At 67.0% G+C, this 114784-nt stretch carries 100 protein-coding genes and 2 pseudogenes (2 of these 102 cut by a window edge); 50 read left to right on the top strand and 52 right to left on the bottom strand.

The window, feature by feature from the left end; genetic code table 11:
- The 3 genes in view from RD110_RS06435 to RD110_RS06425 are tightly spaced (at most 11 nt apart) and all read left to right on the top strand, a layout consistent with a single transcriptional unit that may run on beyond the window.
- Window positions 1–2622: the 3' portion of a multidrug efflux RND transporter permease subunit gene (locus RD110_RS06435; protein ID WP_076197774.1), read on the top strand. The gene continues 528 nt to the left of window position 1, outside the view; only the last 2622 of its 3150 coding nucleotides appear in the window; the start codon falls outside the window, past its left edge; its stop codon occupies window positions 2620–2622.
- Window positions 2612–4066, top strand: a complete 1455-nt coding sequence (locus RD110_RS06430; protein ID WP_076197772.1) for an efflux transporter outer membrane subunit — start codon at window positions 2612–2614, stop codon at window positions 4064–4066. Before RD110_RS06435 ends, RD110_RS06430 begins: the two co-directional genes overlap by 11 nt.
- 11 nt (window positions 4067–4077) lie before the next feature.
- Window positions 4078–4410: a 2Fe-2S iron-sulfur cluster-binding protein gene (locus RD110_RS06425; protein ID WP_083686124.1), complete on the top strand. Its 333-nt coding sequence runs from the start codon at window positions 4078–4080 to the stop codon at window positions 4408–4410.
- On the opposite strand, the gene RD110_RS06420 is transcribed toward RD110_RS06425, so the two are convergent.
- A complete protein-coding gene (locus RD110_RS06420; protein ID WP_076197770.1) occupies window positions 4400–5830 on the bottom strand; it encodes an aminotransferase-like domain-containing protein in 1431 nt (476 codons plus the stop codon). The genes RD110_RS06425 and RD110_RS06420 overlap by 11 nt on opposite strands.
- 121 nt (window positions 5831–5951) lie before the next feature.
- Between RD110_RS06420 and RD110_RS06415 the strand changes: the two genes are divergently transcribed.
- Both RD110_RS06415 and RD110_RS06410 read left to right on the top strand, forming a co-directional pair.
- On the top strand, window positions 5952–6677 hold the full coding sequence (locus tag RD110_RS06415) for a c-type cytochrome (RefSeq protein WP_076197768.1): 726 nt from the start codon (window positions 5952–5954) through the stop codon (window positions 6675–6677).
- 82 nt (window positions 6678–6759) lie between these two features.
- Window positions 6760–8037: a c-type cytochrome gene (locus tag RD110_RS06410; RefSeq protein ID WP_076197766.1), complete on the top strand. Its 1278-nt coding sequence runs from the start codon at window positions 6760–6762 to the stop codon at window positions 8035–8037.
- Window positions 8038–8061: 24 nt separating this feature from the next.
- Here RD110_RS06410 and RD110_RS06405 read toward each other — a convergent pair whose 3' ends face one another.
- Complete coding sequence (locus RD110_RS06405) at window positions 8062–9015, bottom strand: GlxA family transcriptional regulator (protein ID WP_076197764.1); 954 nt, start codon at window positions 9013–9015, stop codon at window positions 8062–8064.
- 110 nt (window positions 9016–9125) lie between these two features.
- Between RD110_RS06405 and RD110_RS06400 the strand changes: the two genes are divergently transcribed.
- Window positions 9126–10121, top strand: a complete 996-nt coding sequence (locus tag RD110_RS06400; RefSeq protein ID WP_239467188.1) for an SLAC1 anion channel family protein — start codon at window positions 9126–9128, stop codon at window positions 10119–10121.
- A gap of 21 nt (window positions 10122–10142) precedes the next feature.
- Here RD110_RS06400 and RD110_RS06395 read toward each other — a convergent pair whose 3' ends face one another.
- The 6 genes from RD110_RS06395 to phaC all read right to left on the bottom strand — a co-directional run bounded on the left by RD110_RS06395 (window position 10143) and on the right by phaC (window position 18942).
- Window positions 10143–11852, bottom strand: a complete 1710-nt coding sequence (locus tag RD110_RS06395) for a cation:proton antiporter domain-containing protein (protein ID WP_076197760.1) — start codon at window positions 11850–11852, stop codon at window positions 10143–10145.
- A gap of 54 nt (window positions 11853–11906) precedes the next feature.
- The gene (locus tag RD110_RS06390) at window positions 11907–12548 is read right to left on the bottom strand and encodes a choice-of-anchor R domain-containing protein (protein ID WP_076197758.1); all 642 of its coding nucleotides are present in this window, start codon (window positions 12546–12548) and stop codon (window positions 11907–11909) included.
- Between the two features lie 50 nt (window positions 12549–12598).
- Window positions 12599–14809, bottom strand: a complete 2211-nt coding sequence (locus RD110_RS06385) for a phosphocholine-specific phospholipase C (protein WP_076197756.1) — start codon at window positions 14807–14809, stop codon at window positions 12599–12601.
- A gap of 146 nt (window positions 14810–14955) precedes the next feature.
- Window positions 14956–15693 carry an acetoacetyl-CoA reductase gene (gene phbB / locus RD110_RS06380; protein ID WP_076197754.1) on the bottom strand — a complete coding sequence of 246 codons (738 nt, stop codon included), beginning with the start codon at window positions 15691–15693 and terminating at the stop codon, window positions 14956–14958.
- A 128-nt stretch (window positions 15694–15821) separates the two neighbouring features.
- Entirely contained in the window at window positions 15822–17000 is a 1179-nt protein-coding gene (locus RD110_RS06375; RefSeq protein ID WP_076204489.1) for an acetyl-CoA C-acetyltransferase, read from the bottom strand.
- Window positions 17001–17178: 178 nt separating this feature from the next.
- On the bottom strand, window positions 17179–18942 hold the full coding sequence (phaC, locus tag RD110_RS06370; RefSeq protein WP_076197752.1) for a class I poly(R)-hydroxyalkanoic acid synthase: 1764 nt from the start codon (window positions 18940–18942) through the stop codon (window positions 17179–17181).
- 83 nt (window positions 18943–19025) lie between these two features.
- Between phaC and RD110_RS06365 the strand changes: the two genes are divergently transcribed.
- Window positions 19026–19340 carry a hypothetical protein gene (locus RD110_RS06365; protein WP_076197750.1) on the top strand — a complete coding sequence of 105 codons (315 nt, stop codon included), beginning with the start codon at window positions 19026–19028 and terminating at the stop codon, window positions 19338–19340.
- Here RD110_RS06365 and pgeF read toward each other — a convergent pair.
- Window positions 19272–20063 carry a peptidoglycan editing factor PgeF gene (gene pgeF, locus RD110_RS06360; RefSeq protein WP_076197748.1) on the bottom strand — a complete coding sequence of 264 codons (792 nt, stop codon included), beginning with the start codon at window positions 20061–20063 and terminating at the stop codon, window positions 19272–19274. The two genes, RD110_RS06365 and pgeF, sit on opposite strands and share 69 nt — an antisense overlap.
- Window positions 20060–20743, bottom strand: coding sequence for a maleylacetoacetate isomerase (gene maiA / locus RD110_RS06355; RefSeq protein WP_076197746.1), 684 nt, complete (start codon window positions 20741–20743; stop codon window positions 20060–20062). The genes pgeF and maiA overlap by 4 nt, the downstream gene beginning before the upstream one ends.
- Before the next feature lie 172 nt (window positions 20744–20915).
- Here maiA and RD110_RS06350 point away from each other — a divergent pair, with 172 nt between their 5' ends.
- A complete protein-coding gene (locus RD110_RS06350; protein WP_083686123.1) occupies window positions 20916–22136 on the top strand; it encodes an AI-2E family transporter in 1221 nt (406 codons plus the stop codon).
- 2 nt (window positions 22137–22138) lie between these two features.
- On the opposite strand, the gene RD110_RS06345 is transcribed toward RD110_RS06350, so the two are convergent.
- Window positions 22139–23182, bottom strand: a complete 1044-nt coding sequence (locus tag RD110_RS06345) for an NAD(P)H-dependent flavin oxidoreductase (protein ID WP_076197744.1) — start codon at window positions 23180–23182, stop codon at window positions 22139–22141.
- A 165-nt stretch (window positions 23183–23347) separates the two neighbouring features.
- On the opposite strand from RD110_RS06345, the gene RD110_RS06340 reads away from it, so the two are divergent.
- Window positions 23348–24037, top strand: a complete 690-nt coding sequence (locus tag RD110_RS06340; protein WP_076197742.1) for a P-loop NTPase family protein — start codon at window positions 23348–23350, stop codon at window positions 24035–24037.
- A 59-nt stretch (window positions 24038–24096) separates the two neighbouring features.
- On the opposite strand, the gene RD110_RS06335 is transcribed toward RD110_RS06340, so the two are convergent.
- The 6 genes from RD110_RS06335 to RD110_RS06310 form a co-directional block, all read right to left on the bottom strand.
- Complete coding sequence (locus tag RD110_RS06335; protein WP_076197740.1) at window positions 24097–24921, bottom strand: phosphodiesterase; 825 nt, start codon at window positions 24919–24921, stop codon at window positions 24097–24099.
- 14 nt (window positions 24922–24935) lie between these two features.
- Window positions 24936–25994, bottom strand: a complete 1059-nt coding sequence (locus tag RD110_RS06330) for an ABC transporter ATP-binding protein (RefSeq protein WP_076197738.1) — start codon at window positions 25992–25994, stop codon at window positions 24936–24938.
- Window positions 25984–26787, bottom strand: coding sequence for an ABC transporter permease (locus tag RD110_RS06325; protein ID WP_076197736.1), 804 nt, complete (start codon window positions 26785–26787; stop codon window positions 25984–25986). The genes RD110_RS06330 and RD110_RS06325 overlap by 11 nt, the downstream gene beginning before the upstream one ends.
- A 4-nt stretch (window positions 26788–26791) precedes the next feature.
- Window positions 26792–27619 carry an ABC transporter permease gene (locus RD110_RS06320; protein ID WP_076197734.1) on the bottom strand — a complete coding sequence of 276 codons (828 nt, stop codon included), beginning with the start codon at window positions 27617–27619 and terminating at the stop codon, window positions 26792–26794.
- 157 nt (window positions 27620–27776) lie between these two features.
- A complete protein-coding gene (locus RD110_RS06315; RefSeq protein ID WP_076197732.1) occupies window positions 27777–28790 on the bottom strand; it encodes an ABC transporter substrate-binding protein in 1014 nt (337 codons plus the stop codon).
- 52 nt (window positions 28791–28842) lie between these two features.
- On the bottom strand, window positions 28843–29841 hold the full coding sequence (locus tag RD110_RS06310) for a LacI family DNA-binding transcriptional regulator (protein WP_076197730.1): 999 nt from the start codon (window positions 29839–29841) through the stop codon (window positions 28843–28845).
- A 179-nt stretch (window positions 29842–30020) separates the two neighbouring features.
- Between RD110_RS06310 and trhA the strand changes: the two genes are divergently transcribed.
- Window positions 30021–30641: a PAQR family membrane homeostasis protein TrhA gene (gene trhA, locus RD110_RS06305; protein WP_076197728.1), complete on the top strand. Its 621-nt coding sequence runs from the start codon at window positions 30021–30023 to the stop codon at window positions 30639–30641.
- A 19-nt stretch (window positions 30642–30660) separates the two neighbouring features.
- On the opposite strand, the gene RD110_RS06300 is transcribed toward trhA, so the two are convergent.
- The 5 genes from RD110_RS06300 to RD110_RS06285 form a co-directional block, all read right to left on the bottom strand.
- The gene (locus RD110_RS06300) at window positions 30661–31842 is read right to left on the bottom strand and encodes an esterase-like activity of phytase family protein (RefSeq protein WP_076197727.1); all 1182 of its coding nucleotides are present in this window, start codon (window positions 31840–31842) and stop codon (window positions 30661–30663) included.
- 251 nt (window positions 31843–32093) lie between these two features.
- Window positions 32094–32222, bottom strand: coding sequence for a hypothetical protein (locus RD110_RS28805; protein ID WP_275425863.1), 129 nt, complete (start codon window positions 32220–32222; stop codon window positions 32094–32096).
- A 109-nt stretch (window positions 32223–32331) separates the two neighbouring features.
- Window positions 32332–34173: an EAL domain-containing protein gene (locus RD110_RS06295; RefSeq protein ID WP_083686122.1), complete on the bottom strand. Its 1842-nt coding sequence runs from the start codon at window positions 34171–34173 to the stop codon at window positions 32332–32334.
- A 178-nt stretch (window positions 34174–34351) separates the two neighbouring features.
- Window positions 34352–35086, bottom strand: a complete 735-nt coding sequence (locus tag RD110_RS06290; RefSeq protein ID WP_076197725.1) for a DUF72 domain-containing protein — start codon at window positions 35084–35086, stop codon at window positions 34352–34354.
- A 44-nt stretch (window positions 35087–35130) separates the two neighbouring features.
- Entirely contained in the window at window positions 35131–36210 is a 1080-nt protein-coding gene (locus tag RD110_RS06285; protein WP_076197723.1) for a D-alanyl-D-alanine carboxypeptidase family protein, read from the bottom strand.
- Window positions 36211–36691: 481 nt separating this feature from the next.
- Here RD110_RS06285 and RD110_RS06280 point away from each other — a divergent pair, with 481 nt between their 5' ends.
- Both RD110_RS06280 and groL read left to right on the top strand, forming a co-directional pair.
- Complete coding sequence (locus RD110_RS06280) at window positions 36692–36982, top strand: co-chaperone GroES (RefSeq protein WP_076197711.1); 291 nt, start codon at window positions 36692–36694, stop codon at window positions 36980–36982.
- Window positions 36983–37029: 47 nt separating this feature from the next.
- Window positions 37030–38685, top strand: coding sequence for a chaperonin GroEL (gene groL, locus RD110_RS06275; protein WP_076197709.1), 1656 nt, complete (start codon window positions 37030–37032; stop codon window positions 38683–38685).
- Window positions 38686–38845: 160 nt separating this feature from the next.
- On the opposite strand, the gene RD110_RS06270 is transcribed toward groL, so the two are convergent.
- Window positions 38846–39772: a LysR family transcriptional regulator gene (locus RD110_RS06270; protein ID WP_204250032.1), complete on the bottom strand. Its 927-nt coding sequence runs from the start codon at window positions 39770–39772 to the stop codon at window positions 38846–38848.
- A gap of 122 nt (window positions 39773–39894) precedes the next feature.
- On the opposite strand from RD110_RS06270, the gene RD110_RS06265 reads away from it, so the two are divergent.
- Both RD110_RS06265 and RD110_RS06260 read left to right on the top strand, forming a co-directional pair.
- Window positions 39895–40875, top strand: coding sequence for a Bug family tripartite tricarboxylate transporter substrate binding protein (locus RD110_RS06265; RefSeq protein WP_076197707.1), 981 nt, complete (start codon window positions 39895–39897; stop codon window positions 40873–40875).
- A gap of 180 nt (window positions 40876–41055) precedes the next feature.
- A complete protein-coding gene (locus tag RD110_RS06260) occupies window positions 41056–42072 on the top strand; it encodes a 4-hydroxythreonine-4-phosphate dehydrogenase PdxA (protein ID WP_076197705.1) in 1017 nt (338 codons plus the stop codon).
- A 2-nt stretch (window positions 42073–42074) separates the two neighbouring features.
- Here the strand turns inward: RD110_RS06260 and RD110_RS06255 are convergent, their stop codons facing one another.
- The 3 genes from RD110_RS06255 to RD110_RS06245 are packed head-to-tail and all read right to left on the bottom strand — an operon-like array spanning window position 42075 to window position 44720.
- On the bottom strand, window positions 42075–42782 hold the full coding sequence (locus RD110_RS06255) for an SDR family NAD(P)-dependent oxidoreductase (protein ID WP_076197703.1): 708 nt from the start codon (window positions 42780–42782) through the stop codon (window positions 42075–42077).
- Complete coding sequence (locus RD110_RS06250) at window positions 42772–43764, bottom strand: Bug family tripartite tricarboxylate transporter substrate binding protein (protein ID WP_204250031.1); 993 nt, start codon at window positions 43762–43764, stop codon at window positions 42772–42774. The genes RD110_RS06255 and RD110_RS06250 overlap by 11 nt, the downstream gene beginning before the upstream one ends.
- Window positions 43765–43787: 23 nt before the next feature.
- On the bottom strand, window positions 43788–44720 hold the full coding sequence (locus tag RD110_RS06245; protein WP_076197701.1) for a dihydrodipicolinate synthase family protein: 933 nt from the start codon (window positions 44718–44720) through the stop codon (window positions 43788–43790).
- 122 nt (window positions 44721–44842) lie between these two features.
- Here RD110_RS06245 and RD110_RS06240 point away from each other — a divergent pair, with 122 nt between their 5' ends.
- On the top strand, window positions 44843–45781 hold the full coding sequence (locus RD110_RS06240; RefSeq protein ID WP_076197699.1) for a LysR family transcriptional regulator: 939 nt from the start codon (window positions 44843–44845) through the stop codon (window positions 45779–45781).
- Window position 45782: 1 nt separating this feature from the next.
- Here the strand turns inward: RD110_RS06240 and RD110_RS06235 are convergent, their stop codons facing one another.
- Both RD110_RS06235 and RD110_RS06230 read right to left on the bottom strand, forming a co-directional pair.
- Window positions 45783–47243 carry a sensor histidine kinase gene (locus tag RD110_RS06235; protein ID WP_076197697.1) on the bottom strand — a complete coding sequence of 487 codons (1461 nt, stop codon included), beginning with the start codon at window positions 47241–47243 and terminating at the stop codon, window positions 45783–45785.
- Window positions 47240–47959, bottom strand: a complete 720-nt coding sequence (locus RD110_RS06230) for a response regulator transcription factor (protein ID WP_076197695.1) — start codon at window positions 47957–47959, stop codon at window positions 47240–47242. The genes RD110_RS06235 and RD110_RS06230 overlap by 4 nt, the downstream gene beginning before the upstream one ends.
- A gap of 97 nt (window positions 47960–48056) precedes the next feature.
- Between RD110_RS06230 and RD110_RS06225 the strand changes: the two genes are divergently transcribed.
- From RD110_RS06225 to msrA, 5 genes and pseudogenes are all read left to right on the top strand, one after another.
- Window positions 48057–48704, top strand: a complete 648-nt coding sequence (locus RD110_RS06225; protein WP_076204476.1) for a cytochrome b/b6 domain-containing protein — start codon at window positions 48057–48059, stop codon at window positions 48702–48704.
- A complete protein-coding gene (locus tag RD110_RS06220) occupies window positions 48701–49492 on the top strand; it encodes a molybdopterin-dependent oxidoreductase (protein WP_076197693.1) in 792 nt (263 codons plus the stop codon). The genes RD110_RS06225 and RD110_RS06220 overlap by 4 nt, the downstream gene beginning before the upstream one ends.
- A gap of 87 nt (window positions 49493–49579) precedes the next feature.
- The gene (locus tag RD110_RS06215) at window positions 49580–49879 is read left to right on the top strand and encodes a pentapeptide MXKDX repeat protein (RefSeq protein ID WP_076197691.1); all 300 of its coding nucleotides are present in this window, start codon (window positions 49580–49582) and stop codon (window positions 49877–49879) included.
- Window positions 49880–49907: 28 nt separating this feature from the next.
- Window positions 49908–51167 (top strand): annotated as a pseudogene (locus RD110_RS06210) (cytochrome c biogenesis protein DipZ); the annotation flags it as partial.
- 20 nt (window positions 51168–51187) lie between these two features.
- Window positions 51188–51934, top strand: coding sequence for a peptide-methionine (S)-S-oxide reductase MsrA (gene msrA / locus RD110_RS06205; RefSeq protein WP_083686119.1), 747 nt, complete (start codon window positions 51188–51190; stop codon window positions 51932–51934).
- A gap of 18 nt (window positions 51935–51952) precedes the next feature.
- Here msrA and RD110_RS06200 read toward each other — a convergent pair whose 3' ends face one another.
- Complete coding sequence (locus RD110_RS06200) at window positions 51953–52846, bottom strand: MBL fold metallo-hydrolase (RefSeq protein ID WP_076197687.1); 894 nt, start codon at window positions 52844–52846, stop codon at window positions 51953–51955.
- An 84-nt stretch (window positions 52847–52930) separates the two neighbouring features.
- Between RD110_RS06200 and RD110_RS06195 the strand changes: the two genes are divergently transcribed.
- From RD110_RS06195 to RD110_RS06180, 4 genes are read left to right on the top strand one after another with little or no spacing between them, the layout of a single operon-like run.
- Window positions 52931–53257: an ArsR/SmtB family transcription factor gene (locus tag RD110_RS06195; protein WP_076197685.1), complete on the top strand. Its 327-nt coding sequence runs from the start codon at window positions 52931–52933 to the stop codon at window positions 53255–53257.
- Window positions 53257–53691 carry a YeeE/YedE family protein gene (locus RD110_RS06190; protein ID WP_076204470.1) on the top strand — a complete coding sequence of 145 codons (435 nt, stop codon included), beginning with the start codon at window positions 53257–53259 and terminating at the stop codon, window positions 53689–53691. Before RD110_RS06195 ends, RD110_RS06190 begins: the two co-directional genes overlap by 1 nt.
- An 11-nt stretch (window positions 53692–53702) precedes the next feature.
- Window positions 53703–54116 (top strand): DUF6691 family protein, encoded by a 414-nt coding sequence (locus RD110_RS28495; protein ID WP_076197683.1) that lies wholly within the window; start codon window positions 53703–53705, stop codon window positions 54114–54116.
- A gap of 47 nt (window positions 54117–54163) precedes the next feature.
- Window positions 54164–55846: a ClcB-like voltage-gated chloride channel protein gene (locus RD110_RS06180; protein WP_239467262.1), complete on the top strand. Its 1683-nt coding sequence runs from the start codon at window positions 54164–54166 to the stop codon at window positions 55844–55846.
- Between the two features lie 12 nt (window positions 55847–55858).
- Here the strand turns inward: RD110_RS06180 and pgi are convergent, their stop codons facing one another.
- Window positions 55859–57448, bottom strand: a complete 1590-nt coding sequence (pgi, locus tag RD110_RS06175) for a glucose-6-phosphate isomerase (RefSeq protein WP_076197679.1) — start codon at window positions 57446–57448, stop codon at window positions 55859–55861.
- Between the two features lies 1 nt (window position 57449).
- The gene (tal, locus tag RD110_RS06170) at window positions 57450–58397 is read right to left on the bottom strand and encodes a transaldolase (protein ID WP_076197677.1); all 948 of its coding nucleotides are present in this window, start codon (window positions 58395–58397) and stop codon (window positions 57450–57452) included.
- A 339-nt stretch (window positions 58398–58736) separates the two neighbouring features.
- On the opposite strand from tal, the gene zwf reads away from it, so the two are divergent.
- Both zwf and RD110_RS06160 read left to right on the top strand, forming a co-directional pair.
- Window positions 58737–60215 (top strand): glucose-6-phosphate dehydrogenase, encoded by a 1479-nt coding sequence (gene zwf / locus RD110_RS06165; RefSeq protein WP_076197675.1) that lies wholly within the window; start codon window positions 58737–58739, stop codon window positions 60213–60215.
- Between the two features lie 102 nt (window positions 60216–60317).
- The gene (locus RD110_RS06160; RefSeq protein ID WP_076197673.1) at window positions 60318–61166 is read left to right on the top strand and encodes a MurR/RpiR family transcriptional regulator; all 849 of its coding nucleotides are present in this window, start codon (window positions 60318–60320) and stop codon (window positions 61164–61166) included.
- Between the two features lie 93 nt (window positions 61167–61259).
- Here RD110_RS06160 and RD110_RS06155 read toward each other — a convergent pair whose 3' ends face one another.
- The 9 genes from RD110_RS06155 to RD110_RS06115 form a co-directional block, all read right to left on the bottom strand.
- On the bottom strand, window positions 61260–62261 hold the full coding sequence (locus RD110_RS06155; protein ID WP_239467187.1) for an ABC transporter ATP-binding protein: 1002 nt from the start codon (window positions 62259–62261) through the stop codon (window positions 61260–61262).
- A complete protein-coding gene (locus RD110_RS06150) occupies window positions 62258–63226 on the bottom strand; it encodes an ABC transporter ATP-binding protein (RefSeq protein ID WP_076197671.1) in 969 nt (322 codons plus the stop codon). Before RD110_RS06150 ends, RD110_RS06155 begins: the two co-directional genes overlap by 4 nt.
- Window positions 63227–63322: 96 nt before the next feature.
- Window positions 63323–64234, bottom strand: a complete 912-nt coding sequence (locus RD110_RS06145) for an ABC transporter permease (protein WP_076197669.1) — start codon at window positions 64232–64234, stop codon at window positions 63323–63325.
- Window positions 64235–64333: 99 nt separating this feature from the next.
- A complete protein-coding gene (locus RD110_RS06140; RefSeq protein WP_239467261.1) occupies window positions 64334–65887 on the bottom strand; it encodes an ABC transporter substrate-binding protein in 1554 nt (517 codons plus the stop codon).
- Window positions 65888–65956: 69 nt separating this feature from the next.
- Window positions 65957–67198, bottom strand: coding sequence for a M20 aminoacylase family protein (locus tag RD110_RS06135; protein ID WP_076197667.1), 1242 nt, complete (start codon window positions 67196–67198; stop codon window positions 65957–65959).
- Between the two features lies 1 nt (window position 67199).
- Window positions 67200–68177 carry an ABC transporter permease gene (locus tag RD110_RS06130; RefSeq protein ID WP_076197665.1) on the bottom strand — a complete coding sequence of 326 codons (978 nt, stop codon included), beginning with the start codon at window positions 68175–68177 and terminating at the stop codon, window positions 67200–67202.
- Between the two features lie 110 nt (window positions 68178–68287).
- Entirely contained in the window at window positions 68288–68965 is a 678-nt protein-coding gene (locus RD110_RS06125; RefSeq protein ID WP_239467186.1) for a DUF3047 domain-containing protein, read from the bottom strand.
- Between the two features lie 274 nt (window positions 68966–69239).
- Window positions 69240–70358, bottom strand: a complete 1119-nt coding sequence (locus RD110_RS06120; RefSeq protein ID WP_076197661.1) for a porin — start codon at window positions 70356–70358, stop codon at window positions 69240–69242.
- Window positions 70359–70702: 344 nt separating this feature from the next.
- The gene (locus RD110_RS06115; RefSeq protein WP_076197659.1) at window positions 70703–71749 is read right to left on the bottom strand and encodes a porin; all 1047 of its coding nucleotides are present in this window, start codon (window positions 71747–71749) and stop codon (window positions 70703–70705) included.
- 499 nt (window positions 71750–72248) lie between these two features.
- On the opposite strand from RD110_RS06115, the gene RD110_RS06110 reads away from it, so the two are divergent.
- On the top strand, window positions 72249–73619 hold the full coding sequence (locus tag RD110_RS06110; protein WP_239467185.1) for a porin: 1371 nt from the start codon (window positions 72249–72251) through the stop codon (window positions 73617–73619).
- Between the two features lie 78 nt (window positions 73620–73697).
- Window positions 73698–74354: a 2-polyprenyl-3-methyl-6-methoxy-1,4-benzoquinone monooxygenase gene (gene coq7 / locus RD110_RS06105; protein ID WP_076197655.1), complete on the top strand. Its 657-nt coding sequence runs from the start codon at window positions 73698–73700 to the stop codon at window positions 74352–74354.
- A 20-nt stretch (window positions 74355–74374) separates the two neighbouring features.
- On the opposite strand, the gene RD110_RS06100 is transcribed toward coq7, so the two are convergent.
- A complete protein-coding gene (locus RD110_RS06100; protein ID WP_076197653.1) occupies window positions 74375–74824 on the bottom strand; it encodes an OsmC family protein in 450 nt (149 codons plus the stop codon).
- Window positions 74825–75246: 422 nt separating this feature from the next.
- On the opposite strand from RD110_RS06100, the gene ilvA reads away from it, so the two are divergent.
- From ilvA to RD110_RS06085, 3 genes are read left to right on the top strand one after another with little or no spacing between them, the layout of a single operon-like run.
- Entirely contained in the window at window positions 75247–76851 is a 1605-nt protein-coding gene (gene ilvA / locus RD110_RS06095) for a threonine ammonia-lyase, biosynthetic (RefSeq protein WP_076197651.1), read from the top strand.
- A gap of 6 nt (window positions 76852–76857) precedes the next feature.
- A complete protein-coding gene (gene cobS / locus RD110_RS06090; RefSeq protein WP_076197649.1) occupies window positions 76858–77676 on the top strand; it encodes an adenosylcobinamide-GDP ribazoletransferase in 819 nt (272 codons plus the stop codon).
- On the top strand, window positions 77673–78260 hold the full coding sequence (locus RD110_RS06085) for a histidine phosphatase family protein (RefSeq protein ID WP_076197647.1): 588 nt from the start codon (window positions 77673–77675) through the stop codon (window positions 78258–78260). The genes cobS and RD110_RS06085 overlap by 4 nt, the downstream gene beginning before the upstream one ends.
- Here RD110_RS06085 and RD110_RS06080 read toward each other — a convergent pair.
- Window positions 78229–78684, bottom strand: coding sequence for a type II secretion system protein N (locus RD110_RS06080; protein ID WP_076197645.1), 456 nt, complete (start codon window positions 78682–78684; stop codon window positions 78229–78231). The two genes, RD110_RS06085 and RD110_RS06080, sit on opposite strands and share 32 nt — an antisense overlap.
- A gap of 75 nt (window positions 78685–78759) precedes the next feature.
- Between RD110_RS06080 and gspG the strand changes: the two genes are divergently transcribed.
- The 11 genes and pseudogenes from gspG to RD110_RS06025 form a co-directional block, all read left to right on the top strand.
- Window positions 78760–79200 carry a type II secretion system major pseudopilin GspG gene (gene gspG / locus RD110_RS06075; protein ID WP_076197643.1) on the top strand — a complete coding sequence of 147 codons (441 nt, stop codon included), beginning with the start codon at window positions 78760–78762 and terminating at the stop codon, window positions 79198–79200.
- Window positions 79201–79264: 64 nt separating this feature from the next.
- On the top strand, window positions 79265–79753 hold the full coding sequence (locus RD110_RS06070; RefSeq protein ID WP_394329453.1) for a prepilin-type N-terminal cleavage/methylation domain-containing protein: 489 nt from the start codon (window positions 79265–79267) through the stop codon (window positions 79751–79753).
- Complete coding sequence (gene gspI, locus RD110_RS06065; protein ID WP_076197641.1) at window positions 79750–80103, top strand: type II secretion system minor pseudopilin GspI; 354 nt, start codon at window positions 79750–79752, stop codon at window positions 80101–80103. Before RD110_RS06070 ends, gspI begins: the two co-directional genes overlap by 4 nt.
- A gap of 98 nt (window positions 80104–80201) precedes the next feature.
- Window positions 80202–80879 (top strand): PulJ/GspJ family protein, encoded by a 678-nt coding sequence (locus RD110_RS06060; RefSeq protein WP_076197639.1) that lies wholly within the window; start codon window positions 80202–80204, stop codon window positions 80877–80879.
- A complete protein-coding gene (gspK, locus tag RD110_RS06055) occupies window positions 80876–81901 on the top strand; it encodes a type II secretion system minor pseudopilin GspK (RefSeq protein WP_239467184.1) in 1026 nt (341 codons plus the stop codon). Before RD110_RS06060 ends, gspK begins: the two co-directional genes overlap by 4 nt.
- A gap of 56 nt (window positions 81902–81957) precedes the next feature.
- Window positions 81958–83253 (top strand): type II secretion system protein GspL, encoded by a 1296-nt coding sequence (gene gspL, locus RD110_RS06050; RefSeq protein WP_076197636.1) that lies wholly within the window; start codon window positions 81958–81960, stop codon window positions 83251–83253.
- The gene (gene gspM, locus RD110_RS06045; RefSeq protein ID WP_076197634.1) at window positions 83250–83750 is read left to right on the top strand and encodes a type II secretion system protein GspM; all 501 of its coding nucleotides are present in this window, start codon (window positions 83250–83252) and stop codon (window positions 83748–83750) included. The genes gspL and gspM overlap by 4 nt, the downstream gene beginning before the upstream one ends.
- A 23-nt stretch (window positions 83751–83773) precedes the next feature.
- Window positions 83774–84601, top strand: coding sequence for a type II secretion system protein N (gene gspN / locus RD110_RS06040; RefSeq protein ID WP_076197632.1), 828 nt, complete (start codon window positions 83774–83776; stop codon window positions 84599–84601).
- Window positions 84602–84605: 4 nt separating this feature from the next.
- A complete protein-coding gene (gene gspD, locus RD110_RS06035; protein WP_076197630.1) occupies window positions 84606–86891 on the top strand; it encodes a type II secretion system secretin GspD in 2286 nt (761 codons plus the stop codon).
- A gap of 24 nt (window positions 86892–86915) precedes the next feature.
- Window positions 86916–88304, top strand: a complete 1389-nt coding sequence (locus RD110_RS06030) for a GspE/PulE family protein (RefSeq protein ID WP_076197628.1) — start codon at window positions 86916–86918, stop codon at window positions 88302–88304.
- Window positions 88305–88334: 30 nt separating this feature from the next.
- Window positions 88335–88616, top strand: a pseudogene (locus RD110_RS06025) (type II toxin-antitoxin system death-on-curing family toxin); the annotation flags it as partial.
- 19 nt (window positions 88617–88635) lie between these two features.
- On the opposite strand, the gene RD110_RS06020 reads toward RD110_RS06025, so the two are convergent.
- From RD110_RS06020 to eat, 4 genes are read right to left on the bottom strand one after another with little or no spacing between them, the layout of a single operon-like run.
- Window positions 88636–89835: a glycerophosphodiester phosphodiesterase gene (locus RD110_RS06020; RefSeq protein WP_076197626.1), complete on the bottom strand. Its 1200-nt coding sequence runs from the start codon at window positions 89833–89835 to the stop codon at window positions 88636–88638.
- A 19-nt stretch (window positions 89836–89854) separates the two neighbouring features.
- A complete protein-coding gene (gene eutC, locus RD110_RS06015; protein ID WP_076197624.1) occupies window positions 89855–90688 on the bottom strand; it encodes an ethanolamine ammonia-lyase subunit EutC in 834 nt (277 codons plus the stop codon).
- 8 nt (window positions 90689–90696) lie between these two features.
- Window positions 90697–92088: an ethanolamine ammonia-lyase subunit EutB gene (locus tag RD110_RS06010; RefSeq protein WP_076197622.1), complete on the bottom strand. Its 1392-nt coding sequence runs from the start codon at window positions 92086–92088 to the stop codon at window positions 90697–90699.
- A gap of 36 nt (window positions 92089–92124) precedes the next feature.
- Complete coding sequence (gene eat / locus RD110_RS06005; protein ID WP_076197620.1) at window positions 92125–93519, bottom strand: ethanolamine permease; 1395 nt, start codon at window positions 93517–93519, stop codon at window positions 92125–92127.
- Window positions 93520–93711: 192 nt separating this feature from the next.
- Here eat and gspF point away from each other — a divergent pair, with 192 nt between their 5' ends.
- The 7 genes from gspF (at window position 93712) to RD110_RS05970 (ending at window position 104242) form a co-directional block, all read left to right on the top strand.
- Window positions 93712–94941: a type II secretion system inner membrane protein GspF gene (gene gspF / locus RD110_RS06000; protein ID WP_076197618.1), complete on the top strand. Its 1230-nt coding sequence runs from the start codon at window positions 93712–93714 to the stop codon at window positions 94939–94941.
- Between the two features lie 25 nt (window positions 94942–94966).
- Window positions 94967–95866, top strand: a complete 900-nt coding sequence (locus tag RD110_RS05995) for a 5'-nucleotidase (protein WP_076197616.1) — start codon at window positions 94967–94969, stop codon at window positions 95864–95866.
- 164 nt (window positions 95867–96030) lie between these two features.
- Window positions 96031–98868 carry a type VI secretion system Vgr family protein gene (locus RD110_RS05990; RefSeq protein ID WP_076197614.1) on the top strand — a complete coding sequence of 946 codons (2838 nt, stop codon included), beginning with the start codon at window positions 96031–96033 and terminating at the stop codon, window positions 98866–98868.
- A gap of 28 nt (window positions 98869–98896) precedes the next feature.
- Window positions 98897–101179: a phospholipase D-like domain-containing protein gene (locus RD110_RS05985; protein WP_076197612.1), complete on the top strand. Its 2283-nt coding sequence runs from the start codon at window positions 98897–98899 to the stop codon at window positions 101177–101179.
- 2 nt (window positions 101180–101181) lie between these two features.
- Entirely contained in the window at window positions 101182–102813 is a 1632-nt protein-coding gene (locus RD110_RS05980; RefSeq protein WP_239467183.1) for an SEL1-like repeat protein, read from the top strand.
- A complete protein-coding gene (locus RD110_RS05975) occupies window positions 102788–103951 on the top strand; it encodes an SEL1-like repeat protein (protein ID WP_076197608.1) in 1164 nt (387 codons plus the stop codon). The genes RD110_RS05980 and RD110_RS05975 overlap by 26 nt, the downstream gene beginning before the upstream one ends.
- An 84-nt stretch (window positions 103952–104035) precedes the next feature.
- Window positions 104036–104242 (top strand): hypothetical protein, encoded by a 207-nt coding sequence (locus RD110_RS05970; protein ID WP_157900066.1) that lies wholly within the window; start codon window positions 104036–104038, stop codon window positions 104240–104242.
- Here RD110_RS05970 and RD110_RS05965 read toward each other — a convergent pair.
- From RD110_RS05965 to RD110_RS05940, 6 genes are all read right to left on the bottom strand, one after another.
- On the bottom strand, window positions 104239–110571 hold the full coding sequence (locus RD110_RS05965; protein ID WP_076197604.1) for a hybrid sensor histidine kinase/response regulator: 6333 nt from the start codon (window positions 110569–110571) through the stop codon (window positions 104239–104241). The genes RD110_RS05970 and RD110_RS05965 overlap by 4 nt on opposite strands.
- 51 nt (window positions 110572–110622) lie before the next feature.
- Window positions 110623–112899 (bottom strand): methyl-accepting chemotaxis protein, encoded by a 2277-nt coding sequence (locus tag RD110_RS05960; protein ID WP_076197602.1) that lies wholly within the window; start codon window positions 112897–112899, stop codon window positions 110623–110625.
- Between the two features lie 37 nt (window positions 112900–112936).
- Window positions 112937–113461, bottom strand: a complete 525-nt coding sequence (locus tag RD110_RS05955; RefSeq protein WP_076197600.1) for a chemotaxis protein CheW — start codon at window positions 113459–113461, stop codon at window positions 112937–112939.
- A gap of 6 nt (window positions 113462–113467) precedes the next feature.
- Window positions 113468–113839: a response regulator gene (locus tag RD110_RS05950; RefSeq protein ID WP_076197598.1), complete on the bottom strand. Its 372-nt coding sequence runs from the start codon at window positions 113837–113839 to the stop codon at window positions 113468–113470.
- Window positions 113839–114249, bottom strand: coding sequence for a response regulator (locus RD110_RS05945; RefSeq protein ID WP_239467182.1), 411 nt, complete (start codon window positions 114247–114249; stop codon window positions 113839–113841). Before RD110_RS05945 ends, RD110_RS05950 begins: the two co-directional genes overlap by 1 nt.
- Before the next feature lie 103 nt (window positions 114250–114352).
- On the bottom strand, window positions 114353–114526 hold the full coding sequence (locus RD110_RS05940) for a rubredoxin (protein ID WP_076197594.1): 174 nt from the start codon (window positions 114524–114526) through the stop codon (window positions 114353–114355).
- A 115-nt stretch (window positions 114527–114641) separates the two neighbouring features.
- Here RD110_RS05940 and thiD point away from each other — a divergent pair, with 115 nt between their 5' ends.
- A protein-coding gene (gene thiD / locus RD110_RS05935) for a bifunctional hydroxymethylpyrimidine kinase/phosphomethylpyrimidine kinase (protein ID WP_076197592.1) crosses the window boundary here: on the top strand, window positions 114642–114784 show its start. It continues 826 nt past the right edge of the window; the window shows 143 of its 969 coding nt (coding positions 1–143); the start codon lies at window positions 114642–114644; its stop codon lies beyond the right edge, outside the window.

Raw genomic sequence — 114784 nt, 5'->3', positions numbered from 1 at the left:
ATCGGCGGGGGCGCGCTGCCGGCCGTGCGCGTGGAGCTCGACCCGAACCGCCTGGCCGCCAACGGCATCGCGCTCGACGACGTGCGCACCGCCATCACCGCCACCAACGCCAACCGGCCCAAGGGCTCGGTGGAAAGCGAAGATCGGTACTGGCAGATCGGCGCGAACGACCAGGCGCGCAGCGCCGCCGAATACGCGCCGCTGATCGTGCGCTACCGCAACGGCAACGCCGTGCGGCTGCAGGACGTGGGCGAGGTCCGCGATTCGGTGCAGGACGTGCGCAACTACGGGGCGGCCAACGGCAAGCCGGCGATCCTGCTGATCCTCAACAAGCAGCCCGGCGCCAACATCATCGAGACCGTGGACGAGGTGCGCGCCCTGCTGCCGCGGCTGCGCGCCTCGATCCCGCCGACGATCAACCTCGACGTGGTGATGGACCGCAGCCCGACCATCCGCGCCTCGCTGGTCGAGGTGGAACGCGCGCTGGCCATCTCCATTGCGCTGGTGATCCTGGTGGTGTTCCTGTTCCTGCGCAACGGCCGCGCGGCGCTGATCCCGAGCGTGGCCGTACCGGTGTCGCTGGCCGGCACCTTCGGCGTGATGTACCTGTGCGGCTACAGCCTGGACAACCTCTCGCTGATGGCGCTCACGGTGGCCACCGGCTTCGTGGTGGACGACGCCATCGTGGTGCTGGAGAACATCACGCGGCACATGGAGCGCGGAAAGACGGCCTTGCAGGCTTCGCTGGAAGGCGCGCGCGAAATCGGCTTCACCGTCGTCTCCATCAGCCTGTCGCTGATCGCGGTGTTCATCCCGATCCTGATGATGGGCGGCGTGGTGGGGCGGCTGTTCCGCGAATTCGCGGTGGTGCTGTCGGCGGCGATCCTGGTGTCGATGGTGGTGTCGCTGACCACCACGCCGATGATGTGTGCCGCGCTGCTGAAGACTCCGACGCCAACCGCGAAAACATCGAATGGGTGGGGCGCACGCATGCGGCGTTGGGCGGGCCGTCTCGAGACGCGGGTGCTGCGCCTGTACCGCCACAGCCTGGCCTGGGCGCTGCGCCACCAGCCGGTGACGCTGCTGGTGTTCGCCGCGGTCATCGGGCTCAACGTCTACCTCTATGGCGTGATTCCCAAGGGCTTCTTTCCGCAGCAGGACACGGGCCGGGTGACCGGCTTCATCCAGGCCGACCAGGCGACGTCGTTCCAGGCCATGCAGCAGCGGCTCGACCGTTTCCTGGCCATCGTGCAGGCCGACCCGGCCGCGGAGTCGGTGACCGGCTTCACCGGCGGCAGCCAGCGCAACACGGCGCAGATGTTCCTGTCGCTCAAGCCCCTGACCGAGCGCAAGGTCTCGGCCGACCAAGTGGTGGCGCGGCTGCGCATACGGCTCGCGCGCGAGGCCGGCGCCAACCTGTTCCTGAACCCGGTGCAGGACATCCGCATCGGCGGGCGCCAGTCGAACGCGGCCTACCAGTACACCTTGCAGGCCGATGCACTCGAAGACCTGCGCAACTGGGAACCGCGCATCCGCCAGGCGCTGCAGCGCCTGCCCGAGCTGGCCGACGTCAACAGCGACCAGCAGGACCACGGCCTGCAGACCTCGCTGGTGATCGACCGCGACGCGCTCGCGCGCCACGGCCTGACCATGGCCGCCGTGGATTCCACGCTCAACGACGCCTTCGGCCAGCGCCAGGTGGGCGTGATCTACAACCCGCTGAACCAGTACCGCGTGGTGATGGAGATTGCGCCGCAGTACCTGCAGAGCCCGGAGACGTTGCGCCAGATCATGTTCGTCTCGAACACCGGCGCCATGGTGCCGCTGGCCAGCTTCGCGCGCATGGAGCTCACCAACACCGCACTCGCGGTGAACCACCAGGGCGGCACGCCCGCCACCACGGTGAGCTTCAACCTGCCGATTGGCGTATCGCTCTCGGAGGCCACCGACGCGGTGAATGGCGCCATGGCCGAGATCGGCGTGCCGGTGTCGGTGCGCGGCACCTTCGCCGGCACGGCACAGGCGTTCGCCCAGTCGCTGAGCAGCCAGCCTCTGCTGATCCTGGCCGCGCTCGCCACCATCTACCTGGTGCTCGGCATCCTGTACGAGAACCTGGTGCATCCGCTGACCATCCTCTCCACCCTGCCCTCGGCCGGCGTGGGCGCGCTGCTGGCGCTGATGGCCACCGGCACCGAATTCTCCATCATCGCGCTGATCGGCGTGATCCTGCTGATCGGCATCGTCAAGAAGAACGCCATCATGATGATCGACTTCGCCATCACGCGGCAGCGTGGCGATGGCAGGGCCCATGGCCTCAGCGCCGCGCAGGCCATCTACAAGGCCTGCCAGCTGCGTGTGCGCCCGATCCTGATGACCACCGTGGCCGCGATCTTCGGCGCGGTGCCGCTGGCCATCGGCGTCGGCGACGGCGCTGAGTTGCGCCAGCCGCTGGGCATCGCGGTGGTCGGGGGGCTGATCCTGAGCCAGTTGCTCACGCTCTACACCACGCCCGTGGTCTACGTGGCCATGGACCGGTTGCGCGGGCGTGTGCTGCGCGCGGCGCGGCGCCTGTGCGGCCACGCCAACCCACCCGTCTTCGAGAAAATCGACCATGCTGCCTGAGCGAAGTTCCTACCTGAAGCCGGCCGGCCTGTTTGTGCTGGCCGCGCTGTCGGCCTGCACCAGCACACCGCCCTACGAACGCCCGGCCATGGCAATACCCGCCGCGTTTCGCGAAGCCCCGCTGTACGCGTCATGGCAGGCCGCGAACACGGCCGCCGCCGAGGTACCCGACGACTGGTGGAAGCTGTTCGGCGACCCGGCGCTCGATGCGCTGCAGGCCCAGGTGGCGCTGGGCAACCAGAGCCTGCAGTCCAGCGTGGCGCAGTACCGCGCGGCCCAGGCGACGCTGGCCTCCAGCCGCGGCGCGCTGTGGCCGAGTTTCGGCCTGGGCCTGGACGCATCGCGCAGCGGCAGCAACCGCAACGGCACCGGTACGACCACCGGCAGCACCGGCGCCGGCGTGAACAACAGCTTCAGCCTCACCGGCACGGCGAGCTGGGAGGTCGATCTGTGGGGCCGGTTGTCGGGCCAGGTCGATACCGCGCAGGCGCAGCTGCAGGCCAGCCGCGATGACCTGGCCGCAGCCGAACTCTCGGTGCGCGCCACGCTGACGCAAACCTATTTCTCGCTGCGGGCCGCCGAGGCCCAGTCCGCCCTGCTGCAGGACACGCTGGCCGCCTACCAGCGCTCGCTCGATCTCACGCAGAACCGCTACCAGGGTGGGGTGGCCTCGGCCGCCGACGTGGCCCAGGCGCAGAACCAGCTCAAGTCCACGCAGGCGCAGCGCATCGAAGCCGAAAGCAGCCGGGCCCAGCTCGAACACGCGTTGGCCGTGCTGCTCGGCCGCCCGCCCGGGGGCTTCAGCCTGCCGCGCACCGCGACCTTGCCCGCCGCACCGGACGCGCCGCTGCAGTTGCCCGCGCAACTGCTCGAACGGCGGCCCGACATCGCGGCCGCCGAGCGCCGCGTGGCGGCAGCCAATGCGCAGATCGGCGTGGCGCGCACGGCGTTCTTCCCCGCGCTCACGCTCTCGGCCAGCACCGGCTACCGCGGCAGCGTGCTGGCCGACCTGGTGCGCGCGCCCAACCTGGTCTGGTCGCTCGGGCCGGCCCTGGCGCTCACCGCGTTCGATGGCGGCCAGCGCCAGGCCGCAGTCGATTCGGCGCGCGCCGCCTTCGACCAAGCGACCGCCGGCTACCGCCAGGCCGTGCTCACGGCGTTGCAGGAGGTGGAAGACAACCTGGTCATCGCCGCCAGCCTGCAGGACGAGGCGGGCGTGTTGTCCGAGGCGCTGGTGGCCGCGCGGCGCGCGCTCGAAGTGACCGACAACCAGTACCGCGCCGGCACCGTGAGCTACCTCAACGTGGTCTCGGCGCAGACGGCGGTGCTGAGTGCCGAGCGCAGCCTGCTCGACGTGCGCAACCGGCGCCTGGCGGCCATCGGCCAGTTGCTGAAGAACATCGCGGGCCGCTGGGACCAGGCGCCCGTGGCGCTGCGGCCCTAAACTCCGGCGGCATGACCGACCCGATTGCCGACCCCGTCGACGGCCCGCCTCCTGCGCGCAAGCCCGCCGACGTTTTTACCGCCCGCCTGGTCTCCGGCGCCACTTTCCCGGCCCCGGCCGACCTGCCGCTGCTGGTGGCGGCCGAGCACGCTGGCCTCAACCCGCCCAGTTCCTGCCGCAACGGCACCTGCCGCACCTGCATCGCCCAACTGACGCAGGGCCAGGTACGCTACCGCATCCAGTGGCCGGGCCTCAGCGCCGAGGAGAAGGCCGAGGGCTACATCCTGCCGTGTGTGGCCTACCCCGTGGGGGACGTGGTGCTGCGCCTGGGCGTCACCTTCTGACGGGACTTTGAAGGCGGTGGGCCAGCCGGCCCAGCGTGGCCATCGCGTCTTCCAGCCGCTCGCTCCATGGGTGGCCGAAATTCAGACGCACGCAATGGCCGAAGCCGCGCCGCGCGGAAAAGATCGGGCCGGGCGCGATGCTGATGCCCAGCGCCAGGGCCTGCTGATGCAGCGCCAGCGTGTCGAAGCCCGGCGCAAACGTCACCCACAGGAAGTAGCCGCCTTCGGGCTGCGAGACCTGCACATCGGCCGGGAAATGCCGGGCGATGGCGGCCACCAGGCTGGCCTTCTGCGATTCGAGCATGTGCCGCAGCCGGCGCAGGTGTTTGTCGTAGCCGCCGTGCTGCAGGTAGTCGGCCAGCGCGGCCTGGGACGGCTGGCTGGCGCTGAGCGTGGTCATCAGCTTGAGCCGCTCGATCTTCTGCCCGAAGCGGCCCGGCGCCACCCAGCCCACGCGGTAGCCGGGCGCCAGCGTCTTGCTGAACGAACTGCAGTGCAGCACCAGGCCCTCGCGGTCATGCGCCTTGGCCGGTAGGGGTGGCTGGTGGCCGAAATACAGCTCGCCATAGACATCGTCTTCGATCAGCGGAATGCCGCAGCCGGCCAGCAACGCCACCAACTGGCGCTTCTGTGCGTCGCGCAGGCTCGCCCCCGTGGGGTTCTGGAACGTGGTCATGAACCAGCAGGCCTTGACCGGATGCCGCGCCAGCGCCTGTTCGAGCGCGGCCAGATCGAGCCCGTGGACGGGGTCCACCGGGATCTCCAGCGCGCGCATCTTCAGCCGCTCCAGCGCCTGCAGGCTGGCGTAGAAGCCGGGGGACTCGACGGCGATCAGGTCGCCGGGCTCGGCCACCGCGGCCAGGCACAGGTTGAGCGCCTCGATCGCGCCGCTGGTGACCACCAGTTCCTCGGCCGGCTGGGCCATGCCCAGTGCCAGGTAACGCCGCGCGATCTGCTGGCGCAGTGCGGCGCTGCCCTGCGGCAGGTGCTGCACGGTCTCCCAGGGCTGCATGAAACGCACGGCCCTGGCCATCGATCGGGCCAGCCGCTGCAGGGGGAACAATTCCGGCGAAGGAAAGGCCGAGCCCAGCGGCACGATGCCCGGCTGCTGCGCGGCGCCCAGCACCGAGAACACCAGTTCGCTCACGTCGATGTGCGCCGCCACCTCGGCCGGGGCAGGCGCGGGGCGCGGCGGCGGCACCGGCAAGGCGACGGCGCCGGTGACGTAGTAGCCCGAACGCTGGCGCGCGCGCACCAGTCCCTTTTCCTCGAGCCGGTAATAGGCCTGGAACGCCGTGGACGGGCTGACGCCATGCTGCGCCGTGAGGCTGCGGATCGAAGGCAGGCGGCTGCCCGGCGCCCGCCGGCCGGAACGGATGTCGGTGGCCAGCAGCTCGGCGAGCGTTTCGTAGCGTTTCATGCGGACCTCGGCGGCAACTGATCCCTAGATTTTTGCATTTCTGGCATCTGGTATGGTTTTTTAGGCGGCTTCTGCTGCTTACCGCCGGCCGCGAGCTCCGGCATGATGCGGCATCGTGAACATGAACCTGCGCCCCCTCCTCTTGCTGGCCGCGTGGCTGCTCCTCGGCCCGGCCGATGCGGCCCCGCCCGCGTTCGAAGACAGCATCGCCCAGCGCACGCTGGCCTGCACCGCCTGCCACGGCAAGGAAGGCCGGGCCGCGGCCGACGGCTATTACCCGCGCATCGCCGGCAAACCGGCCGGCTACCTGTACCACCAATTGCTCAACTTCCGCGACAACCGCCGCCACTACGGCCTCATGACGCAGATGGTCGACCCGCTGAGCGATGCCTACCTGATGGAGATCGCGCAGTATTTCTCGAGCCTCGACCTGCCCTATCCCCTGCCGCAGCCCAGCAGCGCCGGCGCCGAGGTGCTGCGGCGCGGCCAGCAACTGGCGGTACAGGGCGACGCCGCGCGCCAGGTGCCGGCCTGCGCCCAGTGCCACGGCGCGGCCCTCACCGGCGTGGCGCCGAACATTCCCGGCCTGCTCGGCCTGCCGCGCGACTACCTGAACGCCCAGCTCGGCGCCTGGCGTACCGGCCAGCGCCGCGCGCATGCGCCCGACTGCATGGCCGCGGTGGCGACGCAACTCGCACCCGAGGACATCAACGCCGTGACCAACTGGCTCGCGGCGCAACCGCTGCCGGCCGACACGCACCCGGCTGGCGCCATGCTGGCCCTGCGGCCCGGCGCACGCGCCATCGCCTGCGGCAGCGCGCCACAGCCGGCGGGGACGCGGCCATGAGGAACCATCCCCACGTTCGCGCACGGCATGCAGCGCCCTGCCCCCCAATGGGGCGCTTCATGCCCTGGGAAGGCCCGGCCGTATGAAAAAACTGGGCATCAGCCTGCTGGCGGCCTGCGCCGTGGCCATCACCCTGGCCGCCTGGGTGTGGCACCTGAACCTGCGCGACGAGCCGGATCTGTCCATGCCCTCGGCGGCCGTACCGGCCAGCCCCGAGTTGCTCGCGCGCGGCGCCTATCTGGCGCTGGCCGGCAATTGCGCCAGTTGCCACACCACGCGCGGCGGCGTGCCGTATGCGGGCGGGCGCGGCATCGAGACGCCGTTCGGCACGGTCTTCACCAGCAATCTCACCCCCGACGTCAAGACCGGCATCGGCGCCTGGACGCCGGCCGAGTTCTGGCGCGCCATGCACAACGGCCGCGCCAGGGACGGCAGGCTGCTGTACCCGGCCTTTCCGTACACCAGCTACACCGAGATCAGCCGCGCCGACGCCGATGCGCTCTACGCCTACCTGCACAACCTGCCGGCCACGGAACAGCCCGCCACACCCCATACCGTGCGGTTCCCCTACAACCAGCAGCCCGCCCTGGCCGTGTGGCGCGCGCTGTATTTCACGCCCGGTGCGCCACCTGCCGACGCCGACCGATCGGCCGAATGGAACCGCGGCGCCTACCTCGTGCGCGGCCTCGGCCACTGTGGCGCATGCCACACCGCGCGCAATGCGCTAGGCGCCACCGACGACCGGCTGAACCTGGCCGGCGGCATGATCCCGATGCAGAACTGGTACGCCCCATCGCTGACCTCGCCGCATGAAGCCGGCGTGGCCGGCTGGCCGCGCGAGGACATCGTGCGCCTGCTGCAGACCGGCGTGGCGCCGGGCGGCTCGGTCCTCGGCCCGATGGCCGAAGTGGTGCTCAAAAGCACGCAGCACCTGAACGAAGGCGACCTGGGCGCGATGGCCACCTATCTCAAGGCCTTGCCACAGAGCGACGAAGCCCCGGTCAGCGCTGCCGTCGACAGCCGGGTCGCGGCGCGCGGCAGCCGTCTCTACGAGCAACACTGCGCGCAATGCCACGGCGAACAAGGCCAGGGCGTGCCCGGCGCCTATCCCCCCCTGGCCGGCAACCGCGCCGTGACCATGCCGAAGGTGGCGAACCTGGTGCAGGCCGTGCTGAACGGCGGCTACGCCCCGGCCACCGCAGGCAACCCGCGGCCCTACGGCATGCCGCCCTTCGTGCTGGTGCTGAACGACGCCGACGTGGCCGCCGTGCTCACCCACGTGCGCAACAGCTGGGGCAACCAGGCCGGCGGCGTGGCCGAGGTCGAGGTGAACCGGCTGCGGGCGGGACAGGGGCGCTGAGCCGGTCTTCTTAAGGCGCAGTTTTCATCGCGCAAAGCGCCGCCGGTACTCCGCCAGGCTTACCCCCAGGCGCCGCCCGAACGCCCGCCGGAAGCCGTCCACGTTCGCATAACCCACCATGTCGGCCAGGCGCTTGGCGGGCAGGTCGGTTTCCTCCGCCAGGCGGCGCGCCGCGTCGATCCTGGCTTGCTCGACAAAATCCGCTGGCGTGGTCCCGGTCTCGCTGCGGAAGATCCGCGCGAAATTCCTGTCGCTCATGCCGGCGACCGAGGCCAGCACCGGCACCGACAGATCGTCCTTCAGGTGCGCGAGCACGTGGTCCTGCACCTCGCGCACGCTGGAGCGCTCCGCCGTCTGCGCCGCCAGGTGGGCACTGAACTGGCTCTGGCCGCCGGGCCGTTTCAGGAACATCACCAGCTCGCGCGCCACGCGCAGTGCGAGCTCGCGGCCATGGTCTTCCTCCACCATCGCCAGCGCCAGGTCCATGCCGGCCGTCACCCCGGCCGAGGTGAAGAGCCTGCCGTCCTGCACGTGGATAGCGTCCGCTTCGACGCGCGCCGCCGGACAGGCCGCCGCCAGCCGCGCGGTGGCGTTCCAGTGCGTGGCCACGCGTTTGCCCTCGAGCAGCCCGGCCGCCGCCAGCACGAAGGCGCCGGTACAGACCGAGCCATAACGCCGCACGGTGCGGGCCTGGCGCCGCAGCCAGTCCTGCAGCTTCGCGTCGCTGGCCATGTCCTCGATGTCGGGGCTGCCGGCGATGAGCAGGGTATCGATGGCGCCGCGTTGCGTGGCCACCGTCGCGTCCACGGCCATGCGCAACCCGCCGCTGCTGCGCAACATGCCGCCCTTGGCGCCGATCAGTTGAACCCGGTAGGCATCGGGCCTGCCGAGCTGGCGCGATGCCTCCTGGAAAACATCGGCCGGCCCGGCGACGTCGAGCAGCTGAAAACGGGGAAAGGCGAGGATGGCGACGCGCATTGGCGGAGATGGCCCGGTGTTTGGCAGGAAACGCCGCGGGTTTGGAACGATGGTGCGGACAGTCTGGCAGAAACTATCTATCCATGCAAATTCTGCCAGAGGAGTCCGTTTTGCAAAGTCCTTCCATCCCCCCGGCTTCGGCCGCCCTTCGTCCGCCCCGCGAAGCCTCGGTGCGAAATCTGCCGGTGAACCTGTTCGCCTCGGTGATGGGACTCTCGGGCCTGGCTCTGGCGTGGCGCATCGCGCACCAGGGCCTTGGCGCACCGGCATGGATCGGGGAGGCCATCGGCGCGCTGGCGGTCGGCGTCTTCCTGCTGGTCGCGTGCAGCTACCTGCTGAAGTTCGCCCGGCACCGCGAGGCCGTGGCCGCAGAATTCCACCATCCCGTGTCCGGCAACTTCTTCGGCACCATCGTGATCTCCCTTCTGTTGCTCTCCGCCATCGTGGGACCCTACCAGCCCGCCGCCGCGCAGGCCTTGTGGAGCGTGGGCCTGCTGGCGACGCTGGTGCTGTGCTTCGTGGTGGTCTCGCGGCTGCTCAAGGGGCAGGTGGACGCGTCGCACGCCGTGCCGGCCTGGATCATCCCCTGCGTGGCCACGCTAGACATCCCCGTCACCGGCGCCCAGATGCCGATGGCCTGGACCTCGGAGGTCAATCTGCTCGCGGCCGCGATCGGGGCCGTACTGGCTCTGGTGCTCTTCGGGATGATCGTCAGCCGCCTGGTGCACCACCATCCTCTGCCGGCCGGCATGGCGCCGTCGCTGATGATTCTGGTGGCCCCGTTCGCCGTGGGCTTCCTGGCGTACAGCAACATCGTCGGCGAAATCGACCGCTTCGCCGCGCTGCTGTTCTATTTCGCGCTGTTCATGTTCGCCGTGGTCGCGCCCAAGGTGTTCCGCCCGGGCGTCCCGTTCTCCCCGGCCTGGTGGGCCATCGGCTTTCCGATGGCGGCCCTGGCCAATGCCGCGTTGAAGTACGCCGCGCACCGCGCCAGCGCGCCGCTGTGGCTGCTGGCCATGCTGCTCCTGGGTGCGCTGAGCCTGGCCCTGGCGGTCCTCACAGTGCGCACCGTGCAGATCGCGCTCAACGGGAAACTGTTGGCCTGAGCCGGCCGCCCGGTGTGGGAGTCAGGCCGCTACCTTGGCCGAATGGCCCGGCGCGGAGCGCTCCAGCACATAACGCATCATCGACTGCGCCAGTTCGTGCTCGCCGAGGAACACCTTGCCCGCGTCTTCCTCCTCGAGCAGGCGCGCCTCGGTCTCGTTGTGCGTGCGCACCACGGTCTCGATGGCGGGATTCAGGGCCCGCGCGGTGGCGATCATCTGGCGCACGTTGAGCGAATCGGGCGTGGCGATGACGAGCATGCGCGCGTTGGCGATGTGGGCCTGGATCAGCACCGCGGGCTCGGAGGCGTCGCCGTACACCGCGGCGATCCCTTCCGCGCGCAGCTTCTCGACGACCTCGCGGTTCTGCTCGGCCACCACGAACGCGATGTGGTGCGCCTGCATGGCGCTGGCGATGCGCCGGCCGACGCGGCCGTAACCGACCAGCACCACCTGGCGTGACAGGTATTTCTCCTCCGTGGTGGTGGGCAGTTCGGCCATCGGGTCGTCGCGCGCCTCCAGCCGGCGCGCATACGCCGACTTGGCCAGGATCCATTGCTGCAGCGGCTCGACCATGGTGAAGGTGAGCTGGTTCAACGCGATGGAGATCAGCGCACCGGCCAGCACCAGGCTCTGGCCCTCGGGCGGCAGCAGCCCCATGGAGGCCCCCAGGCCGATCAGGATGAACGAGAACTCGCCGATCTGCGCCAGGCTGGCCGACACGGTGAGCGCCGTGTTCAGCGGATAACGGAAGGCCAGCACCAGCAGGCCGGCCGCCAGCGACTTGCCGACCACGATGATGCCCACCACCGCCAGCACCTGCAGCGGCCGCTCGACCAGCACCCACGGGTCGAACAGCATGCCGACCGAGACGAAGAACAGCACGGCGAAAGCATCGCGCAACGGCAGCGATTCCTCGGCCGCGCGGTGGCTGAACTCGGACTCGCGCATCACCATGCCGGCGAAGAAAGCACCGAGCGCGAACGACACGCCGAACAGCGCCGTGGAGCCGAAGGCGATGCTCACCGCCGCGGCCACCACGCACAGCGTGAACAGCTCGCGTGAGCCGGTGCGCTGCACCTGCCACAACACCCAAGGGAAGAAGCGCCGGCCCACCACCAGCATCAGCGCGATGAAGCCGCCGACCTGCAGCAGCGTGAGGCCGAGCGTGCGCCACAGGCCCGAGAAATCACCGCCGCCGTTGCCGGCCAGCATGCCCCCCAGCGGCGGCAACAACACCAGCACCAGCACCATCGCCAGGTCTTCGACCACCAGCCAGCCGACCGCGATGCGGCCGTTGAAGCTGTCGAGCACGCCCCGGCCTTCGAGCGCGCGCAGCAGCACCACCGTGCTCGCCACCGACAGCGACAGCCCGAACACCAGCGCGCCGCCGAGGTTCCAGCCCCACCAGTGCGCCAGCCCCATACCCAGCGCCGTGGCCACCGTCATCTGCACCACGGCGCCCGGCACGGCGATCTTGCGCACGGCCAGCAGGTCGTCGAGCGAGAAATGCAGGCCCACGCCGAACATCAGCAGCATCACGCCGATCTCGGACAGCTGGCTGGCAATGCTGGCGTCGGCCACGAAGCCCGGCGTGAACGGCCCGATGACCACGCCGGCCAACAGGTAGCCCACGAGCGCGGGCAGTTTCAGCCGGACGGCGAGCATGCCCAGCACCAGGGCGAGGCCCAGGCCGGCGGCGATGGTGCTGATGAGGGAAACACTGTGGGGCATGTGTGGCAATTTACTACATTGCCTCTGGAACAGACCCCACGCGGGGCTTTGTCTTCAGCGCCGGCGGCGGCGCTGGGCGGTGACCGCCATCATCGACAGCCCCATGAACACCAGGGCCAGCGAAGCGGGCTCCGGTACTTCGACGGCCATCTGGTAAGGGCCGAAGCTGGCGCTGTTGGCATTGGTGCCGAGCACCGCGCTGTAGTTGGACTGGCCGGCCACGCCGAGTGCAAGCAGATCGTCCGACCACGACCAGAAGATGTCGTTGGCACTGGTGGATTCGATCTCGATCCAGTAGGTGGTGTTGGCCGCCAGCTGGAACGCGCTGACCGGTGCGAAGCCGTAGGCCGCGAAGCCGCCGGTGGCGACATCGGCGCTCGACAGGCTGCCGAGCGAAACCAGTTCCGCGCCCGGGGCGTTCGCGCCGTCGGCATGCAGGCTGACCCTGATGTCGCCGACGATGGCCGTGCTGCCGTTGCCTAGCAGGGCCTTGAATCCGGTGAGGAAGCCCGAGCCGTTGGCGCCGGTGTTGAACGAATTGGCGATCGGGCCGTAGCTGTAGATGGGATCGGAGCCGACCTGGCTCGCACCGAGGTTGTCGTAGACCGGGCTGGCCTGGGCCGCCACGGCGCACAGCGCGAAGCCAGCCACGACGGTGGACGCGGCGCGCAGGATGTTTGGCAAAGAGAAAGACATGTGAATTCCTGGATATAGGTGAGACGGGGTCGATGTCGCTTCGAAAGCAGTCAGAGCAGGGGATCGCTGAGGCCGTCGGCCCCGGTCTCCACATGGCCGGCGAACTGCGCGAAGAAACGTGCGTCGGTGCTGGCCGTCACCGCCAGGTCGTACCAGCGCGAGGTGGTCTGCAGGCTCCAGTCGGAACGGAAGCTCGCGCCCGGCGCCACGGTCTGGTGCGAGGTGGCGTTGGTGTAGCGGTCGGTGATGGTGACCGTGGTCGATGCCGTGCCGGCATTGGTCACCACCAGCGACAGGCCGCCGCCGATGGCGTCGTACACCGTGCGGCAGGCCAGCTTGGCCGCAGAGGCTTCGACGCTGCCCGCGAACGCGCGGTAGAAGCCGTTCGGCCCGTGCACCGCGACGTCGTAGGCGCCGCCCGTGGCCGCGGTGAAGGTGTCGGCGAGCGATTTGCCGCTCTCCACGGTATAGCCCCAGGGGCCGGTGGAATCGCCGGCCCTGGTCCCGTTGGCGGTGCGCACATGCAGCCAGGCACCGGCCCGGCCGGTGTTGGTGAAAGTCAGGCCGAACGTGAGGTTGCCCGGCAGAGCGCGCCAGTCGACCTGCAGTTCGTAGGGCAGTGCGCGCGCCAGGCGCTGGCCCGGCTCCTGCACCGGCATCACCTGATTGGACGGCAAGGCCGGCACATAGGTCGCGTACTTCTTGCCGGCGACGATGTCGGACTGGGGCGCGGCGAGCGTGGCCGTGCTCGGCAGCCGCGCGGCCGAGGCGTTGGCGATGGAGAAGTCCAGTGTGCTGGTCAGGTCGCCGCAGACGGCGCGGCGCCATGGCGTGATGTTGGGCTCGATCACACCGAAGCGTTTCTCGATGAAGCGAATGATCGAGGTGTGGTCGAAGGTCTGCGAATTCACCCAGCCGCCCTTGCTCCAGGGCGAGATCACCAGCATCGGCACGCGTGCGCCAAGTCCGTACGGGCCGGCCATGTAGCTGGCGCTGGCACCGGGATACAGCTCGTTGGCGGTGCTGACGGTGGACAGGCCTTGCGCCGCCGACGCCGGCGCCGTCGGCGCGACCACGTGGTCGAAGAAGCCGTCGTTCTCGTCGAAGCAGATGATGAACACCGTGCTGGCCCAGACGGCCGGGTTCGACGTGAGCGCGTTGAGCACGTTCTGGATGTACCACATGCCATAGCTCGTGGGCCAGTTCGAATGCTCGCTGTAGGCTTCGGGTGCGGCGATCCACGACACCTGCGGCAGCGTGTTGTTCATCACGTCGTTCTTGAGCTGGTCGAAGAACGTGCCGTTGTTGAAGGCGCCGCCGTTGAGCATGTTGGTGCCGGTGCGCGCCTTGTCATAGAGCGGGCTGCCGGGCTGGGCCGTGCGGTACTGGTTGAAGTACAGCAGCGCGTTGTCGCCGTAGTTGCCGATGTAAGGGTTCTGGCCGTCCCAGCCCCAGCTGCCGGCCGCGTCCAACCCATGGCCGATGTCCTGGTAGATCTTCCAGGAGATGCCGGCCTGCTGCAGGCGTTCGGGGTAGGTGGCCCAGCCGTAGCCGGCCTCGGCGTTATTGACCACGGGCCCGTTGGGCGCGGTGCCGTTGCCGCCGGAGGTGAGCGGGATCACACCAGGTGTGCTGCCGGTGTTTGGCACGTCGATGCCGCCAGGCAAGGTGCCGTTCTGGCCACACCAGCCGCTCCACAGGTAGTAGCGGTTGGGATCGGTCGAGGCCATGATCGAGCAGTGGTAGGCGTCGCAGATGGTGAAGGCATCGGCCAGCGCGTAATAGAACGGAATGTCCGCGCGCTGCAGGTAAGCCATGGTGCTCTTGCCCTTGGCCGGCACCCAGCGGTCGTTATGGCCGTTGTTCCAGGCGGTGTGCGCGTCGGACCAGCCGTGCGGCAGACCGGTGAGGAACTGCTGGCCGAGATTGGCTGCGGTGGGGTGGAACGGCAGGACGGTGTTGGGCGTCTGCGGCACGCCCTGGCTGTTGAGGTTGGGTTGCTGGAACACGGAGTTGCCCGAGCCATAGAGCTTCACCGCACGCGGATCGCTGAAGCCACGCACGCCGCGCAACGTGCCGAAATAATGGTCGAAGGAGCGGTTCTCCTGCATCAGCACGACGATGTGCTTCACGTCCTCGATGGTGCCGGTGGTGCCGGCGGCGGGAATCGCCAAGGCCTGCTTGATGCTGTCGGGCAGCGCGGCCGTGGTGCCGAGGGCGGCCATGCCGCGCAGGATGGCGCGGCGATCGATGGTGGTCATGGGATTCCTCCTGTTGGATGTCGGTTTTGTGGGGGGCACCTTCGGGATTGTGTAGACGGGGTATTTCAAAGCCGTGTCAGCGGTGCGCAAAACGCGGGCGTAAAAAAACCCGCACGAGGCGGGTTTTCCAGAGTCGAAGTACAGCCTCAGCCCATGTGCAGGCCGCCGTTGACGGAGAAGTCCGCGCCGGTCGCGTAGCCACCTTCTTCGGATGCCAGCCAGGCAATGATGGAGGCGATTTCGCTCGGCTTGCCCAGGCGCTTCACCGGCACGGTGGCGACGATCTTGGCCAGCACGTCTTCGCGGATCGCGTTGACCATGTCGGTACCGATGTAGCCCGGGCTCACGGTGTTGACCGTCACGCCCTTGGTGGCCAGTTCCTGCGCCAGGGCCATCGAGAAACCGTGCATGCCGGCCTTGGCGGCTGAGTAGTTGGTCTGGCCAGCCTGGCCTTTTTCGCCGTTCACCGACGAGATGTTGATGATGCGGCCCCAGCCTTTTTCCACCATGTCGGCCACCACCTGCTTGGTGACGTTGAACATGCTGTTGAGGTTGGTCTCGATCACCGAATCCCAGTCTTCGCGGCTCATCTTCAGGAACATGCGATCCTTGGTGATGCCGGCGTTGTTGACCAGCACGTCGATCGTGCCATGTTCGGCCTTGGTCTTGGTGAAGGCTTCGACGGTGGAATCCCAAGAACCCACGTTGCCGACCGACGCGTAGAAAGTGAAGCCCTGCGCAGCCTGCTCGGCGAGCCACTTGGCGTGGTCGCGGGTCGGGCCACAGCCGGCGATGACTTTGAAGCCTTCCTGGTGCAGACGCTGGCAGATGGCGGTCCCGATCCCACCCATCCCTCCGGTGACGTACGCTACTTTTTGGCTCATGATTTTTTCCTCTTGCTCTTTCGAATGATCAATAAACGCGTGGCGAGCGACCACAAGGGGTCGGCACGCATCCGGCAGCGGCCGCGCTTCCTCCCTGCGGCCCCTGTCGGATGATTGTGTTCGCTAAATCAGCGTTCGATAGTTAGGGCAACTCCCATGCCGCCACCGATGCACAGGGAGGCGATGCCCTTCTTCGCGTCGCGCCGACCCATTTCGTGCAGCAGCGTGACCAGAATGCGGCAACCGGATGCACCAATCGGGTGACCAATCGCGATCGCGCCGCCATTGACGTTGACCTTGCTCGTGTCCCAGCCCATCTCGTTGTTCACGGCACAGGCCTGTGCGGCGAAGGCTTCGTTGATTTCCAGCAGGTCCAGGTCCTGGGGCTTCCAGCCAGCGCGCTCCAGCGCCTTCTTGGCGGCCGGCACCGGGCCCATGCCCATGATGGCCGGGTCGAGCCCGACGGTGGCGAAGCTCGCGATACGGCCGAGCGGCTTCAGGCCGAGCGCGGCGGCCTTCTTGGCCGTCATCACCATCACGGCGGCGGCGCCGTCGTTGATGCCCGATGCATTCCCCGCGGTCACGCCGCCAGCCTTGTCGAAGGCGGGACGCAGGCCGGCCAGGGCTTCGGCCGTGGTCTTCTTGTTGATGAACTCGTCGTTGGCGAAGACCACCGGGTCACCCTTCTTCTGCGGAATGGTGATCGGCACGATCTCGTCCTTGAACTTGCCAGCTTCCTGCGCGGCGGCCGCCTTCTGCTGGCTGGCCAGGGCCAGCGCGTCCTGCATCTCGCGCGTGATGCCGTATTTCTTGGCGACGTTCTCGGCGGTGATGCCCATGTGGTACTGGTTGTACACGTCCCACAGGCCGTCGGTGATCATGGTGTCGGTGAGTTTCCAGTCGCCCATGCGTTGGCCGTCGCGCGAACCCAGCAGCACGTGCGGCGCGGCGCTCATGTTCTCCTGGCCGCCGGCGATCACGATCTCGCTGTCGCCGTAGGCCACGGCCTGCGCGGCCAGCATCACGGACTTCAGGCCCGAGCCGCAGACGGCGTTGATGGTGAGGCCCGGCGTGCCCTGGCTCAGGCCGCTCTTGATGACGGCCTGGCGTGCCGGGTTCTGGCCCGCGCCCGCGGCCAGCACCTGGCCCATGATGACTTCATTGATCTGCTCGGCCGCCAGGCCGCTGCGCGCGAGCACTTCCTTGATGACGGCGGCGCCGAGTTCGGTGGCCGCAATCTTGGCCAGGCTTCCGCCGAATTTGCCCACGGCGGTGCGGGCTGCTGAAACGATGACGATGTCTTCCATGGTTTGCTCCTGTTTGTTGATGGTGTTGGACCGCGCAACCTCGTGATCGGAAGTGGCGATGCCGTTGGTTGTTGGCATGGAGGCCCGCTTGTGGCGGCGCTCCAGATTCACTGCATTCTTTGGCTGTTTCTGTTGGACGTGGTTGACGCAGGTCAGATGCCGGTCCACGGGCCGAAGTTCAAGCCCGTGCCTTGACGTAGCGGCCTGGTGCGGCCTCGATCGCCTTGTACTTGCCCTTGCCATAATTGGCGGGCGCAGCAATTTGCTTGCCAGCGTGGCCCTTGAGCCAGGCCGCCCAGTCGGTCCACCAGCTGCCGGGATGCTCGGTGGCACCGGCGAGCCAGTCCTGCAGGTCGGCCGGGAACTTGGCCGAGGCATTGGTCCAGTGGCTGCGCTTCTTCTTGGCCGGCGGATTGATCACCCCGGCGATGTGGCCGGAGGCGCCCATCACGAAACGCTTCTTGCCTGGCAGGTGCTGGGTGGACGCATAGGCCGAGTTGATCGGCACGATGTGGTCTTCGCGCGAACCGTAGATGTAGGCCGGCATGTCGACCTTGCCCAGGTCGATCTTCTCGCCGCACACCGTGGTATGGCCGGCTTCGATGAGGCGGTTTTCCAGGTAGGTGTTGCGCAGGTACCAGGCGTAGAACGGCCCGGGCAGGTTGGTGGCGTCGCTGTTCCAGTACAGCAGGTCGAACGGCGGCGGCGTTTCACCCTTGAGGTAGTTGCCCACCACGTAGTTCCACACCAGGTCGTTCGGCCGCAGGAAGCTGAAGGTCGAGGCCAGTTCGCCGCCGGGCAGCAGGCCGCCCTTGCCCATCTGCATCTCGCGGTAGGCCACCATGCCCTCGTCGATGAACAGGTCCAGGATGCCGGTGTCGCTGAAGTCCAGCAGCGTGGTCAGCAGCGTCACGCTTTCGGCTGGCTTTTCGCCGCGCGCGGCCAGCACCGCCAGCGCGGTGGTGAGGATGGTGCCACCGACACAGAAGCCGAGGGTGTTGATGGTGTCGGTGCCGGCGATCTCCTGCGTCACGTGGATGGCCTTGATCGCGGCTTCCTCGATGTAGTCGTCCCAGGTCTTGTGGCCCAGCGTCTTGTCGGGGTTGCGCCAGCTCACCACGAAGGTGCGATGCCCTTGCGCCACGGCGTAGCGGATCAGCGAATTTTCGGGCTGCAGGTCGAGGATGTAGTACTTGTTGATGCACGGCGGCACCAGCAGCAGCGGGCGTTCGTAGACCTTGGTCGCGGATTTCGCCGTTGCACCCTCGGCCGGGATCGGCTTGTACTCGATGAGCTGGAAAAGTTCGTTCTCGAACACCACCGCGCCCTCGGTGGTGGCGACGTTGCGCCCGACCTCGAACAGGCTCTCGTCGGTCATCGACACATGGCCCTGCTGGATGTCGTGCATCAGGTTCTTCAGGCCCTTGGCAATGCTCTCGCCCTGGGTCTCGAGCGCCACCTTCTGCGCATGCGCATTGAAGGCGAGGAAGTTGCTCGGCGCCGAGGCCGCCGTGGTCTGCTCGATGGCGAAGCGGATGCGCGCCTTGGTTTTGTCGTCGGCCTCGACGGCCTCCGCCAGGCCCATCAGCGTGCGTGTGTTTAGCAGATAAGCCGCGGCCGAGAAGGCGGCGAACGGGTTACTGCCCCAGGCCTGGTCGGCGAAGCGGCGGTCCTTGACGATCGAATCGGCGTCCATGCCGATGTTCCACAGCTTGGCTGATTCCTCGAGGTATTGCTGCTGCAGGGCCTGCAGCTTGACCGGCGAGAATGCGATCTTGGGAAGACTCGCGAGCGTGCCGTTTTCGGCGACGGCCGCCGTGCCGGCGGACTGGAATGCCTGGGTGGCCTGGGCCAGTGATTTGCTCCAGCCATCGGTCAACGATGTGTTCATCGTCTGCTGGAATTGACGGGCCGCGGCGGCCCAGTCTGGCTCAGAATGCATGTGGTCTCCTCACGCAAATGGTCTAGTTATTAGGGTTAACCCGAGATTTTCACAGAGTCATCACCGAGAGGCAAGCGCCATACATGTACCTAGTTGTAATCGCGTGGATCTACGTCGCCCTGATGATGTCGGTGGCAGAAGCCACCAACACCACCGGCACCGTGCTGGGCGGCGTGATCACCTTTGTACTCTATGGAGCGGCACCTGTGGCACTGGTGGTTTACCTGATGGGGAGCCCGGGCCGGCGCCGCCGGGCCAAGGCGCGGGAGGCCGCCGAACGTGCAAGGGCAATCGCCGAGCACGCCGAGCACGCCGCGCTGGCCCGGGCTTCAGGCGAGCCAGACGCAGGCGGCCATGCGGCCGGTGAGACCTTCGCGCCGGTACGAAAAGAACCTTGACGGGTTGTGCACGGTGCACCACGCCGGGCTGCCGTCATTTCCGTGAATCTGCACATTCGCGAAGCCGAGCGCCCGTAGCCTCAGCCGCGCCAAGCCGGGCAGATCGGCGAACCACTTGCCGGGCCGGCCCGCACGGAACAGGGCCGCGGCATCGGCCTGCCACGCCACGAAGGCCGCCCTCACCTCGTCACCGACTTCGAAGGCCTCGGGCCCGATGCACGGCCCGAGCCAGGCAATCATGTCGGACACGCAGGCGCCCGGCCCCGCGGCTTGGAGGAGAGCGTTGACGGTCGACTCCAGCACGCCCAGCCCCTGCTCGCCGGCCAGGCCGCGCCAACCCGCATGTGCCGCCGCCACGGCCGAACCCTGGCGGTTGCTGAACAGCACCGGCAGGCAGTCGGCGACCATGATGGTGCAGGCCAGGCCGGGCTGCGTGGCAAGACAGGCATCGGAAACGATGGGCCCGCCGCGTGGCGCCGTGTCGAGTGCGGCGACCCGGGTGCCATGCACCTGCTGCAGGAACACCGGCTCGGCGGTGATCGCCGCTTTCAGCACGGCCCGGTTGGCCAGCACGGCCTCGGGCGCATCGTTCACGTGGTCGCCGAGGTTCAAGCGATCGAAGGGGGCGGCGGACACACCGCCGGCGCGGGTGGTGAAGATGGCCTGCACGTTGGCGGGCGCGGGCCAGGCGGGCCGCAGCCAATCCGGATGCGGGTTGCTCATGGCGCGGGGCCGGCGGCATCCGGCGCATCGGGACACTGCGAAGGGTGGGCCTTCTGGAATGCGGGCAAGGCCTCGCAAGCCTGCACCGCGGCCATGGCGCGCGGCAAACCGTCGAGCGGCACTTCGAAGCGCCGCGCGTTGTAGATCTGCGGCACGAGGCAGCAGTCGGCCAGCGTCGGGGCATCGCCGAAGCAATGACGCGATGCCGCCAGGCCGTCGCGCTCCCGTTGACGCGCCAGCAACTCGAGTTGACGCTCGAAGGCTTCAAGGCCCTGCCGGCACCAATGGTGGTACCAGGCGTTCTTTTCGGCCTCGTCGTGCCGCAACTCGGTCGTGAGGTATTTCAGGACGCGAAGGTTGGTGACGGGGTGCACCTCGCAGGCGATCAGTTGCGCCAGCGCGCGCACCTGGGCCCGGGCCATGGCGTCGGTGGGCAGCAGCGCCGGCGCTGGATGGCGCTCGTCGAGGTATTCGATGATGGCCATCGACTGTGGCAGGAAATGCCCGTCCACCTCGAGCACCGGCACCAGGCGATCGGGCGAGATCGCCGCATGCGCGGGGGCGCGCTGCTCACCCTTGACCAGATGCACCGCGATGTACTCGTAGGGCAGTTCCTTGAGCGCGAGCGCGATGCGCACACGGTACGAGGCGGAAGAACGGAAGTAGTTGTGCAGTTTCATGGTTCGATGGCGATTCTCCGCGCTTTGTCCGGGTGATGCGATGCGTACGCTCAGGCCCGCAGCCTACAGCGGTCGTCAGCGCGCGCCGACTGCACGCCGGACCCGACCGGTTAAGGTGACGATGCGTTCTTGTGTCCGCCCTTTGCTTTCCTTCTGATTCGGAGTTCCGTCCATGTCCAGCCCCGGCGTTCCCGCCCTTGCCTCCGAGCTCCCGCCTGATCCCCTCCCAGGCACCGCCGAGGTGATTGCCAAGGCCGAGCTGCCCGTGCGAACCGGCGAGGAAGCCACCACCACGTTCCCGGTGGCGCACCTGCCGGTGGACATCCGCAGTTTCGCGCTGATGTTCATCGCGATGGTCGCGGGCGTCTATCTGCTGCACTGGGCCAGCGCGGTCTTCATCCCGCTGCTGCTCGGCTTGCTCATGAGTTACGCGCTGTCGCCGGTGGTGGACTTCCTGCAGCGCTGGCATGTGCCGCGCGTGCTCGGCGCGGCAGCGCTGCTGCTCGGCATCGTCTTCGGCTTGGGCGCCACGGCCTATTCGCTCAGCGGCGACACCAGCCGCCTGATCGAAGCCCTGCCACTGGCGGTCCAGAAAATGAAGGAAGTGGCCGAGACGCGCACCGGCGACAAGAAGAGCGCGCTGCAGACCGTGCAGAAGGCTGCCGACCAGCTGGAACAAGTGGCCAACGGCGGCCGCGCCGATGGCAGCCGCAACGTGTCGCGCGTGCGCATCGAGGGTTCACGCTTCAGCTTCAAGGACTACCTGTGGACCGGCACCGTCGGCCTCGCCAGCCTGCTGGGCCAGGGTCTGCTGGTGCTGTTCATGACGTTTTTCCTGCTCGTGGCCGGCGACACCTTCCGGCGCAAGCTGGTGCGCGTGGCCGGGCCGACCCTGGCCAAGCGCAAGGTCACGGTGCAGGCGCTCAATGAGATCACGCAGCAGATCCAGCGGTTCCTGCTGATGCACGTCTTCATCAGCGCGCTGGCCGGCGTGGCCACCGGCCTGGCGTTCTGGGCCATGGGCCTGGAGAACGCGGCCGTGTGGGGCATCATCGGCGCGGTGTTCCGGCTCGTGCCCTACGTGGGTTCTGCCGCCGCGGCGGCGGGAGCATCGCTGGTGGCGTTCCTGCAATTCGGCACGGCCGACATGGCGCTGCTGGTCGCGGGCACCTCGCTGCTGATCCACAGCATCGCCGGCACCCTGGTCACGCCCTGGCTCACCAGCCGCGCGAGTTCGCTCAACCCGGTGGCGATCTTCGTCGGCGTGATCGCCTTCGGCTGGCTCTGGGGCGTGTGGGGCCTGCTGCTGGGCGTGCCGCTGCTGATGGTGGTCAAGGCGGTGTGCGACCGCGTGGACGACCTCAAACCGATCGGTGAATTCCTGGGCGCCTGAACTCAGTCGGGCAGACCGGCCGCCAATTCGCGCGTGATCTCGGCCGCCGAAACCTCGCGGCAGGCGCTGGCGTTCTGCCCTGACCACAGCGGCGAGAAATCGCCGCTGCCCTGCTTTTCGAAATGGGCACGCAGCGGCGCGATGCGGGCCGTGGCCAACGGAAACGCCGGAGCCGCCTCGCTCATCGGACCGATTTCCCGCATCAGCCGGTTGACGATGCCGCGGGCCGGCGCACCGGTGAACAGCCTGGTGAGCGCGGTGTGGCGCGCAGCCGGGCTTTGCAGAATCCTGCGGTGCAGCGCGCTGGTGGTCGCCTCGGTACAGCACAGGTAAGCCGTGCCGACCTGCACGCCGGCAGCGCCCAGCGCCATGGCCGCCGCCACGCCCGAGGCATCGACGATGCCGCCGGCGGCGATCACGGGCACCTTCACCGCGCGCACGAGCTGCGGCAGCAAGGCGAAAGTGCCGACCTGGGTGGTGAGATCGCGGGTCAGGAACATGCCGCGGTGGCCACCCGCCTCCAGCCCCTGGGCAATCACTGCATCCACCCCCTTGGCCTCGAGCCACAGGGCTTCGTCCACCGTCGTCGCCGACGCAATGATCCTGCTGCCCCAGCCGCGCACACGGGCCAGCAGATCGTCCGCGGGCAACCCGAAATGGAAGCTCACGACCGCGGGCCTGAACGCCTCCAGCACGTCCGCCGCCTCGGCGCTGAACGGTGCGCGGCCGGCGCCCGGCGGCACTTCGGCGGACAACCCGGCCTCGTCGTAATACGGCTGCAGCGCCACGCGCCAGGCCTCGTCGCGCGCCGCATCGGGCGTGGGCGGCGTGTGGCAGAAGAAGTTGACGTTGTACGGCGCATCCGTACCGGCTTGGATGCGCGCGAGTTCCTCGCGCAGCACGTCCAGGCTCAGCATGGCCGCGGGCAACGCACCGAGCCCGCCGGCTTGGCCAACGGCGATGGCCAGGGCACTGCCCTGCACGCCGGCCATCGGCGCCTGGAGAATGGGCAGGCGGGTGCCGAAAAGCCCGAAGGTCGAGTTCATAGCGTCTCCTGAAGTATCCGGTTGCGATTTTGGACAGACACGCCATCAAAATGCCATGCCAGGGGCACACAATTTGCAAGGCCACCTGACAGCGGCTCCGCCGGCTTTTGCTCCGCGGTTTGGCAACCGCGCACAATCCTTCATTTTCAAACAACGGACTTACAGATGGCAAACATCCACTTCATCGGCGGCGAAAAGGGCGGCGTCGGTAAATCTCTGACCTCGCGCGTGTTGGCGCAATACATGATCGACCGTGAGATCCCGTTCCTCGGCTTCGACACCGACCGATCGCACCCGGCGCTGATGCGTTTCTACGCCGGTTATGCCTCGCCGGTGGTGATGGAAGGCCAGGAAGCGCTCGACGTGGTGGTCGAGGCCGCGGCCGAAGTGCCCGACCGCCGCATCCTCGTCGACCTGGCGGCGCAGACCCATGCGCCGCTGGTGCAATGGATGGACGACGCCGGTGTGGTCGAGATGGCCGGCGAACTCGGCCTGCGCATCTTCTACTGGCACGTGATGGATTCAGGCCGCGACTCCGTCGACCTGCTCGAGAAACTGCTCGACCGCTTCGGCCCGAACGTGCAGTACGTGCTGGTGCGCAACCAGGTGCGCGGCAACGACTTCTCGGCCCTCGAAGCCTCGGGCCAGCAGGCGCGGGCGCAGGAGATGGGCGCCAAGATCGTTTCGCTGAAGAAGCTCAACGAAGGCGTGATCAACAAGATCGACGCCGGCAGCAGCAGCTTCTGGAAGGCCAAGACGGCCCAGGATAGCGGCGGCCTCGGCCTGATGGACCGCCAGCGCGTGAAGATGTGGCTGAAGGACGTGTACGGCGAGCTCGACAGCGTCGGGGTCTGAAGCCGGCACGCAGCCCTGCGCGATGAGGGTACGGCAGGGGCGCCTGACAACCACTCCCCTCAATCGATGAGCGCGCCCTCCTCGTGAAACGGATAGGCCGGCCCGTAGTCGCCGCTGGCCACCGTGTGGCTCACCAGCCGGCCACCGGCTTCCAGCGCATGGACCACAAAGCCGGGCGGCTCCAGCGTCCAGGCCGAAGCGGCGTCGGGTGCCAGGTCCAGCTGCACCTGGTGCGCCGGCGATGGCGCGGTAGCGGCGATGCTGCCGCCGAAACGCACCTGGATGCTGCGGTGCAGATGGCCGCAGATGATGCGCTCCACATTCGGATGCCGCGCCACCAGCGCCTCCAGCGCCTGTGCGCCGTGCAGCAGGCCAATCTCGTCCATGTGGCCGATCAGCGTGCGAAACGGCGGGTGGTGCATGGCGATGACCACGGGGCGGTCGCGGTGCGCATCGAGTTGCGTCGCGAGCCAGTCCAACCGCTCTTCGCACAAGCCGCCTTCGCTCGCACCGGGCACCACGGTGTCCAGCGCGAGCAATTGCAGGCCGCCGATGGCCACGCTGTATTGCACGAAACCCTCGGTGCCGAGGTAGGTGTGGTCGGCGAATCCGGCGCGCAGCCGGGCACGGTCGTCGTGGTTGCCCGGCATCAGATAGACCGGCATCGCCAGCGGCGCGAGCAAGGCCTGCAGGTGCGCGTATTCGGCGTCGCGGCCGAAGTCGGTGAGATCGCCGGTGACCACCACCGCATCCGGCTGCTGCGGCAGGCGGCGGATGCGGGCGACCGCCTGGGCGAGGAAAGGAGCCGTGTCGATGCGGCCATAAGCCAGCCGACCCGGTTCACGGATGTGCAGGTCGCTGAGTTGAAGAAGAAAAGTGGGCATGTCGTCGCTCCGGTTCAGGCCTCTTCGGTACACGGAATCAGGCGCTCGGGCCGGATGCGGATGCCCACCACGTCGCCCTGGCGCGCTGGATGGTCGCGGTCAGCGTCGGCGGTCAGCGCCGCCCGGCCCTCGACCCCCAGGCTCAGTCGGACGCGCTCGCCGAGAAAGCTGCGGCGCAGCACCTGCGCCCAGCCCCAGCCGGGCGCGAGCGGGCCAACTTCCACATCCTCGGGCCGCGCCAACACTGTGGATTTTGCGCCCCAGTCCGCACGGCAAGCGAAATCGGCGCCACCCAGCGTGACCACATGGCGGGCGCATTCCTCGGGGCTGCGCGACAGCCGGTTCACGCTGCCCAGGAAGCTGGCGACGAAGGCATGCCGCGGATGGCGGTACAGCGTTTCGCCGTCGCCCGTCTCGACGATGCGTCCGGCCTGCATCACCGCCAGCCGGTCGGCGATGGCCATGGCCTCGTGCTGGTCGTGCGTCACATGCACGGTGGTGATGTGCAGCCGGCGCAGCAGTTCGGCGAGTTCGTCGCGCAGCGAAGCCTTGAGCTTGGCGTCGAGCGCGGTCAGCGGCTCGTCCAGCAGCAGCACGCGCGGACGCACGGCGATGGCCCGAGCCAGGGCCACCCGCTGGCGCTGGCCGCCGGAGAGTTCGGCCGGCCGCCTTTGTTCGAGCCCCTGCAGGCGCACGAGTTCGATGAGTTCGCCCACGGCACGCCGGCACTCGGCCTCGGCCGTGCCGCGGATGCGCAGGCCATAGGCGATGTTGGCGGCCACCGTCATCTGGGGAAACAAGGCGTAGTGCTGGAACACCATGCCGACGCCGCGCCGCTCGATCGGCGTGGCCGTCACGTCCGTGCCGCCGAACAGGAGCCGGCTGCCGACGTCGGCCGTCTCCAGCCCCGCGATGAGGCGCAGCAGCGTGGTCTTGCCGCAGCCCGAAGGCCCGAGCAGCGCCAGGATCTCTCCGGGCTCGACCACCAGCGAGGTCGGGTGCAGGCCGCGCGTGCCGTCGGCATAAGTCTTGGCGCAGTCGACGACGTCGACGCGGGTACGTTCAAATTCCATGTTTTCTTTCGATGAAGTTGCCCACGGCCTGCAGCAGCCAGAGCACGGGCAGGATGACGAGCAGGAAGACCAGGGTGTAGGCCGAGCCGATCTCGATGCGCGCCGAGGCATAGCTGTCGGCCAGCCCCACCGGCAGCGTCCGCGTGAGCGGCGTATGCAGCATCCAGGTGAGGTTGAACTCGCCGACCGACAGCGTGAACACCATGAGGCTGCCGGCGACGATGGCCGGCAGCACCGCCGGCACCAGCACGCCGAGGAAACGCTGGCCGAAGCTCGCACCCAATGAACGCGCGGCCTCCTCCAGCGCGAGCAGCTCGTGCCGCTGGAAGGCCGAGCCCACGGTGCGCACCATGAAGGGCAAGGTGAACACCATGTGGCCCACCAGGATGAAGCCGAAGCTTTGCCGGAAGCCCTGCAGCGTGCCGTAGGTCAGGATCAGCGCCAGCGCCGTGGCCAGGCCGGGCACGGCCACCGGCAACGTGAGCAGTTCCTCGAAGAGGCGGGCCGCCCGCGACCGGCTGCGCGCCAGCGCATAGGCACACGGCACGCCGATCACGAGGTTGCCGGCCACCGACATCGCGGCCAGCGCCAGCGACCAGCCGACGGTGCCGCCGTATTGCTCCCACACCTCGCCGAGCCAGCGCAGCGTGAGCCCGCTCTTGAGGCCCGCGCTGTAGTTGTTGACGAGGCCGGCCAGCACCGACAGCCCGATGGGCACCAGCATGAACGCGACGACCAGCGCCGTCAGCGCCAGCAAGGGCAAGGGCAAGGGAAACCTGGGGTTCGATCGCATCGCTTCAGGCCCCCACCGCGACGGCGCCGGGGAGGCGGCGCGCCACGAACAGCACCAGCCAGGTGATCAGCCCCAGCGTGATCGACAGGCTGGCCGCCAGCGCGAAGTTGGCATAGTTGGTGAACTCGTTGTAGATGGTGATGGGCAGCACTTCGAACTTGCTCGCCAGCGTGAACGCGGTGCCGAAGGCGCCCATGGCGGTGGCGAACACGATGGCGCCGCAGGCCAGCGTGGTCGGGCCGAGTTCGGGCAGCCACACGTCGCGCGCCACCCGCCACCGCGAGGCGCCGAGCGACCGCGCGGCTTCCTCCAGCTGCGCGTCCATCGCACCGGCCGCGGCGGTGTAGGTCGCGATGGCGCGCGGCAGCGAAAAATACAGGTAGGCCAGGAACAGGCCGGTGAGCCCATACGCGAAGGTGGTACGGCCCCAGCCCATGGCCTCGCTCAGATCGGCCACCAGCCCCTGGCGGCCGCCGAGCAGGATCATGAAGAAGCCGACGATCACGCCGGGAAAGGACAGCGGCAGCGTCAGCAACGACAGCAGCAGTTGCCGCCCGCGGAACCGGTACCGTGCCAGTGTGATGCCGACCGCGGCGCCGAGCAGCAGCGTGGCCAGGGTGACCACGATCGACAGGCCGACGGTCTGCAGCAGGCTTTGCAGGTAGCGCGGGTTGCCGAGCACGGCGAAATAGGTGCTGGCGCCGGTGCGCGACGGCAGCACGATCAGTTGCACCACTGGCAACAGCCAGAACGCGGTGAAGAAGGCCGCCGCCGGCGCGGCGCAGGCCAGCAGCAGGCGGTTCGGTGAAGAGAAATAAGGCAGAAGGCGCATGGCGATAGGGAAGCGCGAAGCGCCGTCCGGTTCGATCGTTGGGAATCCGTTCTGGCTGCGCTGGTCGAAGCTCTGGGCTTGTGCGACGGCACTTCGACAGGCTCGGTGCGAACGGGGTTGAAGGTTTGGCTGGACAGCGCTGACGCCATCCAGACGCTTACTGCGCTTCCTTGAGGTAGCGGTCGGAGAAGGCCTTCTGCGCCGCGGCCATGCGGCCGTAGTCCACCGGCTTGGCGCGGGCGTAGTCGCTGGCCGGCAGGAAACGCGATTGCGCCTCGCGCGAGATGGCGCTGGCGCGCACCGGGCGCAGGTAGGCGTTGGCCCAGAGGGCCTGGCCCTCGTCGGACAGCACGAAGTCGAGCACCTTGCGGGCGTTGTCGGCGTGCGGTGCGTTGGCCACCAGGCTCATGACGTAGGGCACGACCACCGTGCCTTCGGCCGGGATCACGAACTGCACGTTGGCCTTGTCCTTGTATTTGGCGCGGTAGGCGTTGAAGTCGTAGTCCAGCAGGATGGCGATCTCGCCGGACAGCATGCGCGCGTACGAGGTCTGCTTGGGCACGATGGGCTCGTTCTTCTGCAGCGCCTTGAAGTAGTCGATGGCGGGCGTGAAGTTGTCCATGCTGCCGCCGCGTGCCTGGTTCACCGCGACCGCGCCCACGTAGCCGACGAAGGCGGAAGCCGGATCGAGGTAACCGATCAGGCCCTTGTAGTCGGGCTTGAGCAGGTCGGCCCAGGACTGCGGCACCGGCTTGCCCTTGAGCGCATCCACGTTGACCATGAAGCCCAGGGTGCCCGAATGGATCGTGAACCAGTGGCCCTGGGGGTCCTTCAGGCCATCGGGGATGTCGTTCCAGTGGGCGGGCTTGTAGGCGGCGACGAGGCCGTCTTTCTGCGCCTGGATCGCGAAGGTCACGCCGACGTAGGTCACGTCGGCCACGGGGCTGGCCTTCTCGGCCGTCATCTGCGCCAGCGACTGGCCCGAGTTCTTGTTGTCCGGCGGCACGGTGACGCCGGTCTTTTCCTTGATGGCGCGCAGCTGCGTGCCCCAATCGGCCCATTCGGGCGGGCAGTTGTAGCAGATGGCGGTCTGGGCCATGGCCGCGGTACCGGCCAGCAGGCCAAGCGCCAGGACGGCCTGGCGGCCGAATTGTTTGAGTTGGACTCGCATGTTGAAACTCCTTGGTGGATGGTTGGATGGATGATGGGAAATGCGTGGCGCCTCAAGCGGGCGCGAAAGATTCGCCGGCCCGAAAGCCGTGCGCCAGCGTGAGGCTGGATGCGGGTGTGAGCGGCAGGCCATCGGCCATCGCCTGCAGCAGCAGCGCGACGCCGCACCGGCCGATCTCGGTATTGGGCTGCGTGATGCTGCTGAGCACGGGCGTGAGGTCTTCCCCGAGCGCGATGCCGTCGAAGCCGATCACGCTCAGGTCCCGCGGCACGGCCAGGCCGGCCAGATGCGCGGCGCGCAGGCTGCGGATGGCCAGCAGATCGTTGGAGCAGACCAGTGCGCTGGGCCGGGGCACGGCCGTGTCCTGCAACAGGGCACGGATCTGCTCGATGGCGGTCTGCACGAACGGCACTTCGAGAATGCGCGAGGCATCGAGCCCGGCCTGCCGCATCGCCAGCCGAAAGCCGCGGCAACGCTGTTGTGCGCGGTCCGACGCCGCGAGCTGGCCGGTCACGAGCGCGATGCGCCGGTGGCCCACGGCGGCAAGGCGCTCCACCAGCGCGGCCACCGCAGCCTCGCCGTCGACCGACACGCAGGGATGGGCCTCGTGGCGGTTGTACGCCAGCACGTAGGGCGTGCCTGCGGCGACCACCCGCCTCAACGCGGCCGATGTGCCGGGATTGGACGCCACCATCACCATGCCGTCCACGCCATGGGCGATCAGCGTGCCCACGGCGTGGTTCTCGCGCTCGATGCTGTATTCGGTGGTCAGCGGCTGGATCGAATATCCCGCTTCCGTGGCGGCGCTGGCGATGCCCTCCAGGCATTCGGCGAACACCGGGTTGAGCAGCGTGGGCAGCACCACTCCCAGCGCGCGGCTGCGGTGGGTGCGCAACGTGCGCGCGCTGGCGTTTGGCGCATAACCCAGGGCCAGGGCGACGCGCTCCACGTGTTCGCGCGTTTCGCTGGCGACACGGCCTGGCAGGTTGAAGACGCGCGATACGGTGGCGATCGACACGCCTGCTTCTCGGGCAACGGTCTGGATACTCATCGGGTTCGGTCTGCGCACATGGGCAAGGTCATGAAAGTCAGGAAGAAGATCTGGAAAACGTTTTCCATTGGAACGTGCCGATGTGACGCGTTCATGACATCCCGCTCTTCAAGGGCGCACGGCAAACCGAAAGGCGTGCGTCACAGCCTTGCAGCACAGGCGTGGTGTAGTGGCGCACCATGTACCACGGAGAACGCTTCAACAGCTACAGCCATCTGCTCGGCCTGGCCGCGGTGCTGGCTGCGGCCGCGGCCTTGTTCGATCACGTATGGCGCACCGGCACGGCCACCGAGATGGCGGGGGTGGGGGCTTTCGCGGCGTCGAGTGCGGCGCTGTATGTGGCCTCGTTGCTGTTCCACAGCAGCCGTGGGGCCCGCAAGCAATGGTGGCAGCGCGCCGACCATGCAGCCATCTTCATGCTGATCGCCGGCAGCTACACCGCATTTGCGCTGCCGGTGCGCCAAGGCGCCACGGAAGGCTTCTTCCTGTGTGTCGTGTGGCTGTGCGCCACCATCGGCGCCGCACGGGAAATGGCCGGTTCACGCCGCCCGACGCTCTGGCTGTACGTGGGCCTGGGCTGGTTGTGCGTGTTTGGCGCCCTGTCTTTCGCCTCGCGGCTGGGCAACGCCGGCACCGCGTGGCTGCTGGCGGGCGCGGCCTTCTACAGCGCGGGCACCTACTTCTACCGCAACCGCGCCGGCTGGGCGCATGCACACGGCATGTGGCACCTGTTCGTGGTAGCCGGCACCATCAGCCATTACGTTGCCCTGGCCTTCACGCTGAAACTGTGGCGCGCATGAAGCGGCCACCCCGCCATCTTCAGGGCAGAACCTCGAACACCAGGATCTGATTGCGGTCCGTCGTCGAATCGGCGGTCGGGAAATTGTCGTCCGCCACCACCACCAGCGAGTCGTGGCCGTTCGCCAGTCTCGGGCCGAACGTGAGGCCTTCCAGGTTGGCAATGCCGCCCAGTTGTGCCTTCAGCGTCTCGAAGTTCAACACGAGCCGCTTGCTCAACGGCTTGTAGCTTGCCCCCGCCAGTGCCGGCACACCAAGGACATCGCTGGCGCCCGCAAGGTCGATCTCGTACAGGCGGATCTGGTTACCCTCCACGCCGACCGAGAAGCTGCGCTCCAGCACGAGGAATTTTGAATTGGTGATCGCCAGGACCTCGGTGGGGCCATTGACCGAGAACGCCGTGGCCGGCACCGGCGTGGCCTGGATCCTGTCGATCGGATAGGCGTATTGGGCTACCGCGTTGCCGGTGCCACGGTCAAACACCGTGAAGCGCGAAACCGACCCGGCGTCCACCGTCGGCGTGGCGCCATCGGCAAAGAGCGCACCTTCCGTGGCCACCAGCAATTGCTTCTTGTCGGGCGTGAAGGCCAGGCCCTCGAACACCAGGTTGCCACGCGGCCCGGTGTCGGCCGCGGACATGCGGAACATGCCGGGAACGCTGTAGTCGCGCACATAACTGCCGTCGGGCTTCATCTCGCGCACGAAGGGATCGATGATGCGCGTCGGCACGCTGGTCAGCGTCCGGTCACCCTCGCTCGCCCAGACCAGATTGGCGTTCACCGGATCGACGCGGATGCTTTCCGGATCGGCGACACGCGCATCCGGCACCTTGGGAAACACCGTGCCGCCCGGCTGCTTCATGGTCGTCGTCGACAGGAACTGCACGGCGCTGAAGGTGTTCAGGTCGAAGCTCAGCGAGGCGGTGTAGAAACGCGGCGCGGAAGCCGAATCGGTCGTCGTGCGGTCGTCGGAGATCAGCACGTAACGGCCGTTCGCGGCGTCGTAGTCGATACCCGAAAGTCCGCCGATCACCGTGCCCTGGAACTCGGTGCGTCGCGGCAGGACCTGTTGGCCGATCAGTCGCAGCGAGGTGACTGAGCGTTCGGCTTCATCCGAACCGCCGCAGGCGGTGAGCACCACCGAAGCGAATGCGATGGCGAGGACGGGGAACCTGATCTGGGTGAGGGCTGGTGTTTTGGTCATCAGGCCAGTGTTCACCTCGCCCGTGAAACCAGTGTGTCAGTGTGCGTGCCTGCAACGGGTCAGGCCGCGATCAGCATGGCCCGGCTGGTTCCCTGTGTAGCACCGCGGGCTCACCCGGCAATTCCGACCGCCCGATCTGCCCATTGAGATCGCTGGCCTGGCTGCGCAGGCTCTGCGCTGCGGCGGCGGACTGCTCGACCAGCGCGGCATTTCGTGCGTGACGTTTTCGAGACCGGACACGGCGGTGCTGATCAGGCCGATGCCGCGGGTCGTTCCTGCGTGACGGCGGTCACCGCACCGATGGACTGGAAGCGGTAGGCATCTGCGAGAAGGCGGCGGCCCAGGCCACTGGACGCGCCGCGTTGGATAGCTGTCGTCAAGGAAGCACCTGCTTGAGCGCCGGTTTCGAAGGATCCACCCGGCACGAGCCGTACAAGGCGCAGACCATCGCATGCCTTCCTGAAAGCGGGATGACAACCCGCCTTGGATTCATGCCCCGTGGACCAGCAGACCCGCGCCCGCGCGTTTGGCGTCGTGCTTGGCCAGCGCGGCCAGCGTGGCCACCTCTTCCGCGTTCGCGCACTGGCCTCTGCGGATGCGCACCGCACCGATGGACAGCGTGGAGCAGGGAAAGAACCGCATGACGCCATCGCGGTCCTCGGCCTCGATGCCGCCGAGCTGCCTGGCCGCATCGTCGAACAGCGACAGGGCCAGCAGCTTGAATTCGTCCACGATGCGCTCGCAGCGCGGCTGCCAGTCGCTGCTCTGGAACAGGATCACGAAATCGTCGCCGCCCACGTGGCCGACGAAGTCGCGCTGCGCATCGCAGTGGGCCACGACGACCTTGGCCACCAGCCGGATCATCTCGTCGCCGCGCCAGTAGCCGTAGTGGTCGTTGAACGGCTTGAAGCTGTTGAGGTCGGCGTAGCAGGCCACGAATTCGGCGCCGCCCTGCAGCAGCCGGTCGATGTGTTCGCTGATCGGGATGTTGCCCGGCAGGAAGGTGAGCGGGTTCGCGTGGCGCGCCGCCTCCAGCCGCACCTCCGTCACCGAGCGCACCAGTTGCTCGCCGGTGCCGAGGCCCACGTAGCGGCCATTGTTGGTCACGATGAAGCCATCCACCAGGTAGCGCTGGTCCTGCGAGGTCAGGATGCCGACCAGGTCGTCCACGTCGTGCTCGCTCTCGATCAGGCGCGGCGCGGGATTGGCATGCACCAGGCAGGGCTTGCGACCGAAAATCTCCTTGAAGAACTGCTGGGCGTAATGCTGCATGAAGGATTGGCGGTTCACGATCGCCACCGGCCGGCCGTCGTCCACCACCGCCACCGCGTGCAGGCCCGGGTCGGCGTTGAAGATGGCTTCCACTTCGTTGTTGACCGTGTCCGGTGCGACGGTGGGCGCATGGATGATCGATAGTTTGGACAGCCGCCCGGCATGCGACGCGCGCTTGAGCTCCGGCAGCACGGTGACGCGCTGGTCGTTCAGGGCGCCGAGCGCGGCCTCGAGGATCTGCGCGCGTGGAAACGCCTCGGGCCGGCCCAGGAAGTAGCCCTGCCCGTGCCCGATGGCCAGATCGCGCAACACACGCAGATCGTCCTCGGTCTCGATGCCTTCGGCCACCAGCACCGTGCCGAAGACCACGGCGATCTGCTTGAGCGCACGCAGGGTCTGCAGCTTGTCCGCATGCAGGCTGATGTCCTTGCTAAAGTATTTGTCGATCTTGACGTAATCGGGCCGCAGTTCGGACCACAGGCGCAGGCTCGAGCGGCCATCGCCGAAATCGTCCAGCGCCAGCGACGCCCCCGCGAAGCGCACTTCCTCGCCGACACGCAACAGCGCGCCCAGGTCGGAAACCCGCTCATGCTCGGTGAGCTCGAACACCAGCATGCGCGGCGAGATGCCGAAGCCACGCAGGTAATCCGTCAGCCAGTTGCGCCCGCGCCGGTGGACCACGTGGACCAGGGCGTCCGCACTGATGTTGACGAACAGCCGGCCCGGCTGGTTCAGCCGGCTCCAGGTGGCCAGCGTCAACTCGACGCAGTGCAACTCGAATTCGGTCACCACGTCCTGCTCGCGCGCCAGCCGGAACAGCGCGTCCGGGGCATGGAGCAAGCTGCCGACCGGGCCGCGGATCAAGGCCTCGTGCGCATAGATCGCGCCGTTCTCGACCTGCGCGATCGGCTGAAACACGGGTGCCAGCGCATTTGCCTGGAGCAGCCTGCCGAGTTCGCCGGTGCGCAGCCGCAGCCTGGCGCCGATGCTGGCCAGCGCCGGCGTGTCGGTGGCTGTGCGGGCCTGGGACGGGCCGTCCACCGATGGATCGGCGCGCATCAGGCCTTCGCGCCCGTGGGCGAGGCGCTCGCGCGGCCGCAGGCAGGCTCACGCAGGTGGGCTTCGCGCCTCGAGATCAACCTCAACCGCATCTCTGTGTGGGGCATGGCATCCGCCGGTAATGGGAGGTCCATTGGACGTCAGCCACGTGACAGTGGCGTGACCGTCACGGCCACTGTCACATACAGCGACGCAGCCGCAGGGCGTCGGAGGCCGCCGCGCCGGATGCGGTGTTGTCGAAGATGCACCAGCGCTCGGCCGACGCCGGCCAGCGTTGCAGCTGCTCCGCCTGCGCCCGCAGCCACGCATCGCCGTAGGCCGAGTAATAGATGCGGGGCGACCCGTGCCAGCGGTGGTAGAGCACGGCACCGGCGCCGTCACCGGCCGGCCCCAGCCAGCCGCCGGGGACTGCGGCCGCCGGACAGCGCGCGGGATCGGCGGCGACACGGCCCACCCGCAGCTTCACCAGCATTCGGTCCGCAGCCGGTTCGAACCAGCTGAGGTGACGCGGTTCGCAAACGACCGACGTCTCGAACAGGCCGGCAAGCAGGTCAAAGAAGGTACGAACCGGCCTGGCCTCGTAGGCCAGCGAAGGCGGCAATTGAACCAGCAGCACGCCCAGCCGGTCCCCCAGCCCGGTCACTTCCGCCTTGAAGCGCTCCAGCGGGGCGCGCGCGCCCCGCAGACGTTGGTCGTGCGTGACGGCGCGCGGCAGCTTGACGGCGAATCGGAAACCGGGTGGTGTCTGCGCGGCCCAACGGGCATACACCTCGGGCCGGTGGCTGCGGTAGAAGGAGGTATTGATCTCGGCGCAGTCCAGCACGCGGGCATAACGCGCCAGATGGCTGCCGTCGCCGGGAAAATCTTCGGCGAGCGCCCGCGGAACGCTCCAGCCCGCCGTGCCCGCAACCACCCCGGCCGCCGTCCTGGCGGAGGCCCCTTCGGGGCGATCCCGGGTTACTTGACCAGGCGCTGCCACATGCGCTGGATGAAGCCCGCGCGCTCCACGTCCGCCTGCGCGATGAGCGGCGTTTCGCCAATCGGCTTGCCGTTCGATTCTGCGATCACCTTGCCGATCACGGCACCCTTGGCCACCGGCGCCTCCAGGTCTGGCTTGACCTGCACCGAGGTCTGCAATTTCTGGCCGCGCGGCACGGTCAACGTCCATGGAGCCCCGAGGCCCGCGGCGACGGTGTCGGCCTTGCCAAAGCTGACCTTGGCATTCGTGACCACGGCGTTCGGCTGAATCGGGGTGGCCTTCTCGAACTGGCTGAATCCCCAACCCAGCAGCTTGCGGGACTCGTCGGCTCGCGCCTTGGCGCTGTTGGTGTTGAGGATGACCGTGATGAGGCGCATGTCGTTGCGCTTGGACGAAGTCACCAGGCAGTAGCCCGCTTCCTCGGTGTGCCCCGTCTTCAGGCCATCCACCGTGGGGTCCGTGTAGAGCAAGGCATTGCGGTTGCCTTGCTTGATGCCGTTGTACTTGAACTCGCGTTCGGCATAGAGCGGGTAGTAGTCGGCACTGTCGCGAATGATCGCCCGCGCGAGGATGGCGAGATCGCGGGCAGACGACTTGTGCGCCGGGTCGGGCAGGCCTGTGGCGTTCACGAAATTCGTGTGCGTCATCCCGAGGCGCTTGGCTTCGGCGTTCATCAGTTTGGCGAAGCCCTCTTCGGAGCCAGCCATGTGCTCGGCAATCGCCTTGGAGGCGTCGTTGCCCGACTGGATGACGATGCCGCGCAGGATGTCGATCACCGTGGCCTGGCTGTTCAGCGGCAGGTACATGCAGGACTCGGTGCTCGAACCGCGGCACCAGGCATTCTCGCTGACCGAAACCAGATCCTCCTTTTTGAGCTTGCCCGAGCGAAGGGCCTGCTCAACCAGGAAGCTGGTCATCATCTTGGTCAGTGACGCGGGCGGCAACGGTTCATCGGGGTTGGCCGAGGCCAGCACCTCGCCGGAGTCGAAGTCCATCAACAGCCAGGCCTTGGCCGGGATGGCCGGCGCGCCGGTGGCAACGGCAGATTGCCCGGCCAATGGCTCAGGTGCTGGCGCCGTGGATACGGACTTTTTGTGCGCGGCAGGCTTGGCTGCGTGGCGATCAGCGGCAAAAGTCGCCGAACTGGGCACCAGGGTGGCTGCGGCGATGGCGAATACGAGAGGCAGAAGGGAGAATTTTGTGGATTGCATGGGATTCAAGGTCATGACCAAGCATTGTGGCGCAGCGTACCCCCGCTTTCGCGCGCAGAGGAGATTTTCGTCAGCGGGAGCGGTGGCGGCACGATGGCCGAGAACGATGAAAAGGGTCGCCGTTGTCGCCCTGGAGTTCAGCGCTGGCTGAAATCCGACGGTAAATTCTCGGCCGATTTAGCGCCGTTGTCTTGAAACTGACCAACTTGGCCTTATCATTAGCACTCGTTGGGGATGAGTGCTAACACCCTCCCCACGCCATTAAGACGCGCCGGCCCGGGTCGGCGCCGACTGATTCAACTCTTCCGTTCCAATTTTAGGAGATGCAATGAACCTTCGTCCTCTGGCAGATCGCGTGATCGTCAAGCGTGTTGACAGCGAAACCAAGACCGCCTCCGGCATCGTCATCCCCGACGCAGCCGCCGAAAAGCCCGATCAAGGCGAAGTCCTGGCCGTCGGCCCGGGCAAGCGCAACGACAAGGGTGAACTGGCTGCTCTGACCGTCAAGGTCGGCGACCGCGTCCTGTTCGGCAAGTACAGCGGCCAGACCGTCAAGGTCGGCGGCGACGAACTGCTGGTCATGAAGGAAGACGACCTGTTCGCAGTCGTCGAAAAGTAATCCGCTTTTCCTTCCGTCCCTATTTTTAAATTTCTGGAGAATTCAACATGGCAGCAAAAGACGTAGTCTTCGGCGGTGAAGCCCGCGCACGCATGATCGAAGGCGTGAACATCCTGGCCAACGCGGTCAAGGTCACCCTCGGCCCCAAGGGTCGCAACGTGGTTCTGGAACGCTCGTTCGGCGCCCCTACCGTGACCAAGGACGGTGTGTCCGTGGCCAAGGAAATCGAACTCAAGGACAAGCTGCAGAACATGGGCGCCCAGCTCGTGAAGGAAGTGGCTTCCAAGACCAGCGACAACGCTGGTGACGGCACCACGACCGCGACCGTCCTGGCCCAGGCCATCGTGCGCGAAGGCTTCAAGCTGGTCGCCGCCGGCATGAACCCGATGGACCTGAAGCGCGGTATCGACAAGGCCGTCACGGCCCTGGTCGAAGAGCTGAAGAAGGCTTCCAAGCCCACCACCACCTCCAAGGAAATCGCGCAAGTTGGCTCGATCTCGGCCAACAGCGACGAAACCATCGGCAAGCTGATCGCTGACGCGATGGACAAGGTCGGCAAGGAAGGCGTGATCACCGTCGAAGACGGCAAGTCGCTGGACAGCGAACTCGACGTCGTCGAAGGCATGCAATTCGACCGCGGCTACCTGTCGCCCTACTTCATCAACAATCCCGAAAAGCAATCCGCGCTGCTCGACAATCCTTTCGTGCTGCTGTACGACAAGAAGATCAGCAACATCCGCGATCTGCTGCCGACCCTGGAACAAGTTGCCAAGTCGGGCCGTCCGCTGCTGATCATTGCCGAAGAAGTCGAAGGCGAAGCCCTGGCGACGCTGGTCGTGAACACCATCCGCGGCATCCTGAAGGTCGTGGCTGTCAAGGCACCTGGTTTCGGCGACCGCCGCAAGGCCATGCTGGAAGACATCGCCATCCTGACGGGCGGCAAGGTCATCGCTGAAGAAGTCGGCCTGACGCTCGAAAAAGTGACGCTGGCCGACCTCGGCCAAGCCAAGCGCATCGAAGTGGGCAAGGAAAACACCATCATCATCGACGGTTCCGGCGCCGCTGCCGACATCGAAGCCCGCGTGAAGCAAATCCGCGTGCAGATCGAAGAAGCGACCAGCGACTACGACCGTGAAAAGCTGCAAGAACGCGTGGCCAAGCTGGCCGGCGGTGTGGCCGTGATCAAGGTCGGCGCTGCCACCGAAGTCGAAATGAAGGAAAAGAAGGCCCGCGTCGAAGATGCACTGCACGCTACCCGCGCTGCCGTGGAAGAAGGCGTCGTGGCTGGTGGTGGCGTGGCTCTGCTGCGCGCCAAGCAAGCTGTCGGCACCTCGATCAAGGGCGAGAACGCTGATCAGGAAGCCGGTATCAAGCTGGTCCTGAAGGCCATCGAAGCGCCTCTGCGCGAGATCGTCAACAACGCCGGCGGCGAAGCCTCGGTGGTGGTGAACGCCGTGTTGGCCGGCAAGGGCAACTTCGGCTTCAACGCTGCCAACGACAGCTACGGCGACATGCTGGAGCTCGGCATTCTGGACCCGACCAAGGTGACGCGTACGGCCCTGCAAAACGCAGCTTCCGTGTCTTCCCTGCTGCTGACGACCGAAGCCATGGTCGCCGAAGCACCGAAGGAAGAATCCGGCGCCGGCGGCGGCGGCATGCCTGACATGGGCGGCATGGGTGGCATGGGCGGCATGGGCATGTAAGTGGCTCACCCCCAGGTTGCTCACTGCGTGTAGCGCCCACCCCCTTGCAGGGGGCACAACCTGCGGCCCGGCGGAGCCGGTTCCGCGGTTGTCCTGGAAGGGGTGGCCGATACCGCCGTGATGATTTGGAAGCCCCGTGGCGAAAGCTGCGGGGCTTTTTCTATTTGGGGGTCAACTGTTGGACGTAAGCCGTGGCCGCCGGTGAGAGCACGCGGTCGATGCGTGTGACCAGGTAGATCGGCGGCACGTTGACGGGTAGCGCGAGCGGCACGACACGTAGCACGCCCAGGCGCGCGTAGTGCTCGGCCTGGGAATGCGGCATGACGGCGAGCATGTCGGAGATTTCGAGCAGGGCCGTGATGGCGATGGCGGAGGCGGTTTCGGTGATGTCGAGGCGCGGGTTCAGGCCCGCCTGGTGCAGTGCGGCTTCGAAATGGCCGCGTTGCGGCGAGCCTGGTGGCTGCAGGATCCACGGCCAATCGACCAGGTCGGCGAGTGCGAGCGTGGGCCGGTCGAACAGCGGATGCGCCGCGCGCGCCACCACGACTTGCGATTCACCCAGCAGCAGCGTGCAGCGGTAGGCATCGGCGTCGTTGCCGGGTGTGAGTCGACCCAGCATCAGGTCGACCTCGCCACGGCCCAGCAGCGCCAGCATCACGTTGCTGGTCTCGACCATCACCGACACCGCCACCCTGGGATGGTTGCGCTTGTATTCGATGAGCGACGGCGCCACCAGTTCGGGCACGGCGCCGGGCACGCTGCCGATGCGCAGCACGCCGGACAGGCCGGCCTGCAGCGCCGTCATTTCGTGGCGCACCGTGCCGAAATCGGTGAGCACCTGTTTGGCGTAACGCACCAGCACCTCGCCCATCGCCGTGGGCGCCATGCCGCGCGCCTGGCGCGTGAACAGCGTCGCGCCCATGGTTTCCTCCAACTGCTGCAGCAACTTGGTCGCCGCGGGCTGGCTCATGTGCATCGCCAAGGCCGCGCGGCCGAGGTTGCGCTGCGCATCGAGCGCCGTCAGCAGCAGCAACTGGCGGGTCTTCAGGCGCAGCAGCAGGGTGTGGTCGGTGCGTTCGGCGGGCATGGAGGGGGTCGGATCATTTCCTTTTGTATATGGATTCTTCAGGAAATGCGATTGGAAATGAATGGCAAAGACCCGTAGTCTCGGCTTCGCTGATTCCAAAAACGATACCGGAGACCCACCCCATGAAACGCTTCCTGCGCTTGCTCCTGCCCACCGCCCTGACGGCTACCGCGCTGCTGGCCCTGCCGAGCCTCGTCTGCGCCCAGTCCAGCCCCGACAAATCCGTGCGCATCATGGTGGGCGCCTCGCCCGGCGGCGGCACCGACATCCTGGCGCGCGTGCTGGCCGACAAGTTCGGCCCGGTGCTCAAGCAGGCCGTGGTCGTGGAGAACCGGCCCGGCGCCTCCAACACCATCGCCGCCGAACTCACGGCCCGCGCCCAGCCCGACGGCAGCACCCTGCTGCTGGCCACCAACACCGGCCAGGCGATCGCGCCGCACCTGCTCAAGCTCAAGTACGACTCGCTGAAAGACCTGCAGCCGATCGGCCTGGTGGCCGTGATGCCCAACGTGCTCGTCGTCTCGGCCAACGCGCCGTACCGGAACGTGAAAGACCTGCTCGCGGCCATGGCGGCCAAGCCGGGCGGCTTCAAATACGCATCGTCGGGCATCGGCAGCACGCAGCACATCGGTGGCGAGGCCTTCGGCCTGGTGACGGGCACGAAGTCCATCCACATTCCCTACAAAGGCAGTTCCCAGGCGCACATTGACATCATCAGCGGCGAGGTCGACATGATGTTCGACAGCACCTCGTCCGCCATGGGCCAGATCAAGGCCGGCAAGTTCCGCGCGCTGGCCGTCACCTCACCACGCCGCGCGGCCGAACTGCCCGACGTGCCCACGCTCGCCGAGCAGGGCATCACCGGCGCCGACGTGTCGACCTGGTACGGCCTGTTCGCCACCGGCGGCACGCCTCGCCCCATGGCCGACCGGCTCAATGCCGAGCTGCTGGCCGCGTTGAAGATGCCCGACGTGCAGGCCCGCATCAAGGGCCTGGGCGGCGAGATCACGCCGATGACGATCGAGCAGTTCAGCGAGATGAACCGCAGCGAATACGAACACTACGGCCGCCTCGTGAAAGAGGCGGCGATCAAAGCTGAGTGATTGGCACACCCCCAGGTTGCGCACTGGCGTGTCGCGCCCACCCCCCGCTTCGACAAGCTCAGGACAGGCTTGCAGGGGGCACAACCAGCGGCCTGGCAGAGCCAGCTCCGCGGTTGTTCTGGGAAAGACAGTGGCCTCTTTGCGACGAGTTAAACCATCAATTTTTCAAAGGCTTGCTTTATGACTTCCGCACGTTCCAGACTCTGCCTGCTGCTCGGCGACCCGAGCGGCGTCGGCCCCGAAATGGCCATCAAGCTGCTGGCGCGGCCGGCCAACCTCGCGGCGGCCGACATCCTGCTGATCGCCGACCCGCAGGCCCTGGCCAGCGGCCAGCAGATTGCCGGGCACACTCTCGACGCGCTGGTGGTGCACGATCTGGCCGAAGTGCGCTTCGAGCCCGGCCGCCCGACGGTGCTGCTGCAGGACACGTTTGCCGGCGAGAAACTGTTCATCGGCACCTCCAACCTCGCGTCGGGCCGGGCCTCGTTCCAGGCGCTGGAGCTGGCCACCGTGGCCGTCAAGCAAAAGCTCGTCGATGCGCTGCTGTTCGCGCCGCTGAACAAACACTCGCTGCGCCTGGGCGGCTTGACGCAGGAAGACGAGCTGCGCTACATGCAGGAACGCTTCGACGTGAACGGCTTCGTGTGTGAATTCAACATCACCAAGGGCCTGTGGACGTCCCGTGTGACGTCCCACGTGCCGATCAAGGACGTGGCACGGCTCATCACCGGCAAAGGCGTGAGCGATGCGGTGAAGATCATCGACGGCGCGCTGCGCCAGGCCGGCGTGGCCAAGCCACGCATCGCCGTTTCGGGCTTGAACCCACATGCGGGCGACGGCGGCTCGATTGGTTTGGAGGAGATCGAGGTCATCGAACCGGCCGTGCGGCAATTGCAGGCCGAAGGTTTCGACGCACGCGGCCCGTTCTCGCCCGACACGGTGTTCATCGGCGCGCGCCGCGGCGACGTGGACGCGGTGGTGTCGATGTACCACGACCAGGGCCAGATCGCGATGAAACTCATGGGTTTCGAAGGTGGCGTGACGCTGCACGGCGGCCTGCCCGTGCCCGTGGCCACTTCGGCCAGCGGCAGCGCCTTCGATATCGCCGGCAAGGGCATCGCGCAGATCGAAGGGCTGCAGGAAGCCTTCAACCTGTGCGTGCGCATGGCCGATGCGCGCAAGACGGCAGCGGTTTAGCGCTATTTCGGCAACGACGAGCCGCCGCAGATGGCGATGTCCTGCCCGGTGATGGCCGCCGCCTGCGGCGACAGCAGGTAAGCCACCAGCGCGGCGATCTCCCCGGGCTGGATCAGCCGGCCGATGGGTGGCAGCCGCGGCGCGCTGCCGGCGCGGGCCGGATCATTCAGCATGGCCGTCTGCGTGGCGGCGGGCGACACGACGTTGACCGTCACGCCCTGCGCGGCCACCTCCGCCGCCCAGCTGCGGGCCAGGGCCAGCAGCGCGGCCTTGGTGGCCGCATACTGCCCGCGCCCCGGCATGCCTTGCGCGACCCGGCTGCCGATGAACACCACGCGGCCGTGCCCACGCGCCGCCATGGCCGGAACGACGGCATCGGCGAGCCGCGTGGCGGCATCCACATGCAGCCGCCACATCAACTCGCCGCCCGCATGGTCGAGCGCCCCCAGCGGGCCGACGCGCAGCACGCCGGCCGCATGCACCAGGGCCTCGGCCGCCAGCAGTTGCGGCCCCACGCGCGCGATGTCCTCGCCATGGCCCAGGTTCACCGACAGGTGATGAAAGCCAGCGTGTTCGATCGAAGGGTCGGCAATGTCCAGGCCCGTCACGCGCCAGCCGGCGGCCAGCAGCGCCTCGGCGATGGCGCGGCCGATGCCGGCACTGCTGCCAGTCACCACCACCTGCGGCCGCGAGGATGCATCAGTCCACACGGATGTTGCCTTCGGTGATGATCTTTTGCGATCGGTTCATATCGTCCTGCTGGAACTTGGCGAAGTCCGCCGTGCTGCCCGGCGTCAACAGCAGCCCTTGTTCCTGCAGCTTGTCCTTCATGTCGGTGGCCAGCGCCTTGTTCACCTCGGCATTGAGCTTCGCGGTGACATCGGCCGGCAACTTCGCCGGGCCCCACAGACCATACCAGCTGTAGAACTCGTAGCCGGGCACGGTTTCGCCGACGGTCGGCACATCGGGCAGGTTCGGCGCGCGGCTGGCCGAGGTGACGGCGATCACGCGCAGCATGCCGGCCTTGTGGTACTGCAGCGAGCCGAGGATGGGATCGATGAAGCCGTCGATCTGGCCGCCAATCAGGTCCTGGAACGCCGGTGCCGTGCCCTTGTACGGCACGATCAGGTAGTCCAGGTGCCCGGCACGCTTGAGCAGTTCGGTCGACAGGTGGCCGGCCGAGCCGATCGAGCCCACGGCGAAGGTCATCTTGCCCGGATTGGCCTTGGCATAGCTGATCATCGATTTGATGTCGGTGATCGGCAGGTTCTTGTTGACGGCCACCGACAACGGCGCCTTGGCCACCAGCGCCACCGGGGTGAAATCCTTCACGATGCCGTAGGGCACGGATTTCATCGTCATCGGCGCGGTGACGAAGGTGGACGCGTTGAACAGCAGCGTGTAGCCGTCGGCCGGCGAGCGGGCCACCACGTCGGCACCGATGGTCCCGTTACCGCCCGCGCGGTTCTCGACGATGAAGTTCTGCCCGGTCTGCTCGCTGAGCTTCTGCGCCAGTTGGCGGCCCACGGTGTCCAGCGTGCCGCCGGGCGGGAACGGGATGATGAACTTCACCGGCTTGTTCGGATAGGCCTGTGCCCATGCGCTGTGCAGCGGCGAGCACAAAGCGGCCACGGCGGCAGCCAGCCCCAGGACGCGTTGCAGGGATGAGCGGCGGTTGGTGATTTTTTGCATGGTATTTGTCTCCTCCGGGGCATTCAGCGGGCCAGGCCCGCGGCGCTCACGGCGCGCTGGATCTCGGCTTCTTCGGCCGCGGACGGCCGATGGGTCGGCGCACGCACGAAGTCGTTGGCGATCACGCCGGCGCACTTCATGGCTGTCTTCATGCGCGCATGGGCTTCGCCGGTGGGCTCGCCGGCACCGTACACCGCTTCCTTCAGCGGCGTGATGATGCCCTGGATGCGCATGGCCTCATGCAGGTCGCCCTTCTGCACGGCGGCGAACAGGTCGATGATGAGCTGCGGGATGAAGCTCGCGAAGCCCACCAGCGCACCGTCCACGCCCTGCACCATCGAGGCCAGCAGGTATTCGTCGTGGCAGGTGAGGATGGCCTTGCTGGCGTCCGCATCGCGGATGGCCTTGAGGTCGCGGGCGTACTTGCTCATCTCGCGCTGGCCGACCTTGAAAGCCTGCACGTAGGGCAGTCGCGCCAGGTCGGCCAGCAGTGCCGACGAGTACGAAGCCTTGCTGTAGGCCGGATACACATGGCACACCAGGTCCAGGCGCGAGGCCTTCCAGATGTTGTCGAAGTAGGTGAGCGCATGGTCGGCATGGAAGCCGAAGCGCAGCCAATGGTGCGGCGGCATCACGTCGAGCGCGGCGGCACCGGCCTCCTTGGCCAGGCGGGCATGGTCGGCCGCGTCGGCCAGGCCTTCGCAGACGATGGACGAAATCACCGGCAGCCGGCCCTTGAGCTCGTCGGCCACGATGCGCGTGACCTCGGCACGCTCGAGCGGCGTGAGCGAGAACACCTCGCCGGTATGGCCGTTGGTCATGATGGCAACCACGCCCTTGTGGCTGGCGAGCCAGGACGCCAGACGGCGCAGCGAGGTTTCGTCGATCGCGCCCTCGGCGGTGAAGGGGCAGGCGATGGCGGGAATAATCCCGCGATAATTGGCGATGGTCGGCATGTTCAGGTCTCCTGAGGGGTTTGGAATGCACGGATCATCCGGGCCGGGCCCCCGCCGGTCCAATACCCGAATCGCATAGAACTATTCGAACCTTCCGCGAGACAAGCCGAGCACGCTGCACCATGGGCCCCGTTAACCGACCGCTGGACCTCGAATGGCTGGAGGACTTTCTGGCCCTGACCGAGACCGGCAACTTCTCGCGCGCGGCGCAGGCGCGCAACATCGCCCAGCCGGCTTTCAGCCGCCACATCCGCTCGCTCGAGGAATGGGCCGGCGTCGAACTCATCGACCGTTCCCAGCACCCGGCCTCGGCCACACCGGCAGGCGAAATCATCATGGACGTGGCGCGCGATGTGGTGCTGCGGCTTTCGCAGGCGCACGCCCGGGCCCACGAAGCGCACGAGCAAGCCGGTCGCAGCCTGCGCTTTGCCGCCACGCATGTGCTGTCGCTGGCGTTCTTTCCGGGCTGGCTGCAGCAGATCGAGCAGCAACTAACCACGCAGCTCGGGCCGATCCACATGGTGTCCGACAGCTTCAAGGTCTGCGAAGAACTCATGCTGCAGCGCCGGGTGCAGTTTTTTCTGTGTTACGGCCATGCGTCGGTCGCAACGCGGCTGCTCGCGCCCGATTTCGAATTCACCTGCATCGGTGCGGATCGGCTGGTTCCCGTGTCCGCGCCCGACGCCGAAGGCAAGGCCCAGCATGCCATTCATGGCGATCACACCCCGCTGCCGATGCTGGCCTACAGCGATGAATCCTGGCTCGGGCAGATCATGCGGGTGCGCATGGCCCAGGTGTTCGACCCGGCGCGCTTCAAGCCCGTGGTCACGTCGCACCACACCGGGCTGCTGAAGAACCTCGCCCTGGGCGGCCGCGGCCTGGGCTGGCTGCCGCTGAGCCTGGTCAGCGCCGAACTCGCCGACGGCCGCCTGGTCATGGCCACGCCCGAGGACGATGCCGGCTGGCAACTGCCGGTGGAAATCCATCTGTTTCGCGCCAAGGCGGCCCAGACGGCGATGGCCGAGGCCCTGTGGCGCGTGGCCGGCAACGCAGCCGGATAGATCAGCTCAGCACGAAGGAAAACACCGCGCCTTTTTCGCGCGGCAACAGCTGGATGTCGCTGCCGTGCAGCTGCAGGATGCGGTGCACGATCATCAGACCCAGGCCGCCGCTGCGCGCATCGGGCCGGCTCGAGAACACCGGCCGGGTGAACAAGGCCTGGCGCTGCTCGCCGGAGATGCCCGGGCCGGTGTCACTGATCTCGATGCGCACCGCCTGTTGCTCGGGCCGCAGCTGCACCACGATCTCGCCACCTTCGGGCGTGTGGCGGATGGCGTTGTCGAGCAGGTTGGTCAACACCCGTTCGATCATGCCGAGGTCGGCCGTGACGGCCGGCAGGCCCGGCGCCATGTCGGCCACCAGGCGCTGGTGCCGCGTCTCGGCAGCGAGCTCGAACTTCTGGAACACGTCCTGCACCAGGTCGGGCACGGCAAAACTTTCCTTCTCGGGCTTGACCACGCCGTATTCGAGCCGCGCCAGCTCGAACAACTCCTGCGCCAGCCGGCCGACCTTGCGGCTCTGGCCGAGCGCGATCTCCAGGTAGCGCCGGCGCTCGGCTGCCTCCAGGGTATCGGCCTTGAGCAGCAGCGTTTCCAGGTAGCCGTGCAGCGAGGTGAGCGGCGTGCGCAGGTCGTGCGAGATGTTGGCGAACAGCTCGCGCCGCTGCTGGTCCTGCGCGGTGAGTTCACGCCACTGCGCGGCGATGCGCTCGGTCATGCGGGCGAAGGCTTGGCCCAGCAGGGCAATCTCGCCGCCGCCGCGGCTGGCATGCGCGAGCAGCGGGGCCGCGCTGTCCAGTGCGGCCACGCCGTCGGCTTCGAAACGGCGCACCGCCACCGTGAGCTCGCGCAACGGCCGGGTGATGAGATAAAACGCGGCCAGCCCCGCAAGCAGGCCGAGCAGCGCCACCAGCAGCATCGACCACAGCGTGGTGCGCAGCACGCCATCGGCCGCCAGACGGGCCGCCAGCGCGGTGCGGTCCTCGCCGAACAGCACCACGTAGACGAAGCCGACCTCACGGCCCGCCTCGGTGATCGGCGCGGCGCTGAACACCTTGCGTGTACCGTCGCCCCGCGGGTCGTCGCCGAGGATCGGCAGCGGCGCGCCGGCCAGCAGGCGCCGCACCGGGCCGAGGTCCACGCGTTCGCGCTTCACATGCCCCTCGGGCGCGGCCTGGGCCCGGATGCGGCCATCGGCGGACAGCAGATAGACCTCGACGCTCGGGTTCACGGCCATGAGTTTGTCGAACAGATCCTTCACCGCGGGCTCGTTGAGCCTGCCTTGCGCCATCAGCGTCGAGCTGCTGGCGATATGCGCCGCCAGCCCGAGCGACAGGCGCTGCGTCACCTCCTGTTCGTGGCGTTCGCTGGCGCGCAGCTGCAGCCATGCCGACACGCCGCAGCAAGCCAGCAGCAGCGCCGCGAACACCAGCGACAGGCGCGTCGAGAGCGACAGCTTTCTCATGCCGCACCTTCTTCGGGCACGGCGAGCTTGTAGCCCCGCCCCCAGACGGTGAGGATGCGGCTCGGCGCAGCCGGGTCGTCCTCGATCTTCATGCGCAGGCGGTTGATGTGGGTGTTGACCGTGTGCTCGTAGCCGTCGTGCTGGTAACCCCAGACCTGGTTCAGCAGGTCCAGCCGCGAGAACACCCGGCCCGGGTGGCGCGCGAAGAAATACAGCAGGTCGAATTCGCGCGGCGTGAGCTCGATCGGTTTGCCGTCCATGCTCACTTCGCGCGGCAGCGGATCGATGCTGAGTTTGCCGAAATCGAGCCGGCCCGATTCCATGCGGGCGTTGCGTGCCATGGCCTCGGTGCGCCGCAGCAAGGCACGCACGCGCGCCACCAGTTCCAGCACCGAGAACGGCTTGGCCAGGTAGTCGTCGGCGCCGAGCTCGAGGCCGAGGATGCGGTGCACCTCGCTCGAACGCGCGCTGATGATGATGATCGGCGTGTAGCGCGTCATGGCGCGGGCGCGGCGGCAGATCTCCAGACCGTCCACGCCGGGCAGCATCAGGTCCAGCACCAGCGCGTCCCAGGCGCCACGCTCGAGCTCGCGCACGCCCGCATGGCCGTCGGCCGCATGCACCACGGCATAACCCTCGTCCTGCAGGTGCAGGCGCAGCAGCTCGGCGATGTGGGCGTCGTCTTCGACGATGAGTACGCGTTTGGGGTTGTCCATCCGGTGGAATTATCGGCCGTTCCTCCCTGGAGAGTTATCACGATTAATTGAACTTTCCGTGATGAAACGGCGAGCGCACGGCTTCAACAATGCAGCCATGGACACCACCACCACACCCACCCATGGCCACCGCCCGCTAGCGGATGGCAAGCCGATTCAGCCGCTATGGGTACGGCTCACCCATTGGCTCAACGCGCTGGCCGTGCTGGTGCTGGTGGCCAGCGGCTGGCGCATCTACAACGCCGCGCCGTTCTTCCCGTTCAACATCCCCGCCACCCTCACGCTCGGCGGCTGGCTCGGCGGCGCGCTGCAGTGGCACTTCGCGGCGATGTGGCTGCTAGCTGCCAATGGCCTGGTCTACCTGTGCAGCAACCTCTTCAGCGGCCGCTTGTTCGCCAAGTTCCTTCCGGTGTCGCCCGCCGGCCTCTGGCACGACGCCCTCGCCGCGCTGCGCGGCAAGCTCTCGCATGCCGATCCGCGCCACTACAACCAGGTGCAGCGCTTCGCCTACCTGTTCGTGATGCTCGACATCGTGCTGCTGGTGCTGTCGGGGCTGGTGCTGTGGAAGTCGGTGCAGTTCGGCCTGCTGCGCGAGCTGCTCGGCGGCTACGAATTCGCACGCCGCATCCACTTCGTCGCCATGGCGCTGCTGGTGGCCTTCGTCGCCGTGCACCTCGTGATGGTGGCCCTGGTGCCACGCACCCTGCTGAGCATGCTCAGCGCCCAGAAAGTGAAGTCCGTATGAAGATCCAAGTGCCCCGCATCCTGAGCGGCATCGACTCCGGCGCCGCGCTGCACGAAGCAAAGAAGCTGATCGTGCGCCGCATCGAACAACCCGCGCGCCGCGCCTTCCTGCAGCGCTCCCTCACGCTCGGCGGCCTGTCGCTGCTCACCGGCTGCAGCATCAGCGACAACGCCGGCGTGGAAGCCGCGCTCACGCGCATCTCGCGCTTCAACGACGCCGCGCAGGGCTGGCTGTTCGATCCGAATCGCATGGCGCCGACCTATACCGATGCCGAGATCACGCGGCCGTTCCCGTTCAACGCCTACTACGGCGAGGACGAGGTGCATGTCGTGGATGAAGCCGGCTACCGGCTGGAAGTCACCGGCATGGTCGCCGACAAGCGGCGCTGGGCCCTGCCCGAGTTGCGCGCCATGCCGCAGCAGGACCAGATCACACGCCACATCTGCGTGGAAGGCTGGAGCGCCATCGGGAAATGGGGCGGCGTGCGCTTCGCCGATTTCCTGCACCGCGTGGGGGCCGACACCACGGCGAAATACGTCGGCTTCAAGTGTGCCGACGACTACTACACCAGCATCGACATGGCCACGGCACTGCATGCGCAGACCCTGCTGGCGCTGACCTACGACGGCCAGCCGCTGCCGCCCAAATACGGCTTTCCAATGAAGCTGCGCATGCCGACCAAGCTCGGCTACAAGAACCCGAAGCACATCCAGGCGATCTTCGTCACCAACACCTACACCGGCGGCTACTGGGAAGACCAGGGCTACAACTGGTTTGGCGGGAGTTGAATCGAAGCCGATTCAACCCTGCCGAAACGCAAGGCCGTGTCCATGCCGGACCGCGCCGATTTTTTGAACCACTCCAAAGGAACCTCTATGAACAAGCTCTCCACCACCCTGCTCGCCGCCATGCTCGCCATCGGCTCGGTCTCGGCCTTCGCCGCTGAAGAAATGAAGAAGGACGCCATGGGCAAGGACGCGATGGCCAAGGACGCCATGGGCAAGGACGCGATGGCCAAGGATGCCATGGGCAAGGACGCCATGGCGAAAGACGGCATGGCCAAGGACGGCATGGCCAAGGACGGGATGAAGAAGGATGCGATGAAGAAGGACAGCATGGCCAAGGACGCCATGAAGAAGGACGACATGATGAAGAAGGACGAGATGAAGAAGTAAACCCTTCAAGCCAGAGGACCCGATCACCATGATGGCCTTCATCTTGTCGTACCTGGGCGGGGCGCTGACCATCCTGGCGCCCTGCATCCTGCCGGTGCTGCCGTTCGTCTTCGCCAGGGCCGACCAGCCTTTCACGCAGAGCGGCTTGCCGCTGCTGGCCGGCATGGCGCTGGCCTTCACCGGCGTGGCCACCCTCGGCGCGGTGGCCGGGCATTGGGCGGTCGAAGCCAATGAATACGGCCGCTTCATCGCCATGGCGCTGCTGGCCGTGGCGGGCCTGAGCCTGCTGCTGCCGCGGCTGGCGCAAACACTCGCGGGTCCCTTCGTGGCGCTCGGTTCACGCCTGGCAAACGGGTCGGATGGTGCATCGAACGGCGCATCCTCGCCCCGCGGCCCGGCCGCAGGCTCTTTCGTGCTCGGCCTGGCCACGGGGTTGCTGTGGACACCCTGCGCCGGCCCGATCCTCGGCCTGATCCTGACCGCCGCGGCCATCCAGGGTCCGAGCCTGCACACCTCGCTGCTGCTGCTCGCCTACGCGGCCGGCGCGCTGAGTTCGCTGGCGCTGGCGCTGATCGGCGGCGGCCGCCTGCTGGCGCGCGTGAAACGCTTCTCTGGCCACGGAGAATGGGTGCGCAAGGGCATCGGCGCCGCGGTGCTGGCCGGCGTCGGCGCGATTGCGCTGGGATTGGATACCGGCGCCCTGGCCGAGATGTCCAGCGGTGGCGCGATCCGGCTGGAAAAGGCCTTGTTCGATCGCTTCAAACCCGCCGTCCCCGCGGCACCCGAGCGCGCCGGCTTCATGACGGTCGCGATGCCGCAGCCGCCCGCCGCGTCGCGCCTGGTGCTGCCGGTCGAAGGCCGGATGCAGCCGCTGGACGGCGTGGTCGAGTGGCTCAACTCCCCGCCCCTGACGGCCGAGCAGCTGCACGGCAAGGTCGTGCTGGTCGACTTCTGGACCTTCGGCTGCATCAATTGCCGCAACGCGTTACCCTACGTGCGCGAATGGCACCGCAAGTACAAGGACCAGGGCCTGGTGGTGATCGGCGTGCATGCACCGGAGTTTGCGTTCGAGAAGAACCTCGCCAACGTGAAACGCGCCGTCCGCGACCTCGGCGTGCAGTTCCCGGTGGCGGTGGACAACAACTTTGCGGTCTGGCGCGCGTTCAACAACCAGTACTGGCCGGCCCACTACTTCATCGACGCCAAGGGCAACATCCGTTTTCACCACTTCGGTGAGGGCGAATACGAGAAATCGGAACAGGTGATCCGGCAATTGCTGGAGGAAGCCCACAAGGAGAACACGACCTCATGAAAAGCACCACTCAAACCACCCGTACCGTGAACGCCGCCGCCGTGTCGCGCCGCGGCTGGCTCGGCGGCTTCTACGCCGTGGCCGCAGGTATCGTCGCCTGGCGCGTGCTGCCCGCCTTCGCCGGCGAGTCCGCAGTCGTCATCCCGACGCCGGCCGAAGACTTGGCCGCCGGTGGCGCCACCACCACCACGGCGGTGTTCGCCGGTGGCTGCTTCTGGGGCGTGCAAGCCGTGTTCCAGCATGTCAAAGGCGTGCGCAATGCGGTCTCCGGTTACGCGGGCGGCGCGGCGGCCACGGCGAGCTACGAGCAGGTCGGCAGCGGCCGCACCGGCCATGCAGAAGCCGTGCAGATCAGCTACGACCCGGCGGAGATCAGCTACGGCCAGCTGCTGCAGATCTACTTTTCCGTGGCGCACGACCCGACCCAGCTGAACCGCCAGGGCCCGGACAGCGGCACGCAGTACCGCTCGACCATCTTCCCGGCCAATGCCGAGCAGATGCGTGTGGCGAAGAACTACATCGCGCAGCTCGACAAGGCCCGCGTGTTCGGCGCGAAGATCGCCACCACGGTGGAGCCCGGCGCGAAGTTCTACGCGGCCGAGGCCTACCACCAGGACTTCCTCGTGCGGCACCCCTCGCACCCGTACATCGTGATCAACGACAAGCCCAAGGTGGAAAACCTGCAGCGCGTGTTCGCGGACCGTTTCCGGGCGCAACCCGTGCTGGTCGGCGCCGGCGCCTGAACGACCACGGCGCGACGATCAGCCGGGTGGTTTCGCCGCGGCGCCGCCGAGCACGTTGATCGGAATCTTCAGGTAGCGCACACCGTCGTCCTCGGCCGGGGGGAGTTGTCCCGCCCGCACGTTCACCTGGATCGCGGGGATGATCAGCGTCGGCAATTCGAGTCCGGCGTCGCGGGCATTGCGCATGGCCACGAACGCGGCTTCCGACACGCCCTCGTGCACGTGGATGTTGCCGGCCCGCTGGGCCGCCACCGTGGTCTGCCAGGCCGGCGCGCGCCCTGCCGGCGGATAGTCGTGGCAGACGAAGAGGCGCGTGGCTTCGGGCAGCGCCAGCAGCCGGTGGATCGACCGGTACAGCATGGCCGCGTCGCCACCGGGAAAGTCAGCACGCGCCGTGCCCACGTCGGGCATGAACAAGGTGTCGCCCACGAACACCGCGTCACCGACGCCATAGGCCACGTCGGCCGACGTGTGCCCCGGCACGGCGATGGCCTGGGCGTCGAGCCCGCCGATCCGGAAATGCTCGCCTTCCTCGAACAGATGGTCGAACTGCCGGCCGTCGGGCACGAACGACGACTCGAGGTTGAACAGCTTCTTGAAGGTGGCCTGCACGCCGAGGATGTGGCGCCCGATGGCCAGCCGTCCACCCACCTTGGCCTTCAGGTAGGGCGCGGCCGACAGGTGATCGGCATGGGCGTGGGTTTCCAGAATCCAGTCCACCACCAGCGATTGCGCTGCGATGTAGGCAAGCAGGCGATCGATGGAGGCCGTGCCGGTGCACCCGGACTTGGCGTCGTAGTCGAGCACCGGGTCGATGATGGCCGCACGCCGGGCCACTGCGTCCGATACGACATAACTGACGGTGCCCGTGGGCCCGTCGAAAAAGGCCTCGATGTGCATTCGGGCGGACATGGTGGGTGCCTTTCAATCTGTTGATTTACATTATATTAATTTGTATAATTAAATCAACACACCCTTCGGTACCCTGAGAAAAAAATGAGAAAACGCGCCGCCCCGATCGACCCTGTCCGGCTGCGGGAAGCCGCGGGCCAGGCGGTTTCCACGCTCAAGGCCCTGGCCCACGAATCGCGCCTGCTGTTGCTGTGCCAACTGGCGCAGGGCGAGCGCAGCGTCGGCGAGCTCGAGGAGCTGCTGGACCTGCACCAGCCCAGCCTGTCCCAGCAGCTGGGCGTATTGCGCGCCGAAGGCCTGGTCGACACGCGCCGCGACGGCAAGAACATCTACTACCGCGTGGCCGATCCGGCGGCGCTGGACATCCTGGCGGTGCTGTACCGCCTCTACTGCCCCGAAGGAGACCGATGATGGCCATCGACTGGATGCATTTCACCCCGTGGTCCGCCCTGGCCGGTGGCGCGCTGATCGGTGTGGCGGCCGGCGTGTTCGCGCTGTTCAACGGGCGCATCGCCGGCATCAGCGGCATCCTCGGCGGCCTGCTGCGGCCCGCCATGGGCGATGCGGGTTGGCGCGCGGCCTTCCTGCTCGGGCTGGTGGCCGCGCCCTGGGTCTACGGCCTGGTGGCGACCATGCCGGTCCTGCAGATCGACGCCGGCTTCGCGGGCCTGGTCGCGGCAGGTCTTCTGGTGGGCATCGGCACGCGCTACGGCGCGGGCTGCACCAGCGGCCATGGCGTGTGCGGTATCGCCCGCCTGTCGCCACGCTCGATGGTGGCCACGCTGTGTTTCATGGGCACGGGCTTCCTCACGGTCTTTGTGCTGCGGCATCTGCTCGGCAGCTGAGGGGAGATCGCATGTCCATTTTCAGCGCCTTGTTGGCGGGTTTGATTTTCGGCCTCGGGCTCATCGTCTCCGGCATGGCCAACCCGGCCAAGGTGCTGGACTTCCTCGATCTGGCCGGGCGATGGGATCCATCGCTGGCGCTGGTCATGGCAGGAGCCGTGGGCGTGGCCTTCCCGGCCTTCCGGCTGGCGGCGCGACGCCAACGGTCGCTGCTCGGCACGCCGATGCACCTGCCCACGGCCCGCGGCATCGACCGGCGGCTGGTGACGGGCAGCCTGCTGTTCGGTGCGGGCTGGGGCCTGGCCGGCTTCTGCCCTGCGCCTGCCCTGGTGGCGTTGGGCATGGCCGAGGCGAAGGCGCTGGTGTTCGTGCTGGCCATGGTGGCGGGCATGGGCATCTTCAACCTGCTCGAGGCGCGCCCTTGAAAAGCCCCGCCACCTGGCTGCTGGCCGCCCGCACGGCCTTGCGCCGGATGTTCCGCATCGCCGAATGGCAACTCACGCTGCTCTGGGCCATCGTGGCCGGTGTGCTCGGCGCGCTGGCCACCGAACTGTTCCGGCTGGCGTTGCGCCTCGTCGATGCCGGCCTGCTCGGCGAGGGCAACGGCATGGTGGCGCTGGCGCGCAGCCTGCCGCCCTGGGCACGCATCGTGACGCCGGCCTGCGGCGGACTGATCGCCGGCGGGCTGCTGCTGCTCGCCCAGCGCGCGACGGTGCAGAAGGCGACCTCCGACTACATGGAAGCCATCGTGCTCGGCGACGGCCGCATTCCGGTGGCCCAGACGCTGGCGCGCAGCGCGTCCTCCCTGGCCAGCGTGGCCAGCGGCGGCTCGATCGGCCGCGAAGGCTCGATGGTGCAGCTGGCCGCGCTGTGCACTTCGCTGCTCGGCCGCGCCTTCAAGTTCCCTGGCGAACGGCTGCGCCTGCTGGTCGGCTGCGGCGCGGCCGCGGGGCTGACCGCGGCCTACAACGCACCGATCGCCGGCGCCTTCTTCGTGGCCGAGATCGTGCTCGGCTCGATCGCCATGGAAAGCGTCGGGCCGATCATCGTGGCCGCGGTGGTGGCCAACATCGTGATGCGGGCCTTGCCCGGCTACCAGCCGGTCTACGCGATGCCGCCGTTCCCCGACGTAGCCGGCTTCGAGGTGCTGCTGTTCGCGCTGCTCGGCGTGCTGCTCGGTTTCGCGGCCGCGCTGTTCCTGCGTGGCCTGGCCGCCAGCCGCAAGGCCTTCACCAGCCTGCCGATCGCCCTGCCCTGGCGGCTGGCGCTCGGCGGCCTGGTCGTCGGCCTCATCTCGGTGCCCATGCCCGAGGTCTGGGGCAACGGCTACAGCGTGGTCAACAGCGTGCTGCATTCGCCCTGGCCGTGGGGCCTGGTGCTGGCCGTGCTGGGCGCCAAGCTGGTGAGCACCTTCGCCACCGTGGGCTCCGGCGCGGTGGGCGGCGTGTTCACGCCTTCGCTGTTCTTCGGCTGCCTGATCGGCGCGCTGTTCGGCACGGCCGCGCAGGCGCTGTTTCCCGCGGCCGGGGCCCAGCCTTTCGCCTATGCCATCGTCGGCATGGGCGCCTTCCTCGCGGCAAGTACCCAGGCACCGCTGATGGCCATCCTGATGATCTTCGAGATGACGCTGAGCTACCAGGTGATGCTGCCACTCATGGCCGCCAGCGTGGTGGCCTACTTCGTGGCGCGCTCGGCCAACGCGGGTTCGATGTACGAGATCACCCTGCGCCGCCGCGAACAGCAGGACGAGCGCCTGAGGCTGCGCACGCTGCACATGCGCGACCTCGTGGAGCCGGCGCAGACCGTGGTGCAGCCCGGCGCCGACCTGGCCGAGATGGGCAGGCTGTTCCTGCAATACCCGGTGAAGTACCTGTACGTGGTGGATGCGGCGGGGCTGTACCTCGGCGTCGTGCCGCTCAAGGCCCTGACCGCCGCCACCGACGCGCCCGACCTTGCGACCAAACATGCGGCCGACCTGGTGTCGCAGGACATTTCGCCCATCGCCGCCGACATGAACCTGGGCGAGGCGCTGCAGCGCTTCATGGAACACCGCGGCGAGCGCCTGCCGGTGATCGAAAGCACGGCGCGGCCGGTGCTGCTGGGCGTGGTGGCCAAGAGCCGGCTGCTGGCCACCTACGTGCGGCTCAGCGAATAGGCTCCGGCGTTTTCAGCTCAGCCGCGCCAACAACCCTGCGGTCGACCCGTCCAGTCCGGCCACATCACCTGACTTCAACCGCGGTTCGATGTCCTTGGCCAGCACCTTGCCGAGCTCCACGCCCCACTGGTCGAAGCTGTTGATGCACCACACGGCGCCGCTGACGAACACGCGGTGTTCCTGCAGCGCGATGAGGGCGCCGAAGCTCTCCGGCGTGAGTTCTTCCAGCACGAGGAAGGTGCTCGGCCGGTTGCCGGGGAAGTTGCGGTGGCCGCCCGCATCGGCCTTGCCGACCATCAAGGCCTGCGCCTGCGCCAGCACGTTGGCCAAGAGCGCCGGGTGGTGGCCGGGCAGCGTGTGGCGGGCCTTCTTCACCGCGACGAATTCGACCGGCACCACGTCCGTGCCCTGGTGCAGCATCTGAAAGTACGCGTGCTGCCCGTTCGTGCCGGGCTCGCCCCAGAGCACGGGCGAAGTGCCGTAGGGCAGCGGCCGCCCGGCCAGGTCGACCTGTTTGCCGTTGCTTTCCATCTCGAGCTGCTGCAGGTAGGCAGGCAGGCGGCGCAGCGCACTGTGGTACGGCGCGATGCTGCGGCTCGTGAAGCCGTGGAAGTTCCGGTACCAGACATCGAGCAAGCCAAGGCGCACCGGCAGGTTCTCGGCCAGCGGCGCGGTGCGGAAATGTTCATCCATGGCGTGCGCGCCGGCCAGGAATTCGCGAAAGCCCTGTGCGCCGATGGCGATGGCGATCGGCAGGCCGATGGCCGACCACATCGAATAGCGGCCGCCGACCCAGTCCCAGAAACCGAAGGTGGTGGCGATGCCGAAGGCCTTGGCCGCTTCGACGTTGGTGGTGAGCGCGGCGAAGTGGCGCGCGATGTCCTTGCCCCCGCCGGCCTCGAACCAGGCCTTGGCCGAGCGCGCGTTGGTCATCGTCTCGGCCGTGGTGAAGGTCTTGGAGGCGATGAGGAACAGCGTGCTCTCTGGCTTGAGCCTGGGCAGCAGCGCCGCGAGTTCGTGGCCGTCCACGTTCGAGATGAAGTGGAAGCGCTTGCCCGGCGTGACGAAGCTGTCGAGTGCGAGCACGGCCATCTGCGGGCCGAGGTCGGAGCCACCGATACCGATGTTGACCACGTCGGTGATGGCGGCGTCGGCGCGCAGCTTCTCGGCATAGGCCAGCATGGCGTCGAGCGTGGTGTGCACCTCGGCCAACTCGTTCGCTACGTTTTTAAGAGCATCTCGCGCAGATTCCACCTGCGCTACAGGCCTTTTTTCTTGCGGATATCGCAACAACCAGTGCATCACCGCACGCTGCTCGGTGGTGTTGATCTTCTCGCCGGCGAACATGGCGTCGCGGTGCTGGGCCAGGCCGGTCTGTTCGGCGAGTTCGAGCAACAGGCCTTGCGTGGCCTCGTCGATCAGGTTCTTCGACAGGTCGGCGAAGACGTGCGGCGCCTGCTGGCTGAACGACTGGAAGCGCTGCGGGTCGGTGGCGAAGGCCTTGCGCAGGTCGAAGGCCGAGGCGCCTTCGGCATACAGGTCCTTGAGTTCGACCCAGGCGGGCGCGGCATCACAACGCACACGTTCAAGATGCAGCGCCATCTCAGACTCCCTGCAGGAGTTTGTCGAGCTTGACGGCATCGGCGGCGAAGGCGCGAATGCCTTCGGCCAGCTTCTCGGTGGCCATCGCGTCCTCGTTCAGCGCGAAGCGGAAGCCGGCCTCGTCATAACTCATCTTCTCGAGCTTGGCCGCCTTGGCAGCCTTGGCGTCGAGCACGGCGCTCAGCGGCGCATCGGTTTCGGCCAGGGTCTTCAGCAGGTCGGGGCTGATGGTCAGCAGGTCGCAACCGGCCAGGGCGGTGATCTGGCCCACGTTGCGAAAGCTCGCACCCATGACTTCGGTCGGGATGCCGAAGTGCTTGTAGTAGTTGTAGATCTCGGTGACCGACTTCACGCCCGGGTCGTTGGCGCCGGCATGCTCGGCTTCCACCCACTTGGCGCCGGCGGTCTTCTTGTACCAGTCGTAGATGCGGCCGACGAAGGGCGAGATGAGCTGGACCTTGGCCTCGCCGCAGGCCACGGCCTGCGCGAAGGAGAACAGCAGCGTGAGGTTGGTGTTGATGCCCTTTTGCTGCAGCCGCTCGGCCGCGCGGATGCCCTCCCAGGTGGAAGCCACCTTGATCAGGATGCGGCTGGCGGCGATGCCTTCGGCCTTGTACAGCGCGATGAGCCGCTCGCCGCGCGCCACCGTGGCCTCGGTGTCGAAGCTCAGCCGGGCGTCGACCTCGGTGGAGACGCGGCCGGGCACGATCGACAGGATTTCGGCACCGAAGCGCACCAGCAGGCGGTCCATCACCTCGTCCAGCGGCTTGCCCTTGAATTTCTTCACCGTCTCGTCGAGCAGGGGCTTGTAGTCGTCGCTCTGCACGGCCTTGAGGATCAGGGACGGGTTGGTGGTGGCGTCGGTGGGCTTGTAGTCGGCCAACTGCTTGAAGTTGCCGGTGTCGGCCACCACGGTGGTGTACTGCTTGAGCGCGTCGAGTTGGTTCATGGCATGTTTCGGTCTGGCCCCGGAAAAGCGCGGGGACTTCGCTGGCAACGGCACGGCCGCGGCATGTTGCCGCGGGGCGACGCATACATGTTACAAACAAATCCGGAAGCCCCTGTAGGCGCATGGATCTTTGTGGTTACGAAATGCGCGCCAACCGAGTGCCGGTCGGCAGGAGGCCCCGGTCGGGGTAATTTGATTACTTCTTGAAACGGCGAAACGGCGCCAGATAGCCCGTATCGGGGAAAACGCCGAGTGGATTTCCAAAGACCAACCCGCGTCACATGCTTGAAAAAACATGGAATTAAGTTACAGTGCCGCACAGACTAATCTTCACGAACCATGAGCTTTGATCTAGTACTTTTTGGCGGCACGGGCGATCTGGCCTGGCGAAAGCTGATGCCCGCGTTGTTCCAGGCCTTCCGCCACGGCACCCTGCCCGAGGGCGGGCGCATCATCGGCGTGGCGCGCGACGACCTTTCCCACGTGCAGTACCGCGAGCTCATCGCCTCGCGCTTCAAGACGGTGGAAGGCGCCAAGCGGCCTTCGGAAGAAGAGTTCAAGAACTTTGCCTCGATGCTGCATTACCTGCGGCTCGATCTCTCCAAGCCCGGCGACTACGCGCGGCTGGCCGAGATGCTGAATTCGCGCAACGCCGACACCGTGGTGATGTACGTGGCCACCGCGCCGGCCCTGTTCACGCAGACCGTGGAGCAGATCGCTGCGGCCGGGCTGAACGGCCCCAACACCCGCATCGTGCTTGAAAAGCCGCTGGGTCACGACCTGGCCTCGAACCGCGCCATCAACGAGGCCGTGGGCAAGGTGCTGCACGAAAACCAGGTGTTCCGCATCGACCACTACCTGGGTAAGCCTTCGGTGCAGAACCTCTTCGCCATGCGTTTCGGCAATGCGCTGTTCGAGCCGATCTGGCGCCGGGAGCACATCGCCAACATCCAGATCACCATCGCCGAAGACCTGGGCGTCGAAAAGCGCGGCGCCTTCTACGACCAGACCGGCGCCTTGCGCGACATGGTGCAGAACCACGCCCTGCAACTGGTGTGCGCCATCGGCATGGAGCCGCCGATCAACGCCCATGCCGACGCGATCCGCGACGAAAAACTCAAGGTCCTGCGGTCGCTGGCGCGCTGGACGCCCGAGACGCTGGGGCTGCACGCGGTGCGCGGGCAGTACACCGCGGGCACGGCCTACGGCGAGCGCGTCCCGGGCTACCGGAGCGAGCCGGGGGTGGACCCGGGCAGCAACACCGAAACCTTCGTCGCGCTGCGCACCGAGATCGAGAACTGGCGCTGGGCCGGCGTGCCGATCTACATCCGCACCGGCAAGCGCCTGGCCTCGCGCGACGCCCGGATCGAGGTGAACTTCCGCCCCACGCCGCATGCGATCTTCCGCACACAGGCCGGCATGGCGAACAAGCTGGTCATCAACCTGCAGCCGAAGGACGGGCTCGAACTGCACCTGCTGGCGCAGGCCCAGGACCAGCGCGTGAGCACCAAGTCCGGCGTGCGCGGCGGCATGCTGCCGCTCACCTCCGTGCAGCTCGACCTCGACTTCGACAAACGCTTCGGCTCCGAGCGCGTGGGCGCCTACGAGCGCCTGCTGCTCGACGTGATCGACGGCCGGCTCAACCTGTTCGTGCGCAGCGACGAGCAGGAAGAGGCCTGGCGCTGGGTCGAACCGATCATCAGCCACTGGGAGCACGACAACAACGGCCCGCGGCCGTACGCGGCCGGCACCTGGGGGCCAAGCGCCAGCAGCGCCATGATCGCCAGGGACGGCTTCTGGTGGGGCGAAGAGGCGTGATCACCGCACCCCCATGCTCGGCACTGGCGTGTCCTCGCTGCCCCCCGAGGGGGCGCGTTTTGCCTTCGGGCGGCCGTGCTGCAAAACATCCTTCCCGGCCTTATGCTTGATCGCATCAAAGCCTCGCTGTCTTCGCTGGCGCCCGCCGAGCAGCGCGTGGGAAAACTCGTCCTCGCCGACCCGCGTGCCTTCGCCAACCTGCCGGTCAGCGAACTGTCGGACCGCGCCCATGTGAGCAAGCCCACCGTGGTGCGCTTTTGCCGCAGCATGGGCTACGACGGGCTCTCCGACTTCAAGCTCAAGCTCGCGGGCAGCGTGAGCGAGGGCGTGCCCTTCATCCACCGCAGCGTGGACGTGGACGACAAGACCAGCGACGTGATGGTCAAGGTGATCGACAACACCGTCGCCGCTTTCCTCAAGTACCGCAACGAGGCCAGCACCTCGGCGCTGGAGAAAGCCGCCGAGACGCTGGCCGCCACGGTGGAGAACCGGCGCCGGGTGGAGTTCTACGGCGCGGGCAACTCGGGCATCGTGGCGCTGGATGCGCAGCACAAGTTCTTCCGCCTGGGTGTGAACACCATCGCCTACAGCGACGGCCACATGCAGGTGATGAGCGCCTCCATGCTCGGCGCGGGCGACTGCGTGGTGGTGATCTCCAATTCGGGCCGCACGCGCGACCTGATGGACGCCTGCGACATCGCCCGCAAGAACGGCGCCACCACCATCGTCATCACCGCCAGCGGCTCGCCCCTGGCCTCCGCCGGCCACATCCACCTGGCGGCGAACCACCCCGAGGGTTACGACAAATACAGTCCGATGGTGTCACGCCTGCTGCACCTGCTGATCATCGACATCCTGGCCACGAGTGTGGCGCTGCGCATCGGCGGCACGCATCTGCAGCCCAAGCTGCAGGAGATGAAGAACAATCTGCGCAGCAAGCGGTACACGTAAGGGTCGCACTGCCTCGGGCGCACCGGCCAACACCGTCCGCTCCGCGCTTGTCGAAGGGTCCACCGAAAGCGCGTCGGAGCGGGAGCGGAATTCTCAACGCAATCGCCCCTCCTCCACCGCATGGCAGGCGATCTTCACGCCGACGACGTCGAGCAGCGCCGGCCGCTCGGCGCGGCAACGGTCGTTGGCGTGCGGACAGCGGGGATGGAACGCGCAGCCCGCGGGCGGATCGAGCGGATTCGGCACCTCGCCCTGCACCGGCGTGCGGGCGCGGCCGGTGTCGTGCATCTTCGGAATCGCATCCAGCAGCATACGCGTGTAGGGATGGCGCGGTGCCGCGAAAAGTGTGTGTTTGTCAGCAAGTTCGACCAGCCGGCCGAGGTACATCACGCCCACCTGGTCGCTGACGTGGCGCACCACGGCCAGGTTGTGCGAGATGAACAGATAAGTGAGCCCGCGCTTTCGCTGCAATTCCTTCATGATGTTGAGCACCTGGGCCTGCACGCTCACGTCGAGCGCGGACGTGGGCTCGTCGCAGACCAGGAATTCGGGCTCGGTGGCCAGGGCGCGCGCGATCGAGATGCGCTGGCGCTGGCCGCCGGAGAACTGGTGCGGGTACTTGGCCATGTCCTGCGCGCGCAGGCCCACCGATTCCAGCAATTCCCCGACACGCTGCTTCAGCGCCGTGGCCTCGACGATCAGGCCGTGCTCCGTCAACGGCTCGCCGACGATGGCCTCCACCGTCCAGCGTGGGTTCAGGCTGGCGTACGGGTCCTGGAAGATCATCTGGATGCGTTTGCGCAGTGCGTTGCCGCCAGCGGTCTTGAACACGGCATGCGCGTCCTGCCCATCGAAAACCAGGTTGCCGCGCGTCGGCTCGTACAGGCCGACGAGCAGACGTGCCACGGTGCTCTTGCCGCAGCCTGACTCGCCGACCAGGGCCAGCGTCTTGCCCTTTTCGATCTGGAAACTCACGCCGTCCACGGCGCGCAGCAGTTGGCGCGGCTTGCGTTCGAGCACGCGGTTGAGCCACGGCGGCGAGACGTCGAAGGTCTTGGCCAGGTCGTTCGCCTGCACCAGTGGAGTGTGGTTCACGCAACCACCCCCGCATGCAGCCAGCAGGCCGCCCGCGTGGCGCCAGCGCGCAACAGTTCGGGGCGCTCGGCCTTGCAACGGTCGAAGGCACGCGGGCAGCGGGGATGGAAGGCGCAGCCGGCCGGGATGGCGCCGGGCCGCGGCATGGCGCCATCGATCTGGTAGAGGATGTCGCGGTCCTGCGCAATGTCGGGAATCGCCGCCATCAGGCCGGCCGTGTAGGGATGGGCCGGGTGGTTGATGACCTCGTGCACCGGGCCGATCTCGGCGATGCGGCCGGCGTACATCACGGCCACGCGGTCGCAGGTTTCGGCAATCACCCCCATGTCGTGGGTGATCAGCATCACAGCCGCGCCGCGATCGCGGCAGATGTTCTTCAGGAGCATGATGATCTGCGCCTGGATCGACACGTCGAGCGCGGTGGTGGGCTCGTCGGCCACGATGAGCTTGGGTTCCGCCGCCAGCGCCAGGGCGATCACCACACGCTGGCGCATGCCGCCGGAAAACTGGTGCGGGTAGTGGTCGAGGCGCTGCTCGGCCGCGGGAATGCCGGTGTCCTTCAGCAACTGGACGGCGCGCTGGCGCGCCTCGGCCTGGCCCACCGGCAGGTGCGCCTGGATGGTTTCGATGAGTTGCCGGCCCACGCTGTAGAGCGGGTTCAGCGAAGTCAAGGGGTCCTGGAAGATGGCGCCGATGCGCCGGCCGCGGATGTGGCGCATCGCCTCTTCCCCGAGCGTGTCGATGCGCTGGCCTTCGAGCAGGATCTGCCCGCCGGCGATGCGCCCGGGCGGCTCGAGCAGGCCGATGATGGCCGCGCCCGTGAGCGACTTGCCCGCGCCCGACTCGCCCACCACGCCGAGGATTTCACCGGGCGCGATGTCGAAGGAAATATGGTCGAGAGCCCGCACCGTGCCGCGCCGGCCGGGGAATTCCACCACCAGGTTTTGAACTTCCAACAAAGACATCGTAGGCCTATATTCTTGAGTCAAATCGACCTCTGGCGCACATCCCATCGGCGCCAACAGCTACTGATTCAATAGCAAATACTTCGGTGTGCACGTTCATTGAAGCCGCGGGTTCAACACGTCGCGCAGCCAGTCGCCGAGCAGGTTCACGCTCAGCACGATCAGCACCAGCATCAGGCCTGGGAACACGGTGATCCAGTATTCGCCGGAAAACAGGTAGTCGTTGCCGACGCGGATCAAGGTGCCCAGCGATGGCGAAGTCGGCGGCACGCCCACGCCGAGGAATGACAAGGTGGCCTCGGTGATGATGGCCGTGGCCACCTGGATGGTGGCCAGCACCATCACCGGCCCGGTGACGTTGGGCAGCACGTGGCGCCGCATGATGCGCAGCGGCGACACACCGGTCACGCGCGCGGCCTGCACGTATTCCTTGTTGCGCTCGACGAGGGTGGAGCCGCGCACGGTGCGCGCGTAGTCCACCCATTTGGTCAGCGAGATCGAAAGAATCAATACGCCGAAGGCCACCGTGGTGTCGGCGTTGGGAAACAGCGCGCGGCCCACGCCGGCCATGAGCAGCGCGACGAGGATCGGCGGGAACGACAACATCACGTCGCACAGCCGCATCAGGAAGGAGTCGACCCAGCCGCCCTTGAAGCCGGCCAGCAGCCCGAGTGCCACGCCGACCAGGGCCGACAGCACCACCGACGCGGCACCGACCACGATGGAGATGCGCGCGCCGTAGATCACGGCCGACAGGATGTCGCGGCCCTGGTCGTCGGTGCCGAGCAGGTATTTGAAGGTGCCGCCCGCCGACCAAGATGGCGGCAGCCGCGCGTCGCTGAGCTCCAGCGAGCCCAGGTCGAACGGATTGTGCGGCGACACCCAGCCCGCGAACGCGGCGCAGAACACGCACACGAAGGCGACGAAAGCCGAGCCAATGGCGACCGGCGAGTGCCGGAAGCTGTAGCCGACGTCGCTGTCGAACCAGCGGAAGAGAAGTTGCTTCATGGCTACCGATATTTCCGCATTTTTCGAGCGAACAAACCCCGTTCGCACTGAGCTTGTCGAAGGACGACAGGCTCAGCCCGGACGGAAATTCTCATGTCGTCACTTGATGCTCATCCACTTGAACGGCATGAAGTTGTCTGCGAGTTGCACGAGCGACACCTTCTTGCTGATGCCCCAGGCCAGCGCCTGCTGGTGCAGCGGCAGGTGGCCGATGTCGGCCGTGTGGATGTCGAAGGCTTCCTTGATCATCGCGTTGCGTTTGGTCTTGTCGGTCTCGGACTGGATCTTCTTCGTGAGTTCGTCCACCTTGGGGTTGCAGTACGCACCCAGGTTGAACTGGCCCGCGCCCTTGTCGTCCACACAGGCCATCAAGGCATTCAGCGCGTTGTGCGCATCGTAGGTGGACGGCGTCCAGCCGAGCAGGTAGAAGCTCGTGTCGCGGCGCAGGACCTTCGGGAAATAGGTGCCCTTGGTTTCGGCCTGCAGGTTGATCTTCACGTTGATCTTGGCGAGGTTGGCGGCCACGGCCTGGCAGATGCGCGCGTCGTTCACATAGCGGTCGTTCGGGCAGTTCATCGCCACCTCGAAGCCCGCGCCGTAACCCGCATCGGCCATGAGTTTCTTGGCCGCGTCCACGTCGTACGGCAGGCGCTTGTTCTGCTCGGGCAGGAAGCCGTTGATGCCGGGGCCGACCATCAGCGCCGTGGGGCTGGATGCACCGCGCATCACCGTGGTCTTGATGCCCTCGATGTCGATGGCCTGGTAGAAGGCCTGGCGCACACGCTTGTCCTTGAACGGGTTCTTGCCCTTGACGCTGGAATACAGCAGTTCGTCGCGCTTCTGGTCCATGCCGAGGAAGATGGTGCGCAGCTCGGGGCCGGTGGCCACGCGGGTGTTGGCGCCGGCATTGACGCGCGCGATGTCCTGCACCGGCACCGGCTCCATCACGTCGATCTCGCCCGAGAGCAGGGCGGCCACGCGTGTGGCGTCGTTGGCGATCGGCGTGAAGATGATGTCGGAGGCGTTGCTTTCGATCTTGCCCCAGTAGCTGCCGTTGCGCGTGAAACTGGTGCGCACGTTGGGCTGGCGCTCGCGCAGGCGAAACGGCCCGGTGCCGTTGGCCCGGAACGAGGCCGCGTTCTCGATGCCCTTGCGGCGGTCCACCGGTCGGACGGCCTGGTTCGCCTCGCACCACTTCTTGCTCATCATGTAGACCAGCGAGATCACGTCGGGCAGGATCGGGAAGGGCTGCAGGGTTTCGATCTCGACGGTGAAGTCGTTGATCTTGCGCACTTCCTTGAAGTCGTTGACGTAGCTCTTCATGTCCGAGCCTTCGCCGGCGGCGCGCGCGAAGGAGAACAACACATCGTCGGCCGTGAAGGGCGTGCCGTCGTGGAATTGCACGCCCTTGCGCAACTCGAAGCGCCAGACCGTGGGCGAAGTCTGCTTCCAGCTCGTGGCCAGCGCCGGCGCCAGGCTCAGGTCCTTGTTGCGGCCGACCAGCGGCTCGTAGACGTTGCCCGTGAGGCTGAACTGCAGCGATTCACTCAGCGAATGGGGATCCATCGACAAGGCATCCCCCTGGTTCGCCACCCGGATGGTCTGCGCGAACGTGTTCGTGCCCAAGGCCGCCAATGCGCAGGCCAGCGACATGGACCAGGCCAGAGACTTCAGTTTCATCGTCATCGGAATTCCTTCGAGGGTTGCAGGGTAAGAATTGGATCAGTCGGAAGCTGTCGAAAGCGGCATGAATTGTTCGGCCAGGCTGGCATGCAGCGCGCTTCCGAGCGGCAGGATGTCGTCGTTGAAGTCGTAGCGGCTGTTGTGCAGGTAACAGCTGCCCACGCCGTTCTCCGCGCCCTGGCCGATGCGGAAATACGCGCCGGGCTTGACCTGCAGCATGAACGAGAAATCCTCGGCGCCCATGCTCGGCTCCATGTCGCGCACCACGTGTTCGGGGCCGACCAGCGACTCGGCCACGTCGCCGGCAAACAGCGCCTCGGGCGAGGTGTTGAGCGTGGCCGGGTAGATGCGCTCGTAATGCACGGTGGCGGTGGCGCCGAAACCCAGCGCCACCGCGCTGCACATCTCGTTGAGGCGGCGCTCGACCATTTCCTGCACCGCCGGATTGAAGGTCCGCACGGTGCCCACCAGCGTGGCCTTGCCCGGCACCACGCTCATGGCGCCCAGATCACCGGCGTGCATGGCGCAGATGCTGATGACGGCGCTGTCGATCGGGCGCACGTTGCGCGAGACGATGCTCTGCACCGCGGTGATGATGTGGGCGGAAACCAGCACCGGGTCGATGGTCTGGTAGGCGTGTGCGCCGTGGCCGCCGCGGCCTGTGACCTCGATGGTGATGCGGTCGGCCGAGGCCATCATCGGACCGGGGTTGATGCCCACCGTGCCGGGCCGCATGCCGGGCCAGTTGTGCATCGCAAAGACCGCCTGCGCCGGGAATCGCTCGAACAGGCCGTCCTGGATCATGGCCTTGGCGCCGGCGTAGCCCTCCTCGCCCGGCTGGAAGATGAGCACGGCCGTGCCGTCGAAGTTGCGCGTTTCGGCGAGGTAGCGCGCCGCGCCCACCAGCATGGCCGTGTGGCCGTCATGGCCGCAGCCGTGCATCAGGCCGCTCTTGGACGACTTCCAGGCGAAATCGTTGCTCTCCGCCATCGGCAAGGCGTCCATGTCGGCGCGCAGGCCGATCATCTTGCCGCGGGTGTCGGCGCGGCCCTTGATCACCGCCACCACGCCGGTCTTGCCGATGCCGGTGTGCACCTCGTCCACGCCGCAGAGCTTGAGCGCCTGGGTGACGCGGCCCGAGGTGTAGATCTCTTCGAAGCCGAGTTCGGGATGGGCATGCAGGTCGCGGCGCAACGCCGTGAGTTCGGGCAGGAACTGCGCGATGTGGGCGAACGCGCGGCCGTTGGCCCGGTAGGCCACTGCGCTTGCGGAACCGTTCATTTCAATGTCCTCCTTGGCCGACGCGCAGGCGCGGGTCGACCGCAAAATACAACAGATCGACCACCAGGTTGATCACAACAAAAATCAGCGCGATGAGACACAGGTAGGCGGCCATCACCGGGATGTCGGCGAAGGTGACGGCCTGGATGAACAGCAGGCCCATGCCGGGCCACTGGAACACGGTCTCGGTGATGATGGCGAAGGCGATCAGCCCGCCGAGCTGCAGGCCGGTGATGGTCATCACCGGCACCAGCGTGTTCTTGAGCGCGTGGCCGAAGTGGATGACGCGGTTCGACAGGCCGCGCGCGCGCGCGAACTTGATGTAATCGGTGCGCAGCACCTCCAGCATCTCGGCGCGCACCAGGCGCATGATCAAGGTGAGCTGGAACACGGCCAGCGTGACCGCCGGCAGCACGATATGGTGCCAGCCGTCGGCCTTCAGCAGGCCCGAACTCCACCAGCCGACCTGCACCGTCTCGCCGCGACCGAAACTCGGGAACCAGCCCAGCCCGACCGAAAAGACCAGGATCAGCAGGATGCCGATGAGGAAGGTCGGCAGCGACACGCCGAGCAGCGAAACCATCATGAAGGCCTGGCTCAGAAAAGTACCGCGGCGCAGCGCCGAATAGACGCCCATCGGTACACCGATCACCAGTGCGAGCACCGCGGCGACGAAGGCCAGCTCCACCGTCGCGGGAAGGCGTTCGCCGATCAGCCGCGACACCTTGGCCCCCTGGCGCAGGCTCAGGCCGAATTCGCCCTGCGCGGCGTTGAGGAGGAAGTGCCAGAACTGCACGAAGAAGGGTTTGTCCAGGCCGAGCGCGGCGCGCAGGTCGGCGGTCTGTGCCGGCGTCGCATCCTGCCCGAGCAGGAAGACCACCGGGTCGCCGACGTACTGGAACAGCAGGAATGCAATGAAGGCCACGGCGGTCATGACGACCACGGCCTGGATCAAGCGCCGGAGAATGAAGACGAGCATCTGCGGGAGGAATATTGCATGGATGCTAGCAGAGCAAGGGTCATGCCCGACTGCGGGTTTTCTTTAGTTATAAAGCAAATCGGTGGACAACGGAGGACGGGGCGAGGCGCCTAACGCTGCGCCGCCTGTGTCAGTACCGCGGGTGCGATGTGCACGGCGCCGTACCAGGCGCGGGCTTCGGATTGTGTGTTGTCGCTGTCGGACATGATGGCCACGCCGATCAGCGCGCCCGGCTTCTCGCCGAAGGCCAGTTCGAAATCGGTCTGGATGTCGCGCTGGTAGTCGAGCCATTGGTTCAGCCGCTTGGGGCCGGACTCGACGACGATGGACCGGATGCGATCGGTGCGCGGGCTGATGATCACCGAACCCGGCGCCCGGTGGTTGCACCAGACGTACATCAATGTGGCATAGGGCATTTCTTCGCCCGTCAGGGTGCGCGCCAGTTCGGACAACATCGCATCCTTCATCGATAGGCGGCCACGGTCGCCTTCGAACGCGAGCATCACCCGTACCGGGGAATCGTCGTGGTCGCGCAGGCCCATGTTGGCGCCCGGGATCAGTTGCGGCACCTTCCAGGAGAAACCGATCTGGCCGAGGGCCAACGGCTCGATGTGGAACCGCTGACGCAACATGCTGGCCGAACTGTGCGATTCGCCGTAGATCGCCTCGCGGCCATCAAGCCTCGCGGCGGTGTATTGGGTGGCCTTCTTGCCTGGAAAGGTGCGCGAATGCCAGGCTGTGCCCGCGTTTTGCCAGGCGGGCTGCCAGTTGATGTCGACTTGCAACACCGAAGGCTGGGGGGGTTCATCGGCTTCGGAATCGGCGTTTGCGCTTGTTTTTTGAGGCGCACTCGCGCAGGCAGTCAGCAAACATAGAGCGATCACCGATAACCAATAGACAAATCGCCGATTGGCCAGGCTCATGCTCGCATCTGTCGTCTTCATTCGGCTATTTCTCTTCAACGCGGCATCCACGGTCGGGGTGCGTCATAAAAAAACCCCATCGTGTTGCCACGACGGGGTCTCAATCTTCATTCCAAACTAGCTTGCGCTAGCTTCGAAATTAGAACGTGTGGCGAATGCCGGTACCGACCAGCGTGCGCTTGACTTCGGTAGCGCCGTTGGCGACTTCCGACTTGATCTGCAGGTAGCCAGCGTACAGGGTGGTGCGCTTGGACAGGTCATAGGTACCCAGCAAGCTGAAGCCATTGCCTTTGTTGTCGCCACCGTTGGCCAGCGTTGCATCGCTCTTGGCGTGGGCGTAACCCACGGCCACAGCGGCTGCACCGAACGGAACGCTCACGCCGACTTGGTAGTCCTTGTCTTTCGTGCCAGCGCTGTTCTTGGCTTGGTTGTAAGAACCGACCAGCTTGGCCACGCCGAAGTCATAGGTGGCGCCGAACAGGTGGTACTTACGGGTGTCGTCGGTGGTCGAGTTACCGAGAGCAACCGAGCCCAGGCTGGTTGCCGTGGTCACGCTGGTGCCGCCGAACAGGTTGGTGGCGCCGCTAGCCCGTTGCGTTTCCTTTTGGTAGGCGTAGCCGACCACCAGAGGACCGTTGGCGTACTTCAGGTTCAGGTTGGCGTTCTTCGAAGCAGAGGTCGTTGCCGTCTTGTCTTCGCCGAAGCTGTAGTTGACGGTGGCGCTGAAGCCGCCGAACACAGGCGTCGTGTACTTGATCGAGTTGTTGGTACGGTTCACGTAGTCCTGGATACCCGTGCCGGACACAGCGCCCCAGACCGCGAAGGTGTTGGAGTCGTAGTTGTGGTCGACGATACCGTGCAGGTCGTCGTAAGCCGAGTAGTTACGACCCAGGGTCACTTGACCGAAGTTGCCCTTCAGGCCAACCCAGGATTGACGGCCGAACAGCGTCGTGGAGTTGGCGTTGCCTTGGTTGTTGTTGAAGGCACCGTTGTCGATGGTGAAGCCGCCTTCGAGGGTGAAGATGGCTGCCAGGCCGCCGCCCAGATCTTCAGAACCGCGCAGACCCCAACGCGAGCTGCTCAGGCCGCTGCCGTCGATCTTGTTCTGGCTCAGCTTGGTGGTGGTACCAGCCGTCGTGACCTTGTTTTCAGTCTTGTTCAAGAAGGCGTCGACCACACCGTACAGGGTGACGGAAGATTGTGCGTGAGCACCGACGGTTGCAGCGAGTGCAGCCAACGCGATGAGCGTTTTTTTCATTGAGAGGTTCTCCAAGGTTAAACATAGGGCTCCGGTTGCGGATCTCTTCACGTTTCGTGAAGCGACTCCTCCAGCCACCCGGGCCAACCTCCGTTTCGGAAGTTGGGCCTATTGCAACAGAGCGTGAACCGTTTCGCAAAGGTAATTGCCCTGAATCGCGCGTGAATGTTGCATGGCAACCACACTGCCGCACCGTGGTGGGGCGCTTACAACAACCGCGCCCTCACACAAGCGAAAAACTTCCGTTTCTTGGGTATTTGGCGTATTAAATGAAAAAAGCCATTTCGGGTTGCCCCGAAATGGCTTTGACATTTAACCGAAGCTGGCCTCAAGCCAGCCTGCGATTAGAACGTGTGGCGGACGCCAACCGCGAAGACGCGGGTCTTGTCGTCAGATGCGCCAGGAACTTCCGTCTTGGAATCGTTCACACCTGCGTACAGGTTGGTGCGCTTGGACAGTGCGTACAGGCCAGCGATACCAAAGCCCTTGCGCTTGATGTCGCTGCCAGCAACCACGTCATCCTTGGACCAGGCATAACCACCCGACAGGGTGAACGTGCTGGTGACCGGGAAGTCCAGGCCGAGTTGGTATTCGTTGGTCTTGTCGACGTTGGCGACTTGATCCTTCACGCGGCCGTAAGCGCCCAACAGCTTGACAACGCCGAGGTCATACGAGGTGTTGAACTGCAGGAACTTGGCGGTTTCGAAAGCGCCGCTGACCTTTTCCGTCTGGTAAGACAGGGCAGCTGCGAACGGGCCGGTAGCGTATGCGACGTTGAAAGCGGTGATCTTGCCGGCGCTGGTGGTAGCCGTCTTGTTCTCGCCGAAGCTGTACATGGCAGCGGCGGTCAGACCGGCAAAGCTCGGGGTCGAGTAGTAAACCGCGTTACCAGGACGATCCTGGTACGTGTTGCTACGCCACACAAAGGTCGCAGGAGCGAAGATGTTGGCATCGAAAGCGGCAGCGCCCGAACCCTTCACTTCATCGAACGGGGTCCACATCTTGCCCAGCTTGACTTCACCGAAGCCACCCGACAGGCCAACCCACGAATTGCGGCCGAAAATGGCGTTCGAGGTCGTGCCGGTGTAAGGGCTGGTGTAGTTGTTGGCAACGCCGGTGCTTGGATCGAAGCCGGCTTCCAGCAGGAAGTTGGCCTTCAGGCCGCCGCCCAGGTCTTCGGAACCCTTCAAGCCGAAGCGGCTGGTGTTCAGACCGCCACCGCCGGAAGCAGCAGGCAAGTTGACACCGTAGGTGGTCAGGCTTTGGCCAGCGGTCGTGGTCTTGACAGAACCGACATAGGCGTCAACCAGGCCGTACAGCGTCACGCTGGATTGAGCGGAAGCAGCGCCGGAGGCGGCGATGACGGCCAGGGCGATCAAACTCTTCTTCATATTAGAAATCTCCAAAAGTGGGATACAAAAAGACTGACTGACAACAGTTCTGAGGGCCGACTCATGTGGTTAACCCTTATTTGTATTTAACCAAACAGCCTGAGCGAAGGCAAAGCTCTTTACGCTCAAATACCAAATATCGGCCCCGAGTGTTGGCATTGTGCAACGCAACATGTCGAAATCCAAGGTGGACGCCATGGTGGCAGGTCGTCGTCATCGGCAGCACATGGAGTTCTGCTGGAGGAACACCCATTGCGGCGAAGCGACCGCCTCTTGTCCTCCCCGAAAACATCTTGTTGCGTGTACACCACGCCCCTTCAAAACAACCACGGCTTGCAGCGACAGCATGGTCGTCTAAGCACCGGCGCTATTGGTGAAAAAAGGCTTGCCTGGAAGCGCTCCAAGTCTTTGATTCTGTTGGAAAAATCGCGTCCGCCTCGGGCCGTATCCGGGACACCCCGCGACAGGGTTTACCCCTGTCGCTCGTGCGATACCCTGGGTGTTCCCACTCTTTACCGTTGAGAAACACCCCCTTAGTCTTGGCCGCAGCAGTGCCGTGCAGGTGGGCATTCCGATAGAACCTTTACTTCGCTTTCCGGGGGACTTCATGAAAAAAATGCGCGTTATCTCGGCAGCCGTGCTCGGCTGCATTTCGTCTCTGGCCATGGCCCAGACCACACTTGGCAACAGCAGCGTCACCCTGTACGGCCTCGTTGATGTCGGTTTCACCCACGTGACGGGCGGGCCCGGCGGCACGCAGAACAACATTGCCAGCGGCAACATGGAAGGGTCGCGCTTTGGCTTCAAGGGCAATGAAGACCTGGGCGGGGGCTACCGGGCGATCTTCACGCTTGAAGGACGTTTCGAGGCGGATACCGGCGCCCTGAGCAACCGGCCCGCCTCGCTGGGCAAATTGCCGGACCGACTCAGCACCGCGACCTCGCTGGGCTTGCCGGCTGCCTTGCAGCCCGCCGTGTCCGCCGTCGCTGCGCAACTCGGCTCCACCATCGGTGTGAACCTGGGCAACAGCCTGTTCGACCGGCAGGCGTTCGTCGGTCTGGTCACGCCCGTGGGCGCCTTCACACTGGGCCGACAGTACACGCCGGCCTACCTGGCAACGGCCAATTTCGACGTGATGAAGACGGAGTCCAGCCTGGCTTTGGGTCAATTGGTGGCCATCCCCACTTCATTCGACATCCGCGTCAGCAACTCGCTCCAGTACGGGCTGCAAAAGGATGGCCTCAGCGCCACGGCGATGTATGCCGCCGGAGAGGTGGCCGGCAAGGCTTCGGCCAGCCGCCTCCTGGGTGCGATGGTCATCTACAACGGAAACGGATATTCCCTCGGCGGCGGCTACAACACCCGCAACAACGAACTCGGCGAAAAGTCACTGACCACTGCAATCATCGGCGCCACATTGGACGCCGGCCCCGGCACCGTGTATGGGCAATACGCCAGCATCAAGGACGATCACCCGACCGGCTTGTCGGTGATCGCGCCGACCCTGGTGGCCGGTGGCTTGTCGACGACCGCCGCAAACCTGGTCCAGAACGCGTTCATCAACGGCTTCAAACAAAACGCCCGCCTCTTCCAGATCGGCTACCGCATCACCAGCGGCGTGCACACCATCTCCGTGGCCTACAACAGCATGAATGACCGCCGGCCGTTCAACGCCGACCGTTCATCCTACGGCGCGGCCTACACGTACGCCTTGTCCAAACGCACCGACCTCAGCGCGGTGCTGACCCACCTGAACAACAAGAGCCCGTCGCAGGATGCACTCGGCGGCAACGGTTACGTGGGTGGTGTTTCGGCCTCGCCAGGCCAGGATTCGAGCAGCATGGCCTTCACGATCCGCCATCGTTTCTGAGCCGCTCGACTCGTCTTATCCGAATCCCCCCTCGTGGGGGATTTTTCATGGGAACGGCGCTTGCAGTAAAGTCGATTCATGCAACGTCCTCACCCTTCCACGCTGATCCCGTCGCTGGACCAGACACTGCGCGTCGCCGACACCGCGTTGCGCGCCATCTTCACGCTGCCGCGCGCGAGCCGGACCTGCCCGACCGTGCCCGAGTTGCCGACCGATCTGACGCCCGTCGAGAAAAAACACGCGGCGGCGCTGATGCGGGTCAACCACGTGGGCGAAGTTTGCGCGCAAGCGCTCTACACGGCGCAGGCATTGGCCACGAAGGACGAGGAGTTGCGGTGCCATCTCCAGCAGGCGGCGCAGGAGGAAACCGACCATCTGGCCTGGACGCGCCAGCGGCTCGACGAACTCGGCGGCCACACCAGCCGGCTGAATCCGCTGTGGTACGCCGGCGCCTTCGGGCTGGGGTTGCTGACGGGCAAGCTCGGCGGCGACCGGCTGAGCCTGGGCTTCGTGGTGGAGACCGAACGGCAGGTCGAAGCCCACCTGCAAAGCCACCTGGAGCGCCTGCCCGCAGGCGATCACGCTTCACGCGCCATCGTGGCGCAGATGAAGGAAGACGAGGCGCGGCACGCCGAAGAGGCCCTGCAGGCCGGCGGCGTGAAGCTGCCAGCCCCCCTCAAAGGGCTGATGCGTGCCGCCGGCAAGGTCATGACGACCACGGCGCACTACATCTGATCCTTGGAGACGACGGGTGGTCAGGCCTCGACCAGATCGAAACTCGTGGTGATCTCGGCGGTCTTGCCCAGCATGATCGTCGCCGAACAATATTTGTCGTGGCTCATGGCGATGGCGCGCTCCACGGCCTGTGCCGGAATCCCCTTGCCGCTCACGGTGAAGTGCATGTGGATGGCGGTGAACACCTTGGGATCGACCGGCGCACGTTCCGAAGTGAGCTTGACCGAGCAGCCGCGCACGTCGTGGCGTCCTCGCTTCAGGATCAGGACGACGTCGTAGGCGGTGCAACCGCCGGTGCCGGCGAGCACGGTCTCCATCGGGCGCGGCGCCAGGTTCTGGCCGCCGTTCTCGGGCTTGGCCGCGTCCGGCGCGCCGTCCATGGTCAGGACGTGGCCGCTGCCGGTTTCCGCCACAAAACCCATGCCGGAACGCGTGCCGGCGGCACCCGTCCAACTCACTGTGCATTCCATGTTGTTCCTTTTCGATTAATACAGCTTCGCATCGCGTAATTGAGCTAATAGTGTGACCTATTTCATACACCCCCAAATGGGGGGATGTTGCAACGCAGCAAAAAACCGGTACACTGCAACCCATGCGTAAGACTCTTACGCGCCGATTGTCTCCTCCACCCTCCGAAAAGGTGGATTTAGCCCCAGGTCGCAAGACCTGGGGCTTTTTTCTTGGGGAATTGGCTCACACCCAAGTCGCTCACCTTGTGTAGCGCCAACCTCCTTGCAGGGGGCGACACCGGCGGCCTGGCGGAGCCAGTTCCGCGGTGTCCCTGGAATGAGGCAGGCGGATCTGCCGTCAGCACCATGCTGAACAACGGCAGAGCATCGTTGCGCGCGCTCTATGATCGACGGCTCTGTTCCGCAATGTCCGCCCTCCGATCATGAAGCCTGTACCCCCCTCCGCCGCTAAGCCCGTCGCCAAACCCAAGGCACTCACGCCTGCCGATTATCTGAAAAAGATCCTGACCGCGCGGGTCTACGACGTGGCCATCGAGTCGGCGCTGGAGCCGGCGCAGAACCTGAGCCGGCGCCTGCACAACACCGTCCTGCTCAAGCGCGAGGACACGCAGCCGGTGTTCAGCTTCAAGCTGCGCGGCGCCTACAACAAGATGGCGCACCTGTCGGCCGAACAACTCAAGCGCGGCGTGATCTGCGCCTCGGCCGGCAACCACGCGCAGGGCGTGGCGTTGAGCGCCAAGAAGCTCGGCTGCCGCGCGGTGGTGGTCATGCCGACCACGACGCCGCAGGTCAAGGTCGATGCCGTCAGGGGTTTCGGCGGCGAGGTGGTGCTGTCGGGCGAAAGTTACTCGGATGCCTACCAGCATGCCGTGACACTGGAAAAAAAGCAGGACCTGACCTTCGTGCACCCGTTCGACGATCCGGACGTGATCGCCGGCCAGGGCACGATCGCCATGGAAATCCTGCGCCAATTGCAAAGTTTGCAGGGCCCGGGCTCGCAGCATCTGGACGCGGTGTTTGTGGCCATCGGCGGCGGCGGCCTGATCTCCGGCGTGGCCAACTACATCAAGGCCGTGCGGCCCGAGATCAAGGTCATCGGCGTGCAGATGAACGACTCGGACGCGATGATCCAGTCGGTCAACGCGAAGAAGCGCGTGACGCTGGCCGACGTGGGCCTGTTCTCCGACGGCACGGCCGTGAAGCTGGTGGGCGAGGAAACCTTCCGCGTGGCGCGCGGCCTGGTCGACGAGTTCATGACGGTCGACACCGATGCCGTCTGCGCCGCCATCAAGGACGTGTTCGTCGACACGCGCAGCATCGTCGAGCCGGCCGGCGCCCTGGCGGTGGCCGCGATCAAGCAATACGTGGCCACCCACAAGACGAAGGGCCAGACCTACGCGGCCATCCTGTGCGGCGCGAACATGAACTTCGACCGCCTGCGCTTCGTGGCCGAACGCGCCGAGGTCGGCGAGGAGCGCGAGGCGCTGTTCGCCGTGACGATCCCCGAGGAGCGCGGCAGTTTCCGCCGTTTCTGCGAAGTCGTCGAGCAACTGCCCGGCGGGCCGCGCAACGTCACCGAATTCAACTACCGCATCAGCCACGCGCAGCGCGCCCATGTGTTCGTCGGCCTGACCACGCAGAACAAGGGCGAATCGGCCAAGATCGCCCGCAACTTCGGCAAGCAGGGTTTCGAGACGCTGGACCTGACGCACGACGAACTGGCCAAGGAGCACATCCGCCACATGGTCGGCGGCCATTCGGCGTTGGCGCACGAGGAACGGTTGCTGCGCTTCATCTTCCCCGAGCGGCCGGGCGCCTTGCTCAAGTTCCTGAGCCTGATGCGGCCGAACTGGAACATCAGCCTGTTCCACTACCGCAACCAGGGCGCGGACTACGGCCGCATCCTGGTCGGCCTGCAGGTGCCCGCGGCCGAGGAAAAGGCCTTTGCAAAATTCCTCGACACGCTGGCGTATCCATTCGTGGAAGAGACGCAGAACCCGGTGTACCAGTTGTTCCTGAAGAGCTGATCAACGATGGCCAGCTTCGTTCGGCATTACCTGCTGGCCATCCAGTTCTTCACGCGCATCCCCGTCACGGGCCGGCTCGCGGCCTGGGTCGGTTTCAGCCCGGCCATGCTGCGCGCGAGCGCCGCGCATTTCCCGGGTGTGGGCTGGCTGGTGGCCGCCGTTTGCGCCGCCGTGGCCGCGTTGTGCCTGGCAGCGTGGCCCGGACAGGGCTTTGCGCCGCTGGTGGCCGCCGTGTTGTGCACCGCCGCCGGGATCTACATGACCGGCGGCTTCCACGAGGACGGCCTGGCCGACGTGGCCGATGGCCTGGGCGGCAGCGTCGAGCGGGCGCGCGCGCTAGAGATCATGAAGGACTCGCGCATCGGCGCGTACGGTGCGATGGCGCTGGTGCTGGCCTTGCTGGCCAAGGTGGCGCTGCTGGCGCTGCTCGGCGCGCAGGCCGACCGGGGCGCATCGGCCCTGCTCGCGGCGCTGTGCGGCGGCCATGTGTTCTCGCGCTGGTGCCCGCTGGTCATCGTGCGCAGCCTGCCGCACGTGGGCGACGCGGCGCAGTCCAAAAGCAAGCCACTCGCGGACCAGATCACCAATACCGCGCTGGCCATCGCGGGTTCATGGTGTTTTGTGCCCCTAGCCCTTGTGTTCATTGCGGAGGGCGCTCCATTTTTGATAGCCGGCATGGCCGGCAGCCTGCTGGCGCTGTGGTGGATGCGCCGCCTGCTCGCACGCCGGCTGCAGGGCTTCACCGGCGACGGCCTGGGCGCGACGCAGCAGCTCTGCGAGATCGCCTTCTACCTCGGCGCGGCCCTGACGCTGCGCACACCGTGACGCCGCTGTGGCTCGCGCGGCATGCGCGGCCGCTGGCTGCCGCCGGCCTCTGTTATGGCGCACTCGACCTGCGCGCCGACACGGAGGCCACACGGCTGGCCGCGCAAGGGCTGGCGCACGCCATACCCCAACGCCTGGCCGTTCATTTTTCACCGCTACAAAGATGTGAGCAGCTTGCGCAGGCGCTGCGAGCGCTCCGACCCGATTTCATCTTCAAACCGGACGCGCGCCTGCGCGAGATGGATTTCGGCGACTGGGAAGGCCGCTCCTGGCAGGCGATCGGCGCCGAAGCGCTCGCCGCCTGGACCGACGATTTCGCCGAGCACCGCGTCGGCGGTGGCGAGAACGTCACCGGCTTCATGCGACGGGTGGCCGAAGCCTGGGACGAACTCGCCACGGCGCCGACCTTGTGGATCACCCACGCCGGCGTGATTCGCGCCGCCGGCCTGATCGCCCGTGGCCAGCGCCACGTCGAGCGAGCCGACCAGTGGCCCGCCTGGGCACCGGCCTACGGGGAGTGGACGCGCATCGAGCGTCCGAGCGGTGCCGTGCCTATTTCTTCAGGGCCGGCAATTCGAGCGTGAACGCGGCCGGACCGTCCATCTGCGTGCCGAGCGCGGCACGGCGCGGCGCCACCGACAGCAGCAGCAGGTTGTCGTCAACCACGCTGCCCACGCGGTAGGGCCGTGCCGGCTTGCCGTCCACGGCGATCAGGGCCGCGCCGCGGCGCGAGCCCGCCAGCACACCCGCCAGCGTGAAACGACCGGCCACATTGGCGGCCACCGGCGCCACCGGCTCGGCCGACCGTGCACCGAGCAACCGCGCCACCACGTCCGGGTCCACCGGCGGACGGCTGTCGGGCAGTACCGCGGCCACCGGCCCGCCGGGCGCGGAAGTCGCCTTCAGCCCCCAATAGGCGACGCTGGCCAGCGCCAGCGCCCACACGGCGAAGGTCCCGCCGCGCACGAGCCAGCGCGCGCCGGCGGTGTCGGATGTGTTCAGTAACATGCGGCGATTATCATTGAACCTACATTGAATGGTCGACCCAACATCCAGGCGCTCACGCACCTCGTATTCCAACCCATGACCCCATCCACCTCCATCCTGCGCCGCGGCCTGCAAAAGGGCTTCACCCTCATCGAACTGATGGTGGTGCTCGTCATCATCGGCGTGCTGGCCGCGCTGATCGTGCCCAACGTGCTCGACCGCGCCGACGATGCCCGCGCCACCGCCGCCAAGACCGACGTCAACAACCTGATGCAGGCGCTCAAGCTGTATCGCCTGGACAACCAGCGCTACCCCTCGGCCGAACAGGGCCTGCAGGCGCTGGTGGTCAAACCCACGACCGCGCCCATTCCGCCGAACTGGAAGCCCTATGTCGAGAAGCTGCCGAACGACCCGTGGGGCCGGCCCTACCAGTACCTGAACCCCGGCATCAAGGGCGAGATCGACGTGATGTCGTTCGGCGCCGACGGCCAATCCGGAGGCGAAGGTAAAAATGCCGACATCGGCAGCTGGCAATGAATGTGTGGCCCCCACGCTTGTCACTGCGTGTACTGCGCTGCCCCCCGAGGGGGCCGCGCCTTGCTTGGGGCGGCCCGGCGCGGCGGCGTCATTGATCTCGACAGCCTCCCGGCCCTTTGGCATCAATAGGCGCCATCGTGGCTTCACCCTGCTGGAGCTCCTCGTCGTCGTCGCCATCATGGCCCTCGCCAGCGCGGGTGTGGCTTTCGCCTTGCGCGACACCAGCCAGACCCTGCTCGAACGCGATGCGGCGCGGCTCGCCGCCCTGCTCGAATCGGCCCGTGCCCAGTCGCGCGCCAGCGGCATGGCCGTGCGCTGGCGGCCCACGGCCGAAGGTTTCCACTTCGACGGCATCCCGGGCGGCGCGCTGCCCGAGCGCTGGCTCGGCAACGACACCGCCACACGCGCCGACGCCCTGCTGGTGCTCGGCCCCGAACCCATCATCGGCCGCCAGGCCGTGCTGCTGCAGTCCGTGAGCCAGCCCGCACAGCAACTGCTGGTGGCCACCGACGGCGTGCGGCCGTTCACGGTCGTGGCACCCCCTGCCCGATGAAGCAGCGCGGCTTCACCTTGATCGAGGTGCTGGTGGCGCTGGGCATCGTCGCCGTGGCCCTGCTCGCGGGCCTGCAGGCCACGAGCGCGCTCACGACCAATGCCTTGCGCCAGTCCAACGTGCTGCTGGCCCACATCTGCGCCGAAAACGAACTCGTGAAGATGCGGCTGTCCAAGCAGATGCCGAATGTGGGCGACAGCAGCCAGGCCTGCGAGCAGGCCGGCCAGGTGCTGGACGTGCGGGTCTCCGTGCTGCCCACGCCGAACCCGAGTTTTCGCCGCGTGGACGCGCAGGTGTTCGACGGCGCCTCGCCGATCCTGCGCCTTTCCACCGTGGTCGGAAGATGGTGATGCGCGTCGTCCCCACGCTTGCCGCTGCGCGTGCTGCGCTGCCCCGCCAGGGGGCCGCGTTTCGCCTTGGGGCGGCCCGGCGGCGAAACAGGCCCACGTTGCGACCGGCAGCCACGCAAAGCGGCTTCACGCTGGTCGAATTGCTCGTCGCCCTGGTGGTGATGGCGATGCTGGCCGTGCTGAGCTGGCAGGGCCTGGACGGCATGACGCGCGCGCAGGAGCGCACACGCCAGCGCGCCGACGAGATCCTGTCGCTGCAGGCCGGCCTGGGCCAGTGGAAGGCCGACCTTGATGCGCTGGTCCACCTGCCATCGTTCAACGCCATCGAATGGGACGGCCGCGGCCTGAGCATGGTCCGCCTGAGCAGCGATCCGCAGGCCGCGGGGCCGCTGGTCGTGGCCTGGACACGGCGCAACGTGGACGGCACCGACCAATGGCTGCGCTGGCAGTCGCCACCCGTGCGCAACCGCACCGAACTCAGCCAGGCCTGGGCCCAGGCCGCGCTGTGGGCGCAGAACCCGGGCGAGGAACAGCGCCGGCGCGAGGTGGCCGTCACGCCGCTGGCCGACTGGACGCTGTACTACTACCGCGACGGGGCGTGGACCAATCCGCAGTCGAGCGCCGCCAGCAGCGTGGACCCAGCCACCGGCCAGGCCGTGGACTCGGCGATCCCCGACGGGGTGCGGCTGGTGCTCACCTTGCCGGCGGGCCAGGCGCTGGCTGGCGTGCTCACGCAGGACTGGGTGCGGCCGACGGTCGGCGGGGGCAAGTCGTGACCCGGCGCGGGCAGACCGGCGCGGCCTTGCTCATGGCCATGCTCACCGTCACGCTGGTGGCGACCTTCGCCGCGGCCTCGCTGTGGCAGCAGTGGCGCAGCGTGGAGGTCGAGACCGCCGAACGTGCGCGTGTGCAGTCGTCCTGGGTGCTCACCGGCGCACTCGACTTCGCGCGACACATCCTGCGCGAGGATTCGCGCCTGAACAGCGGCACCATCGTCGATCACCTCGGCGAACCCTGGGCCGTGCCGCTGCAGGAGTCGCGGTTGTCGACCTTCCTCGCGGCCGACCGCAACAACACCGGCGCCGCCGACGACGAGATCGACGCCTTCCTTTCCGGCCAGATCATCGACCTGCAGTCGCGCATGAACATCATCAACCTGCTCGAGGGCACGAAGATCTCCAAGGGTTCGCTGGATGCCTTCACACGCCTGTTCGAGCAACTCAACCTGCCGTTGCAGGAGTTGTCGGTGATGGCCGAGAACCTCAGGCTTGCGGCCGCGGCCGGTGTGCTGCTGACAGGCACGACACCCGCCGCAAGTTCCAGTGCCACCAGTTCCGAAAACCCGACGCCTCTCGTCCCGCAGCGCGCCGAACAACTGGGTTGGCTCGGTCTCTCGCCGGCCACGGTGGCGGCGCTGCAGCCCTTCGTGACCGTCCTGCCCATGCGCACGCCCGTGAACCTGAACACGGCCAGCATCGAAGTGCTGCAGGCCAGCATCGGCATCGGCCGCTCGGACGCACAGCGCCTGGCGACGACACGCGCACGCAACCCCTTCAATACGCGCGAAGATGCCAGGGCACAGCTCGGCCAGGACACGACGCAGCTCGCGGACACCGACTTCGACGTGAAGTCCTCGTTTTTCGAAGTGCAGAGCCGCCTCCGCCTGGGCTCCAACATGGTGGTCGAACGCTCGCTCGTCAGGCGCGGTGGCGGCGGCAATGGCACCACCGTGACCACGTTGTGGCGCGAACGCAGCGCCACGGACCCGGTCGCCATGGCGCTGGCCGCCGCGCGTTAGCGTCGCCCCCCGAATCCCTGCCTTCCCCTATCTACAATGGCCGACCTACCCCGCCCATGAGCACCCTGATCGTCCTGCTTCCCCCGCTGCCGCTGGAATCCTTCAGCGCGGCCACGCCTTTCGACTATGTGTTGTCGGACGACGACCGCAGCCCGACCCGGCACGACCGCGCGGCCGCCTCGCTGCTGCCCGTGGGCGGCAAGGGCGGCACCGAAGTGGTGGCCGTGGTGCCGGCGCAAGCCTTGTCCTGGCACAGGCTGGAGCTGCCGCGCGGCAGCCTGGGCCGTGGCGCGATGGCCAAGGCCAGCCTCAAGGCCGCGTCGAAGACCAGCAGTGGCGGCACACCACGGCTGCGCGCCGTGCTCGAAGGCCTGCTCGAAGACCGCCTGCTCGAAGAACCCGGTGAATTGCACTTCGCGGTGCAACCGGACGCGCGCGACGGTGCGGCCGTGTGGGTCGCGGCCTGCCAGCGCAGCTGGCTGCGGGCGGCGCTGGCGGTGCTGGAAGCCGCCAAGCGCCCCGCCACGCGCATCGTGCCCGAGTTCGCTCCGCCGGACGGCGATGCGGCACCCGAGGCCGCGCCGCTGCAGGTGCTGGGCACACCGGCGCATGCCCAGCTGGCCAGCATCGGTGCGCATGGCGTGAGCCTGCTGCCGTTCAGCGCCGCCGCCCTGGCGCTGGCCCAGGCCCAGGCCGGTTCGGACGAGCCGTTGCACGTCGTCGCCGAGCCGGCAGTCGCGCAACTGGCCGAAGAACTGGCCGGCCGGCCGGTCACGCTATCCACCAGCGCCGAGCGTTGGCTCGCCGCCGCGCACAGCCGCTGGGACCTGGCGCAGTTCGAGTTCAGCGGTTCCGGCCGCAACCAGTTCTGGAAGGAACTCGCCCAACAGGCGCGCACCTTCTGGCAGGCGCCGCAGTGGCGCGCCGCGCGCTGGGGCCTGGGTGTGCTGGCGGCCGCGCAGGTGCTCGGCCTGAACGCCTGGGCCTGGAAGGAATCCTCCAGCCTGGACAACCAGCGCGCGGTGATCCGCAACACGCTGACCCAGACCTTCCCCTCGGTGAAGCTGGTGGTCGATGCGCCGGTGCAGATGGAGCGTGAGCTCGCGAACCTGCGCCAAGCCGCCGGTGCGCCTTCGGGCCGCGACCTCGAGGCCATGCTCGGCGCGTTGGGCCAGGCCACGCCGCCCGGCATGGTGCTCACCGCCATCGACTTCAACAATGGCGAGGCGCGCGTCAAGGGCCTGGAGAGCCAGAGCGGCGAGCTCGCAGGCCCGCTTTCCGCCCAGGGCTATGCCGCACGCCTGGAAGGTGATCAGATCGTGATCCAACCCGCACCTGGGAGCCGGCCATGAAGCTGCCCGCACCGGTCCAATTGCAGTGGGACCAACTCGCCCCGCGCGAACGCCGCAGCGTCCTGGTCGCGGCCTCGCTGATCGGCCTGGCACTGGTGTGGTGGCTGGCCCTGTCGCCCGCGCTGCAGACGCTGCGCGGCGCGGAGGCCCAGCACCGCGTACTCGACGCGCAGTTGCAGGCCATGCACCGGCTGCAGGCCGAGGCGCAGGCGCTGCAGGCCCGGCCCAAGCTGGCGTTCGAGGAGGCCGTGCGCGCGCTCGAAGCCTCGGTGCGGCAGCGCTTCGGCGCCACGGCGCAGCTCAGCGTGGTGGGTGAACGCGCCACGGTGACGCTCAAGGGCGCTTCGGCCTCCGCGCTGGCGCAGTGGCTCGCGCAGGCGCGCATCGACGCCCGCGCCCTGCCCGCCGAAGCCCGCCTGCTGCGCAGCCCGGGCGCGGTGCCTCCCACTGGCCCGACCTGGGACGGTGTGCTGGTGATGAGCCTGCCCGCACGCTGAACGCGCACGGCTTTCCAGTTCCCATGGCGCGCTCCAGACCTCTTTCCCAACCCACGCCCCACGCGGCGGTCAAGCCCTGGCGCTGGGCCTTGGGCGGTGGCGGCCTGGGCCTGCTGCTGGCGGTGCTGCTGTTCGCACCCGCGAGCTGGCTGGCCGCGGCGGTGGAGCGCGCGAGTGCCGCGCAGGTGCGGCTGGCCGATCCGCGCGGCACGGTGTGGGACGGCTCGGCGCAACTCGTGTTGTCGGGCGGCATCGGCAGCCGCGACCAGGCCGCCTTGCCGGACCGGCTGACCTGGCGCATCCGTCCCGGCGCCGACGGCGGCAGCGCCGGCGGATGGCTTTCGGCCCGGTTGCAGGCGCTGTGCTGCATGGCCCAGCCCTGGCGCGTTGCGGCGCGGCCGCAATGGGGCGGCGCGGTGGTGACGCTGGCCGATGGCCAGGCGCGGCTGCCGGCGCTGTTGCTGGCCGGCCTGGGCACGCCGTGGAACACCTTGCAGCCCGAAGGCGAGCTCACGCTGTCCACCCAGTCGCTGGTGATCGACCTGAATGCGGGCCGGCTGGTGCTCGGCGGCCAGGCCGTGCTGGAAGCGATGGCCGTCTCCTCGCGCCTGTCCACCCTCAAGCCCATGGGCAGCTACCGCGTCACCGTGGCCGGCGGCAGCACGCCCACGCTGAAACTCGAAACCATCGAAGGCGCGCTGCAGCTCAGCGGCAGCGGCCAGTGGGTCGGCTCGCGGCTGCGCTTCGACGGCGTGGCCACGGCCGCACCCGCATTCGCCGACGCCTTGTCGAATCTCCTGAACATCATCGGACGGCGCGATGGCGTACGCTCCCTCATCAAAGTGGGTTAACTGCATGACCAAGCCAATTTTTCGAGCGCGCTCCTTTGCTATCACCTCGATAGCACTCTGCGCAATGATCGCCTGCGCTACGGGCACTTTTTCTTCTAATTCGTGGGCACAGGCCGCGGCGGGCCAGCGCGAGCCGATCACGTTGAACTTCGTCAACGCCGAGATCGAGGCCGTGGCCCGCACCATGGCCACGCTCACCGGACGCAACGTGGTGGTCGATCCGCGCGTGAAGGGCACGATGACGCTGAGCACCGAGCGGCCGGTGGCGCCCTCGGTGGCCTATGACCAGTTCCTGGCGACGCTGCGCGTGCAGGGCTTCACGGTGGTGCAGTCGGGCGGGCTCGACAAGATCGTGCCCGAGGCCGATGCCAAGCTGCAGGGTGGCGCGGAGACGGTGTCCAGCACCGGCGACACGCCGCGCGGCGCGGCCGGCAACCAGATCGTCACGCAGATCTTCAAGCTCAACTACGAAAACGCCGCGAACCTGGTGCCGGTGCTGCGCCCGCTGATCAGCCCGAACAACACCATCAACGTGAACCCCGGCAACAACTCGCTGGTGATCACCGACTACGCCGACAACCTGCGCCGTATCGCGCGCATCGTGGCCTCGATGGACGTGTCGAACGCGACCGATCTCGAAATCATCCCGCTGCAATACGCCGTGGCCACCGACCTGGTGCCCCTGCTCACCCGGCTCATCGATCCCGGCAGCAGCGGCGGGGCCGGCGGTGTGCCGGTGGCCGGACAGTCCGATACCTCGTTCAGGACCACGGTGCTGGCCGAGCCGCGCAGCAATGCGCTGATCGTGCGCGCGGCCAATCCGGCGCGGCTGAACCTGGTGCGCGGCCTGGTGGCCCGGCTCGACCAGCCGGCCGCGGTGACGCCCGGCGGCGCGAACAACCCCGGTGGCAACATCCACGTGGTCTACCTGAAGAATGCCGATGCCACCAAGCTGGCGATCACGCTGCGCGCGGCCATGAGCGGCGAGGCACGCGGCGGCTCGGGCAGCACTGGCAGCACCGGCGGCGGCCTGTCGCTCAACACGGCGGCGCTGTCGACCAGCGGGTCCGCCTCCGGCGGCGCCAGCGGCACGTCCTCCGGCGCCACCGGCTCGCTCAACAGCGCCAACAGCAACCAGCCGTCGACCGGCGGGCAGATCCAGGCCGATCCGTCCACCAACTCGCTGATCATCACCGCGCCGGAGCCGCAGTACCGCCAGTTGCGCGCCGTGATCGACCAGCTCGACGGCCGGCGCGCGCAGGTGTTGGTGGAGAGCCTGATCGTCGAGGTCAACGCCAGCAAGGCCGCGCAGTTCGGCATCCAGTGGCAGGGCCTGCTCGGCAGCGGCAACAACGTCGGCATCCTCGGCACCAACTTCAGCACCGGCGGCACGGCCAACATCATCAACCTGGCGCTGACCGCAGCGGGCGCCACGTCGTCGTCCTCGTCGACCTCGAGCACGCTGCCCTCCACCGGGGGCAATTTCGGGATTGCGCACAAGACGGGCGGCGTCTACGTGCTGGGCTTCCTGGCCAACTTCCTGCAGACCAATGGCGACGGCAACGTGCTGTCGACACCCAACCTGCTGACGCTGGACAACGAGGAAGCCAAGATCGTCATCGGAGAGAACGTGCCCTTCGTGACCGGCTCCTACACCAGCAACAACAGCAGTTCGGGCTCGGTGAATCCGTTCACCACGGTGGAGCGCAAGGACGTGGGCCTGACGTTGAAGATCCGGCCCCAGATCAACGAGAACGGCACGGTGAAGCTGGTGATCTTCCAGGAGACCTCCAGCGTCAAGAGCGGTACCGAGCTGGCCACCAATGGGCCGACGACGACCAAGCGCTCGATCGAATCCACCGTGCTGGTGGACGATGGCAGCGTAGTCGTCATCGGCGGACTGCTGCAGGACCAGTACGCCGGCAACCAGGACAAGGTGCCCATCGTCGGCGACGTGCCCTTCTTCGGCAACCTGTTCAAGAGCGAGGTGCGCAGCCGCACCAAGACCAATCTGATGGTGTTCCTGCGGCCGGTGGTGGTGCGCGATGCGCGCGAGACTGACGCGCTGTCGATGGACCGCTACGACCTGATCCGCGGCATGCAGCGCGACACCCAGCCCGAGCAGAGCAAGATGATCCCGGTGAACGAGGCGCCGATCCTCGCACCCATCGTCAACCCGAACCTGCCGGCCAGATCCGGGAACAGCAAGGACGTGCCGCAGCCACCGCTCGGCCAGTCCAGCGACAGCGTCGCACCGGGTACGCCGCTGCAGACGCTGCCCACCCGCTAAGACTTCGCAGACCTTCGCTGAACCATGCGCCATCCCCTGCCCTACGCCTTCGCGCGCACCCAGCAACTGCTGCTGGAGGACAACCTCGGCGAGCTCACGCTCTGGCTGCACCCCGCCTCCAACGGCAGCGGCCTGAGCGAGGTGATGCGCAAATACGACGTGCGCCGCGTCGAGACCCTGCCGGTGGAGACGCTGGTGCAGCGCATCAGCGCGGCCTATGCGCAAGGCGAATCGAGCGCGGCCTCGGTGGTGAGCGAAGTCGAGAGCGACGCCGACCTCTCGCGCATGATGCAGGAACTGCCGGCGGTCGAAGACCTGCTGGAGATGAGCGACGACGCGCCCATCATCCGCATGCTCAACGCGCTGTTGACGCAAGCCGCGCGCGACGGCGCGAGCGACATCCACATCGAGCCCTACGAGCGGCATTCGAGCGTGCGCTTCCGCGTGGACGGCACGCTGCGCGAGGTGGTGCAGCCCAACCGCGCGCTGCATGCGGCGCTGATCTCCCGGCTGAAGATCATGGCCGACCTCGACATTTCCGAAAAGCGCCTGCCGCAGGACGGGCGCATCAGCCTGCGCATCGGCACGCGTGCCGTGGACGTGCGCGTCTCCACGCTGCCCAGCGCCCATGGCGAACGCGCCGTGCTGCGCCTGCTCGACAAGAGCGGCGGCACGCTGGACCTGGCCTCGGTCGGCATGCAGGGCGACGCGCTGCAGCGTCTGCAGACGCTGATCGCCCAGCCGCACGGCATCATCCTGGTGACCGGCCCCACCGGCTCGGGCAAGACCACCACGCTGTATGCCGCGCTGAGCCAGCTCGACGCGCACAGCAGCAACATCATGACGGTGGAAGACCCGATCGAATACGAACTGCCCGGCGTGGGCCAGACCCAGGTCAACAGCAAGATCGACCTGACCTTCGCCAAGGCCCTGCGCGCCATCCTGCGGCAGGACCCGGACGTGATCATGATCGGCGAGATCCGCGATTTCGAGACGGCACAGATCGCCATCCAGGCCTCGCTCACCGGCCACCTGGTGCTGGCCACGCTGCACACCAACGACGCGGCGAGTGCCGTCACCCGTCTCACGGACATGGGTGTCGAGCCGTTTCTCTTGAGCAGCTCGCTGCTCGGCGTGCTGGCGCAGCGCCTGGTGCGCAAACTGTGCAGCCATTGCGCCGGCAAGGGCTGCGAAGCCTGCGGCCAGACCGGCTACCAGGGCCGTACCGGCGTGTTCGAGCTGCTGGTGACCGACGACGCCATCCGCGCGCAGATCCATAACCGCACTTCGGAAGCCGACATCCGCGACGCAGCGCTCAAGGCCGGCATGACGCTGATGCGCGAGGATGGCGAGCGGCTGGTGCGCGCGGGAATCACCTCTCGGGAGGAGTTGATGCGGGTGACCAGGGATTGATTTTCAGCCTTTGACATGACGCCGAAGCTCTCCGCACTCGCGCGGCCGCTGAACTTCGCCGCCTACGGCGAGCCCGACGTGGCGGCCCTGGCCGCGAGTTATGGCTTGGGCCTCGCGAAGAACCACGCCTTCGTGGACGGCAATAAACGCGCGGCCTTCCTCGCGGTCGGTCTGTTCCTGTACCTCAATGGCTACCGGCTTGACGCCACCCAGGCCGACGCCACCCTCACGGTGATGGGCCTGGCCGCGGGCGACATCAGCGAAGAAGACTTCGCCGCCTGGCTGCGCCAGCAAGCCAGGAAGCGCGGCTGAAGCGCCACCTTCCGCCCGCTCAGCGGCCGATTTCCTTCAGATAGATGGCACGCGCGGCCAATGCCGTGTCGGTGAAATCGGTGAACACGCCATCCACACCCAGCCGGTAGTAGGCCAGGTACTCGTTCTTCGGGTCGCCCTTGTAGTCGGCGGCCAAACGCCGGTTCTCGTTGCGGAAGGTGAAGGGGTGCACGAACAGGCCGGCCTTGTGCGCGTCCGCGACCAGCGTCGTGGGCGCGATGGTGGTGGCGTCCGCGTCGTTGATCTTGCCGTCCTTGTTGACATCGACCGCCTTGCCGTCGGCGCCGATGGTGCCCTGGATGCTGAAGATGTAGCGCTTCCACGGCCCGATGCCGTCGGCATAGGTCTTGATCTCGGCCAGGCCCGCGGGCGTGACCATGCTGCTGAAGGTGCGCTTGTCGCCCGCCTTGGTCCATTCGTAGGGCCGGTCCACCGGCACGGCATAGGTCATGCTGCCGGTCTTCATGTCGATGCCGTCGCCGTCGATGAGCTGGATCAGGCGTGTGTTCAGGCCCTTGCTCTTCATGTACTTCAGGCTGCCAGGCTCGAACGACTGCACGTAGATCGGCGCGGTCTTGCTGTTCCAGCCCGCGGCGTTGATCATGGCGACGACCTTGTCCTCCATCGGCAGGCCCATGTCGCGGAACCAGGTCGGGTTCTTGGTCTCGGGGTAGATGGCGATGGTGCGGCCGGTCTCGCGGCTCTTGGCCTTGGCGAAGTCGATGATTTCCTGGAAGGTCGGAATCCTGTATTGGCCGTTGAACTGCTGCGGCCGCTCGGCGTCGGTGGAAACGCCACCCAGCGTCTTGAGTTCGGCCAGCGTGAAGTCCTGGACGAACCAGCCGGTCTGGGTTTCGCCGTCGACCTGCATGGTCTTCCTGCGCGAGGCGAACTCGGGGTGTTTGGCCACATCGGTGCTGATGGCCAGGTTCGGGTCGTGGCGGGCGACGAGCACGCCATCCTTGCTGACCAGCAGGTCCATCTCGATCACGTCGGCGCCGAGTTCGATGGCGCGGGCATACGCCTCCAGCGTTTCCTCGGGCAGGTAGCCGGAGGCACCGCGGTGCGCCACCACCAGCGGGGGTTTTCCGTCCAGCGTGGCGAGCGAGGAGGTCCGGGAAGCGTTCATGGTGCTGCAGGCACCGAGTGCGGCGACGGCGAGAACGGCACCGGCGATGGCCGTGAATTTCAGAATCATGTTTTGTCGTTTGTTTCAATCACGCGAGTAGAAAATTGCGCAAAGCGGCCGGCTTGATGTCGTCCGCCGCGCTCGCCTCCAAGGCATCGCCGGTCTCGTCCTTCAGATCCACCCCGGTCAACTGCCGCCGCCGCGATTCCCGCAGCAGCCAATGCAATTTATAACCGGCTTCCGTGACAGCCAGCCCCTCGGGCCGCACGTTGGAGATGCAGTTGCGTTGTGCATCCGTCAGGCCCACACGCGGCGCCCAGCTCAGGTACAGGCCCATGCTGTCCGGCGAGGAAAGGCCCGGCCGTTCCCCGATCAGCACGGCCACGGCCCGGGCGCCAAGCCGTTCGCCAACTTCGTCGCCCACGGCGACGCGGCCCTGGGTGACCACGGTGATCGGCGCCAGCGACCAGTCTTCCACAGCCAGGCGCTGGGTGAGCGCACGCAGGAAGGGCGCGGCATTCTGCGCGATGGCCAGCGCCGACAGGCCGTCGACCACCACCAGCGCGAGGTCGTAGCCCGCCGCGTTCGGCTGCAGCGCCGCCAAGGTTTCGCGCGAGCGTTCGTCGAGCCGGCGCCCGAGGTCGGGCCGCTGCAGGTAGGTCAGGCGGTCGCCTGCGGCGCTGGCCAGCACGATCGGTTCCGGTTGGTCCGGCTCCAGGCCCTTCAAATCCTGCGCCAATTGGGCCGTGTCCAGCGGCAGGTGCACCGCGTCGCGCGCACGCGCATGGGCGAGCTGGAATTCAAGCTGCGCGGAGGTCGGCAGGCTCACACCCGTGCGCCCCAGCGCGATGCGTGCCGCGGTGAGGCTGCGCAGCGATTGCCACGCGTTGGGAACGACGATCGCCGGTTCGGGTTCGGTCATGGCAGGTTTCAGTTCAGGGCCAGCAAAGCCTTGGCGAACGGTTCGGGCAAGGCCGCGGCCAGTTGCGGCACGGCGTCGTCGGTGAAGATGTGCATGCGCTGCAGCCAGGCCTCGAACTCAGGCGCGGGGCGCAGGCCGAGCACCCGCCGTGCGTACAGCGCGTCGTGGAACGAGGTCGTCTGGTAGTTGAGCATGATGTCGTCCGAGCCCGGGATGCCCATCACGAAGTTGCAGCCGGCCGCACCCAGCAGCGTGAGCAGCACGTCCATGTCGTTCTGGTCGGCCTCCGCGTGGTTGGTGTAACACACGTCGCAGCCCATCGGCAGGCCCAGCAGCTTGGCGCAGAAATGGTCTTCCAGGCCGGCGCGGATGATCTGCTTGCCGTCGAACAGGTATTCGGGGCCGATGAAGCCGACCACGGTGTTGACCAGCAGCGGCTTGAACTCGCGCGCCACCGCATAGGCGCGCGCCTCGCAGGTCTGCTGGTCCATGCCATGGTGGGCGTTGGCCGACAGCGCGCTGCCCTGGCCGGTTTCAAAGTACATCACGTTGTCGCCCACCGTACCGCGCTTCAGGGACAGTGCCGCGCTGCGCGCCTCGGCCAGGATCTTCATGTCGATGCCGAAGCTGGCATTCGCCGCCTGCGTGCCGGCGATGGACTGGAACACCAGGTCCACCGGCGCGCCGCGTTCGATGGCGGCGATGGTGTTGGTCACGTGGGTGAGCACGCACGACTGCGTGGGAATGTCGTAGTGCTGGATCACCGCGTCGAGCATGGTCACGATCTTGATGACCTGCGGCACGTTGTCGGTGGCCGGGTTGATGCCGATCACCGCGTCGCCGCTGCCGTAGAGCAGGCCATCCAGGATGCTGGCGGCAATGCCGCTGGTGTCGTCGGTCGGGTGGTTGGGCTGCAGCCGCGTCGAAAGCCGCTTCTCCAGCCCCAGCGTGTTGCGAAAGCGCGTGACCACGCGACACTTCTGCGCGACGAGGATCAGGTCCTGGTTGCGCATGATCTTGGACACGGCCGCCGCCATCTCGGGCGTGATGCCGGGCGCGGCGGCGGCCAGTGCGGCGCTGTCCACCGTGTCGCTCAGCAGCCAGTTCCGGAAATCGCCCACCGTGAGGTGCGCGATGGGCGCGAACGCCACGGCGTCGTGCCGGTCGATGATCAGCCGCGAGACTTCGTCCGCCTCGTACGGCACGGGCAATTCGTTCAGAAAGGTGCGCAGCGGCAGATCGGCCAGGGCCATCTGCGCGGCCACGCGCTCCTGTGCGTTGCCGGCGGCAACCCCGGCCAGCACGTCCCCCGAACGTGCGGGCGTGGCCTTGGCCAGCAACGCGCGGATGTCGGCAAAGCGGTAGGTGTGGCCGGCGATGGCATGGGTGAATTCGGACATCTGCGAACCTCTCCAGGGTGGATGCCGACCTTAACCCTAGCCCGATGTCGCCGCAACCGGCGCCGTGGCGGCGGCGTCGTCGCGCTGGCCCTTGGTCAGCATGAAGTAGCCCAGGCCCAGGCCGAGGAAGACGACGAAGACGAGGAACATCATGGCGTTGAAATAAATCATCGTGGCCATGCACACGCAGGCACCGAACAGCGCGAAGGCCGGGAAGACCGGATACATCGGCGCCTTGAACGGCCGCACCATGTGCGGTGCGGTGCGGCGCAGCTTGAACAGGCTCAGCATGCTGACGATGTACATCAGGATCGCGCCGAACACCGACATGGTGACGATGTTGGCCGTGAGCGGCTGGTCGTTGAACTTGATGAGTTCGTCGCTGAAGATGGCGATGATGCCGACCACGCCGCCGGCCAGGATGGCGCGGTGCGGCGTCTTGAAGCGCGGGTGGATCTTGGCGAAGTAGCCGGGCAGGTAGGCCTCGCGCGACAGCGCGAAGATCTGCCGCGAATAGCCCAGGATGATGCCGTGGAACGAGGCGATCAGGCCGAACAGCCCCAGCCACACCAGCATGTGCAGCCAGTTGCTGTTCTCGCCGACGATGAGTTTCATGGCCTGCGGCAGCGGGTCGTTGATGTTGGCGAGCTTGGTCCAGTCGCCCGCGCCGCCGGCGAACACCATCACGCCCACGGCGAGCAGCACCAGCGTGAGGATGCCCGCGATGTAGGCGATGGGGATGGAGCGTTTCGGGTCCTTGGCTTCCTCGGCCGCCATGGCCACGCCTTCGATGGCCAGGAAGAACCAGATGGCGAACGGGATCGCGGCGAACATGCCCGGAATCGAGGCCAGGCTGAAGCCGTCCTGCCCCGACCAGCCGCCCTTGGTGAAATTGGCCATCGAGAAGCCCGGCGACACCACGCCCATGAACACCAGCAATTCGAAGATCGCCAGCAAGGTCACCACCAGTTCGAAGGTGGCGGCGATCTGCACGCCGACGATGTTGAGCGCCATGAACACGATGTAGGCCGCCACCGCCGCCACCTTCGGATCGATGGCCGGGAACTGCACGTTGAGGTACGCACCGATGGCCAGCGCGATGGCGGGCGGCGCGAACACGAATTCGATGAGCGTGGCCGCGCCCGCGATGTAGCCGCCGACCGGCCCGAACGCCGCCTTGCTGTACGCGAACGGCCCGCCGGCATGCGGAATGGAGGTGGTGAGTTCGGTGAAGCTGAAGATGAAACACGCGTACATGGCGGCGATGAACAGCGCCGTGACGGTGAAACCGAGTGTGCCGGCCGAAGCCCAGCCGTAGCTCCAGCCGAAATATTCGCCCGAGATCACCAGCCCGACGGCGATGCCCCAGAGTTGCAGGGTGCTCAACGTCTTCTGAAGCGCCGGTGCTTTTGTATTGCCGAGTGTGGTCATGCTGGTTCCTTGAGCTGTGTTGTGGTGTGGACCTGCTGTTTGCACCGGCCAGCCGCCCCCATGGGTGCAGCATGCAACACACCCTCCCGTTCGTGGTGCATGCAAACCGGCGCGTCGGTGGCGATGCAAACTTGATGCCAAGCCGTGCGCTAACATCGCCGCTCCGCCCTTGCAGGCGTTCCCATCGTCCCCATGCCCGCCTATTCCTTCGAAGCCATCGACGCCCAGGGCCAGCCCCGCAAGGGCGTGATGGAAGCCGACACCGCCAAGGCCGCGCGCGGACTGCTGCGCGCCCAGGCGCTGGTGCCCCTGTCGGTCGAACCCGTGAATGCCGGCGGAAAGCCCGGTGCAGCCGGCGTGCGCAGCGCGGGCTTCATGGAACGCCGTGTCTACAACCCCACGGGCCTGGCGATCTGGACGCGCCAACTCGCGGGCCTGGTGTCTTCCGGGCTGCCGCTGGAGCGTGCGCTCACCGCGCTGACCGACGAGGCCGAGCAGGAAAACCAGCGCAACCTGCTGGCCGCATTGCGCGCGGAAGTCAATGCCGGCGCGCCTTTCGCCAAGGCACTGGCCCAGCACCCGCGCGAGTTCTCGCCGATCTACACCGCCGTGATCGGCGCGGGCGAACAGAGCGGCAACCTCGGCATCGTGCTCGAGCGGCTCGCCGACGATCTGGAGGAGCGCCAGGCGCTCAAGTCCAAGCTCATCGGCGCCGCCCTCTACCCCGCCATCGTGACCCTGGTGGCCATCGTCATCGTGCTGTTCCTGGTCGGCTACGTGGTGCCGCAGGTGGCCAACGTGTTCGCCGGCACCAAGCGCGCGCTGCCCATCCTCACCGTGGCCATGCTGGCCATCAGCGGCTTCGTGCGCAATTACGGCTGGTTGATGCTGATCGCGCTGGTGCTCACCGCCATCGGCGGTCGATTCGCGCTGAAGAATGCACTTTTCAGGCAGAAGTTCGATGCGGCCTGGCTCAGGCTGCCGCTGATCGGTCGGCTCGCGCGCGGCTACAACGCCGCCCGTTTCGCCGGCACGTTGGCGATGCTCGCCGCGGCCGGCGTGCCCATCCTGCGCGCGCTGCAGGCTGCGGCCGAAACCCTGGGCAACACTGCCATGCGCGCCGACGCGCTCGACGCGCTGGTGCTCGTGCGCGAGGGCGCACCGCTGGCCTCGGCCATGGCGCAGAAGAAGCGTTTCCCCGGGCTGGTCAGCATGTTCGCGCGCCTGGGCGAACAAACCGGCCAGCTGCCGCTGATGCTGCAGCGCGCGGCCAACCAGTTGAGTCTCGAAGTGCAACGGCGCGCCATGGCGCTGGCGACGATCCTCGAGCCGCTGCTCATCGTGGCCATGGGCCTGGTGGTGATGCTGATCGTGCTCGCTGTCTTGATGCCCATCATCCAGCTCAACCAATTCGTCAAGTGACGCAGCCTGAACAACGGCCAGATCCATGTCCCCCACCCTCACCGACAAACTCGTCGTCGCCATCTCCTCGCGTGCGCTGTTCAACCTCGAAGAGGAAAACCGCCTCTTCGACGCCGGCGACGACAAGGCCTACATGCGGCTGCAGTTCGAGCGGCTCGACGTGCCGGCGCTGCCGGGCGTGGCGTTTTCGCTCGTGCAAAAGCTGCTGGCCTTCAACGACGACGGCGTGAAACGCGTCGAGGTGGTGATGCTGTCGCGCAACGACCCGGTCAGCGGCATGCGCATCTTCCGCTCGGGCAAGGCCAACAACCTGCAGCTCGAGCGCGGCGTCTTCACCCAGGGCCGTGCACCGTTCGGCTACCTGCGCGCGCTCGGTGCGCACCTGTTCCTGTCGGCCAACGAAAAGGACGTGGGCGACGCGCTGGCGCTCGGTTTCCCGGCGGCGCGCGTGCTCACCGAATCGATCCAGGCCAGCAAGACCTATCCGAACGAAGTGCGCATCGCCTTCGATGGCGACGCGGTGTTGTTCAGCGACGAGGCCGAACGCGTGTTCCAGGCCGAAGGGCTGGACGCGTTCCAGCGACACGAGAGCGACAAGGCCGGCGTGCCGCTGCCCGACGGGCCGTTCAAGCCCCTTCTGGCCGCGCTGCACCGCCTCCAAAGTGCCAGCACCCCGAAGATGCGCATCCGCACAGCCCTCGTCACCGCGCGCAGCGCCCCGGCCCACGAACGCGCCATCCTCACGCTGATGAAGTGGAACATCGCCGTGGACGAAGCCATGTTCCTCGGCGGCCTGCCCAAGGGCGAGTTCCTGCGCGAGTTCGAACCGGATTTCTTCTTCGACGACCAGACCGGGCATGTGATGTCCGCGGCGCAGCACGTGCCCGCCGGGCACGTGAGCAGCGGCATCAAGAATCTGGGCTAAGCCAAAGCTTTCGAACAACAACCCCGCCGCCGGTCGATAATTGGTATACAAATATTTTGTTAAAAATACCGAAAAACTGTTAAATACTTATCTTTAAATATCGCATACTAATTACTGGAGTGTCTGCAAGGGGTTTGCATGATGCGTCGAGCCGGAGTATCGCGATGCCTCTCACTTCCCACAGCCTCACCGTCGAAAGTGAGGTCATCCCGGTCGTCAACGGCCAGCCTGCGCTCGAACCCGTACGCCTCAGCGGCCATGAAGGTGTGAACAGCCTCTTCGCATACGAACTGCTGCTGAAGACGCCGGACAGCCTGAACCTCGGCGCCAGCGAAGCCGCCGACTTCGACCTGGATGCCTTCATTGGCCGCGAGATCCGCTGCCGCATCCAGCTCGACGGCGCCGGCGCCTTCCTGCCCGGTGCGGTCGGCGATGCGGCCGACCACGTGGGCGCCGGCGCGCGCGAGATCAACGCCCTGGTCGCCGACGCCGCGTTCTGGGGCGAGGAAGGTCGCTTCTCGCAATACCGGCTCACGCTGCGCCCCTGGCTGCACCTGGCGACCCTCAACACCGACTGCCGCATCTTCCAGAACCAGACCGTGGTCGAACTGCTCGACACGCTGCTGGCCGACTACCCGTTCCCGGTCGACAAACGCCTGATCGACACCTACCCGGTGCGCGACTACCAGACCCAGTTCAACGAATCGGACTTCGCCTTCTTCAGCCGGCTGTGTGAAGAGTGGGGCATCAACTACTTTTTCGAGCATGACAACGGCCGGCACCGGCTGGTGCTGATCGACAACATGGGCGCGCACCTGAAGAACCCGAGCGCCGCCTACCAGGCCGTGGACTACCACCCGCCCGGCTGGAAGACCGATGCCGAATACATCCACAGCTTCTTGCCGCAACACCGGCTCACCAGTGGCCGCTACAGCACCCGCGACTACGACTACACCCGGCCGCGCGCCGACCTGTCGGCCAGCCGCAAGGACCCGCGGCCCACGGGCCAGAACGATGCCGAGGTGTACCAGTGGCACGACGGCGTCGCGGGTAGCCACTATGCGCAACCCAAGGCTGGTACGGCCGAGGCCAACGACCCACAGGCCGAAGCCCGCCAGTTCGCGCTGCTGCGCATGCAGGCGCTGCGCAGCCACGGCGCGCGCGCCCAGGGCAGCGGCAACCTGCGCGGCATGGTGCCCGGCTGCAGCTTTACCTTGCAGAACCACCCGCGCCATCAGGCCAACGGCGACTACCTGGTGCTGGACACCCGGTTCCTCATCGAAGACGTGGGCCAGGCCAGCCAGGTCAAGGACGCGGCCGCCTTGCGCAAACAGGCCTGGCGCGTGGAAGTCGACTTCACAGCGCACCCGATGGCCGAGACCCTGCGGCCGGCACCCACCCAAGCCAAGCCCCGCAGCGCTGGCCCGCAGTCGGCCCTAGTGGTCGGCCCCGCAGGCGAGAACCTGTGGACCGACCAACTCGGCCGCATCAAGGTGCAGTTTCCCTGGGACCGCGAAGGCCAGAAGAACCAGCACAGCAGTTGCTGGGTGCGCGTGAGCAGCCCCTGGGCCGGCAACCAATTGGGCGGCGTGCAGCTCCCGCGCATCGGGCAGGAGGTGCTGATCGACTTCATCGGCGGCGATATGGACCTGCCGGTCTGCACCGGCCGGGTGCACAACCAGGTCAACCTGCCGCCGTGGTCTCTTCCGGAGCAGGCCGCCCTGAGCGGCTGGCGCAGCCGGGAGCTCAATCCCGAGGGCGGCAACAGCGCGGCTGGGCGCAGCAACCACCTGCTGCTGGACGACACGGCTGGGAAAATCCAGGCCCAGCTCAAGAGCGACCACCGGCACAGCCAGCTGAGCCTGGGGCACATCACCCGCATCGAGGATCACGCCGGGCGCAAGGATGCGCGGGGCGAGGGCTTCGAGTTGGCCACCGAAGCCCACGGTGTCATCCGCGCCGGGGAAGGCATGTTGATCACCACCGAGGCTCGGCCCAGGGCGGCGGGCCATGCCAAGGCGATGGAGGAGACTGTGGCGCGCTTGACCGAAGGCCGCGACCAGCATGCATCGCTGGGCAGTGCGGCGTTGGAAGCCAAGGCCCAAGACACAGGCGACCAGGATCGGGTGGCCCAAGCTCTGACGGCGCAGAACGAGAGCATTCGGGGCACCGCTACAGGCAGGGAGGGCCATTTCCCGGAGTTGGATGAACCCCACCTGGTGGTGGCATCGGCCGCGGGCATCGAAACCAGCAGCGCACAAAGCACTCACCTCCAGGCCGGGGAGCATGTCGCCCTCACCAGCGGCGCCCACACCAGCCTGACCGCCCGGCAATCGATCCTGGCCAGCGCCAAGCAGGCGATCCGACTCTTCGCCTACAACGCCGGCATGCGGCTGGTGGCCTTCTGCGGCAACATCGAGATCAAGGCCTTGAAGAACAGCATCGCCATCCTGGCCCAGCTCAACATCACCCAGACCGCCGACAGCATCAACATCACCGCCCGCAAGGAACTGATGCTCAACGGCGCCGGCAGCTACTTCAAACTCAACGCTGGCGGCATCGAAGGCGGTACGCAGGGGCAGCACCGCGTGTTCGCGGCCAACCACGCGTGGGTCGGCCCGAAAAATGCGCCCACCATGCCATTGACGGGCGACTCAAGCCTCGAGGAAGGCCCTTCCGCGCGCAGCTTCGTGCTGCGTTCCCATGCGGAAAATGGCCGCCCCATGGCGATGGAGCCCTACACCCTCTACCGAGACGGCGCCGAGATCGGCAAGGGCGTCACCGACGCGCAAGGCCGTGTACTGATCGACGACCATCGGCCAGGTACCAGCGCCTACCGGATCAAGCTCACCAACGGCAACACCTTCGATCTGCCGGTGACCGCGCAGTTGCAAGGCGTCGACCAACACCTCAGTGCCAAGGGCTACCGCGCAGCCCAGGGTGATGCCAGCGACCGTCGGCATCACTACCAGCAGGGCCAGGGCGGCCCCGACGAAACCTGAAGCACCCGCGCCCATCGGAGACCACACCATGCCAAGCCCCACCGACACACAGCAAACTTGTACCGTCCCGCTGAGCGATCTCAGCCGGCGTGCGACTGGCGCAGCCCAATGGCGACTGGAGAAGAAGGAGGACGCCCAGACCCCCGTCTTTCACTACAACAACCTGTCGGTCTACATCTGCGGCGAAGAAAGCTTCAGGCAGATTGCCGACGACATCAAGAAGGCGGAACGAAGCATCGACATCGTCTGCTGGGGTTTCGATCCTGCGATGGAATTGACGCGTACGGCCGGGCGCTGGAAGCGCGGCGACACCTGGGGCGACCTGCTGCGCAGTGCCGCGCGAGGTGAACTCGCGCGCAAACAGAAGGTTCGCGTGCGGGTACTGTGCTGGTACGACAGTCTGGGCGCCGCACTCGGCGGCAGCAACATGCCGGGTTACAGGACCGACGCCAGCTACGAACTCAAGGCAGCACCCGGACGAGGAATGGCCGCTGCCCTGGTGCCATATGGCAAGTTGCCTCCCTTGCCCGAGCCGGCCGATCCGAAAGACCAACGCGAAATGTTCAACTCGCACTGGTACCGCGACGTCGTGGCCGGCAAGATGGAAGGCGTGTCGCTGCGCACACGCGGTGGCGTGCATGCGGATGTGCTGGCCAGCCTGAAGGCCGAGATCGCAAGGACCCGCGGTGCCACTGTTGGTGGCATCGAGCGCGCCGGACTCGAGTGGATGGCCACCCATCATCAGAAGACCATCGTCATCGACTACGAAGGCGCGGACCCACGCGCCTACGTCATGGGGCTGAACTCCGTGACCGACTATTGGGACACGCAGGCTCACCGCTACAACGACCCGCTGCGCGGCGAGAATTTCGAAGGCAGCGACAAGGACCATTCCGTGGGCATGGGCTGGGAACCTGGCAGTTCTGGTGCACCCACGCTCAAGCCCTACCAGGACTACGCCTGCCGCATCGAAGGCGATGCGATCGTGGCCGTGTACAGGAACTTCGTCGAAGCCTGGAACAAGGCCGAAGCCAAGGGCCCGGGCGCCGGGGCACCCGCCAGCGGCGAAATCGACCTCAAGGCGCCGCCCCCGCGACTGTTTAAGAACCTCAAGTCCCGCTGCAGCGGCGCGCAGATCCTGCGCACGCTGCCCGACAGCGAAGGCGGCGAACGCTCCATTGCACGGCTGTACTACCAGACCAGCAGCTTCGCGCGGCACTACCTGTACATCGAGAACCAGTATTTCCAGAACACCGACTGGGCGCGTGCGCTCAAGGATGCGCGCCAGGCATTCGTGCAAGGCTGCAGCAGCGCTTCACCACCGATTCCCCTGTCGCGCATTCCCGTGCTGCATGTGATCGTGGTCACGCCCACGCCCGAGCGCGGCCAGATGGTGCCGCGGACCCACGACACGGTCGCCGAACTCGGCCATGGCGACTCCATGCCCAACCAGGACGAGGAAATCCGGAAAGCGTTGGCGCGACGGGACCAATCCCAAAAGGATATGGCGGAGTACAAGAAGCGACGCGCGGCGCATGACGCGCGGGGGACTGACACGGCGCTGTACACCCCATACGCGGCAATGGAGCCGCCACCATCGCCTCCACAGCCGCTGTCAGACATCGCCCAGAGCTATGTCGATGCCGGTGGTGCGCGCGACAGCCAGAAGACACGCGACCTGTTGAGCCAGACCCTGGGCATGCGCACGCTCGTGGCCAGCCTATGGACGTACGACGCCGAATGGCGGGAGGACCAGCTACCCATCGCGAAGCGCATCGACGAAGAGAAGCCACTTCATGCACGGCAGCAGAAGGAATGGGACGACGACCAGGCCGCGAAAAAACAGGCGAGTGCGCGCACCGTCGAAGCCGGTGGCTGGCGCGTCTACACCGACACCCGCATGCCACCGACGCCGCCCGTGGACCGCAGCCAGCAGCTCAAGAACGCCAAGGCGCTGCGCTACCGCGAGATCTACATCCACAGCAAGCTGATGATCATCGACGACAGCATGTTCACCCTGGGCAGCGCCAACCTGAACCTGCGCAGCTTCGCCGCGGACAGCGAGATGAACATCGCCAGCGACGACCGGTACAAGGCCCAGGATTTGCGGCGGCGGGTGTGGAAGCAGCATACGAACAAGCAGTTTGATGGGGGGGCGGATGCGACGGATCAGGCGGCGATGAAAAGAACCTTTAACAATTGGGAAAGAGAGGCAAGCAACAACCTCACTAACAAAAGGAATGGTCTTTCACTCACCAGCTTCCTCGTCAAATTCCTCGACGAGCGAACCAGCGTCATCAGGCTCGGATAAGTATGAGCGCTCTCTCCAGATCAACCCACTGGCCGGCCTCGCTGCTGGGCCTTGTCTTCATTCTCCTCAGCCTGAGTGCCTGCAACATGAGCAACCTCCCCCGCAACATGAACCTCAAGGCCTTCGATCCGCATCGGCCGGACTTCACCTGCAAACACGAGGCCGACGTGAACCCACCTATCACCGCGGAAGCGGATGCGCTGTTCCAGCGCGGCATGGCCGTCACCAGCTACGAGCTTTTGCCGGACCAGCGTGATTACGCCAAAGCCGCCGAGTTCTGGAAACAGGCCGCAACCCTGGGCCACTGGAAGGCGGCGATGAACCTGGCCGGGCTGTACGAGAGTGGTCGTGGTGTACCCGAAGACACCGAACAGGCTGTTTTGATTCTCGAAGGGCTGATGAAGCAGGGGGTCCCCGCCGCCTTCGACAAGATGGGCACCTACCACCAGCGGGGCATTGGGGTGAAGAGCGATACCAGCCGCGCCTATGCGTTCTGGCAACTGGCGGCAGACATGGGTAGTTCGGCGGCACAGGCATATCTGGGGGAGAAATTGGACGCAGCCTATGACAGTCCAGGGGAAGGCTTTTGGGGCAATCGCGAGGTAGCGCTAAAGATGCTGGAATGCGGCGTTGCACAGAGCAACGGCGTTGCCGCCTACCGACTAGCGATGACGCTAAACAATGTCGATAAAGACTATGTTCGTGCACTCCATATCTATCACGAAGGGGTGAAGATGGGCAGTCAAGATTGCGCACGCGATCTATCCGTCAGCTTCGGCCTCACCGAGCCCTTGACGGGAAATACGATTGACGAGGCCCGCTCAGATCGCTACAGCGAACTGAGAGACGCCCTCGAACTCAACCCCGACCTGCGCTTCCCCAACCTCGACAAGGTCCTGCCCCTGCCCCCGGCCGAGCTGCCGATGTGGGACGGCCAGCGTGAAACCCTGGTCAACGCCGCCAAGAGCTTGATCACGCTGCCGCCCGTCAAGCCCACCCCCGGCGCGCAGCGCACCGGCCGCGCCCACATCCCGCAGGGCCACGTGCTGCAGGCCCAGGCGCGCAGCATCGTCGTCGAGGTCGACAGCGTCGTGCCTTACAGCGGTTATTGGCTACCCCGGCTCTACAACGTTTACCGCGCCCATGAACAGGCCTGGGAAGATGCCCAGGTGCCGCAGCGTTATGCCCAGGGCGAAGCCTTCGAGCCCGTGGACCGGCGCAGCATGGGCGCCTACGCCAACATCGCCCCGCGCACCGTCTGGCAGTACCTGGGCGAGGCCGTCGCCCAGCAGCCGCCGCTGTACACCCGCGTGGTCCAGGGCGTCGCCCGCACCACCCGTGTGCCCGAGCCGCCGCTGTACTGCAGGGGCATGCTGCCGTGCCCGCGCACCGGCGTGTGGGCCGGCGAGGTGCGCGAAGACCATCCGCTGGCGCGGCGCTACAACCGCAGGGACCGGCAGGCCTATGTGCTGCAGGGCCAGTCCTTTCCGAACCCACAGGATCAACACCCCGAGATCGCGCCACACGAGGTGCGCTGGCTGTGGCTGGACAACGCCAACCAGATCGGAGATTCGGGCCTGCTGGCCATCACATTGACCGATTTGCACGATGCACCAGACCGGCCGAGCGTGTGATCCATGCGGGATCGCGCCGGTGATGCGACGCTGCATCGCAGTGTTCAGCGCGGCCTTGGCGCTGTGCGTGCTCGCGGCCTGCAACATGAGCAACCTGCCCCGCAACATGAGCCTCAAGGCCTTCGACCCACACCGGCCGGACTTCACCTGCCAACACGAGGCCGACGTGAACCCGCCGATCACCCCAGAAGCGGATGGGCTGTACCAGCGCGGCATGGCCGTCACCAGCTACGAGCTTTTGCCGGACCAGCGTGATTACGCCAAAGCCGCTGAGTTGTGGAAACAGGCCGCAGCCCAAGGCCACTGGAAGGCGGCGATGAACCTGGCCGGTCTGTACGAGAGTGGTCGTGGTGTACCCGAAGACACCGAACAGGCTGTTTTGATTCTCGAAGGGCTGATGAAGCAGGGGGTCCCCGCCGCCTTCGACAAGATGGGCACCTACCACCAGCGGGGCATTGGGGTGAAGAGCGATACCAGCCGCGCCTATGCGTTCTGGCAGCTGGCTGCGGACATGGGGAGCTCGGCGGCCCAGGCTTACCTGGGCGAAAAATTGGACGCGGCCTATGACAGTCCGGGAGAAGGCTTCTGGAGTAACCGAAATATTGCAATCAAGATGCTGGAGTGTAGTTTTGCTCAGGGCAATGGTGTCGCAGCCTACAAACTAGCGATGACGCTAAAAAACGTGGACGAACACTATGTCCGTGCTCTTCACATCTACCATGAAGGCGTGAAGTTGGGCAGCGCGGATTGCGCCAACGCTTTGTTCTCCAGCTTTAGTCGCACAATACCGATGACAGGCAACGTCATCGACATGACTCGAGCACGGCGCTACAGCGAACTGAGAGACGCCCTCGAACTCAACCCCGACCTGCGCTTCCCCAACCTCGACAAGATCCTGCCCCTGCCGCCAGCCGAACTCCCGATGTGGGACGGCCAGCGTGAAACCCTGGTCAACGCCGCCAAGAGCTTGATCACGCTGCCGCCCGTCAAGCCCACCCCCGGCGCGCAGCGCACCGGCCGCGCCCACATCCCGCAGGGCCATGTGCTGCAGGCCCAGGCACGCAGCATCGTCGCCGCTCCGCTGCAAGCCGCAGACTTGCTCCCAACCTCAAAAGACACCGATGCCAACGCCGCATGAAAGCCGATACTTCTGCTGCGCGTCATCAACGCGATGGTGCGCAACGGACAACTGCGCGACGACCAGTAGCCGCAGATCATCCATTTGCCACCTGATGCCACCGTGACGCCCGGTGCGATCGGGCCGGGCGAGACGGCACAACTGCTCGCTACCACCAGCGGCGAGGTCATCGTGAACGACCGTCCGGGCGCACGTGTGCACGCCCATGACGGCAGCACGACGCTGATGCGCACCGACCGCAGACAAGACCGGGTGCCGATCCTTTCCGGTCGGCCTCTCCAGGACGACTAGACCTCGACCGCCTGTGCCGCATAGCGCCGCACCAGGCTCAGCAGTTCCTCTTCCGGGTACGGCTTGCCCAGGTAGTGGTTCACGCCCAGGCTCTTCGCGTGTTCGCGGTGTTTCTCCGCCGTGCGCGACGAGATCATCACGATGGGCAGATCCTTCATGGCCTCGTCGCCACGGATGTTGCGGGCGAGGTCGAAGCCATCCATGCGCGGCATCTCGATATCGGACAGCACCAGCGCAGGCCGCTCCTCGCGCAGCCGCTCCAGCGCCTGCAGGCCGTCGGCCGCCAGGCTCACGCGGTAGCCCTCGCGCTTGAGCAGGCGCTGTGTGACGCGGCGCACGGTGATGGAGTCGTCCACCACCAGCACCAGCGGCACCTGCTGCACCGCGGCCGGGGCTCCCGATGCGGCCGCACCGTCGCCGCCGGCCGCGCCATCGTGTGACGCCAGCCATTCGCGGGCCTGCGTGCCGTAGACCGTGGCCAGCGCCACGGGGTTGTAGATCAGCACCACGGCGCCAGAGGCCAGCACCGACATGCCCGACAAGCCCGGCAGCCGCGAGAGCTGCGGCCCCAGGTTCTTCACCACCACCTCCTGGTTGCCCAGCACCTCGTCCACGTGCAGCGCCAGCCGCTGCGCCGCGCTGCGGAACACCACCACCGGGCTGTGCCTGCCGGACGGCTCGGTACTGCGCGCAGAAGATTGCAGCAACACGCCGGCCCAGAAGAACGGCACCGTTTCGCCACCGAAATCGACCGACTGGCTTTGATAAGCAGCATCGAGTTCGGCCTGCGGCGTGCGGCGCACGACCTCGATCAGGTTCGCCGGCACGCCGATCGACAGCGCCCCGGTGCGCAGCATCACCACCTGGGTCACGGCGGTGGTCAGCGGCAGCACCATCTTGAACTGCGTGCCCTGGCCGGCCTGGGTCGTGGTTTCGATGCGGCCACCCAGGGCCTGCACCTCGGCGCGCACCACGTCCATGCCGATGCCGCGGCCGGCGATCTCAGTCACCTGGTCGGCGGTGGAGAAGCCGGGTGTGAAGATCAGGTCGGCGATCTCGGTTGCGCCGAGTTCCTGGCCAGGCGCCAGCAGGCCCTGCTCGTGCGCCTTGGCGCGGATGCGATCGAGGTCCAGCCCCGCGCCGTCGTCGCCGAAGGTCACCGAGATGTCGTTGCCTTCGTGGTGCAGGCCGATGCGGATCGTGCCCGCGGCCGGCTTGCCCGCGGCCGTGCGCGCTTCGGGTGTTTCGATGCCGTGCGCGATCGCGTTGCGCAGCAGATGTTCGAACGCCGGCGACATGCGGTCGAGCACGCCGCGGTCCATCTCGATCGAGCCGCCGGTGATGTCGAGCTTGATCTGCTTGCCCGTGTCCTTCGAGGCCTGGCGCACCACGCCGTACAGGCGTTCGGCGATGCCTTCGAATTCGACCATGCGGGTGCGCAGCAGGTCGCGCTGCAGCGCGCGGGCCTGGCGCGCCTGGGCCACCAGGTCATCTTCCGTGCCCTCCACCGTGCGCTGCAGGTTGCGCTGCACCGTGGCCACGTCGTTCACCGATTCGGCCATCATGCGCGTGAGTTCCTGCACCCGCGTGAAGCGGTCGAACTCCAGCGGGTCGAAGCCCTGCGCCGAATCCTTCACCAGGGCCAGGCGCGACTGCATCTGCGACTCGGCCTGCAATTCGATCTCTCGCAATTGCTGGCGCAGCCGCTCGAGGTTGCCGGTGAGGTCGGTCAAGGACCCGCGCAACTGATCGAGGCGGGCTTCGAGCCGGGTCCGGGTGATGATGACTTCGCCGGCCTGGTTCACCAGCCGGTCCAGCAGTTGCGAGCGCACGCGCACCGACTGGTTGGCCATCTGGCGCGGCGGCGCAAGCGGTCGCTGGGCGGCGGGCTCGACGGGCGCACGCGCCGTTGGCAACTGGATCACCGGCTCGGGCTCCACGGCGGTGGCCTCGTTCAGCGGCAACACCACCGCACTGCCGGAAGCCCCCGGCAGGTGAACGGCGCGCAAGGCATCGAGCTCGGCCTGCAGCACGTCGAAGTGCGACAGCAGCGGCTCGATCTGCGCGGGCTGTGGCGCGTCCGAGCCGAGGCGTTCGATGGCGGTCTCCAGCCGGTGCGCGAGTTCGCCCAGCCGGAGCGCGCCCGCCAACCGCGCACTGCCCTTGAGGGTGTGCAATGCGCGCAGCACCTCGTTGCGCGCGCCGGCGTTCTCGGGGCGGGCCCGCCACTGGCGCAGCGCGCCGCCGAGTTGCGGCAGCAGTTCGGAAGCCTCTTCCTCGAAGATCGTAAACAGGTCGGCGTCGATGGCGTCGACCACGTCGAGCTCATCGTCGAAGTCGTCGAACCGATCGGCATAGGCTGCGGCGCGCGCCACGGGCGGGGCGTCGACGCGCTGCGCGCCGGCACCGGACATTTCGACCGCGGCTTCGGGCAACGGCGCCGGGGACGGACCCTCGCCATCGAAGACGGGCGCTGGGGGCGCGTGGGCTTCGACGTCTGCCTCCGCCTGCTCCGGCGCCGGTACGGCCTGCGCGGCTTCGAGCACGTCGCGCAGCGCCTGCAGCACGGCCGGGTTGGGCTCCTTGAGGAAGCCGGCGGCGAACTGGTGCAGCAGGCGACGGATGTCCTCGGCCGCATCGGTGAACACGCGTGCATGTTCGGCGGTGCCGGCGGCCTCCATCTGCACATGCGACAGGCCGTCTTCGAGCGCGCGCGCCATCTGCGACAGGGCATGGAAGCCGACCGTGGCCGAGCTGCCGGCCAGCGAATGCGCCAGCGCCACGGTCGAATCCGGCAGCGGCTGGTGCAGCTCGAGCGACCATTCGTTGAGTTCGGTCAGCAGGCGGCGCGACCACTCGTCGGCTTCGTTCAGGTAGACGTTGTACAGCGGGATGCCGATGCGCAGCGTGCCGATGACCTTGACCGCATCGCTCTCCGGCTCGGGTTCGCCGATCGGCACCGGCACGGGCGTAGGCTCCTCGATCGGCGGCGCGGGGGGCTCGGGCGTGGGTTCGGGCACGGGTTCCGGCTCAGGGCCCGGCTCCGGCGCGGGCTGCGGCGTCGGCACCTCGCCGGGTCCGCCAGACGCCTGCGCCTCGTCGAACGCCAGCTGCTCCGCAAAATCCAGGGGCGCCGGCTCGATCGCCAGCGGCACGGCTTCGCCGGGTTCGGCAGGTTCGGCAAGTGGGGGGACTTCGGCAGGCTCGGGCTGCAGCGCATCGAGCCCGGCCACGAGGTGCACTTCGTCGGGTTCTTCGGACGACTCGAACGCGGCGAGTTCGTCGGCGATCTCCAGTTCATCGGCGGCATCGAAACGCGCCTGGTCGGCGAATTCGACCGGTGGCGGCTCCATCAGATCATCCGGCGGCAGCGCCGGGGCGGCGTCGGCCTCCGCCTCCACTTCCACATCAACCACCGCTTCGGCATTTGCATCCGCCACGCCGGCGAGATCGCCGAAATCGATGTCGAAATCGAGATGTTCGAAGCCGGGCTCGGCAGCGGCTGGTGCGGCTTCTTCGACCGTCTGCGGGATCTCCTGCACGGTTTCCTCGAAGTCGGGCTCGGCGGTGAGTTCGGCTTCGGGGGCGACGGCCTCTTCGGCGTGGGCTTCGGGATGGGCTTCGGGCTCGGGTTCCGGCGCAGGCTCCAATACGGGCTCGACGATCGGCGGCGCCTCGACTTCTTCGGCATCCGCCTGCACGTGCATGGCCTCGACCGGCGTTTCCTGGGGCGCCGCTGCGGGTTGCTCCAGCGCAGCGACTTCCGCCCCACCCGCCAACCCCATCGGCAGGGCCAGCGGCACGCTGCGGCGCTCGAGCCGCAAGGCGTCGGCTGCGGTGCGGAAAGGTTCGGCACGCCAGCCTTGGGCGGCATCGACGGCAATGTCCTCGACCCACAGGCTCAGGCCGCGCAGGGCGTCTTCGGCGAGTGTCAGCAGGGCCGGCGTGGCCGGCGCCTGCTCGGCCAGCCAGCTGTTGAGCAACTGCTCCATGGCCCAGCCGGCCTCGCCGAACTCGTTCAGCCCGACCATGCGGGCGCTGCCTTTGAGCGTGTGGAAGGCACGCCGCAGGCTGGTCTGCGCGCTGGCGGCCGTCGCCTCGCCGTGCAGTTCCTGCACGGCGGCCAGTCCGGTCTGCACCACCTCACGGGCCTCGTCGAGGAAGATGTCGCGCAGCTCGTCGTCGTCTTCGTTGCCATCTTCGACCGGGGCGTCCAGCGCGGTGGCGCCGACGGTCGGGTCGGCGTGGCCGAGCACGGCGTCTTCGGTGGTCGGCGCGATGTCGGGCAGCGGTGGCTCGATCGGCGCCGCCAGGGACTCGGCCGCCGAGGCGGCTTCGGCCAGGAGCGGCAGCGGTTCGGAAACCAGTTCCGGCTGCCATACGGCCGGCGAGGCCACGGGTTCGGGCGCATCGGCAGCGGCCACACCGTCGAGCGCCGGGAAATGACCTTCGGGGCTTTCGGCGTTTTCGGGGCCGTGGGCGCCGAGCGGCTCGGTAGGCTCGGGCACGGCGGCCGCCAGATGGGACGCCGGTTCGGCTTCTTCCTCGACATGGTGCGAGGCCGTGCGCCCCATCACGAGCCGGAATTCGCCGGCGTCCTCGTCGTAGACGAAAAGCTTCTTGGCCAGCGTCGGCTGGTAGGCCAGCATGTCGATCAGAAAACCCAGTGCGCCCAGGCTGTTGCCGAGCCGGTCGAAGCGCTGGCCGCGTTCGGCCGCGTCGCTCAGGTCGTCGGTGATGAAACGATCCACCGATTCACGCATGCGCATCACGGCGTGAGAGGCCTGCTCCAGCCCGAGCACCGACAACACGCCGCGCATCTGCGAAAGCTGGTTGGCCACCTTGGCCAGCGGCACCTTCTCGCGCGGGGTGCGGAAGAACTGGTCGAGGGTCTGCTCGACGTCGCCGAGCGAACTGCGCAGTTCGTCGACCACACTGCCCATGGTCTGGCGGTCGCTCACGCGGTGGTAGAGCTCTTCCATCCACGGATCGAGCGGTTCGGGCTGGCCGCCGCGCATCACGCGCTGCAGCCGGCCGGCGAGCAGTTGGGCGCGTTCGGCCATGTGCACGTTGGCCTGGTCGAGCTCTTCGTAGGCGGCTTCGAGGTAGAGCACCGACGTGGCGACTTCCATGCCGAGCGCGGCCGGCGGCGCGGCGTTGGAGCGCACCGTTACCTCGACGGCCTGCGTCAGCGCCTGTGCCAGCACCGCGCTCTCCGGATGCAGCCTGGTCAGCGATTCGCCCACCAGGGCGAACTGGTCGTGCGCCGTCTTGAAGCGATGGGTGTCGCCACCGGCCAGCGCCGACCAGGTTTCGGTGGCAGCCGCCAGGCGTTTGCGTGCCTGGGCCAGCAGCGCCGGATCGAAACGGCCGAAGCGCCGCGTCTCGTAGTCCACCGGCGTGTGTCGCTGCAGGTTGTAGGCCTTGCGCACGGCCGCCAGTGTGGGCACTTCCGCATCCTGCGCGGGCACGGCCTGCGCGCAGAAGAACAACATGTCCTGCACCAGGCGCCGCGTGATCGCCGTTTCGCCCTTGGCGAGCGCCGCGTATTGCGTGAGCACGCGCGAGGCGATGCGTTTGGCATAAAGATCGGCCGGAAACAGGCCCTGGCCCAGGCCTTCGAAATACGCCGCGGACAAGGTCCAGAACGCGCGCGCGGGCGGCGCGGTCTGCGCCGCGGCCAGGCCAAGGCTGATGAGGCCTAGCTCCTGCGCGGCGGCGGGGTCCCCGGTCTTCACCGTCTTCAGCACGGCCTGGTCGAGTCGCGTGCGCACCGGCGGACCATAGGCCAGCGGCGCCATCGGAACCAGGCCGCCCACGGCGGCGGACGGTGCCTCCATCGGCCACAGGTCGGCGGGATGCGCTTGCGCCCCGCCGACCAGCCCCTGCACGTCGCGGTACTGCGGGAACAGGCCGACCGGCGACAGCGCCTTGCCGGCGAGCACACCTTCGAGGTAGTCGATCAGCGCGAAGCTCGCACGCTCGATCTTCGCCGTCGCGTCCTCGCTACAGGTCTCGGGTTGTTCGACGAACCTGTTCGCGGCCTGTTCCATGCCGCGCAGCACCAGCGCCGGCTGCGCCAGGCCGACCATTTCCATCGCGCCCAGCGCCATGTGCAACTGCTGGCGCGCCATGCGCAGGTGGGCGGTGTCGGGCGGCGCGAAACCGGCCTCGTGGGCCGACTCGGCCTCGCGCGTGTAGCGGCGCAGCGCCTTGACGGCCCCGTCCAGCGTCTTGCGCAACTCGTCGAGCACCCAGGCCAGCGGCCCGAGGTCCTGATCGGGCAGATCGGCGGCGGTGGCCGGAGGGTCTGGCAGGAAGGCGTTCATGGACGGCAATGCGTTGGACGTTCGATCGGTGAATGGGAGCTGCCGGAGCCGCTAGGCGATTTTGAAGCGCGCCACCGACTGCCGCAACTCCTCGGCCATGTGCGAGAGTTCGCGCACCTGTTGCGCGGTGGTGCGCGTGCCCTGCCCGGTCTGCTCGGTCACGGCGAAGATGTGCTGGATGTTGTCGGCCACCACGTTGGCCTTCTCGGCCTCGCGCGAGGTGGCGCTGGAGATCTGCTCGATGAGTTCGGCCAGTCGGCGCGAAACACGGTCGATCTCGGAAAGCGCCGTACCCGCGCTGTCGGACAGCCGGGCCCCGGCCACCACGCCCTGGGTGGAGCGCTCCATGGCGGCCACGGCATCCTGCGTGTCGGTCTGGATCGCCTTCACCAGCGCGGCAATCTGGCGCGTGGCGTCGGCCGAGCGTTCGGCCAGCCGCTGCACTTCCTCGGCCACCACCGAGAAGCCGCGCCCGGCCTCGCCGGCCGAGGCCGCCTGGATGGCCGCGTTCAGCGCGAGCACGTTGGTCTGCTCGGTGATGTCGGAAATCAGTTCGGTGATTTCGCCGATCTCCTGCGAGGACTCGCCGAGCCGCTTGATGCGCTTCGAGGTTTCCTGGATCTGGTCGCGGATGGCGTTCATGCCGCCGATGGCGTCCTGCACCGCCTGCAGACCGGAGTCGGCCGCCTGCAGCGACTGGCGCGCCACCGAGGCCGATTCCTGCGCCTGGCTCGACACCTCGTTGATGCGCGAGGCCATGTCCAGGACCGAGCGGCCGGTCTCGCGGATCTCGCGCAGCTGTTCGGTGGAGGCAGCCAGCAGTTCGGTCGAGGTGCTGTCGACCTGGGCCGTGGTCTGCGCCACCCGCGTGGCGGTGTTCTGCACGCTGCCGACCAGCACGCGCAATTCCTCGACGGTGTAGTTCACCGAATCGGCGATGGCACCGGTGATGTCTTCGGTGACCGTGGCCTCCTGCGTGAGGTCACCCTCGGCCACCGTCTGCAGTTCGTTCATGAGCCGCAAAATGGCCGCCTGGTTGGCGTCGTTCACGCGCTTGGCTTCCTGCTGCAAGCCTTCGGCATGCACACGCTGCGCCTCGGCCAGCGCCTGGCGCTGCTCGCTGCCGCGCAGCTGGACCGCGGCCAGGCCGGCACCGCAGGCCAGCGCCAGCAGCGCGGACAGGGCCAGCAGGCCAAGCACGACGGGCCCGAGGCCGGTTTGCGCCGAAAGTTTGTCCTGCACGGATTCGAGCTGGCGGCGCAAGGGCTCGCTGTCGTTCACGATGGCAGCCTGCGCGTCGCGCGCCGACACCAGGCCCTGCAGGTTGCCGAGGATGCTGCCGGCCTCGGCACGGGTCTGGTCATAGAGCTTGAGCAGCGCCGTGAGCCGCTCGCGCGTGGCCGCGTCGCGCGCTGCGGGCAGGCGCAGTTCGCTGCTGCCGTCGAGCATGCCCTGGGCGATTTCCTTGAAGGAATTCAGGTCCTTGCCGAGCAGGAACACGGCCTCCGGGCTGACGCCTTCCATGGTCTGGAATTCGTTGGCCGACTTGCCGATGCGCTGCGTCAGCATCACCAGTTGGCCGGCCGCGGAGAGCTCGATCGGTGCGGCGTTCTGCTGCAGCTTCAGCGCCGAAATGCCCTCGGCCACCTCGAGCAGGTCGGAGGACTGCCGGTTCACGTTGCGCAGCGCACCGCCAACCTGGGTCAACACCTTCTGCTGGGCCATCACGGTGGCCGCGTTCTTCTCGGCCCGCTGCATGAGCGGGTCGGCCTTCTGCACCTCGGCCAGCACGTCGCCGCCGACCGGGGACAGGCGATCGTCGCCGTTCTCCAGGCCGCGCACCGTGCGCGCCAGCACACCCGCGCTGTCGGCCACGTCGGGAAAGGCCGCGGCGCTGCCGACCAGCGCCTGCGACACCGATTTGGCGAGCCGCTGCGACTGCATCAGCGCCTGGCCGGTGGCCGCGAGCTGCTGCGCCACCTTATCGGCCTGGCGCAGCGAGTAGGCGGTCAGGCCGATCAGCACCAGCAGCGACACCACCAGCGTCGTCACGAGAACGCGCTGGTGCTGCCCGGGCAGGCGCAGGCCCAGCAAAGGCAAGGCCACGCGCTCCTCGACCGGCTGCGGCGAGATGCCGCCGACAAAACGGCTTTCGGCGAAGCCGCCGTCAGCACCCGATGACGCCGCCGGCCCCGATGACGGCGCATACATGCCGCCGCCGAACTGCGACTCCGGCCCGGACTCGGACATGCCGAGGCTGCCCGCGAAGTCGGGCTGCGGCTGCGGCTTTTTTTCGAACAGCTGTGTCAGCTTGACAACAACGGACATGGTGCAGCTTTCTAACGAGGTGAACAGGCCCTTGGCCCTAAGCATTGATGCTCAGAAAAACAGGGGATTGGGACAAGGCGAGCAGATCGATCTCGCGCCAGGCAAGGCCGTCCGCATCGGTACGGGAGGGGCCGAAATACGCGGGCGCCTCGGGCGCGGGCGGCATGGCGGCGCTGAAAGCCTCGGGGCCGCGCAGGCCGGCCAGGCGGTCGATCACCAGCGCGCAATTGATCTCGAGCGTGTGGTTGAAGGTCAGCAGGCTGCTATCGGCGCGGTCGGCATCGGCCGGGGTCGGCACGCCGCTGAGGAAGGCCGCCAGGTCGACCACGCCGCAAAGCCCGCCGCGCAGATTGGCCACGCCGAGGAACCATGTGTGTGTATAGGGGGTTGGCTGCAACGCCGGCCAGCCGAAGATCTCGCCGGCCTGGGCCAGCGGGAACAGATAACGTTCACCGCGCGCCTCCACGGCGAGCCACTGCACGGAACGACCCTCGGTTCGGGCCGCCTGCAGGCGTTGGGCAAGGCGGGCTTGGAGTTCTCGGATGGCTTCGCGGTTGGCCATCGGTGATCAGGGTGCGTTCAAGGCGTTGATCTTGGCCTTCAGTTCGGCGGCATCGACGGGTTTGGTGATGTAGTCGCGTGCGCCCTGGCGCAAGCCCCACACCCGGTCGGTCTCCTGATTCTTGCTGGTGCACATGATGATCGGCACGTCGGCATAGGCGGGATTGCGGCTGATCGAACGCGTGAGCTGGAAGCCGTTCTGCCCCGGCATGACCACGTCCATCAGGATCAGGTCGGGCTTCTGTTCCTCGAGCCGCTTGAACGCGTCCTCGGCATTCTCGGCGGTGCGCACGCTCATGCCACTCTTCTGCAGCAGGCCGGTGAGGTACATCAGCTCGGTCTTGGAATCGTCGACGATGAGCACGTTGTGGATGGGCATCAGGCAACTCCTTGCAGCGCCTGCGGGGCAGTCGCGCCGAACTGCTGCACAGCCTGCAGCAACTGGTCTTTGGTGAATGGTTTGGTGAGGTAGTCCTGCGAGCCGACCATGCGCCCGCGCGCCTTGTCGAACACGCCGTCCTTGGACGACAGCATGACCACCGGGATCGCGGAAAACCGCGGATTGCGCTTGATGATGGCGCAGGTCTGGTAGCCGTCGAGCTTGGGCATCAGGATGTCGCAGAAGATCAGCTGCGGCGCATGGTCGTTGATCTTGGACAGCGCATCGAAGCCGTCTTCGGCCAGCAGCACCTCGTGGCCGCCCTGCTTCAGGAAAATCTCGGCGCTGCGGCGGATGGTGTTGCTGTCGTCCACCACCAGCACCCTGTAGGTCGAAAGGGATGTCGTCACGTGATGCGGCTCCTGAATGACCATGAATGGTGCGGGCCGGCGGCGCCGCGGATGCAGGCGGAAACCAAGCCGTCTGAAGCCTTGAACAAGGAGGCCAAGGCCCTCAGAGCTGGACCATCTCGAAATCTTCCTTGCGTGCTCCGCATTCCGGGCAAGTCCAGTTCATGGGCACGGCGGACCAGGGCGTTCCGGCGGCGATGCCGTGCTCCGGCGCGCCCGTGGCTTCGTCGTAAATCCAGCCGCAAATCAAACACATCCAGGTTTTGGTATCAGTCACAGCTTAAGGGGCCTTCGAATAGAATGCAACGATTGTATATATAGGCAACCGGCCCCTCCAAAGCCCGGCCCGTCCTCTTGCCTCCACTGGCCTCCCACCGGCCGGCAACACGCCCATGACCACACCCCCCACCGACCTGCCCATCACCACCGCGGACGATCCCGCGCCCGGAGAAGACGACGACGATCTGGCCGGCCCGGCCTGCGTGATGGTCTTCAACGCCAGCGACCCCAGCGGCGCCGGCGGGCTGTCCGCCGA

Origin of the sequence: Rhodoferax koreense, assembly GCF_001955695.1 — a bacterium.
In the GTDB taxonomy this organism is placed as follows: domain Bacteria; phylum Pseudomonadota; class Gammaproteobacteria; order Burkholderiales; family Burkholderiaceae_C; genus Rhodoferax_B; species Rhodoferax_B koreensis.
This window is presented reverse-complemented; position numbering and strand designations above follow the sequence as displayed.

Coding starts and splice junctions, on each gene's coding strand:
- RD110_RS06375 (WP_076204489.1), bottom strand. CDS start 17,000: ATGGAAGACATCGTCATCGTTTCAGCAGCCCGCACCGCCGTGGGCAAA.
- RD110_RS05995 (WP_076197616.1), top strand. CDS start 94,967: ATGTCCCCCACCCTCACCGACAAACTCGTCGTCGCCATCTCCTCGCGT.
- ilvA (WP_076197651.1), top strand. CDS start 75,247: ATGAAGCCTGTACCCCCCTCCGCCGCTAAGCCCGTCGCCAAACCCAAG.
- gspG (WP_076197643.1), top strand. CDS start 78,760: ATGACCCCATCCACCTCCATCCTGCGCCGCGGCCTGCAAAAGGGCTTC.
- msrA (WP_083686119.1), top strand. CDS start 51,188: ATGAAAAGCACCACTCAAACCACCCGTACCGTGAACGCCGCCGCCGTG.
- cobS (WP_076197649.1), top strand. CDS start 76,858: ATGGCCAGCTTCGTTCGGCATTACCTGCTGGCCATCCAGTTCTTCACG.
- RD110_RS06280 (WP_076197711.1), top strand. CDS start 36,692: ATGAACCTTCGTCCTCTGGCAGATCGCGTGATCGTCAAGCGTGTTGAC.
- RD110_RS06225 (WP_076204476.1), top strand. CDS start 48,057: ATGGACACCACCACCACACCCACCCATGGCCACCGCCCGCTAGCGGAT.
- RD110_RS06330 (WP_076197738.1), bottom strand. CDS start 25,994: ATGGAATTTGAACGTACCCGCGTCGACGTCGTCGACTGCGCCAAGACT.
- gspF (WP_076197618.1), top strand. CDS start 93,712: ATGCCCGCCTATTCCTTCGAAGCCATCGACGCCCAGGGCCAGCCCCGC.
- RD110_RS06335 (WP_076197740.1), bottom strand. CDS start 24,921: ATGCCCACTTTTCTTCTTCAACTCAGCGACCTGCACATCCGTGAACCG.
- RD110_RS06265 (WP_076197707.1), top strand. CDS start 39,895: ATGAAACGCTTCCTGCGCTTGCTCCTGCCCACCGCCCTGACGGCTACC.
- eat (WP_076197620.1), bottom strand. CDS start 93,519: ATGACCACACTCGGCAATACAAAAGCACCGGCGCTTCAGAAGACGTTG.
- gspI (WP_076197641.1), top strand. CDS start 79,750: ATGAAGCAGCGCGGCTTCACCTTGATCGAGGTGCTGGTGGCGCTGGGC.
- RD110_RS06260 (WP_076197705.1), top strand. CDS start 41,056: ATGACTTCCGCACGTTCCAGACTCTGCCTGCTGCTCGGCGACCCGAGC.
- RD110_RS06300 (WP_076197727.1), bottom strand. CDS start 31,842: ATGACCAAAACACCAGCCCTCACCCAGATCAGGTTCCCCGTCCTCGCC.
- gspD (WP_076197630.1), top strand. CDS start 84,606: ATGACCAAGCCAATTTTTCGAGCGCGCTCCTTTGCTATCACCTCGATA.
- RD110_RS06230 (WP_076197695.1), bottom strand. CDS start 47,959: ATGGACAACCCCAAACGCGTACTCATCGTCGAAGACGACGCCCACATC.
- RD110_RS06220 (WP_076197693.1), top strand. CDS start 48,701: ATGAAGATCCAAGTGCCCCGCATCCTGAGCGGCATCGACTCCGGCGCC.
- RD110_RS06215 (WP_076197691.1), top strand. CDS start 49,580: ATGAACAAGCTCTCCACCACCCTGCTCGCCGCCATGCTCGCCATCGGC.
- RD110_RS05985 (WP_076197612.1), top strand. CDS start 98,897: ATGCCAAGCCCCACCGACACACAGCAAACTTGTACCGTCCCGCTGAGC.
- maiA (WP_076197746.1), bottom strand. CDS start 20,743: ATGAAACTGCACAACTACTTCCGTTCTTCCGCCTCGTACCGTGTGCGC.
- RD110_RS06195 (WP_076197685.1), top strand. CDS start 52,931: ATGAGAAAACGCGCCGCCCCGATCGACCCTGTCCGGCTGCGGGAAGCC.
- RD110_RS05955 (WP_076197600.1), bottom strand. CDS start 113,461: ATGGCCAACCGCGAAGCCATCCGAGAACTCCAAGCCCGCCTTGCCCAA.
- RD110_RS06395 (WP_076197760.1), bottom strand. CDS start 11,852: ATGCCCCACAGTGTTTCCCTCATCAGCACCATCGCCGCCGGCCTGGGC.
- RD110_RS06150 (WP_076197671.1), bottom strand. CDS start 63,226: ATGTCTTTGTTGGAAGTTCAAAACCTGGTGGTGGAATTCCCCGGCCGG.
- RD110_RS06405 (WP_076197764.1), bottom strand. CDS start 9,015: ATGCGCGTCGCCATCCTCGCCTTTCCCCGTTTTCAGCTGCTCGACGTC.
- RD110_RS28495 (WP_076197683.1), top strand. CDS start 53,703: ATGTCCATTTTCAGCGCCTTGTTGGCGGGTTTGATTTTCGGCCTCGGG.
- RD110_RS06020 (WP_076197626.1), bottom strand. CDS start 89,835: ATGATTCTGAAATTCACGGCCATCGCCGGTGCCGTTCTCGCCGTCGCC.
- RD110_RS06295 (WP_083686122.1), bottom strand. CDS start 34,173: ATGCGCGCCGATCCATCGGTGGACGGCCCGTCCCAGGCCCGCACAGCC.
- RD110_RS06030 (WP_076197628.1), top strand. CDS start 86,916: ATGCGCCATCCCCTGCCCTACGCCTTCGCGCGCACCCAGCAACTGCTG.
- RD110_RS06340 (WP_076197742.1), top strand. CDS start 23,348: ATGGCAAACATCCACTTCATCGGCGGCGAAAAGGGCGGCGTCGGTAAA.
- RD110_RS05980 (WP_239467183.1), top strand. CDS start 101,182: ATGAGCGCTCTCTCCAGATCAACCCACTGGCCGGCCTCGCTGCTGGGC.
- gspM (WP_076197634.1), top strand. CDS start 83,250: ATGAAGCTGCCCGCACCGGTCCAATTGCAGTGGGACCAACTCGCCCCG.
- pgi (WP_076197679.1), bottom strand. CDS start 57,448: ATGGCGCTGCATCTTGAACGTGTGCGTTGTGATGCCGCGCCCGCCTGG.
- RD110_RS06145 (WP_076197669.1), bottom strand. CDS start 64,234: ATGAAGCAACTTCTCTTCCGCTGGTTCGACAGCGACGTCGGCTACAGC.
- RD110_RS06235 (WP_076197697.1), bottom strand. CDS start 47,243: ATGAGAAAGCTGTCGCTCTCGACGCGCCTGTCGCTGGTGTTCGCGGCG.
- RD110_RS06115 (WP_076197659.1), bottom strand. CDS start 71,749: ATGAAGAAGAGTTTGATCGCCCTGGCCGTCATCGCCGCCTCCGGCGCT.
- trhA (WP_076197728.1), top strand. CDS start 30,021: ATGTACCACGGAGAACGCTTCAACAGCTACAGCCATCTGCTCGGCCTG.
- RD110_RS05975 (WP_076197608.1), top strand. CDS start 102,788: ATGCACCAGACCGGCCGAGCGTGTGATCCATGCGGGATCGCGCCGGTG.
- RD110_RS06425 (WP_083686124.1), top strand. CDS start 4,078: ATGACCGACCCGATTGCCGACCCCGTCGACGGCCCGCCTCCTGCGCGC.
- RD110_RS06245 (WP_076197701.1), bottom strand. CDS start 44,720: ATGCCGACCATCGCCAATTATCGCGGGATTATTCCCGCCATCGCCTGC.
- phaC (WP_076197752.1), bottom strand. CDS start 18,942: ATGCATTCTGAGCCAGACTGGGCCGCCGCGGCCCGTCAATTCCAGCAG.
- RD110_RS06120 (WP_076197661.1), bottom strand. CDS start 70,358: ATGAAAAAAACGCTCATCGCGTTGGCTGCACTCGCTGCAACCGTCGGT.
- RD110_RS05965 (WP_076197604.1), bottom strand. CDS start 110,571: ATGAACGCCTTCCTGCCAGACCCTCCGGCCACCGCCGCCGATCTGCCC.
- RD110_RS06200 (WP_076197687.1), bottom strand. CDS start 52,846: ATGTCCGCCCGAATGCACATCGAGGCCTTTTTCGACGGGCCCACGGGC.
- RD110_RS05950 (WP_076197598.1), bottom strand. CDS start 113,839: ATGCCCATCCACAACGTGCTCATCGTCGACGATTCCAAGACCGAGCTG.
- RD110_RS06415 (WP_076197768.1), top strand. CDS start 5,952: ATGAACCTGCGCCCCCTCCTCTTGCTGGCCGCGTGGCTGCTCCTCGGC.
- RD110_RS06310 (WP_076197730.1), bottom strand. CDS start 29,841: ATGAGTATCCAGACCGTTGCCCGAGAAGCAGGCGTGTCGATCGCCACC.
- phbB (WP_076197754.1), bottom strand. CDS start 15,693: ATGAGCCAAAAAGTAGCGTACGTCACCGGAGGGATGGGTGGGATCGGG.
- coq7 (WP_076197655.1), top strand. CDS start 73,698: ATGCAACGTCCTCACCCTTCCACGCTGATCCCGTCGCTGGACCAGACA.
- RD110_RS06010 (WP_076197622.1), bottom strand. CDS start 92,088: ATGTCCGAATTCACCCATGCCATCGCCGGCCACACCTACCGCTTTGCC.
- RD110_RS06250 (WP_204250031.1), bottom strand. CDS start 43,764: ATGCAAAAAATCACCAACCGCCGCTCATCCCTGCAACGCGTCCTGGGG.
- RD110_RS06270 (WP_204250032.1), bottom strand. CDS start 39,772: ATGCCCGCCGAACGCACCGACCACACCCTGCTGCTGCGCCTGAAGACC.
- RD110_RS06240 (WP_076197699.1), top strand. CDS start 44,843: ATGGGCCCCGTTAACCGACCGCTGGACCTCGAATGGCTGGAGGACTTT.
- tal (WP_076197677.1), bottom strand. CDS start 58,397: ATGAACCAACTCGACGCGCTCAAGCAGTACACCACCGTGGTGGCCGAC.
- groL (WP_076197709.1), top strand. CDS start 37,030: ATGGCAGCAAAAGACGTAGTCTTCGGCGGTGAAGCCCGCGCACGCATG.
- eutC (WP_076197624.1), bottom strand. CDS start 90,688: ATGACCGAACCCGAACCGGCGATCGTCGTTCCCAACGCGTGGCAATCG.
- gspL (WP_076197636.1), top strand. CDS start 81,958: ATGAGCACCCTGATCGTCCTGCTTCCCCCGCTGCCGCTGGAATCCTTC.
- RD110_RS06365 (WP_076197750.1), top strand. CDS start 19,026: ATGTACCTAGTTGTAATCGCGTGGATCTACGTCGCCCTGATGATGTCG.
- RD110_RS06320 (WP_076197734.1), bottom strand. CDS start 27,619: ATGCGCCTTCTGCCTTATTTCTCTTCACCGAACCGCCTGCTGCTGGCC.
- zwf (WP_076197675.1), top strand. CDS start 58,737: ATGAGCTTTGATCTAGTACTTTTTGGCGGCACGGGCGATCTGGCCTGG.
- RD110_RS06190 (WP_076204470.1), top strand. CDS start 53,257: ATGGCCATCGACTGGATGCATTTCACCCCGTGGTCCGCCCTGGCCGGT.
- RD110_RS06130 (WP_076197665.1), bottom strand. CDS start 68,177: ATGCTCGTCTTCATTCTCCGGCGCTTGATCCAGGCCGTGGTCGTCATG.
- RD110_RS06325 (WP_076197736.1), bottom strand. CDS start 26,787: ATGCGATCGAACCCCAGGTTTCCCTTGCCCTTGCCCTTGCTGGCGCTG.
- RD110_RS06160 (WP_076197673.1), top strand. CDS start 60,318: ATGCTTGATCGCATCAAAGCCTCGCTGTCTTCGCTGGCGCCCGCCGAG.
- RD110_RS06350 (WP_083686123.1), top strand. CDS start 20,916: ATGTCCAGCCCCGGCGTTCCCGCCCTTGCCTCCGAGCTCCCGCCTGAT.
- RD110_RS06315 (WP_076197732.1), bottom strand. CDS start 28,790: ATGCGAGTCCAACTCAAACAATTCGGCCGCCAGGCCGTCCTGGCGCTT.
- RD110_RS06430 (WP_076197772.1), top strand. CDS start 2,612: ATGCTGCCTGAGCGAAGTTCCTACCTGAAGCCGGCCGGCCTGTTTGTG.
- RD110_RS06390 (WP_076197758.1), bottom strand. CDS start 12,548: ATGTCTTTCTCTTTGCCAAACATCCTGCGCGCCGCGTCCACCGTCGTG.
- RD110_RS05960 (WP_076197602.1), bottom strand. CDS start 112,899: ATGTCCGTTGTTGTCAAGCTGACACAGCTGTTCGAAAAAAAGCCGCAG.
- gspN (WP_076197632.1), top strand. CDS start 83,774: ATGGCGCGCTCCAGACCTCTTTCCCAACCCACGCCCCACGCGGCGGTC.
- RD110_RS06180 (WP_239467262.1), top strand. CDS start 54,164: ATGTTCCGCATCGCCGAATGGCAACTCACGCTGCTCTGGGCCATCGTG.
- pgeF (WP_076197748.1), bottom strand. CDS start 20,063: ATGAGCAACCCGCATCCGGATTGGCTGCGGCCCGCCTGGCCCGCGCCC.
- RD110_RS06345 (WP_076197744.1), bottom strand. CDS start 23,182: ATGAACTCGACCTTCGGGCTTTTCGGCACCCGCCTGCCCATTCTCCAG.
- RD110_RS06135 (WP_076197667.1), bottom strand. CDS start 67,198: ATGAACGGTTCCGCAAGCGCAGTGGCCTACCGGGCCAACGGCCGCGCG.
- RD110_RS06080 (WP_076197645.1), bottom strand. CDS start 78,684: ATGTTACTGAACACATCCGACACCGCCGGCGCGCGCTGGCTCGTGCGC.
- RD110_RS06100 (WP_076197653.1), bottom strand. CDS start 74,824: ATGGAATGCACAGTGAGTTGGACGGGTGCCGCCGGCACGCGTTCCGGC.
- RD110_RS06410 (WP_076197766.1), top strand. CDS start 6,760: ATGAAAAAACTGGGCATCAGCCTGCTGGCGGCCTGCGCCGTGGCCATC.
- RD110_RS06420 (WP_076197770.1), bottom strand. CDS start 5,830: ATGAAACGCTACGAAACGCTCGCCGAGCTGCTGGCCACCGACATCCGT.
- RD110_RS05990 (WP_076197614.1), top strand. CDS start 96,031: ATGCCTCTCACTTCCCACAGCCTCACCGTCGAAAGTGAGGTCATCCCG.
- RD110_RS06140 (WP_239467261.1), bottom strand. CDS start 65,887: ATGTCGCTGGCCTGCGCATTGGCGGCCTTGGGCACGAACACGTTCGCG.
- RD110_RS06385 (WP_076197756.1), bottom strand. CDS start 14,809: ATGACCACCATCGATCGCCGCGCCATCCTGCGCGGCATGGCCGCCCTC.